We start from the raw sequence: 93,496 nt of genomic DNA on the forward strand, positions 1-93,496 counted from the left end.
AAAACGCCAGGCACCAAGCGATGGTAATCGCGCGGTAGCCTAAGTAAGCGTACAAAAATAGAGTGCCGGAAATACTGGTGTGAGAAGGTTACCGAGAAAAGCTTGACACAAACGGCGTTTACAACTTTTATTGTTGTTTTTTGTTAAATTATCTATAATAAAGTCAGTTTGTTGTTTTAAATTAAAGGGGGTGTCAACACATGTTTTTTCGTATAAAAATAAAGAATATCATTTTTATCGCCTTAGGAGCTGCCATCTTTTCTTTTGGAATCGTACATTTTAATATGCAGCATAATCTAGGCGAAGGCGGGTTTACTGGAATTACGTTGCTTCTTTATTTCCTTTGGGGAATTGACCCGGCAATTTCCAACCTCGTTTTGAACATTCCTGTGTTTTTTATCGGCTGGAAGTTTCTCGGACGAAATACGTTTATTTATACGATTATCGGCACCATTTTTGTATCGGTCTTCCTGCGGCTATTTCAAACATATGAGTTCCAAATTGAATTACATAATGATATGTTATTAGTTGCCTTGTTTGCCGGGGTGTTCATCGGCATCGGCCTTGGCATTATCTTCCGCTATGGGGGTACGACCGGAGGAGTTGATATCATTGCCAGGCTAGTTAACAAATATGCCGGCTGGAGCATCGGGCGGACAATGTTTATTTTTGACCTGATTGTTATTACAACTTCTATTTTCGTCATCTTGGACTTAAGGCAAGGGATGTATACCCTCGTTGCCGTTTATGTTGGAGCGAGAGTGATTGATTTTCTTCAAGAGGGAGCCTACTCCGCAAAGGGAACATTAATTATTTCCGATAAAAACGATAAAATCGCAAAGGAAATACTAACGAAGATGGGCCGGGGAGTGACCGTCCTGGACGGCCGGGGAAGTTTCTCCGGGGAAAAAAGAGAAGTATTGTACTGTATCGTAGCAAGAAATGAAATTGTCCGGCTAAAAAATATTATCCAGCGCATTGACCCCCATGCTTTCGTATCGGTTATTACCGTCCACGATGTGCTCGGCGAAGGGTTTACGCTGGATGAAAATAAAAAGCCGTTACGGGAAGATTAAAAAAGCTTTCTTGTCCTGCTTCTTCATAAAAAAATCCGCAACCAATCGTTGCGGATTTTTACTCTTCGCGCATAACAAAGTACATGAAGATAAAGCGGGCCAATTCCATTACCGCAGTTAATGCAGCAGCAACATAGGTCATAGCGGCAGCATTTAAAACTTTTCGAGTTTCCCTTTCTTCATTATTGCGGATAATTCCGGAAGATACTAATTGTGCCATGGCACGGTTGGACGCATCAAATTCAACAGGCAATGTCACTAGTTGGAAGAGAACTGCCGCCGACATAAAGATGATACCAAGTAAGAGCATTTCAGCCCACGTAAAAATAATCCCGGCGAAAATAAGGAAAAAGGACAAATTGGATCCTAGATTGGCGATTGGCACTAACGCATGTCTAAACCGTAAAAAAGCGTAATTTTGCTGATCTTGAATCGCATGTCCGACTTCATGGGCTGCTACTGCCGAAGCTGCCATGGAACGACCGTGATAAATCTCGGTAGACAGGCGCACCACTTTTTTTCTCGGATCATAATGGTCTGACAACATTCCGTCTGTTTCTTCAATGTGTACATCGTACAGACCGTTGTCATCTAAAATTTTGCGGGCAACTTCTGCTCCTGACAAATAAGATGATGTCGGCATTTTCGAATACTTTTTGTAAGTTGATCTTACTCGCGCTTGTGCCCATAAAGGGATAATTAACAGTATTGCGATGTAAATGATAAAACCGCCCATACGAATTCCTCCATTATTATTTGTATATGGTCAATTTTAGTCAAACATTACCGTTTAGTCAATCATTTTGTCCTTCTTCGGAAATGATTTTTTGCTGCCCCTATATTTTTTCCAGCTCACGTAAATTAATGTCAGACCGATACTTCCGCCGATAATCAGGACAGCTAAGGCAAAGGGCGTCCATTCTAACGTGTTGCGTAAATCCTCTACAGCAGGACTGGCAAAAATTTTTTGAGGCAAGAACGGGTTAATTGTTAGTATCCCTATGACGAAAGCAAGCATGCAGACCATTTGATGCAATTTTCTTCTTATCATAGAGATCACACCTCTCATACATCTTATTTAATAATGTATGAGGGCAAACTTGTCCATATTACATGCCAGGTTGTCTGTTTTTTTTAACTGTAAGGGTGTAGGCTATGCCGATTGAAACGATACTGAGCCAAAAGGTAAAATAACCGATTTCGTTCATATAGGTCGTTAAGGAAGAATAGATTGGCATCATTTCAAATACATAGTCAATGACATCGTTATGTAACGTCCAAATGGCAGCGACCGTGAGATGGCGTAACTGTATGCTGTAAAAGGGAGAATATAACAGTCCCTGGATTGCCATGCCTAAATGGGAAAAGATGAGCATATATCCTTGCCAGCCGATCGAGCCGTCGGTCCATAAAGTTAACAGATTCATCACAACAGCCCATATACCATATTTAAACAAGGTTATTAATGCTAACGCCTCAATATAAGGCACCGGTTTCCTAAATAAGAAAAACAGCAAAAATACAGTAAAAAACAAACTTGCCGTTGGACTGTCCGGAACAAAAATAAGAAAAATCGGCGGAGTGATGGAAAGCTGGCTTTCATACCACCAGTATCCGTAAATTGTCCCTAAAAGGTTAATAAAAAATAAGATAAGTACAAATCGATTATCTTGCAAAATGAACCTAATCATGGCACCCATCCCTATTCATCGTACAAAAAACACCTTCACCAAAACCGGGAAGGTGTTTTTGTCTATTCTGCTGATTCATTCACAGAAACAATAAATTCAGCTAATTGTTGCAATTCTTCATCACTGCCAGTAAATAGTCCTGCAGGCATTGCACCTAGTCCGTTTACGGCAATATCGGCGATTTCTTCCGCGCTATATTCAATGCCTATTAATGATGGTGCTGCCGCTGAACCTTCCAATTCCCCGCCGTGACACGACATACAGCTTGCTTCATAAACTGCATATCCTGGATGGTCTACATCAATCGTTACGTCAGATTCTGGAATTGGTTTGTTTGCCTCTGCCCGGGATTCCCAGTCAACAGCGGATGCAGATTCGTAAGTAAGCCATACAACGGATGCAAGTGCTAAAAGCATCATCGAAACTGCAATTGGACGTTGACGTGGTTTGCGTCCTGGACCGTTATCCAAGAATGGCGCCAACAGCAGTGCACCAAATGCAAGACCCGGAATACCTAAAATACCGATTAAAATAAAGTCACCACTGGCAAATTCGTATTTAAGCAATTCATATAAGAATAAGAAATACCAGTCTGGCAATGGAATGTAAGAAGCATTTGTCGGATCGGCCATCCCTTCAAGCGGTGATGGATGGGCCAATGTAAGGGTTAAAAATCCAACTAAGAAAACTGAACCAGCCAACCACTCTTTTAATAAAAAGTTGGGCCAGAAAGCTTCTGTTCTGCCAGGATATTCCGAATAGTCTTTTGGATAATATGATGTCTTTTCTGCGGAGATACGAGAATCTCCGACAAATTTCATACCTTTACCCCGCTTCATTCGCTTTCCCCTCCTTTTATAGTGGTCCTGAGATACCTTGTCTACGGATTAAGATAAAGTGTACTGCCAATAGTGCGAATAAAATGGCTGGCAAGAAGAATACATGAATCGCAAAGAATCGGGTTAATGTTTGCGCACCAACGATATTTTCGTCACCAGCTAACAGCACTTTCAGCTCATCACCGATAAACGGAACTTGCTGGGCAATTTCCAAACCTACTTGGGTAGCAAAGTAAGCTTTGTTATCCCAAGGCAGCAAGTATCCGGTAAACCCTAGTCCGAGCATAACAAAGAAAAGCAGCACTCCTACCATCCAGTTAAGCTCACGCGGCTTCTTATATGCTCCTTGGAAAAATACCCGAAGTGTATGTAATAACAACATTACGATAACAACACTGGCACCCCAGTGGTGCATTCCTCTTACGATCTGACCATGGGCTACTTCTGTTTGCAAATAATAAACAGACTTCCATGCGTTTTCGATATCCGGGACGTAATACATAGTCAGGAACATCCCAGAGAGGATTTGAATGACAACAACAAAGAATGTTAACCCGCCGAAACAATAAACGAAGGCTGAAAAATGATGGGCTGGGTTAACATGCTCTGGAACTTCGTGATCCGCGATATCACGCCAAATAGGCGTAACATCCACACGTTCATCAATCCAATCATAAATTTTTTGTAACATGATGGATTACGCCCCCTTTCTGTCAATTGGATTTCCTAAAAATAATATTCCGTCTCGAACTTCCTGTTCATATACAGCTAATGGTGTTAACGGTGGTGTACCAGGTACGTTTGTACCGTCTTTTTCATATAATCCATCATGACATGGGCAGTAAAAACGGTTTGGATGTTCTTCGCTGCCTTCCCATGAAACGACACAGCCTAAGTGTGTACAGATTGGGGATAGGGCAACGATTTCTCCGTTTTCATCTTTATACACCCATGCAGAACGGCTCGGTTCTGATTTATACCATCCATCAACTTGTTCAACAGTCCAGTCAACACGTTGCGGCACATCAGTTATTTCGTCGACGGATATTCCGACATTAACTAAATCACCGGACGAAGATTCTTTGAGCACTGGGTCAATCGCCATTCGGATTGGCGAAACTAACAGACCGGCAGCCATGAATCCTCCTACACCAGTTAGCGTATAGTTTAGGAACTGTCTACGGGTTACTTGATGTTTTTTATCACTCATGATTTTCCCCCCTCTTTCACTTAATCACAGACACATTCTTATTAGAGTTACTAGGACAATACCAATGATAGCGCAATCTTATAGCTCGGTCAATAAATTTGACAAATGAAATACAACAATTGTGTGAAATCTTTCCTTTTCTCTTACCAGAATGAACGGATGAGCTCTACTACTTGATTTACTTGTTCACGGATAATTCCCCGGGGTTCTGTTACATCAATCTCTTCCGATTGTAATGCCGGGAGCCATAGCAAATTGCCTTTCATTTCTTTTTCGTATTTTTTCCACTTTGGATCATATGTAATAAAGAAAATATGTTGAAATGGCTGACTTTGGATGTCATCCACCCATGCATTTATCCGTTTTATTTCCTCATCCAGTTCACTGGATTTTAAATAGACGTAACTGGGAGCAAGCATAATCCGGCCGGATAATTCCTTTTCCAGGTGGTGCACAAAAAAAGTCATTACTTCCTGGGCGTGTGCGTCTTTTATTAATTCTTCATCCTTGGACGTCTGGAAAGGGATAACAGGCACGATGACCGTGTCAATATATTCTTTTGCCTTTATGTAGGTGGACATATCTGACTTGTTCCATTTCATCGATGTTCCTCGCTTTCATTTTAAACTTACTAAGTAACATCATAGCTTAAATAAAGAAAAAAAATCAACCGCTATTGCTTTTGCAATCGCGGCTGTTGAAATTCCCTGTCTAATTGATGGAGCTGCTCTGTTAAATGGAAAAACCGTTCTTCGTCCATTTCATCCAATGCGGTATCGATTTCTTTTAACAATCTGTCCCGCTCAAAATGATATATGGAATAATCTAATATTTTCCCGGCTAAGTGGCGGTCCTTTCTCGTAATGTGGTAATCATCAGGAAGGAAAGGATTTTCTTCAAGCACGAGCGCATATTTTGCATTTTGATTGGACCGAAAAAAATTAATTTGGATATATAATTTTTCATTATAATTAAGGCGGATATCGTGGAAAGTTTTTTCCACATCGGTTGTAACGAGATGGTTTTTATAAAATCGAAAGGGTACTTCTTCAGAGCATTTACTCGTGATCATCATCCCCCGGGGACAGAATTTTACATCGCGGACAAAATGGATGTTTTCCAAAATTTCTGCATGATTTAAAATATAATGCAATATCCAGGCGCTTTCCCGTTTCTTCAATTGATAATTTTTTAAAAACCATTGAATAAATCGTTTTTTATCTTCTACGGAGACGGATGTGCTCATCTTTTTCCCCCTAACTGCGATCAAAGGTATCTTTCATGCGAAACAAATATTCCCGAACTTCTTCATCCTGACTCTCCAGTACCAAATATTTTTCTAAAATGGCAATTGCTTTTTCCGTCATCCCCTCCTCGACTAAAAAATATCCGTATTCCTTCAAGAATTCACTATCCTGATTTAACGTATTATATGCATCTTCATAATGATTTAATGCATCGTCATACCGATCCAGCTCGATAGAAGCTTTTGCCAATTCCCATTCGTATACCGGGTCTGAAGCCCCCTGCTTTTTTATATCTGTTAATAAGGTTATAATTTGCTCATAATCATTATCCGACTTATAAATTTCAATTAACAGAAGTACGGCATCTTTGTAGTCGGGATCTAAAGCAACTGCATGTTCCGCAAATTGTTTGCTAGTTGCCGTTTCGCCAAGCTGAAAGGCATACGTTCCGGCAAGGTAATACAATTCCTTTTGAAACTCGTCATTTTGGATGCCTTTTTTTGCTGTAATTAATGCTTCCTGTATATTGCCATCCTCTTCATACGCCTTTGCCAACCGGGGATAAACGGTGGAATAGGCCGGATCAATTTTCAGAACATCTTCCCATACTTTTATGGCGATGTCCGTCCTGTCCGCCTGATAAGCTATTATTCCGTAACGGTATAGGAAGTCCGGGTCTTTGCTCTTATTTTCTTTAAAATAGATGAGCGCTTTCTCGTATTCACCGGTTGCTGCATACGCTTCTCCCAGTCTTTCTTTAATGGAAACTTGAACAACCTTGTCTTGTCTCGGCAATATTTTCTCATAATAGATTAAAGACTTCTTATATTCGCCGATGGAGAAATACAGTTCCCCTAAAGCAAAATCGATAAGCAATTCATCCGGATTAATGCTTTTGGCGGTGAGCAATTTCTGCTCTGCGACTTCAAACAGCCCTTGCACCTGATATAAATCCGCCAGCTGTACTAAGGAAGAAACATAATTTGGATCATTTTTGTCGATTTCATTAAGCAGGGAAATTGCTAATTCATCTTGCTCCCACTCCACATATATTTCCGAAAGCATAATCTTCAGTTCGCTGTTTTTCGGATATTTCTTTAACAGCTGCTTTAAAATATTTTCTGCATCTTGGAGAAAGCCAAGTTCAATAAAAATTTCGGCGATTATTTGCAATTCATCTTCATTCGCCTTATCTGTATATCTTTTTAAAAGGACAATTGCCTGTTCCGGCTCGTTATTTTCAATAAGCTGCATTGCTTTCCTAATGGTGTTCATAGGAACATCCTTTCCATTCAACCGTATATGAGCTATCATATAATAAAAAATGAAATTGTTTAAAGTTTTTGCTTTCCATGTCACAAAAATATCAAAAAAAGGCCCAACTTTCATTGGACCTTCATTTATTGAATATGTTGCAAATGCTGGAAAAACTCAGGATAGGATATGTTAATGGAGGAGGCATCATCCAGCACAACCGTATCTTTGGCAATGAGTGAAGCGATTACCCCCATCATCGCAATGCGGTGGTCGTGATATGATTTTATTTTCCCGCCATAAAGCGGTGTTTTTCCGTATATAATCATTCCGTCTTCTGTTGGTTCAATTTTTGCCCCAAGGGTGCTTAGCACATCGGTGACGGCCAATATCCGGTCGGTTTCTTTTATTTTTAGCTCCTCTGCATTCCGTATGACTGTCTTGCCCTCCGCTTGAGTAGCAACTAATGCCAAAACCGGAATTTCATCGATGAGACGGGGGATAATTTCGCCTTCGATCGTTATTCCGTTTAACGGACTATACCGTACCGTAATATCCCCTAATCTCTCTCCTCCGATTTCCTCCTCGTGATGAATTTCTATGTCTGCACCCATCTGCTTTAATGCATCCAATATGCCGGTTCTCGTCTCATTTAAGCCGACTTTCCGAAGGGTAATTTCACTATCAGGTACAATCACAGCTGCGGCCAGGAAAAAGGCTGCGGAAGAAATATCCCCTGGAACAAAAATATCTGTTGCTTTTAATTGTGTTTTGCTAGTTATGGTGGCGGCTAACCCTTCCGTCTTAATGTCAGCGCCAAATGCTTTGAGCATTTTTTCCGTGTGATCCCGGCTTTTCACCATTTCTTTTACTGTCGTCTCTCCGTCTGCAAATAATCCAGCCAGCAAAAGCGCAGATTTTACTTGAGCGCTTTTTACCGGCATCTTATATTCTATCCCTTTTAACGCTTTTCCGCGGATGCTAAGGGGAAGATAGTTGCCGTTTCCCCTGCCGTCGATGGAAGCCCCCATCTTCCGTAGCGGTTTCACGACCCGGTCCATCGGCCGACTGCTTAAAGACTGGTCCCCAAATATTGTCGTGAAAAAAGGAAGTCCTGATAATATGCCAAGCATTAATCGGGTAGTCGTTCCCGAGTTGCCAAAATCTAATGGCACGGACGGTTCTTGCAGATGGGAAGCCCCCTTCCCTTCGATAATTACTTGTTTTCCCTTCTTTTCAATGGATACTCCCATATGACGGAATGCTTGGAGGGTCGCCATACAGTCTTCTCCGTCCAGAAAATTGTCTATCCGGGAAGTGCCGTTGGCAAGAGATGCCAGCATTACCGCCCGGTGGGAAATGGATTTATCGCCGGGAACATCAATGTTTCCCGCTAAGCCTTTGCTTACCGGATGTAAAGTACGCATAACAACTCTCCTTATTGGATAATCTTAGCTTCATATCCGTGATGCAACAAAATGTCCAAACTAGCTTTTTGTGTTTCCTCCGTATAGAAACTTAGCCGTAATACCCCGGTAATTCCTTCTCTTATTTCGAGAATTTCGATGTTTTTAATGCTAATATTTTTATTTGCTAACAATAATACGACGGACGCAAGGGCACCAGGCTGATCGCGGATATCCACGTACAAATCATAGAAGGACGGGATGGCACCCTTTTCTTTTGTAGGCAAACCGTCCCGATATTTTTTCGCCTGTTCCAAATATGTAATCATTTCTTCTTTTCGATTATTATCAATAAACCCTTTCACGTACTTCATTTCATCGATCCATTCCGAAAGCAGAGCCGACAGCTTTTCCCGATTATGGTAGAAAATGTCTTGCCACAATTTGGGGTTGCTGGAGGCGATTCGCGTAATATCGCGAAATCCGCCGGCTGCAAGATTTGGTAAATAATTATGTTTTTTTTCCCATTTTTTTGCTTGTTGTACTAAAGAAGACGCGATTAAATGGGGAAAATGAGAGATTACGCCTGTCATTTCATCGTGTTCTGTCGGATTTAAAACGACAAACTTACATTTTGTATGTTTTAGTACGTCTTTCAGGATCTCTACTTTTCCTTCTTTGCATCGGTGCGACGGGGTCAAAACATAGATGGCATTTTCGAATAAATGAGCTTTTGAAGCTTCAATTCCCATTTTATGAGAGCCTGCCATCGGATGACCGCCGATAAATGAAATGCGTTCATTTTCAATTTTATTTGCCGCTTCCATTACCGGGCCTTTGACAGATGAGACATCCGTCACAATGACATCTTTCGTAAAAGCAATTTGCTGCAGCTGCTGCAGCAAAGAAATCGTTTCGGAAATCGGGGCGGCTAAAATAATGATATCTGCTTTTTCCGCTGCCTCGGAAAAACGTTGATACCCTTCATGGATTATTCCGTTTGTCAGGGCATATTGGACGGTGGGTTCATTGACATCGTATCCTAAAATATGATGCTCATTCGACTGTTTAATCGCCTTTGCAATCGAGCCGCCGATTAAACCGAGTCCTGCAATTAATATTGTCCGTTTCACCATTAGTCTCCCTTCACTAAATCTGGTCGGAGCTGAACTGCATCATGCAAAAATACATGGTTAATTTCTTCCTGTTTCCGCTCCGTATCCACCACCATCATGATTCGAATGCATTTCGACAGACTGTTCGGCACATCCATTTCTGCCATGCACATAACTGGTACATATTTCCATCCTTCAATTTTCCGCAATGCTTGTGCAGGAAAAGCTGCATTAATATCCTTCGTTGCAGAAATAAAAATATGGGAAACATTGGAAGGATGAATGTCATTTTCGGCAATCATTTTTTCTAGTAATTCTTTCGTATATGCAATAATCAAATCTTTATCATTTTCAGGAACTGTTGTAGCCCCCCGAATTCCCCGAGTCATCCTCTCACCAACCTCTCTCTAAACCGCTTTATGTAATGGACGATCTGTTCATCATCAAGCACTGCTGTTGTAGGCTGTCCAATATCCTTTAATAATACCATTTGAACTTTTCCTGCTTGCGCTTTTTTGTCCGTCTTCATTCGTTTTAATAAAATTTCCGGATCCAGCATCTCAGCTGGCAGCGGATAGCCATTATCCGATAGCCACCCGTACAGCTTGGAAAATGAAACATCCGCCTGAAACAGGTCCTCACTGACGAAGAGGGAAAATAACAGTCCGACAGCAACGGCTTCACCATGTTTCAGCAGCTGGTATTGCAGTTCCGTTTCTATCGCATGTCCTAATGTGTGGCCAAGGTTTAAAAATTTTCGCTCTCCCTTTTCTTTTTCATCGGCTGTAACGATGGCAGTTTTTACTTCGATGCCGAAGGAAAGATGCTCTTGTAACTCTTCCTTTGTCAAGTCGTGTAAATTAACCTGTAACAATCGTTCAAAAGCTTCCTTGTCCGAAATTAAGGCTTCTTTTACAATTTCTGCATAGCCCGAGCGAATTTCCTGCGGAGGCAACGTAGCCAGCGTGTCCACATCATATAGGACCGCCGCTGGAGGATAAAAACTCCCGATCAAATTTTTCCCTTGTTCGTGGTTAATGGCCACTTTCCCGCCGACACTGCTGTCATGAGCGAGCACGGTTGTCGGAACTTGGATATAGTCGATTCCCCGCATGTACGTGGCGGCAACAAATCCGGCAATATCTCCAACGACCCCGCCTCCCAGGGCGATAATTAAGGAATTCCGATCGAGTCCGGCTTCAATCGCTTCGGTTTGCAAACGGTAATACGTTGTTATATTTTTTGATTGTTCTCCAGCCGCTACGACAGCGACAGCTTTATGCACTTTAGGCAAACTTTCTAACAATGTTTGCAAATAAAGCTTTTCCACTACATCATCGGTAATAACGAAGATCGAAGAATATTCTTTTTGCAAATATTTGCTGACGTTTTTTAACAAGCCTTCGCCAATCCAAACGGAATACGTATGGCTACTGGACGGTACGACAATCTCTTTCATTTAAAAACACCTGATTTCCTCTCGGTATTCATCAACTGCCTTTTTCAATTTCGAAAATTGATCCCGTGAAAATTGTTCTAAAATTGCTCTGGCTAATTCAAAGGCAACAACATGTTCCATGACGACGGAAGCTGCTGGGACTGCACATGCATCAGAACGTTCCACCGTTGCGGTAAAAGGCTCTTTTGTATTGATGTCCACACTGCGCAGCGGATTTTTCATCAAAGTAGGAATAGGTTTCATTACCCCTCTGACGACGATCGGCATGCCGGTTGTCATGCCCCCTTCAAACCCGCCGAGCCGATTGGAAGTCCGATAATACCCTTTCTTCTCATTCCAGGCAATTTCGTCATGGACTTCGCTGCCCAATTTTCGGGCTGCCTCAAATCCTAAGCCGAATTCGACTCCCTTAAACGCATTTATGCTGACGACCGCAGCGGCAATCCGGGCATCCAGTTTCCGGTCATAGTGAACATAGGAACCGATACCGGCAGGCATTCCTTCTACATATACCTCACACACTCCGCCAACTGAATTTCCTGCTTGTTTTACTTCGTCAATCTTATCCATCATTTCCTGTTCAACATCCGGATCTAAAACCATGACAGGCGATTGTTGGGCCCGCTCAATGCGTTCTTCGATGGATAAGTTATCTTGGTCTTTCGCTTTAATTCCGCCTATTTCCTTTACATATCCGCAAACTTTAATTCCTAGTTGCTGAAGCAGGATTTTAGCAACGGCTCCGGCTGCAACCCTTGCTGCAGTCTCCCTTGCTGATGAACGCTCCAGCACATTGCGAATATCCCGGTGGCCATATTTTAGTGCTCCATTTAAATCGGCATGGCCAGGACGGGGCTTCGTGACTACCCGGCGAATTTCTGTTCCCTCTTCCAGCGGCTCTTCTCCCATAATATCTGTCCAATGTTTAAAATCATCATTTTTAATAACTAAGGAAATCGGGGAACCTAACGTATATCCGTGACGGATTCCGCTCGTTATTTCTACTAAATCTTTTTCGATTTGCTGTCTTCTTCCCCGACCGTATCCTTGCTGCCTGCGTAATAAGGAGGAATTTATTTCGTCAATTTGAATGGATAGTCCTGCAGGAACCCCTTCAATAATTGTGGTCAACTGTTTTCCGTGGGATTCTCCAGCGGTTAAATAGCGCAATGAACATTCTCCTTTACTGAAATATTTTAAAGGACTAAAGTTTTCTAACTAATATAGCATAATTCCATATGATTTTGTAGAAAATTATAAAAGATGTATATTTTTAAATCTTCCTAATATTCCTTGTTTTGCGTGTTTATTCTCTGATAAAAAAAGGTATCAAATAATTCCAGTCCGTATTGATTCGGATTGAATATTTGTTCTGTACTACCAACAAATAATATGCCGTTATTGTTGAGCGATTTTCCGAATTGACGATAAATTTTTTCTTTCGCTTCATCGGTAAAGTAAATGAGTACGTTTCGGCAGACAATCAAGTCTACTTGTTTCGGATACAAATCTGCAAGCAAATTATGTTTCCGGAAAGTGACTTTCTGTTTTATTGTAGGGTCAAGATAGAATAAATTATGCTTTGTACGAAAATATTTCTGTTTGAACGATCTTGGCAAATCTTTTAACGATTGTTCATGATAAATTCCTTCCTTCGCTTTCTTTAAAATGTTCTCATCTATATCTGTCGCCAGGATTTCCGTTTGAATATGGGGGAAATGTTCTCTCATCATCATCGCGATGCTATACGGCTCTTCCCCAGTAGAACAGGCGGCGCTCCAGATAAAAATATTTGACTTGTCTTTCGTCAAATAGGGAATCACTTCCCGCTGCAAAACATCCCATCTTTTTGGGTTCCGGTAAAATTCGGATACATTAATTGTCAGCCGGTCAATAAACTCGTTAAACAAAGCACTATCTTGCAAAAGTGCATCGTAATACGCATCAAAATTATGAAATCCTCGTTTATTTCTTAGCGATGTAATCCGGCGCTTCATTTGGTTTTCTTTATATAATCTTAAGTCGATTCCAGTTTTCTTTTTAATCTTCGTTATGAAACGATAATATTCCTCTGCCAAGTCTATCCCTCTTCCTTGTTAAAAAACCTCCGTTATCATTAACGGAGGTTTCGTTCTTTAGTAAATCCATGCACTATCTTGTTTTTCATAAGAGATGAGTTCATCCGGTGCAAAGAACAAATTAATTTCCCGTTCCGCACTTTCCTTCGAGTCAGAACCGTGGATGACGTTTTTGCCGACGGTTAGGCCAAAATCCCCGCGAATGGTTCCAGGCAGGGCTTCCTGCGGATTTGTTTTCCCCATCATGTTTCTCGCTGTAGCGATTACATTTTCACCTTCCCAAACCATGGCAAACACCGGGCCGGAAGTAATGAAATCTACTAATTCACCGAAGAAAGGTTTGTCTTTATGTTCTCCGTAATGCTTTTCAGCCAGCTCTTGGGATACAGACATTAATTTCGCACCGACTAGTTTAAAGCCTTTCGCTTCGAAACGCTGGACAATGTTTCCGATTAAATTCCGCTGAACCCCGTCAGGCTTTACCATTAAGAATGTTCTTTCCATTGTCTACACCTCTCTAATTATGTATCTGAAACTAACCTCTAAAATCTTATCAAATTTATTTGAAAATAACAATAGATTTCCATTTTTTCTCTAATATTTCCGCTTGCCAATATATAAAGCAATGTCTTTTAATATTTGTTTTGCTTTTTCATCCGGAAGATTGGCTAAGGAAGTTAATGCTTTCTGTAAATAACGGTTGCTCCATTCATACGACTTTTCAATGGCATTCGTCCGTTTCAGCATCGTCAAGAGTTCATTTATTTCACTCTTTTCCATTTCCTTTTGCTGAAATGCCTGTTGCAGCCGTTCCGTAAATGCACGATCTTCCATTGCGAAGAGAACCGGCAGCGTAATGTTACCTTGAATCAGATCATTTCCGACAGGCTTCCCTAATTCTTTTGCTGTTGAGGTAAAGTCAAGAATATCGTCAATAATTTGGAAGCTCATTCCGACATAGTAGCCATACCGGTATAACTGGTTCGTATGCTCTTTCGGCAAACCGGCAACCAGTCCGCCTAGCTGACAGCTAATCGCGATAAGCAATGCGGTTTTTCGTTTAATTCTCCGCAAATAATTCCGAATGGACTGATCGATATTGAATTTATCTTTCATTTGTTCAATTTCACCGATACACACTTCGACCATTGCTTTTGACAATATTTGATGCAATCGGGGATCCTTTATGCTAGTGACCTCTTCCAATGCTCTCGCCAGCAAATAATCACCGGTATATATCGCTACCCGGTTCCCATATTGATGCTTAATCGTAGGCTTTCCCCTGCGCAGGGTCGCATCATCAATAACGTCGTCGTGAACTAAAGTGGCCATATGAATAAGCTCAAGACTGACAGCCAGTTTTAATACTTTTTCCAGATGAAAATCGCCCAGCTGACTTGATAACAGCACAAATATTGGCCGGATTCTTTTTCCCCCAGCCTTCACAAGTTCGGTAGATGCTTCCCGCAGTATTGGATGTTCTGCCTGAATCGAACGATACAGGGCTTTTTCAATCGAATCTAAATCTTTTTTTAAGTATCCGTATGTTTTTGGAAGTTTCATGAATTTCACCTAACTACCTGAAGTGTCACTTGCCGAATTGCTTTTATATCCGATATGCACCGCTGCTACTCCGCCTGTGTAGCTTTTCATCGTAACACGGGAAAATCCAGCATCTAAAAACATTTCCGAAAGCTTCTGTTTATCGGGAAAATTTCGAGTTGATTCATTGAGCCAGGCGTATTCGTCATAGCTCCGAGCAAAAATCCTGCCAAATAGCGGCATAATAAATTGAAAATAGAAAAAGTATAATTGTCTGAATCCGATTAAGGTCGGCTGAGATGTTTCAAGGCAGACAACAATTCCTCCCGGTTTAACTACCCGGTACATTTCCTTTAATGCTGACATGTAGTCGCGAACGTTTCTTAAGCCGAATCCGATGGTTACATAATCAAACGTATTGTCCGCAAATGGCAGTTCCAGAGCGTTGCCATGAATAAAGGTAATGTTGCGGTAATGGGTATTTCGCAGTTTCTTTTCGGCTACGGAGAGCATGTTTTTGCTAAAATCAAGACCAACAACCTCGCCTTTTGGACCTACCGCACGAGCAAGGGAGAATGTCCAATCGCCGGTTCCGCAGCAGACATCGAGCGCCTTGCTTCCCCTTTGTACCTTCATCTGTTTCATAACATCTTTCCGCCAAAGTTTGTGCATTTGAAATGAGATAATCGAGTTCATCGAGTCGTAATTTCGGTATATTTTTTCAAACACATGATGTACTCGCTGTTCTTTTGAATGTTGATCCATTACTTTACCCTTCTTCCGATACAGAAGTTTTGATAATTACATTGTTATCCGATAAAAAGTATTTTTTCAATTTGTTGTATGTTGATGGGAGTTCCCTTATTATGCGCACTACCGATTGTGACTTTTTCTGTAACCATGCATCTAATTCTTGGTCGGTAATAGAAGAAAGCATTGTCGATTGTTTATGAACTATTTTTTCCCTTTCCCGATATAGACTAGCTAGCGTGATCCATTCATCGGATAGATGCTCAAGTTGCAAATTATTAAAAAAAGAAGCAACTTGGGAAATAAGCAGTCCGTTTATGTGTCGGATTGTTGCTACGTAGTCTGGAAAGGATTGAATTTCTTTATAATACAGTTTCATTTTGTTCTCATTTATCTCTCTAATCGCAGATGCGAGCAGCCGGATAAATTCAATTTCTTCTACATTGGCCAGTAAATAATAGTAGAGCCCGCTGTAGTAATCTCCTGCTAAAACGTTAAGCTGCTCCGTTAATTTTCCTTCCGCCGATTCCCTTTGTCTGCTATCGTCAGAAACGAGCTCATGAGTATCTAATGCGATTTGCACAAGCATCGTCGCTATCACATATTGGATTTTTTTTTGCTTTGCTAAAGATGAATGATCAATAATCGCAATTAATAAGGCCAGTTTATCTTCATCAATCTTCGGTTGGGAAATATGCTGATCCATATAATGATATTTGATTTTATCGAGAATAATTTTTTTCATTTGCGTTAATTCCATTTCGGGTGTATTCAAGAAAATCACCTAATGCCTTTCCTAACATCATCCATGCTTTAGCTATTATAGCACATTTCATACGTGAACCAAACGGTTCTTTAATCGGGGCTTTGATTATTCTGTTGTTAATTCGCCATGGCTAGTCTGAATGATTGCTTTTCCTCTTATTTTTACCGCCGATGTATGCTCCGTAAACTGGGCAATCATTACTTCTCCTTTATCAAGCTTTTCGGTGTGATGGAATTTTGTATCCGTGCCTCGCGTCAACCCGATAACATTTACTCCGTCTTCCAATGCTTTCACGACAAAAAAGTCCGGCTGCATATTTTTTTTATCCATACCAATCCCTCCATCCTAGCAGATGCTCAAAATTTTCCCGGAATCAACCGGGTGGTGTTCTGGAAAAATATGTATTATTTCAACGGAAAATAGTAATATTTCTGTTATTTACGATAAAAATAAAGTATGCGTAAAAAAAGGGCACGTAGTTTACGTACCCTTCTTTGCCCTATGTAAAATTATTTTACAGCTTCCTTGAGGGCTTTACCTGGTTTGAAGGCTGGAACCTTGCTTGCAGGAATTTCGATTTCCTCACCAGTTTGAGGATTACGACCTTTTCTTGCAGCACGTTCCCGTACTTCAAAGTTACCAAAGCCAATAAGTTGTACTTTTTCACCTTTGCTTAGTGAATCCATGACAGATTCAAAAACAGCGTCAACTGCTTTTGTTGCGTCTTTTTTGGAAAGCTCGCTTTTTTCAGCAACTGCATTGATTAAGTCTGTTTTGTTCATGTCATTCACCTCCTCCCAATGGTAATACATCAGAACAAAATAATCAGTTTAACATCATTTGTTTACTATTTTGCCTGTTTTTATACCTTTTGTCACCTGGAAAGTATGATGACAAGCCTTATATTAACTGACTTTCGGGGAAAATTCAACAATAATTGCTTGATTTTCTAAGAAAATGGTAAAAAATGCATAAAAATTGTTCATATTTTTATATACGACAGAAAATAATAATCTCCTTCTTTATTCCATATTTTATAATAAAAAGCAAAAAGCAGCTTTGTTGAAGCTGCTAGAGGATAATTGCTATTAAGCTGCCTGTTCCTTCATTGATAATGCGTTCTAACGTATCTTTCAGCTTATATCTTGCATTTTCCGGCATAAGTGCAATTTTGGCCTGTATCCCTTCGCGGACGATGGAACTTAAGGAGCGGCCAAAAATATCCGATTCCCAAATGGATAGCGGATCTTCCTCAAAATCTTGCATTAAATACCGGACTAGTTCTTCACTCTGTTTTTCCGTGCCGATAATCGGTGCAAACTCGGACTCTACCTCAACTTTAATCATATGAATGGACGGCGCTACGGCTTTAAGTCTTACGCCAAACCTGGAACCTTGACGGATAATCTCCGGTTCATCTAAAATCATATCTTCAAGACTTGGAGCAGCAATTCCATATCCGGTATTTTTCACCATTTGCAGTGCACTAGCCACTTGGTCATATTCTCGTTTGGCATGGGCAAAATCCTGCATTAGCTCTAATAAATGATCCTTCCCGCGAATTTCCTCCCCGACAATTTCTTTTAATACTTGATTATATAAGGTGTCAGGCGCGTGAAGATCAATCTCAGCTATGCCTTCTCCCATTTCCATTCCTGCAAGATTCGCCCGCTCTATATATTCAAATTCAGCAAATTTGCCGACAATGTGGTCTACGTCCCGCAGTCTTTTAATATCTTTAACAGTGTCTTGAATCGCTTCCTGGTAATTCCTTCTTAACCAATGGCCTTCCTTTAATACCATTACCCAGCTTGGCAAATTAACATTGACTTCAAGGACAGGAAATTCGTATAGGGCTTCCCGAAGTACGTTATGCACGTCATGTTCTGTCATGGACTCCACACTCATAGCGAGTACAGGAATATCGTATTCCTCTTGCAGCTCTTGCCGCAAAAGTTCGGTTTCATGACTGGACGGTTTCGTAGAATTAATGATCATAATAAACGGTTTTCCAACTTCCTTCAGTTCTTCAACTACTTTCGCTTCCGCCTCGACATAATCGTTTCGGTGAAGTTCTCCAATCGTTCCGTCCGTTGTGACGACAACCCCGATAGTAGAATGTTCCTGGATTACTTTTCTCGTGCCAATTTCCGCCGCATCATGAAAAGGGATCGGGTCTTCGTACCAAGGGGTGTGAATCATCCTTGGGCCGTTTTCATCTTCAAATCCTTTGGCCCCTTCTACAGCATATCCGACGCAATCGACTAATCGGACGTTTACGTTCAGACCTTCCTCCACTTTCACACTTACAGCCTGATTTGGGACAAATTTTGGTTCTGTCGTCATAATTGTTCTGCCGGCTGCACTTTGCGGTAGTTCATCCTGTGCTCTTTCCCGTTCATTTTCATCTTCAATATTCGGTAATACGACGAGCTCCATAAACTTTTTAATAAATGTTGATTTTCCAGTGCGGACGGCCCCTACGATTCCGAGATAAATATCTCCATTTGTCCGTTTCGAAATATCTTTAAAAATATCAACCTTCTCCAAAAGATCCCCTCCCGATCTCCGTACTGTTTTTCACAAAAAAACTACGTATAATTGACATTACAAGTCTATGATGTTGTCCTATCGATTTATGACTTAAAATTGAGTTTTATGAACATTTTTTCGAAATCTTCCTGTCCTGAAACAAAGAAACCCTTGCAACAATATATGTTGCAAGGGAAAGAATATGATTAATATATTTCATAACGAATGGAGGTTATTCGTTCATAAAAACGGGCTCTCCGTCGGAAATCGTATAAGGAAGGGAGTATACCGGCAAAAATGGAGTATTTTCCGCTAAAATATAGCGAATATCGTCTCCTTCTTCGTAATCATAATCATAGTTTTCCAAAGCTTGGGTTAAATCTATCCGGTAATCGATATAAAGCTTTCCTTCAACATCCATGACGATTGGCAGCTGCTCCTGGGAGTATGGACTGATAACCGTCGGCGGCGAGTCTAGTCCCAGTTTTTTATAATCAATGGTAAATATCCCATCTTCTACAACTTCACCAAAGGGCGGGTATAAATGTTCATCCCGATACACTTGGAGCCGAACGTTAACGCTGCGAATAGCTTCTGTCAGCCGAAGATCAATGAGCTTTACCGTCGGATTCTCCTCCGGATAAATTAAGGCATATTGGTAAACTCCGCCATTTTCGTAAGCATTGCCCGGTATTTCGGTAAGCAGATTCCGGTCTTTTAACATGCTAAAGTCTATTAAATATTTTTCAAAGATGGGGGTATCATTTGGCTTTGTTCGGATGGGCACTAACCCATTCGTCTCTTCCCGATACTTCTCCACTGCCCTTTGAACTTGTTCCAGCTGATCTTCATTCGGCACTTGATTTTTTGCCAATTCACTGTCCGGGTAAAGACATCCGCTTAAAAGGAGGATGAGAATACTCGCACTACACAACTTTAACAATGGAAGGTTCTTTTTCAAGGTGTTTCCTCCTATCTTGTTGGTCCGCTAAATACAATATATAAAATAATGAGTCCGCCGAGCACTAAACATATGTATGCCAGCAAGGAAATAATTCCGGCAACCCAGCCTTTTAGTTTATTTCTGCTGAGGTAAATTAACCCCATCGCCAAAATAAGTAAAATCATTCCTGCAAATGAAATGTACATTTTAAGCATGGATATTGACATGACGTTCACTCCTACATTTTTCTCTATATACAAAAGGTATTATACCACATGTCTCTGTAGACGGTACCCGTTAATAATAACGGACGAAAATGTGGACAAGTTTGGCGCAATAAAAATCCGGAATGAAGGGGGCTGGCTTCATCCCGGGGTGACTAAATAATATCCACCTGCAACTCTATTTCATGAATGCTTGTGCGATTTATTTTATGCTTTCCATGGAGTTCCTGTATACTCACTTGCCCAAGAAACGTTATTTTTTAAACATTTGCGAAAAATCGGATGGAATATTATTGTTTGTAATCGATTGTACAAGTTTATCCTCTTTTTCCTTCGATACAGGTTTACCTGCCATCTTTGCCAATTGACGAACTAATCTGCGCACCGTTTCTTCATCTGAAAAATCAGCGTGTTTTACCGCGTCTGCAACTTTAAAAATATCTTCCGGACGGATGTTGGAATTTTGCTGGATTTTATCAAACAATCCTTTTTGAAAATGGTTCACCTATGATCCTCCTTGCATAGTAGTTTCAACATATTATATGCAAGGGAAAGATGAAGGTGTTATTCGGAAAACCTTTTATAGAGCAAATGGGCAAGGTCGTCCATTTCTTCTCTTTTGTCCCTCTTCATCAATTGCTCGACAACTTCCTTTGGAGTCTTTTTATGAAATAAGACATCATAAATTCCTTCGGTGATCGGCATTTCTACCTGTTCTTCCTTGGCAAACTGATAGGCGGCTTTTACGGTTCTCACCCCTTCGACAACCATTCCCATCTCTTCTAAAACGGTTTCAAGGGATTTTCCTTTGCCGATTAAATTTCCTGCCCGCCAATTTCGGCTATGTACGCTTGTACACGTAACAATCAGATCGCCGACACCGGATAATCCTAAAAAGCTTAACGGATTTGCGCCGAGCTTAGTCCCCAACCGGGTAATTTCAGCCAGTCCCCTCGTTATTAATGCTGCTTTTGCATTGTCTCCAAAACCAAGGCCGTCGGAAATTCCAGCTCCCAGGGCAATTATATTTTTTAACGCCCCGCCCAGCTCCGTGCCTAATACGTCGGTACTCGTATATACGCGAAACGAAGCATTCATAAAAAGATTTTGGGCAATTTTCCCGTATTCCTGATTTTCCGATGCTGCTGTTACGGTTGTGGGATGGCGCAAAGCCACTTCTTCCGCATGGCTTGGACCGGATAACACAACGACATCCTTCTCAGGATAGTTTGGAATTTCTTCGCTAATGAGCTGGGATACCCGTTTTAACGTATTAGGCTCAATTCCTTTTGTTGCATGAATGATAGGAATGGAAGGCGGCAAATATTTCTTTAGCTTTCGGCATACTTCGCGGATTGCTTTTGTCGGTACAACGATGACAATCGCTTTTGCTCCATCGACAGCCAGATCCAAATGATGAAAGGCGGTAATATTATTGGGCAAATCCACGTCCAAATATTTGTCATTCCGCTTTGTTTGATTAATTTCTTCGGCTTGGTCCTTCCGATAAGTCCAAAGGGAAACGTCATATCCATTATCCGCTAAGACGATTGCTAATGCCGTCCCCCAGCTGCCGGCACCAAGTACAGCTACTTTTTCCATGTTAAATACCCCCTACTGCCTTTTTCTCGTTAATATTTTTATCGGTGTTCCTTCAAATCCAAATGCATTTCGGATTTGGTTTTCCAAAAACCGCTGATAGGAAAAATGCATCAGTTCCGGATCATTGACAAAAACCGCAAAGGTTGGAGGTTTTACTGATACTTGGGTTGCATAAAGGATTTTTAAACGCTTGCCTTTATAAGTTGGAGTCGGGTTCATGGCTAACGCATCCATAATGACATCGTTTAATACATTTGTCGGGATGCGTTTTGCATGGTTTTCGCTGGCATTGCGAATTACAGGCAATAACGTATGTAAACGCTTCTTCGTTTTAGCAGATAAAAATACAATCGGCGCATAATCCAGGAACTGAAAATGGGCCCGGATTTGTTTTTCAAATTCATCCATCGATTTTTCCGTTGCTTTAACCGTATCCCATTTGTTGACGACAATAATAATTGCTCTTCCTGCATCATGGGCGTAGCCGGCAATTTTTTTATCCTGTTCCCGAATGCCTGTTTCTGCATCGAGTAAAACTAGAACGACGTCCGACCGTTCAATTGCTTTTAAAGCCCTTAAGACACTGTATTTTTCTACCGACTCATATATTTTTCCGCGCTTGCGCATTCCTGCAGTATCAATAATCACGTAGTCCTGGCCGTCTTTCGTAAACCGGGAATCGATGGCATCTCTCGTTGTTCCCTCAATGTTGCTGACGATTACCCGCTCTTCATTCAAAATGGCGTTGACTAATGAAGATTTTCCGACGTTCGGCCTTCCGATAACCGAAAAATAAATAGTATCCTCATCTTGATCTTCATCAGCGGCTTCCGGAAAATAGCTGACAACTTTGTCCAACAAATCTCCTAAACCGAGACCGTGAGCACCAGAGATTGGATATGGTTCACCAAAACCTAAAGAATAAAATTCGTAAATCGCATCCCGCATTTCCGGATTGTCGACTTTATTTACACCAAGAACAATCGGCTTATTTGATTTGTACAGTAATTTCGCAACTTCTTCGTCTGCTGCAGTAATTCCTTCCCTGCCGTTGACTAAAAAGATAATGACATCTGCTTCATCGATGGCAATTTCTGCCTGTTGGCGCATTTGTACGAGGAGCGGTTCGTCCCCGATTTCAATGCCGCCCGTATCAATTAGACTAAATGTATGGTTTAGCCATTCTGCTTCCGCATATATCCGGTCCCTCGTGACCCCGGGAATGTCTTCCACAATGGAGATTCTCTCTCCAACGAGTCTATTAAATATCGTCGATTTCCCGACATTCGGTCTCCCGACAATGGCAACTACAGATTTCCTCATCGTTAAGGAACATCCTTTCTATGCTTATCTAAACAAAAGCCTTGATGGATCGTCAAATTTGCTATATTTAGTTCATCGGCGCATCCTGTTGAACAGAAACGACTTTATTTATTCTAGCAAAATAAGGAAATTATAACAATAGCTGTGGCAGTTAATGCTTTACAATAATGTAAAGCTCCTCCCCCAATGCGTGGGCAATTCCGTCCGTAATCGCTTCCAGATTGGCGGCGATTCTTTCCAGATCATTTTTATTATTGCAAATAAAAATAGGAGCTCCGCCGGCAACTAACTCTTTTTTCGTCGTTATAATTGCCAGAATCGCTTTTTCAATATTCATCGCTGTTTACCTCCTTGTTATGCTTTTTTGACTTTAGAGGCATACGGATTGCACTTTCCAATACAGGGACGGCACCAATAATTTCCTTTGCTTTATCCACATCCCGAACTTGCGGAAGAATGAATACCCCGAGCCTGCCATCATCCAAATCCCTTTTTATTAATGGGGTTAAAGCCGGCGTGCCTGAATCGCGAAAAACCCCTAAAGCGACAGAGATATCGTGGAGAATGGCCTGTCTTTGGCCTAAATTAGCAATGGTTGTTACGATGTTCATATCTTTCGGGGTAAGAATAAAACCCATGCCGTATTTTAAGATCTCTTCCTGCCGCTCTTTCAAACCAATATTCATAATATAAATATTATCGACATAGAGGCCGGCCCCATCAAAACGGAGCGGGTGGTATTCAATATCGACAATATCTTTTAACGTGGACCCGCTCATTAATATTTTTGCGAGGATAAGACAAATAACAAAGGAAACGATCGAGTAAACCGGGCCGCCAATAATATAGACTAATGTCGTTATAAAAGAGGTGGCGATAACAAGATAATTTCGGCTTTCAAAGGAGATGGCAATCCCTTCGATATAGGTTTTCCCCCGGGAAACTAATTCGTACTGGTCTACTTCATTTAATGTATTTCTCTCCATATTGCGCACATCCCGAAATTGGGTTGCTGCAACGGTTAACAGTGTCACCGCCGTATACTGTTCTTCTAAAATGGCGGGGATGGCCAGCGCTCCTAAAGAGGCAGCAATAAAACCTAAAGAGATATGGATGATTTTCCCGTGCAAATAAGTCGGATATTGGCGGTAATCCGTACGGAGCATCATGATTCTTACGAAGGTACCAAATACTGCACCAAAAACAATCGCCGTTGTATACTCATTCATGAAGTTACACCTCAAATACTGTTTGTTTAATCCTCCTTTTGTAGTATGTCTAAAATATCGTGAATTAACAGCAGCTGCGAAGGCAAAACAAACCCACCCGATGTTGCCCCGGGTGGGTTGGAACAATTATTTTTTATATTTCTCTAGCTTATCGCCGATTAATTCACCTAAATGGAATCCTGTCGACTCTTCTGTTTTCTCATATTGCTTGTATTCCTGTTTTTCTTCTTCTGCTTCTACTTCTTTAATGCTTAAAGAAATGCGTTTTTCTGCTTCATTTACATCCAGTACTTTTACTTTTACTTGTTCGCCGACTTCCAGTACTTCCTGTGGAGTTCCGACATGCCGGTTGGCAATTTGCGAGATATGTACAAGCCCTTCCACTCCAGGGAAAATCTCGACAAATGCTCCAAAACTTACAAGACGTTTGACCGTGCCTTCAACGATATCCCCTCGGGAAATCCGGTTTTCAATATCCGTCCACGGACCTGGCAGCGTATTTTTGCGGGAAAGGGAAATGCGTTCATTATCCCGGTCAACGGCTAATATTTCTACTTTTATCTTTTCTCCTTCTGAGACGATGTCCGATGCTTTTTCTACGTGTTCATGGGCTAATTGGGAAATATGAACGAGCCCGTCGATTCCGCCTAAATCAACAAATACGCCAAAGTTTGTTATCCGCTGTACGGTACCTTCTACTACTTGTCCTTCTTTTAATGAATCAAGCAGCTGCTGCTTTTTCGCCTGTTCTTCTTCTTCGACCACTGCACGGTGGGATAAAATAATCCGGTTTTGTTCTTTATCTAAATCGACGATTTTTACCGTTAATGTTTTGTCTTTATAATCGGAAAAATCTTCGATATAGAACGTCTCCACTAATGAGGCAGGAATAAATCCCCGTAAACCGACATCAACGACAAGTCCGCCTTTTACCACTTCTTTTACTGTCGTAGTAAAGGTTTCATTATTTTTATATTTCGCTTCTAAATCAGCCCATGCTTTCTCCGCATCCACCTGTTTTTTGGATAAGATGACGACATCATCTTCTTCGATTTTTTTCACTTTTAAGGTGACCGTATCCCCTTCTTTTACAACGTCACTAGCGGATTCCACATGCAAATTGGATAACTCCCCAATCGGAAGAATGCCTTCCGTTTTATAACCAATATCAACAAGTACATGTTTTTCTTCAACTTTAACTACAGTTCCAGTTACCTTGTCTCCCACGTTTAATTGTTCCATTTCTTTATTTTCTTCACTCATATCCTTAGCCTCCTAAATACAATTCAAAGATACACTAAAAGAGAAATAATTACCTATCTTTTTATAACTTCTAATAATTGCTTTTATTTGTCAAGTAAAGCTTCCTGATGATAAGAATCGATCAGGCGCTGGATTTCATCCATAATCGCCTGTGCTACCTCTTTGGCCGAAGTTTTATTCATGCGGTACGTTTCCATATGTATTGGTTTTCCATAGATGACAGTCAATTTTTTAAACGGCTTGTATGGGCCGATAATTGCACATGGAACGACTTGAGCATCGGAACGGAGGGCAAAGAAACCTGCTCCAGCCAGAGGTTCCTGGATTTTTCCCGTTTTGCTCCTTGTTCCCTCTGGAAATAATCCTAAAGTTTTTCCTTCTGCCAAAATTTCTAACCCTTTCCGTAATGCGTTGCGATCTCTGAGCCCCCTTTTAACGGGAAACGCATGTATCCCTGTTAATAGTTTACCTAAAAAGGGATTTTCAAACAATTCTCCTTTTGCCATAAAATAAATATCCCGTGTTGACGTAATTCCGACGACCGGCGGATCTAAATTGGAAATATGATTGGAACATAGTAATACGGCACCTTTCTGCGGAATATTTTCTTTGCCGATGACCTGAATTCGGTATAACGGATAAAATATAATTGAGACAACTGCTTTAGCAATTTTGTATAGCATCTTATTCTCCCTCAAAATCATTCATAATTGTTTCTTGGCAATGTTTAAAATTCGGTCTGCAACTTCCTGTATCGTCATCGATGTTGTATCGATTTCAATCGCTCCGTCTGCTTTAATTAATGGAGATGCTTCTCTTTCTGAATCGATACGGTCCCTTAAAGCGATTTCTTTTATTAACTCTTCCATATCAGATGGGATTCCCCTGCGTTTATTTTCTTCGTATCGGCGTTTCGCCCTTTCCTCTACACTTGCCACAAGGAAAATTTTCACTTCAGCGTCGGGCAGCACCTGGCTTCCAATATCTCTGCCATCCATGACAACTCCTTTATGCCGGGCCATTTCCCTCTGTCTTGCAACCATTTCTTTTCGGACTTTTGGATGTTTTGCTACGTAGGAGACTTGTTTCGTTACTTCTTGAGACCGGATTTCTTCGGTAACATCGATGTCATCGAGCAGTACCTTTTGTTCTGAATCAATTTGAAGAAAATCAATTTTCGTACGCATTAATAATTGCAGTAAGGCATCTTCATTATTTACATTGATGCCGTTTTTTAATGCTTTCAATGTGATCGCCCGATACATCGCCCCCGTATCGATATATAGAAATGACAATTTTTTTGCAACTATTTTTGCTACGGTGCTTTTTCCTGCAGCTGCAGGACCATCGATAGCGATGGCAAAATTACGTTTCTCCATAAAAACGAATCATTCCTCTCGTCGTATATACCCATTGGTGCAAAAAATATTTTTATAAGTTACATTAATTCCTTTTGTCTCGCTTCCCGTTGTTTTTCAAAGCAAAATTGAATGATCTTTTGCTGGTCATGGCTGTCCAAATGAATAAATTTCACTGCTGCTAACTGAATACGGCGATTCGCTTCTTTTATATTGACGACTTCGCCATTTGCCGTTATGTATACATTTTCACCCGAATGCATAGGCAAAACTATCGTAGCTTCGAGTTTCTCTCCTTGTTGTAACGAGACGTCTTGGGGAAGGATAATCGACACTCCTCCTCCGCTAATATCCGACGTAACTGTAGTAAATGGAGAAAAAGCGTTTTGCAAACTATGAACCGCCACGTCCACAGCCGTTTCAATCCGCACAAAATTTCGGCGCTGTATTTTTTTTATCTGTTCTTTCGCTGGTAAAAGGATTGCAAGAGTCGGGATACGGTATTTTCCCTTTTTTACAATTTTACTTTCAAATTGGTGGGCAATTTTTTCCTGATCTAAAAATGTTACGGTAATTTTCGTATTAAGCGGTAAAAAGGAGCTTCGTTTTGTTCGCTGGTGTATCGGTAAGTCAATAAACAGATAGCTTTTGTTTTTATCAATCACTTTGCAATGATATTTTTCATTTTTCATTGTTTTCGGGTCAAGAGCTTCCAGCTGAAGTTTCGTTCCTATCTTCATCGTATCCCCCCAACCATTCTTCCTGCTGTCTACTCATTATTACTCTTATTATGACAAAAATAAAGGAAAAGGGAAAGGCTTTTTGCCTTTCCCGCTAATTTACCGCATAGTTTAATTCTGTACCGCCCAGCTTTTCTACTTTTTCTTCTAGACCGGACATGGCATTAACAAATATCCGGTACGTATCATTGTTATACGTTCCTAAAAAATCATAAACGAGAACTTCTTCACCTAAATCGTTTTCAATAATCGCAATTCCTTCCTCATGTATTTCGACGTTTGGGTTTACCATCTTTTTTGCTTCCTCATTGCTCATTTCTGGTTCTGGGATATCCCTGTCTCTATGGTTTTTGTAATAGGATTCTGCCGTTAATCCGAGAATTTCTCCATTGTCCAAGGCAACTTTCACTTCGACAGCATCGGAATAAACTTTTATTCCGTCATCATTATACAAGAACGTATACGCGCCTATATTGTCAAATTCACTGCTCTGGAACATTTCCATATTTTCAAAGCCTAATTCTTTCAGAAATTCCGACGCTTTCCGGCTTCCTTCATTTAAACTGATTTTCCTCTCTCCGATTTTCCGTTGAATGAGCAATGATATAGGATGACCGCCTTGCTTCAAAATATCAACGTATCCTTCTTTGCCTTTTTGATGATAGGATGCACTGTATAGCGGCACGTCGGCCCCGTCACCGGTTTCGGTCAAGGTAATTTGTTTTTCATCCTTCAAATTTAGCAAATTTCGACTAATCCTTAAAGCTTCATTTTCGCCTATTTCTTTCCCGGAAATGTTCTCAAAAGCGTGCTGTTTTGCAGAAGTTCCGATTAATGCTGAATGGACATTGCTTTCTGTATATCCTTCCACCGTTTTTTCCACCGTTTTTAAACCGTCGATAATGGTATTGTCGACATTTTCGTCATTATTCGCCAATGCGAGCTGAACGTCCATCCAGCGCAAATTATTTTCCAGGGCAAGATGCTGAACTTTCCTTAATTCCTGTTCAATCTCTGCCGACTGTTCATATAGAGACTGGAGAATGTCCGACTCTTCTTCCGTCAGCGGTTCGTCGTTCAAATTCCGCACCGCGGTCCTGTAAGTAAAATCACCAATATTGGAAAGAAATTCTTCGGTTTTGTTGAAAGGCAATAGCCCTAACGGCAATTGTCCGACATTGGCGTTCGCCTCTGATGTCAGTCGCCAAATTTCCACCATTTGCGGTGACAAGCGCTGATCCGAATTCATTGCCAATGCCGTCCCTATTTCATCATGGATTAAATCGATATAATACACTAATTCATGGAAAGCTCGCTGGTACGTATTTTCCGCCTGGATAAGAATGGCATTTTTCTCTTGATGTTCCTGATATCCCCAAAAGGCTGTTCCTGCAATCCCTAATGTTAACAATCCGATGAGTATCCATCGCAACAAAGCTATTACTCCCTTCTATTTGCAGAATATATGTTTTCCGATTTTCTTAATTTGCGGTCTTGACCAAATCCAAGGTGAAGTGGCTGTTTCCGGATTAAAATAGTACAATGCATTTCCGGTCGGGTCCCATCCATTAATTGCATCCAGCACCGCCTGTCTCGCCGTTTCGTTAGGAGTCAGCCAAATCTGCCCGTCCGCTACCGCAGTAAAAGCACCCGGCTCAAAAATAACTCCTGCTACCGTGTTGGGGAAGGATGGACTTTCTACCCGGTTTAAGATGACCGCAGCCACCGCCACTTGTCCTACATACGGCTCCCCCCTAGCTTCACCATAAACAGCATTTGCCATTAACTGTATGTCATTTTGTGAAAAACCTTGGGGTACGTTCACCGCCGTCACGGTAGGACCGTCATCTGCTGTTTCCCCTTGCCCGGCTTGTTTCGTTTTTGCTGGTGCTGATTGTTTTTCTTTATCTACACCTCCATAATGGGTAAATTTTTTTCCTTTGGCGATCTGTTCTTTCACGAAAGCTTCATCGTATTTACTGGCCTTCACCAGTTTCTGCTTCGTCTCTTCTCCCGCCAGACCGTCAATTTCCAGTCCGAATTCATATTGAAAGTTTCGCAATGCCCAATACGTTCCCCAGCCGAATACACCGTCAATTTTTCCGTTATAGAAACCTAAATATTGTAGTCTTGCTTGTAATTCAATGACGTCATCTCCGGTAGCGCCATGCTGAATAACTTGATTGCTAAATGCCTCTGTCTGTTGAGGGCTTATCATATTTACTCCTAGAAAACAAAGCATTATGATTATACATAAACATGTAGATTTGTTTCTGCCCATCGTTTTCCTCCTAATATACTTCAGTTATTGGTATTATTTTTCGAAAAAGCTCTTTTTTTATGCACAGATAGATAGAATGAGCGAAGAAAAATGTGAAAACCCCTCTGCTCTAAAGAACAGAGGGGTCTTAAACGAACTGATTGGCAGATTTCACACGGCGCAGTGCCATAAACCATAATAAAACCATAAAGGGAGAAAGAATGTAAATCCAATTCTGGCCAATCGACAATAAAATATAATTATATATTCCGTGAAGAACAAAAGGAATAAAAAACGCTAAAAACCGGTTAAAATTAGTATGATGAGGTGTTAATTTAGCCTTGCCGAAATAATAGCCCATGATTACACCAAACAATGCATGGGAGGAAACCGGAAAAAAAGCCCGCATAAAAGCGTATTCGATTCCATTCGTAATCAAGTATAAAATATTTTCTACCGAGGCAAATCCGAGGCTGATGGATACGCCGTAAACAATTCCATCATAGTGATCATCAAATTCGTCATGATAATAAATGGTGAAAACAAAAATAAACCATTTGAAAAATTCTTCAAAAAAAGCAATGAAAAAGAACGATTGGATAAAATAATTATTCGTAATGTCTTCCGATGTCAATACATATTGGATAAACATAATAGGAAATACGAGGATTGCTCCTGTCAAAAATGTCCTTATTATTAAAGAAATTGGTTCCGTCACTTTATCTTTTAAGTAAAAATAGGAGAGTAAAGCGAAGGAAGGAGCAAGACCTGCGGATAAAATGGCAAACATTGTTATTACCTCTTTCCATCACACTAATGATATCGTAACATGATGATAGACTTATGAAAATAGGATTATAGGGGGGTTTTTCTGTGAAGAAAATACTAATTATCCATACCGGAGGAACAATCTCTATGCTTGAAAATAAAGAAACAAAAGAAGTGAATTTTTTCGGGGGGTCCCATCCGCTGTTAAATGAGCTGAATAAATTAGATATTAATGCGAAAATCGATGAACATATACAATTTGATTTGCCGTCTCCACATATTACACCGCAGCATATGTTCTTGCTATCCCAAAAAGTTAGCGCGGAACTGCCTTTCTACGATGGAATCGTTATTACCCATGGAACGGATACGCTGGAAGAAACGGCTTATTTTCTCCATTTGACGGTAAAAACGGACAAACCAATTATCATTACTGGAGCAATGCGATCGAGCAATGAAATCGGTTCTGATGCCCTATATAATCTTATTTGTTCCGTACGTGTGGCAATGGATCAAAAGGCTGCCAATAAAGGGGTATTAGTTGTGATGAATGATGAAATCCATTCGGCGGAAAATGTTACAAAAACATCGACAAGCAACATCGCTACCTTTCAAAGTCCGCAATTTGGTCCGTTAGGCATAATAACGAAGAATGCCATTTTCTTTCATCGGACCATATTACAACAGCCGATATTTCCAGTTAACAGCATATCCAAGCATGTTATTTTGCTGAAAGCATATGCTGGCATGGATTGTCGGCTATTAGCTGCAGTGCAAGAAATAAAGCCGGACGGAATCGTAATTGAAGGATTCGGACAAGGGAACTTGCCGGAATCGGTCGTTCCAGCGCTTCAGGCATTTATCCGCGCATCGATTCCGGTAATCCTCGTTTCCCGGTCCTTTACAGGAACGGTTCAGCCGACCTACAGTTATGCAGGAGGCGGCAAACAATTAAAGGAAATGGGGGTCATTTTTGCCCAAGGTATGACAGGCCAAAAGGCCCGCATTAAATTGTTAATTGCTTTGGAGCATACAACGAATTTACATGAACTGGAAAGCATCTTTGAATCATTTGCTTAACCAACAGAAAAAGCAAGTGGAAATCCACTTGCTTTACTCCGTTTTCTCTTTTACCGATTGGGCAATTTGTTTTCCATGGAACCGGCCATTTTCGATAAAAATTTCGTTGTTGTTAAATCCGGCAGCCACCACACCTGCGATATAAATACCAGGTACATTTGTTTCCATCGTTTCTTCATCAAAATCCGGTTTTCCGGTATGAGGATCAACGTTGACACCTGCCATTTTTAAAAATTCAATGTCCGGCCGATATCCGGTCATGGCAAAGACAAAATCATTTTTCCTTTTTTGGAGTCTTCCCTTTATCGTAAAATGAATTTCTTCATTCGTAATCTCGACAACTTCAGATTCAAATATCATTTCGATTTTTCCTTTGCGAATAAGGGAATCGAATTCAGGAAGAATCCATGGTTTAATACTCTTCGAATATTCCTTGCCGCGGTAAAGGACGGTTACTCTTGCTCCTGCATGAAACAGCTCCAGTGCCGCATCGACAGCTGAATTTTTTCCTCCGATGACCGCAACATCTGTATCATAATAAGGATGAGCTTCTTTAAAGTAGTGGGTGACCTTTTCTAAATTTTCCCCAGGAATGTTTAAATAATTCGGCTGGTCATAATAGCCTGTCGCAATGACGACAAAATCGGCATAATAAGTTTGGACTTCTTTGTTCTTCGTCGTCGTTCTAACGAGAAATCCTTCATTCGTTTTTTCAATCTGTTCCGCTTTTTCGAAAGTATGAATACGAAGTTTGTTCCGTAAACAAACTTCGCGGTAATACGCCAATGCTTGCAGGCGTACTGGTTTTGGCTTTTCTGTAATGAACGGAACATCCCCTATTTCTAAACGTTCGCTCGTACTGAAAAATGTCTGATGGGTCGGGAATCGATACAAGGAATTGACGATGTTTCCTTTTTCGATAATCAGCGCCCGGATGCCCAACTTTTCTAATTCCAGTGCACACGATAAGCCGCAAGGACCGGCACCGATAATGATTACTTGTTCTCTATTCATTTCTCTTTCCCTCTTTCTATATATCACCAAAAAAACTCCTATCTTCATAAGACAAGATAAGAGTTTTTTTGTTTTTGTAGGCAAGCATTTTTAATTTAGACCCAGCCGCGGAATCGGGATGCTTCTGCCATCTTACGTACACCGACCATATATGCAGCAAGGCGCATATCGACATTTCTCGTTTGTGCTGTATCGTAAATATTGTTAAATGCTTTAATCATAATCTCGTGGAGACGTTTATCAATTTCTTCCTCTGTCCAATAGAACCCTTGGTTATTTTGTACCCATTCGAAATAGGAAACGGTTACTCCGCCTGCGGATGCCAAAACATCTGGTACAATCAGAATACCCCGTTCTGTCAGAATTTTCGTTGCTTCCATCGTTGTCGGGCCATTGGCAGCTTCAACGACGATACTTGCTTTAATGTTGTGGGCATTTTCAATCGTTATTTGGTTCTCCACAGCTGCAGGAATGATAATATCACATTCCTGTTCCAGCAATTCTTTATTCGTAATCGTATTATTAAATAATTTTGTAACGGTACCAAAGCTGTCCCGACGGTCCAGCAAATAATCTATATCCAGTCCATCCGGATCATATAATGCTCCATAGGCATCGGAAATTCCGACAACTTTTGCTCCTGCATCATGCATAAATTTGGATAAATAACTGCCCGCATTGCCGAATCCTTGCACGATAACTTTGGCGCCTTTTACATTTATTCCTCTTTTTTTTGCAGCTTCATTTAAGACGATGGTAACTCCTTTAGCCGTTGCCGTTTCCCTTCCGTGGGACCCGCCTAAAACAAGCGGCTTGCCCGTAATAAAACCGGGGTTATTAAATTCATCGATACGGCTATATTCATCCATCATCCATGCCATAATTTGTGAGTTGGTCATCACATCAGGAGCAGGAATGTCTTTCGTAGGGCCGACGATCTGACTAACTGCTCGCACGTACCCCCTGCTCAATCCTTCTAATTCACGGAAAGACATTTTCCTCGGATCACAAACAATACCGCCTTTAGCTCCACCATATGGCAAATCAACGATACCCGCTTTTAAGCTCATCCAAATAGATAAAGCTTTTATTTCGTTCTCTGTAACATCAGGATGGAAACGAATGCCGCCCTTTGTCGGGCCGACTGCATCGTTATGCTGTGCGCGATACCCTGTGAATACTTTTACGGAGCCGTCATCCATCCGAACAGGAATCCGTACGGTTAACATGCGCAATGGATCTTTTAGCAATTCGTAGACTTCTTCTGGGTAACCTAATTTTTCTAGTGCAGTTTTTATAACTGCTCGGGTAGAAGCTAGAACATCTAAATTCTCCTGATTTGCTTTGGTGGAACTTGCTGCTTTTTCGGCTACCATGAATTTACCCCCTAAAATTCAATGAAATGTGATAAATAATATTCATGTAAACGCTCTACTCAGAAATTAGTATACACTTTCAAAATAAATATGCAACATAAAAATAAAATTTGTGATAATTGGCACTATTCCGCTATACTAGCTTAAGACGTGGATAATTGGATTAGTTTTTCAACCATATCTTCATAGTCAATTCCAACCGCTTTCGCCGAATCAGGAAATAGGCTTGTCGGTGTCATTCCCGGCAGTGTATTCACTTCTAATATAATTGGCTGTTCATCTTCTGACAAAATGAAATCAACCCGGGAATAGGTTTTGCAGCCTAATGCCTGGTGAGCTAAAACAGCATATGTTTGAATCTGTTTTGTCAGTTTTTCGTCAAGGTCAGCTGGTACAATATGTTCACTTCCTCCAGGGGAATATTTTGATTCGTAATCGTAATATTCATTTTTAGGAATAATTTCAATTATCGGCAGTGCTGTTTCATTGTTTGGTGTTCCCCAAACCGGTACCGTCAGTTCTCTTCCTTTTACAAAGTCTTCCGCCAATATCGTTTCATCGCTTTCCAGCGCTTTTTTAATTGCTGGGAGAATCTGTTCTTTATCCTTAACGATAGTTAATCCGAGGGTAGAACCTTCTTGATTCGGCTTAATGACAAAGGGAAGCTTAAACTTATTTTCAACCGTTTCTGCCACCTGTTCCACGGTCTCTTTGCCGGAAACCGTAAAGGCTTCACTGTAAGCTACAGGAATTTGGTTCATTTTAAAAATTTGTTTTGCTTTTGCTTTATCCATGGCAAGGGCGGAGGCTAACACACCGGAACCAACGTAAGGCAGCCGCAGCATGTCCAATAGTCCTTGAATTTTTCCGTCTTCGCCAAATTTTCCATGCAGTCCGATAAATACTAAATCGACTTTTAATTGGAGAAGTTCATCCAGCCGTTCAGGATGAAAATCAATCCCTATTACCTCATGGCCTTTCTTTTGCAAAGCTTTCATTATTTCTTTTCCGGAGGATAGGGAAACTTCCCTTTCTTTGGAAACCCCACCATAGAGCACGGCAATTTTCATTCAGTTACACTCCTTATTTAGCCTTCTTTTTGGAAACTTTCTTTCAGTTTCCGTTATTAAAAAATATCTCATCGATTTTCATGATTGCTTGGGAAGAAAATATCGGCTTTCCATATTCCTTTAATCGATGGGAAGTGATTATGCTTGGGCAGGAATACTCAGACATTACGGCAATGAGATCTTCCTGATTACAATTTAATATGTCCTCTTCTTCCAGAAGCATATAATACTCGCCTTCAAAATAATAAATTTGTCCGCCGGTAATATTCATGGCCGATAATTTGCACGAAAGCTGCAAGATATGTTCAAAATCAGCAAACGAAAATATCATTTCCTTGCTTTCGTCTAACGTGACATTCATTTGGATATAATCATCATTCCAATCATGGACGGATTGAAGAAGGGTTACTGTAACGTGAAGCCCCTGTGCTTGCATCAAATAAACATGAACTTGCAATGTCCCTTCCAATTCAATACCAAGTTCATCACTCGCTTCATAAACCATGTCACTAAATAAATGCTGGATGGACGTTATGTCTTTCCATGTATTGTTTGTAATAAAACCCCTTTCAATCAGATCATCAAAGGTTAAAAAAATCGAAAATTGGTTACTGGACAAACGTTCGATTCGCAACGGCCTTCCTCCCTATTCAATGATCCTTATGTACGTAGCTGAATTGCGATTTTGTTTATTTCAATATATGCAAGTATTTGCCTATTTGGGCATATTCACTCAAAAATTATTGCTTTCTGCCAATACCCAAGCAATAATTGCAATGAGGACCAAAATTACCGAAAGAAAGCGAATTAGCGGCTTGCTAAAGCTGAAGTGGGATTTTCCGCTGTTTTTATGTACTTCTCTTCGGGGAGGAAGATTTAATATGTCTATTTCTTCAAAGCTATCTTTTGATTGCTCTTTCAATTTATCCTTTGGTTGCTCCTTATCATCCATTATCTCCCGCAGTTCGTTGGCCTGGTCCATCATCTTCTCTTCATCTTTTACATTCATTCGTTTTCCCTCCACCTTGAAAGTGAATATACAAACCTAACAAAAAGTCCACGACAAAATGTGCTGTAATAGTAACGAGCAAGTTATTCGTCAATACAAATAAATATCCTATGATAAAACTGACAATAATAACGGAAGCAAACAGAACGGGCTTTGTCAGATAACGAAAATGGACGATGGCAAAAAGAATGCTTGCAGCAGCAAAGCCAAAAACTGATTGTATTACTCCGCGAAAAAGCATTTCTTCCGCTAACGCAATAAAAATGGCGAGAAAGAAAATATACGGTATTGATACGTTTTTAAATATTTTCTCATTAATTCCGCCGTCGTCTATTTTTTCGCGGGAAACATATTTCATTAACACAATATCGATCAGGACGATTGCTATCCCCGGCATCAGCCCGTAGTATAGAATTTCTTTTATGTTCCATTTAAAAAGGTCCATCCATGCTGTTATCGAATCAAAGAAAAAGAAACTTAGAATGATGCTTATAGCAAACAGCAAACATTGGGACAGCCATACTTGTGTTCTCAGTTCTTTATCCGAAAGCTGTTTTGCGATTTCACTCTGTTTCAATATCTTCACCGACTTGGAGAATGTATTTTAATTGCTGCTGCCAATCATTATAGGAAATAACCTTGTTTTTCTTTTCTAATAATGGCAGCTTTCCCCAATCCAATCCGCATCGGCTGCAGCACGGTCCTATTGGCGGAGAAAATGACGATTGAAATTCTGCATATAAACTTTCGCGCAGGCATGATTTGCTGTTCACCCATTGTACCATCTCTTCCAGCTTTTTCATCTTCCAATCATGCCTTTCCCGGATAAAAGCTAAAATGGAATGATATGCTTTTTTCGATTTTTCTGTTGTTAAATGGATGTAATTTCCTTTAATCATATCATGTTTTTCAAGCTGAAACTTTAAAAATCGCCATTGAATTTCATTCAGTTCAAATTGATTTTCCATGTAAAGATCCTCCGGAACCGGTTTCCCTTGGTTGTAAAGGGCAGTCATATATTGAAAAACACGGAAGACCGTTTCTTCTTCAGGCAGCTCCTGCTTGATCAATTGTTCAGGGATATGTATGTCCTGATTGGTAAAAAGAAGCAAACTTAAACTTAATTCACCATCACGTCCAGCCCGTCCAGCTTCTTGAATATATGATTCCTTTTGCATTGGCAGATGGTAATGGATAATTAAGCGGATGTTGTCTTTATTAATTCCCATACCGAACGCGCTAGTGCAGCAAATAATGTCAAGCTGATCATTCATAAATTGCTGCTGAACAGCTATTCGATCCGTCTGTTCCATTCCGCCATGATAAAAGGTAACGTGACGGTCGGAAAAGGCTTTAGCTAAGATAGCGGCCGTTTTTTCCGCAGTTTTTTTGCTGGAAAAATAAATAAGTGACGGTACGGTATATGTATTTAACAGTCGGATGATTTTCTCTATTTTTTCCTCGTCGCTGTTTACCTTTTCTGCAGCGAGTACGATATTCGGCCGGTCCATTGGATAAATCCGCTTTTTCATATTTGGTTTTTTTAAAGAGAATATAATATCCTGCTGGACTTCAGGGGTTACCGTAGCACTAAGTGCAAGTGTTGTCGGCTGTTCAAGAGTGTCCAGCACCGTGCTTAACTTTAAATAATCCGGCCGGAATTCGTGGCCCCATTGGGAAATACAGTGGGCTTCATCAATAACAAATAAGCTCACCCGTACATTTTTAAAATGGGCAACCGTTGCCGGATGGGTCAATAATTCCGGCGATACGTACAACAGTTTATACCGATGCAGGTTTTTCAGCACCTGTTGCCGCTGCCTTACGTCCATAAAGCTATTTAATGTCGTTACGCCGGGTACCCGCATCGCCCGCAGCTGCTTTACCTGGTCGATCATTAGGGAAATAAGTGGAGAAACGACAATGGTCAGTCCCTCGAGCAGCATGGCCGGCAACTGGTAGCAGACGGACTTGCCCGACCCTGTTGGAAGAACCCCTAAAACGTCTGTTCCTTCCAGCACATCTTGAATAATTTCCTTCTGGCCTGGCCGAAAGGTAGGATAGCCAAAATATTTTTGCAGCTCTTTTTCCAGTAATTGTTGTGCCATGCATACCACCAATTTTCTTTATTTATTTTGGTTTGATAATACAAGCCGGATTTGAAAGTAATCAATGTGATCTGGCACCGCATTTTTTATATCTTTCAGCTTAAAGGAATTCAATCTTTTTATCGCCTGGACAATCTCCATTTTTTCCTCCGGTGATACGAACGGTTCAATGGGAAAATCCGGAACAGAAATGGCTAATTCAACGATATGATCATGAATTGTATTAATCTTTAATTTTCGGATGGACGCAATTTGTTCAATCCCATAGCCTTTTTGCAGTAAGCGGTATGTTGTTTTTGCCGATTCTGTCAGCGCAGCTGCCGGAATACTATTTTTGGAAACAAAGGACAGGTGCGGATATAAGTCTTTTTCTTTATTCACTTTGACATACATTTGATGTTTTACACTTTCTAACAGGAGGATGACGTCATGCCGATCTTGGGAAAATTTTTCTGCTAATTGCTCGATACTTAAACCGTATCTTTTATAGCCGGTTAACCGGTGTACAAAAATTCCTTTTTCCAGTTCCGAAAATGGCTGCAACAAGTTATACAGTTCTTGATACAGTCCCTTTAGCCAATTCTTTTCCTTCCCCTTTATTTTTGGGTATATCTGTTTTATCCAATATTGTATTTTTCGATCGTCAATAATAGGGAGAAAAGTGGTATTACCCATATTCCTGTTCGTTAATGTTTGGATTAAAAGCAGAAGCCGGCTATAGAAAATATTTGCTGCATCTCCAAACCTTTTTCCATAAAAGCATTTCATCTTATATCTTTTCAGCAATACATGGCCTTGATCCGTTAAGCGGTAAAAGGAATTCGATTCCTTTCCCCTTCTGATCAATTTTTTTCTTTCCAGTTCCGTAATTTTTCTTTCAAAATCATCTCTTGTTAATGTGGGATAAATTCGATAATAATTTTCCAATCGAAATAAAAAAGCATCCTGAACGGTTTGAATTCCTTTTTTTCCTTTTAGCAAATGATATATGCTGGATGCTGAACGTTCTTCATTCAATTCCTTTATACATGTTAAAATAATCGCTTCGAAAAGCATGTTCTTCCCCATTTCGAACAAAAATAGACATCTTTCATTTAAATAATAGCACAGGAAGATTAAATCGAGGAGAAAAACGACAGCTGAGAAGAAAGGGTTAGTAAGGACAGCGGCATTTCAACAGGAAATGCATCATCCAGCTCCGGATATACGATCCAAAGCTGGATGTAAAGTATAGGATCTATTTCCCTATAGTATACGGATTCACGCCTTCTGGCACTTTTATCGGCTGTTCCAAAATATAATTTCCAATCCGGACTATCTTTATATTGTCAAAACGGACAGATTCGAAACCATAGCTTTTGGCTGTCATTAATATCGCATCAATCATGACGGAATACTTTTCATTGTTTTCTAGTATTGCCTTTCCGGTATATTCGAGCACGAGTTCTTTTTCATCTTCTGTTATACGAAAGTTGATTTCTTCCGGTATCGTATTTGTTAAGTGAAAGGCCGTATCCTCCTCCTTCATTTCCAAAATTGCTTCATCGATAGGAAAATCCGGTTGTTGCGGCACAGGTACAAGATATCGTTCCTTATATAACTTGTAACTTGCCCTCTCTTCGGGAAGGATTGGCATTTCTTCCATTTTCCCGAACGGGCCTAAGTCAATTGTATTGCCGTCTGCCGTTTCGAAAACTGCTTTTGTAATGCCGTGGGGAGCAAACATAACCGATAACGTCTTTTCAAATTGATACGCCCTGACTGAACCTTCACCTAAAGAAAAATCTTGCGGAAGCTGAACTTTGACGATCTTTTTCTCATCGTCGATCGAATAAGTTGCACCTTGCAGTAAAAAGTCGTTATCTGCCAGCTCATGCTCTTCCATATATTCAGGTAATTTATTATAAAGTTCGTCTAAATTCCCTTTGGCGGAAACGACAAATGTTATCGGAATTAAATATTGTCCCTGTTCGTCCGGAATTGCTCCGAATATGACGTTTTCGTCATCATTCACAGTATGAAGTACGTAAGCATGACTTTTATCAGCCTCTGCGGTAAAAAGGGCATCATAATTCTCGTCTTCGATCATCGTTAATTGTTCATCCTGTGCTTCCATTGCCCCGCTTGAATCATTAGCTACTTCTGAAGTAAAGTGAGAGTCGGATAAATTATAAACAAACGGAATAAGAACGATTATAAATATGGCAGCTGCCGTTGCCAATACCGGTGCAAACCGGCTGAATTTTGAACGATCATGAGATGCTAAATCGGTCATATTGTCCTCTAGCGCAGACTGTTTATATATCTGGTATTTCTCCTGGCGGTCTTCCAATCTGGGCATTTGCTGCAATAATTGAATAATTTCCTTTTCATCGTTTCCCTTCCTTGACTTCATTTTCCGTCCCTCCTTTCTCTTCATCTTCCAATAAATATTTCCGTAAATTTTTTAATCCGCGATGCTGGGTAGTTTTTACTTTGCTAATACTGAAATTTAATATTTCTGCCGTTTCCTGTATGGAAAAAGATAAAATATACCGCAATATTAGAACGCTTCTTTGATCTTTTGTGCATTTGTCCAAATAATGATAAACCCTTCGTATTTCATCATTTTGAATGGCAATTTCTTCCGGAAGGCTTTTATTGTCCGGAATGATTTCCCCTTTTTCACTCCAGTCAAAAAATTGGGAGATGCGTTTCTTCATCCGCTGCTGAGAGCGAAAGTAGTCGTATGTTACGTGCCGGGCAATGGAAAAGAGCCAAGTTTTTTCGCTGCTTTCCCCCTTAAAGGTGTAGTATGACTTCAACACTTTAATATATACTTCTTGGATTAAATCTTCGGCGATGGTTCGATCTTTGACTATATACATGATGAATTGGAATAAGTCCTGATGGTACGTATCATACAATCGATCAAAAACGGTTTTCATTTGGAACCTCCGTCCGTTTCATAAAAATAGTCGTTATTCCATGTAAATAGTTACACTAATAACTATATGGGAAAAAGGGAAAAATACCAAGTTCAACTTCTATAAAAGCAAAAAAACTCTGCAAGCCAATGATTGACTTGCAAAGTTTTTCGCTTAATCGAGAGGAATCCGGAAACTAAATGTAGTTCCTTGCTGCAGTTTGCTTTTTACGCTTATTGTTCCTCCATGACTTTCCACAATGTTTTTTGCAATGGCAAGCCCCAATCCGGTACCTTTTTTCTCCTTATTTCTCGTTCTTGATTTATCTGCTTTATAAAAACGCTCAAAGACAAAAGGCAAATCTTCTTCCGGAATTCCGCTTCCATTATCTTCAATCGAAACATACAATTCGCTTTCCGAGTTTTTTACTTTAATAAGGACAAACCCGTGATCATCGGTATGCCGGATGGCATTGTCGATTAAGTTTGTAAATACTTGCTCAATTTTATCCGGGTCTAAGGAGACGTAACGAACTGTTAGCTGAAATTCGTGCATCAGGCGGATATTGTTTTCCGTTGCAACCCCTTGGAATTTCTTGACAATTCGCTGCAGGTACGGTTTAATTTCCACAAGTTCCTTTTGGAGCTGGCTATGGCCAGCTTCCATTCGGGCTAAATCAAGCAAATCATTTACTAAACGGCCCATGCGCAATGATTCTTCATGAATGATTTGCGCAAGTTCATTTTTCTCTTCTTTCGTCTCAGCAATGTCGTCTACGATTGCCTCGCTATATCCTTGCATCATTGAAATCGGCGTTCGCAGCTCATGGGATACGTTAGCGATAAAGTCTTTTCTTAATTTATCTGTTCTTCTTTCCTCCGTCATATCCCGAATTACTGCAACCGCTCCCCGGACGTGAGGGCCATCATACAAAGGAGTCATTAGCATGACGTAGATTCTTCCCTGGATATTAAATTCCCGAACTGCCTTTTTTTCTCCTTCGATGACTTCCTGCAATATTCCCTTAAGTTCCGCCGGAATTTCCTGATTTTTTTCATCGATCGGAATGTTATTTTCAAAGTAGAGATTTTCAAGAAATACTTTTGCAGGAGGGTTGACAACAATCATATGCCCGTTGCGGTTCAGCGTCATAACCCCGTCAGCCATGGAGCTGACGATGCTGGAAAATTGCTCTTTTTCCTGTCTGAGGGCATTAATATGAAACTTTAACTGTCTCCCCATACGGTTAAATTCTATCGCCAGATCGCCGATTTCATCGTGGGTCAAAATCGGAACTTTCGTATTAAATTCCCCTTTGGTAATTTCCCTCGCTGCTTCCCGCATTTTAATAAGCGGTGAGGTTACCCGGGTGGAAAGAAAAACAGCAAAAAACGTCGTTAAAATTAAGGCGACAGCAGCACCAAAATAAATAATTTTCCTTGTTTCCGCCTTCGTTTCATTGACGACATTCAATGATTGATAGACAAAAATGGCACCATTTCTCGTTGGTTTTCCGACGATAATAGCTTCAAAATCGGTATCAGGAAGAATGATTTCTTCTTGAACTTCCACGTTGCCATTTATAACTCTTTGCAATTCGGGCATTTCGTCCAGCCAGCTAGGCTCCATTGCAGTTAAATTTTCATCTGCAGAGTCTGAAACCCATATTTGCTGATCAGCATGAACGATAGCCACCCTGCTCGTCTGATCTTTTATCAGTTCAACGAATTCCTCGGAAAAAGTTTCGTTTTCTTGCTGTTCTAATAAAAGGGAGATTTTCGTTGCTACTTGCATTAAATTTTCTTCAGCCTTCGTAATATGAAAATTCTCGAAAAACTGCAGCAACAAGATGGACAAGATAAATAAAACGAAACAGACGAGACCAAGTATTGTTACTGCCAGTTTTCCGACAACACTACGCCAAAACATTATTTGCCATCATCTACTTCAAATTTATAGCCTACTCCCCAAACGGTGACGATCATTTTCGCAGCATCTTTGGAAACTTTGCTTAATTTTTCCCGCAATCGCTTAATATGGGTATCCACCGTTCGCAAATCTCCGAAGAATTCGTATTGCCAAACTTCCTTCAACAGCTGTTCCCGGTTAAACACTTTATCCGGCGACTTTGCCAAAAAGCAAAGAAGCTCGTATTCTTTCGGCGTAAGGCTTACTTCTTGTCCATCTGCAGTAACACGATGGGCATCATGGTCGATAGTTAAGTGCGGAAAAACAAGGACATCTCGTGTTGGCATTTCCGCTTCATTAAACTGGGAGGATTGAACCCTGCGCAGTATCGCTTTGACTCTCAAGACTGCTTCCCGCGGACTAAACGGTTTAACGATGTAATCATCTGCCCCGACTTCAAACCCCTGTACACGGTTTGACTCTTCCCCTTTTGCCGTTAACATGATGACAGGTGTACTTTTCTCTTTGCGCAGTTCCTGGCAAACTTCAATTCCGTCCATTTCCGGCATCATAATATCCAGGATAATGACGTGGTAATCATTTGCCAAGGCCATTTCTAATGCCTCTTTTCCGTTTGCCGCTTCTTCAACAGTAAATTCTTCCCGCTCAAGATACATACGCAGCAGCCTGCGAATCCGCTCTTCGTCATCCACAACTAACACTTTCGTTTCCGTTTCCATTTTGCTCCCTCCCTAAATAATGGAAAAACTTTCATTTTATCAGTTCGTAATAATAAATTTATGCATAAGAATGTAAACCAGCCATAACCAGGTTCACGACAATCAAGTTAAACATAATAATACCGAATCCGATGACGGCCAGCCATGCGGATTTTTCACCGTGCCAGCCTCGGGACAGCCGCAAATGCAAGTAGGCTGCATAAAAGAACCAAGTAATCAGGGCCCAAACTTCTTTCGGGTCCCATCCCCAGAAACGTCCCCAGGCAATTTCTGCCCAAATGGCGGCAAAAATCAGGCCGCCTAATGTAAATACTGGAAATCCAATCGTAACCGACCGATATTCAATTTCATCCAATAAATCTGCTTTAATATTTCTAAGCAATGGCTGGATTGTTGCGCCAATCCTTTTTCTAAAAATGAGGCGGGCAGCCAAATAAATGATGGACCCTGCAATGATGGACCAAATTAACGTATTAAACTTCCTGCCTGCATCTTCGCCTTGGAACCATGCCGGGGTTTCAAACCAAGGTTCCATGACACCCTCTGTTATTAGGGTGCCCCCGTTTGGCGCTGCAATCGGCGGCAAATGATATTCGGTAGTAACCGTATTATTTCCTTGGCTGTATTCAAAGGTTGCTTCATAATCCATCGCATTAAACGTAGTAGTAATTGCTACGAAACCAATTACAAGGAACAGAATATAAATGACAAACTCAAGCCAGAAATTTTGCTTTGTCCTCCGGGATTGGTCCGTCACTTTAATTAAATACATTAATCCGACGACAAAACTAATTCCCAAAATCCCTTGTCCAAGGGCGACAGTAGTTACATGAATGTATAGCCAATGGCTCTGCAAGGAAGGAACGAGCGGTGCAATTTCCGTCGGGAACATACTTGCATAGGCAATGATAATCATTGCGATAGGCAGCGCAAATAATCCTAAAAAGTTAAGCCTGTAATAGGCGTAAAGAATAATAAATGCCAAAACTAAGGCCATACCTAAAAAGGTGACAAATTCAAACATATTGCTTACCGGTGCATGGCCGCTTGCAATCCACCTTGTAATAAAATAGACGAGCTGGGCTAAAAATCCTGCTACTGTCAGCGAAAAAGCAATTCTTTCCATCGTGCGTTTTTTCCGATGCTGGTCTGTTCGTTTATCCCGAATCGTTGCACCGAAAAAGAACGTTGCAAGCAAATAACCGAAAAAAGCGGTATAAAGCGCGGTGCTGCTTACGCTTAATAAATCCATAATACTCCTCCTCAAGCAGTGTGAATGCTTTAGTTTTTTCTATTTGTCTGCACGATTACGATGATTTATCCAGTTCTTGCTGGTCCTCCACCATCGTAATATTTGTATCTTTAATCGCAATTTCAATCTCTTTTTTGATACCAAACCAGTTTTTGTTTGTATGGGCTGCCAGCAGCACTTTGCCATTGTTCGGATTAATCCATATACGACGGTGCTGCCAATACATTCCTTGAATGACACCAATCATAAAGATGGCTGCACCGATTCCGAAAAATGGAAGAGAACGGTCATATTTTACAGACAGTCCGCTAACATCCCGCATATCAAAATCTTGAATTCCCAATTTATAATTGTTTTCTCCTGTCGCATCGACATTACGTCCGATGCCGACAAAGCTTATTTCAGGCGCGTTTTCATCCGGCGGATAAACGAGAAATACAAAAGCAGGATTCCGGGGATAATTTGTTTCTGATGCAGGTACTCCGTTCTCGTCCAAATAATAGTCAGGATAATATTGATCAATGACGACACGGAATCCATTGTCCAGTTCATACTCTGATTCAGGATTTGTCAAATCAATGGTAAATGAACCAAAATCATTTTCTTCATTGTCCTTTTCCTGAATCGCAAAGGTCATGCTGGAAAATTCATTGAGCTGATATCCAGACTGATAGATGGTGAATTTGTCAAATTCAAGCGGTTTATTCATCTGGACGGAATCTTCCAATATAGGTTTTAGTTCTGGTTCTGCCCCAGGAAGCGGAGTATCAGCACGGTAAACGATCAGGTCCGTCTGGTAGTTGCTAGGAACCATGCCTTCTTTTTCCAATGCTTCGGCAAATTTTTCATCATCATGGACATCGAAAATAAAATCGATATTTTCTATGTAGTATTCCCCGTCGGTACCAGGAATAACAGTCGTTTCCCCTTCTCGCACCCAGACGTATTCCTCAAAATAAAATATTGGCGTCATTCTCAAAATCGCTGCTATTAAAATAATGATTAATCCAATATGGTTCACGTATGGGCCCCAGCGGGAAAATCTGCCCTTTTCCGCTAGTAAATTTCCGTTTTCTTCGGTAATGTCGTAGCGCATTTTTGCCAAACGTTCTTTTACAAGTTTTAACTCTTCGTCCGTCACATTTTCTGACTCGCTGTACAGCCGCTGCCTGCTTAAAAATGTTTTATGTTTTTTTGGTTTTTGTATTTTCAGCGCTTTGTACAGCGGCAAAAAGCGGTCAAGACTGCAAATAACGAGAGAGACACCGATAAGGGCGATCAAAATCATATACCATACCGAAGAGTATAAATTGTGAAAGCCGAGCTGATAATAAATTAATCCAAATATCCCGTATTGTGCTTCATAGAATACGGCAGGGTCCCGGTTTGGCGCATTAATAGGTATGTATTGTTCTTGCGGAAAAATTGTTCCAAGGATGGAAGCAATTAAAGCTAGAACGATAAGCCAGACCCCCACCTTCACGGAAGAAAAGAAAGCCCAAACTTTATCTATGAACGTTTTATTAAAGGTTTGGGAACGTCTTGCCGTTCCGTCATATCGCATATTTAACAATCTCTTTTTATCATTTCCGTCTATATGCTGGTTGCCCTCAATCGGCTTACCGCACGATTCACAAAGAACCGTTCCGATCGGGTTAACATGTCCGCATTCGCACTTTATTTCTTTCATAACTACCCCCCGCTTGTATTGGTTTTAATTGTGAATGTGTCCGAAAATCGTTCTTGCTTCAGTTTCATGGAAGCAGTGGATTACGGTTACGGCAAAATTTTGTTTAATGATCCTTCCAGCTTTTCCAGTGATAGGGCTCCATTGACGATTTCGACAATTTCTCCTTCTGGGCTGATGAAAAACGTGCTTGGGATAGGCCCTACTTTATATAAATCCCGGACTTCTTCGGTTTTATCATGGGGAATTGGAAAAGTGAGGCCGTACTTGTCGATAAAACGATCCACCACTAATTCGGTATTGTCTAAACTGACTGCGACAATTTCGATTCCTTTTTCTTTGTATTCAGGGTATAACTCCTGCATATATGGCATTTCTTTTTCACACGGTTTGCACCAGGTGCCCCAAAAATTGAGCATAACTCCCTTCCCCCGAAGCTCGCTTAAGGTGATTGTCTCCTGGTCATTATTTTTATTAATTTGTTTTAATTGAAAATCGGGAGCCTGGTCCCCAACACGGTAAATCGTCTTATCTTCCTGTAAATTGGAGACTACTGCAAAGATTATTGCACCGACCATTACTGCGAGTATAATCGAACGGTATATTAAACGATTTCGTTTTTTTCTCTTTTTTGCTTCGGCTTTATCCAAAGTTAATCACTCCCTTATGCCATTATACCATGTATACCCATTGCTAAATTTGACTATTATTTAACATTTTTTATTGCCAAATGCCTTAATTGTTTTACTTCCTTTGGATTTAACGGCCGATATTCCCCCGGATTTAATCCTTTCAGATCAAGAAAACCGTAACGTTCCCGCTTTAGTTTTAAGACGGGGAAGCCAAGTTCATCCATCATTCTGCGAATGTGACGATTTTTTCCTTCATGCAGCGTAATCTCCAGAATCGCCGTATTGGATTTACGGTTTATTCCTTTCAATTTGACATGTACCGCCTTTAGAAAATCTTTCCCGGAACGAACGCCCTTCTTCAGCAGTGATAGATCTTGTTTCGTCGGGATACCTTTTACTTTTGCAATATACACTTTGTCGATTTTATATTTTGGATGCATGATCAGATTGGCGAACTCGCCGTCATTCGTTAAAAGGAGCAGCCCTGATGTATCGTAATCTAACCGGCCGATGGGAAAAATCCGTTCTGTTACCTCTTCACCAAATAAATCGATTACCGTTTTTCTGTTCCGGTCATCTTTCACGCTGGAGATTACGCCTCGCGGTTTATACATTACATAATATACCGGCTGTTCTTTTTCCACTGGTATCCCGTTTACTTCAATTCGATCTTCTTTGGACACCTTCGTTCCTAACGTTGTAATCACTTTTCCGTTTACTTTTACTTTCCCTTCCAAGATTAGCTGTTCTGCTTTCCTGCGGGATGCAATGCCGCTTTGGGCAATGACCTTTTGCAGCCGTTCCAAATTATTTTCCATTCTAACCCCTACTTTACTACATAATAATAGCGTTAACCCGAACGTTAACGCTAATCATTAGTTTATCCAAACATAATTGTAACAATAATTACCGATACAATTATACCAACCAAATCTGCTAAAAGTCCAACTTTTAGCGCATAGCCCATCCTCTTTATCCCTACGGCACCGAAGTAGACCGTAAGTATATAGAGGGTCGTATCGGTACTTCCTTGGATGGTCGATGCCAATATTCCGATAAACGAGTCTGGTCCGTGGGTAGAAATGATTTCGGTCATAACTCCCAATGCTGCATTGCCGGAAATTGGCCGAACTAACGCTAATGGTATTATGTCCGGCGGAATCCCAGCCTTCATCAACAACGGGGAAATAAGCTGGATAAACGCATCCAACGCCCCGGAGCTTCGCAAAATGGAAATGGCAACGAGCATTCCAACTAAAAAAGGAAGCAAAGAAAATGCCAGTTTGACACCTTCTTTCCCTCCTTCTACAAACAATTCGTACGATGGTATTTTTTTCATGTAGGCTGTTATGAGGACGATCAGCAAAAACGAAGGAATGATCCAAGTACTGATGGCAGAAAGAAATGCCATTATTTTTTCCTCCTTTGACTGCGGTAATAAAAATAGCGGTCGAGCAGGATGGCGCTAGTTAGTGCCAACCCTGTTGCAACAAGTGTGGTGCTTACGATTTCTGTCGGATTGCTGGAATTGAATTGGATACGAATAGCAATGACAGTAGTTGGGATTAACGTTAATCCGGCAGTATTAATAGCGAGGAAAGTAATCATCGACCGGGAAGCTTCGTCTTTATTTCCGTTCAATTTTTTCATTTGTTCCATCGCCTTAATCCCTAACGGTGTTGCAGCATTTCCAAGACCGAATAAATTAGCGGTAAAGTTGGACAATATATATCCGAGGGCCGGGTGGTCTTTCGGAATGTCCGGAAAAAGCCTGACAACGAGCGGCCTTAACAAAGATGTTAACACTTTTAATATTCCTGCATGCTCCGCTATTTTCATAATTCCAAGCCAAAAAACGAGTATGCTGATTAACCCGATGGAAAGCTGTACGGCCTGATTGGCACTTTCCAAAATAGCTTTATTCACTTCATCCATCGTTCCGTTGAACATGGCATATACAATCCCGACCATTGCCATAAACGCCCAAATAATGTTAACCATTTTGCATCCCAATTACTTTCTTTAAAACATTTAATGTATCCATAAAGAAAGAAGCCTCTTTTTCTTTCTTTTCTTCACGATAAATCGGGATATTGGCAATTTCTTCATCGTTTAAATAGAATACGGATCTCCCGATGATTTCTCCTTTTTCCCCTTCATTTGCAAGGAGAAAATTTTTCTTCTTAATTAAAGAAACTTCCTCTTCGGTTAACGGATAGATTACTTCCCGATGATACCCTGCTGTTTCGGTATTCCAATCGAGTATATTAAAATACTTCTTCCCTTCTTCAGAAAGAGATTTCAAATCGTATTGGTCAAAGCCATATTCATACATATGTATGTGATCATTCCAGTCATCCGGCGCATTCAATGTGACGGCTATTAATTCCATGCCGTTTTTCTTTGCTGTTGTAACGAGTGTTCTTCCGGTCTTCTTTGTATACCCGGTCTTTCCCCCTGTACAATATTCATAATACTTGGTTAACAATTTATTTTTATTTTGCCAATAATAGGTGCGGTTTTCCGACTTGTACCGCTCTGTGCCGGAAATCTCCCTAAAGATATCGTTGTCCATCGCATAGCGCATTAACAATGCCATGTCATAAGCAGAAGAATAATGCTTTTCAGAATCTAAACCGTGGGGATTTTCAAAATTTGTATTCGTCATTCCGAGCCAGTCTGCTTTTTCATTCATTAAATAGACAAACCCTTCGACACTGCCGCCAATATGCTCGGCAATTGTAACAGCCGCATCATTGCCCGACCGGAGCATCAGGCCATATACTAAATCTTTAATGGTCATCTTTTCCCCTTCTTCTAAGTAAATCGAGGACCCCTCGGTATAGACAGCCTCCCTTGATGCGGTTGCTCTTTCATCCATTTTTCCTGATTCGATGGCGATGATCGCCGTCATAATTTTTGTAATACTGGCGATGGATTGCTTTTCATGGGCAGCTTTTTCGAAGAGGATTCTGCCGGTAGATTGTTCGATTAATACTGCATTCTCAGCAGAAACACCAGGTAATGCCTGTCCAGCGGAAGGCCAGGTAATCGATAATAATATAGTGAGTATAAGAATGGATAATTTCCGCATACGCTCGTCCTCCTGGCTTAAATCTATTACATTGTATGCAAAGGCTTGGCAGATATGATAATTTTTCCAGGAGCAGGCTGTCCTGCCCCTATTTTCCCTTCGCTCTTATAAAACGGTCGTTCACATCTTCCCAATTCACAACGTTCCACCAGTTGTTTACATATGTTTTTTTGTTTGTTTTATACTGCAAGTAGTAAGCATGTTCCCACATGTCAAGCACCAATAATGGAATTAAACCGGCAATATCAAACAACTGATGCTTCTCCAATGACTGGATTCCAAGCCTGTTGCTCATTGGATGCCAGAAGAGAACAGCCCAGCCGACACCTTCCACCGATAAAGCGGTTTCTGTAAATTGATGTTTGAAGTCTTCCCATGAGCCAAAATCGGACTCGATTTGCTTTTTTATCGCTTTTACCGGCATTTTGCTGGAATGGGGTGACATGTTCTTCCAAAATATCGAATGGAGATAATGGCCAGAACCATGAAAAGCCTGTTCCCTTAACCAATGTTTTAACTCGGATTTATCCATTTTCATTTTATATAAATGTTTTTCCGCTTCATTTAAGCCGTCCACGTAGGATTGATGATGAATATCGTGATGAAGCCGCATTATTTCTTCACTGATATAAGGCTCCAGGGCATCATAGGCATATGGCAGAGGCGGAAGTTTATGTTCCCCGTATGGAATCGCTGCTGAAAATCCTAGTCTCATTAAGAGCGATTTTCCCTGTTCTTGCAATTTTTTAATGTTTTCTTCCTGATATAGTCCGTGTTCAATGGATTTGTTAATATCTTCCAATAATTTTTGTACATTTTCTTTTTCCGCTTGTAATTCAAAATCAGTTACAATTCGCTCCATTTCTTTTCCCCAGTCTTTTAATTGCAGAAGATATTGATGGGATTTCTTCATTAGATCACCTCTTTGTATCCATATGCCTCAAATTTTTTCAACGTGAAAAAAGATGCCTTCCATTTCAGAAAGCATCTTTTCTTAGTTATTTTCTTCTTTAAATTCCTCTGCAAATTGTTCAAAAAATAAATCTGCTTCACGATTTAAATCTTCTGTTTCCTCCTCTTCAGGCAACGGTGGCAATTCTTCCAATGAAGTGAGCCCGAAATAAGTGAGAAAATCTTTTGTTGTCCCATATAATATTGGTTTCCCGGGAGTATCCTTTCGTCCAACTTCCTCGATCAGCGAACGGGAAAGCAAAGTTTGAACCGGCCGGTCACTGCTGACTCCACGGATATTTTCAATTTCCGTTTTCGTAATGGGCTGATTATAGGCTATGATTGCTAACGTCTCCAATGCTGCCTGGGACATTCTGCTGGAACGCGGTATTTCCAACAGTTTTTTCAGAAAATGACTATGCATCGGTTTCGTCGTAAGGTGCAGAACATCTTGAAATTCCATTATCATGATTCCGCGATCAATTTGATCGTATTCCAATTTTAACTCTTCCAGTATTTCATCGGTTTTGTCCAAAGAGATGCCGACAATTTTAACAATTTGTTTCCTTGTAATCCCTTCATCTCCGCTGGCAAACAACAAACCTTCAATAATACCTTTTATTTCACGTTTATCCATTGTTATTCCCCCATATAATAAATCATCAATGTATCAAAATGGTGTTTTTGTTTGCAATAAATTTCTTTTGCTTTCATTAACTCCAATATTGCAATAAACGTTGTGACAATTTCGGATTTGGACGGATTGGGGAATAATTGATCAAAAGCGATGCCTTCCTTGCTTTCCCGCACAATTTGACGCACTTCATCCATCCGCTGTTCAATAGAAATATCTGCCCGTTTTACTTTTGTATGAAGCGGCAAATTCCATTTTTTCCGTTCAAATATTTTACTGAGCGCATGGATCATATCATAGATTGAAATATCCCCTTGTTCCATAACCTGAGCTTTTTCCTTTTCCCATTGTACAGGCGGCCTGGTAAAAATTTGATTCGCTTCGAATTCTTTTTCCTTTAGCTTTTGCGCAGCTTCTTTGTATTTTCGATATTCAATCAAACGTTCCATTAATTCTTGTCTTGGATCCTCTTCATATTCATCGGATTCGTCATCCATTTCTTGATTCGGCAGAAGCATTTGGCTTTTAATAGCCAGAAGGGTGGCGGCCATGACCAAATATTCGCTAACAATATTTAACTCCAGCTTTTGCATTGTGTGAACGTATTCCATATATTGCTTTGTAAGCTCTGCCATCGGAATATCGTAAATATCAATCTCATATTTTTGGATTAAATGCAGCAATAAGTCGAGCGGTCCTTCAAATGCATCTAATTTTACAAAATAACCGTTCTCCATGTCGTTTCCTTCACTCTTTTCGCAAAATGTTTCATTTGTCATAAATGCCCATACAATACTGTGTCAGTTATCATAAATTATTAACGTAAGATGAGATTTTCTCATATTTATGGATTAAGAAAAGGAGGAATTTCTTATGAGTCATGGTCACAGCGGAGGATTTGCGCTAATTGTCGTGTTGTTCATCCTTTTAATTATTGTAGGTGCAGCTTGGTTTTAAACAAAGATAAATACGGGGACATCCTAATACCCTAACTGTTCACCTATGGACGGATTTCCGATCAACAACCGGGAACCGGCGGGATAAACGTATAACACTCCATCAAGTGTAAAGCCAGCCCGCAATGAAAAGGGCTGGCTATTTTATAATTTCCAGAGACACTTCATGACCATGCGCTTTTAGGCGCTATTCCATTGTGTTTTCTGAGTCGGATATGCATCTTTCAAAAAATTCCTTAATGACCTCAATGGCATACACGTGATACTGCTGCTGTTCGTATATGCGGTAAATCTCTTTGACCATTTTTTTGCCAATCCCAATATTGCGATGTGAAGGATTTACAGAAATATGCTGTATATAAGCATTTTTATCTTCCAATCTCACACCGATTGCTCCTAACACATCGTCATCTTCTTTCCATAAATAAAGATGCCAATTAGGATTTGCTTCATATTCTTTAATTGTTTGCAATAGTTTTTTAACATCCTTTTTTTCTTCTGGCATAAAGGACAATAAACCCATTGCAATCTTTTCCAGATTTTTCTTATATCGAATTAACATAAAGACCCCTCTTAACTAAATCAGATATAATGGATATATCTTACGTATGTCTTTTCATTTTGTACATACTTAATTTATTGCATTAATCAGGAACTTTGTCAAATATTGATGTAATTTTCGCACTGCTTATCGCATTTATCATTCTATTTTTTTCTGGAAAAGAGTGTTTCGTGCATTGCATAGCCATCCGTATATTTGTTCCCGATGCGAAAAGGGACGAGATTGACGGCCGCTAGCCATACATTAAACCAGAAAAATAATTCAATGAATTCATTTGGATGAATGGTCATCGGGATGAAACTTAACATTGCAAACAACATATTAAACAGCGGTCCGGAGAACGAAATCCATAGCGCCTGCCCTTTTGTCAAGTTATCTTTTCCAGCACTTTTTGTCCAACCGCCAATAAAAAATATTGTACGGATATGAAATTGAATAGTATGAATCGTAAAGGAAAAGATTGTTTTTCCCATTCCGACAGAAATGTTGATTTTCTCCGCCCCAGTCCATTTTGAGCCGACTCCATGGCCGCATTCATGAATCAGCGTACATACTGGAGCAATGACGAAGACAAGATAAACGAGTTGGATTACAAATAACCAATCCATGGCTTTAACGGATTCCTTTATCTATTACTCCGAGAAAACCCGTACCTCTTTCATGACGTCCCCGTTTTTCATCGCTTTGACATGCTCGATTCCTGATGTTACTTGTCCGAAAACAGTGTGAACACCGTCTAAATGGGGCTGTGGTTCATGAACAATAAAAAATTGGCAGCTGCCTGTATCTCTCCCCGCATGCGCCATGGAAATCGCCCCTTCGACATGCTGATGAGGATTTCCGTCGGTTTCACATTTTATTGTATAACCGGCATTCCCCGTTCCGTTTCCATTGGGACAGCCGCCTTGGCTGACAAAGCCAGGAATGACCCGATGAAATGTTAGCCCATCATAAAATTTTTCATTGGCAAGTTTCTCGAAATTTTCTACCGTTCCCGGTGCCTCGTTCGGAAAAAGTTCAAATTCTACTTTTTCGCCATTTTCCATTAAAATATAACCTTTTTTCATTGATTTTTATCTCCTTTTCATTTTCAATCAATAAATCGTTATAAAAATATTGTATCATGTGATTTCCGTTCGATAAAACAGTGTGGCTGGGATTATTGCATCAAGATTCATAAAACAAATCATTTCGGACGATGTCATCATAAGTTTCCCGTCTGACTACCAATTGGTCTTTCCCATTTTCAACAAATACGACAGCCGGTTTAGGAAGGCGATTGTAGTTGCTCGCCATGGAATAACCGTAGGCACCGGTTGAAAAAACCGCAAGGATGTCGCCAGGCTCCACTTCCGGTACCGGCAGATTCCAGATGAGCATATCGCCTGATTCACAGCATTTCCCGGCAATAGAAACATTTCTTTTTGGTGAATGATCCGCTTTATTGGCAACGACCCCTTCGTATTTTGCCTGATAGAGGGCTGGCCGGATATTGTCGGTCATCCCGCCGTCCACCGCAATATAGCTGCGAATTCCCGGTATTTCTTTCAGTGCTCCGATTGTGTATAGCGTAATTCCGGCTTCACCAACGATGGCTCTTCCCGGCTCAATCCAAATTTCCGGCAACGCAATTTGCAGCTTGTCTGCTTCCTTTTGAACCGCTTCAACTAAATCATCGACGTATCGTTTATGGGGCAATGGCTGGTCATCCTCTGTATAGCGGATACCGAAGCCGCCGCCAAAATTTACCACCTCGGGCACATATCCGTACCTTTCCTTCCAAATGGCCATTTCTTGAAATACAACTTCGACGGCCAACCGGAACCCTTCCGTTTCGAAAATTTGCGAACCGATATGGCAATGTACGCCTCTAATCCGGATGTTGTCATATTGCTTTCCGTGGCGAAAAGCTTGTTCTGCCTGACGATTTTGAATATTAAAGCCGAATTTCGAGTCTTCACTGCCGGTTTGAATGTATTCGTGGGTGTGTGATTCTACTCCCGGTGTTACCCGAATTAGCACGTCCATCGTTTTCTTCTCTTCCGTAAGCACTTGATGCAACATATCGATTTCAAGAAAGTTATCAACTACAATGCAGCCTATATTATTCCGTACAGCCATTCTTAATTCTCGCAAGCTTTTATTATTTCCATGAAAATGAATTCGTTCCACCGGGAATCCGGCCTTTAAGGCGGTATACAGCTCCCCTTCCGATACAACATCTAAACAGAGCCCTTCCTGATTGATTACTTGCAATATTGCTATGGAAGAAAAAGCTTTGCTTGCATAAGCGACCTTTGCTTTAATATTTCTATGTTGAAAGGCTTTTACAAAACCTTTTGCTTTTTGCCGGATGATGGATACATCATATACGTATAGCGGTGTGCCATATTTTTTTGCCAGGTCCACACAGTCGATGCCGCCGATTTCCAAATGGCCCTGATCATTAACCGGGAATGGATGGTTATTTACGATCATTACACTTTCCTCGCTTCCTACAATTTTCAAATAATAATTTACTTTAACATATTAACGTAAATAACAAAAGAGCTAACTATTCAGTATAGCTCTTTCTCCTCGGCTGGCGGTAATTATTTTTCGGATGGACAATCCTTGGCCGAATATTCGTATACGGGGTCGGAACCCGGAATAGGACATGGAACATAGCATAAGGATTGAATGGGATAAACGGCCAAAGGTAAGGGGTTCTTAACGACTTTAAATTGACTAAATACAGAAAATGAATAACAAATCCGATTATAAACCCATTTAGCCCGAATAGTCCGACGGCCAAAATCAAAAATAGATTCATCAATTTGTTGGCGACGCTCAGTTCATAGCTTGGCGTCACATACGTACCAATGGCACTGACGGCAACATATAAAATTATTTCCGGGCTAAACAGTCCGACGTCAATGGCAATTTGGCCAATCAAAACGGCTGCAATCAGACCCATGGAAGTGGATAGCGGAGTCGGTGTATGAATAGCGGCCATGCGCAAAAATTCGATTCCAATTTCCGCAATTAAAATTTGAATGACAATCGGGATGTTGCCTTCCTCATTCGGTCCGATAAATGACAGTTCTTTCGGCAGCAATGTCGGCTCTAAGGCAAAAAGAAGCCATAACGGCAATAAATACATGGACGCAAGTACGGCGAGAAAACGGATAAGCCGGATAAACGTACCGACGGCTGGCGTTTGGCGAAACTCTTCCGCATGTTGTGTATGATGAAAAAAGGTGGTCGGTAAAATAATGACACTTGGAGAGGTGTCTACTATAATGATGACATGCCCTTCAAAGAGATGGCTGGCGGCAACGTCCGGCCTTTCCGTATAGCGGACGAGAGGATAGTGGTTCCATTTTCGGTCAATAAAAAACTCATCAATCGTTTTATCCGCCATGGAAATACCATCAATGTCGATTTTTTCCAGTTTGCTTTTTACATACTCTACGAGCCCCCGATCTGCTACGTCTTGCAAATAACTGACACATACGTCCGTTTTGGAACGTTCTCCTACTTTCAACATTTCATGGCGAAGACGTTCATCCCGGATACGCCGTCTCGTTAATGCGGTATTTTCGATAATATTCTCGGTATACCCGTCCCGGGAACCCCGAATCACTTTTTCCGTATCCGGTTCTTCCGGGGTTCGGCCCGGATAGCTGCGTACATCGACGATAAATGCCTTTTTCTCTCCATCAATAAAGACAGCAACGAGACCAGATAATATCTGGTCAACTACTTCATCCATAAATTCTACTTTGTTCACTTGCTGGTGATTGAGCCGGTTTTCGACAATATCTGCAAGTTTCCTGCTCTCCCGCTCCATATCGTTAATATAAATTAGCGTTTTCAGCAGCTCCTGAACGATGACTGCATCACAAAGTCCGGTAACATAGTAAAGCTGCACTTTCCGCTTCAATAGGACAATTTCACGAAAGCCGACATCAAAGGAAACATCCATCCCCAGCTTTTCTTTCATATAGTTGTGATTATGCCTTATATTTGCTGAAACCGTATCTTGTTTTTTTAATTTCGGCATTTTATTCCCTCCAAAAATTTAAAGCGATTTATAGGCGGACAAAAATAACCCATTGAAATAATGAACCGATTACTTTTCCAAATACAATTGCCATTAACAGTGTAATTACGTAACCTTGGAATCCGATTCTTTTCGTTAATATCGGAAAGACGTTTAATACTTCTGTTAATGCAGCGGCAAGCATCCCGTTAAATATTCCGTGGAACATGCCTACTATCGCCAGAAAAAAATAAGGGTGATAAACGGGAATTTCCGCGAAGGATAAGTAAGAACCGAACAGTAAGCCGAAAATCACACTTGCACCGAAAACTTTAATATATTTTTCCGTTTTGCTAAGCTGAATCAGTCTAGGGATAATGCCTAAAACGGTAATAAAAGCAACAAAACCTCCGCCTACTGCAAGACCTCCGCTAAAGCCGATGATTATTTGGAGAAAATTATGGAGAATCGTTTCTGTCATTTAGTTTATTTTCATGATGGTACAAATAATTATCGAGGTCCTGCTGATAATTAAACACTTCCACTTCCAATGGACTCGGTTCTTCATTAAACCGCTTGTTAAACCAATGGTTAAAAAATAATAGTGTACCGATTCCAAGACCGATAGAATAAGGAATTTGAATCCACAGCGGATACGGATTGGTTTTTCCAGTCAGCAAATAGTGCAATTTCTGCTGCACTTCCTGCATGCTTACATCATAATGGAAGTTCATAATCGTCATGGACGTCCCGATGAATAGCAATATCCAAATAAATATCACAGCAATCAGCGGCTTTTTACGCGACTTGGGCATGACCCGAATGACGGTTTGCGCCGGACCGATAAGTTGAATATCCAAATTATTCATCAGTTTTGTCAATGTTTCAATAATTAGAAAACTGTCTAATACGACTAAATTTTTATCCCGTTTTGTAAGCCTGTATACGGGTATATCTTCCAGCGTCTTTTTTGCTGCTTCATTCTCCATCCCGATAAATGCAATATCTTTCAGTAATAATGTTCGCAAACTGGAAACTTCTACTGTTTTTTTTAATCGCAAATAAACGGTATGTACCATACTGTACCATCCTTTTTACGAAAATGTACGTTTAGTATTTGTCAGAAATGCAATTTTATCCGATGCGCCAACCGGAGAATCTCTGGAAACCCAACTGAAGGGCAAAATAAAAAAGCAGAGAAACTGTTTCTCTGCTTATACTTGTCTTATGGATCCATATTTGCTTTCATTTCTTTTAAAATCTTTTTCTCCAGCCGGGAAACCTGCACCTGGGAGATTCCCAATCTTTCAGCTACTTCTGTCTGCGTTTGATCTTTATAATAACGCAAATAAATAATGAGACGCTCCCTTTTGTTCAAACGTTTGATCGCTTCTTCCAGCGTTAATTTATCAAACCAATTCGTATCTTCATCAGCGATTTGATCGAGCAGCGTAATCGGGTCTCCATCATTTTCAAAAATAGTTTCATGAATGGAGTGGGGAGATTTGGCAGCTTCCTGGGCATGGACAACTTCCTCCGGTGTAATTTCCAGCGCATCGGCGATCTCGTGTATTGTCGGTGATCGACCCATTTGTTTCGTCAATTCATCCTTTTTCTTGCGGATTTTATTGCCAATTTCTTTTAGAGACCGGCTCACTTTTACACTGCCGTCATCTCGGATAAACCGCTGGATTTCACCGATAATCATCGGCACTGCATAGGTCGAAAATTTCACATCGTAGGACAAATCAAACTTATCAATCGACTTAATTAAACCGATGCTTCCAATTTGAAACAGGTCATCCGGGTCATAGCCCCGGTTTAAAAACCGCTGGACAACAGACCAAATCAGCCGCATATTTTTTTCCACCAGAAAGTCCCTGGCTTCCTTATCCCCTTGCTGGCTGCGGTAAATATACTCCTTCACCTGTTCATCTGTTAAGGTTTCTTCCCGTTTTTGATTTTTAACATTGACATCCATAGGCATCCTAATTATAAACCGTCTTTGTCTTTGCTAATTGTTTGACCATATGCAGGGTAGTACCAGAACCCGGAGAAGAAGTAACCTCAACAGAATCCATAAAGTTTTCGATAATCGTAAAACCCATGCCGGACCTTTCCAATTCAGGCTTGGAAGTATATAATGGCTGCCGGGCCTCTTCAATATTGGCAATGCCGATGCCATCATCTTTAATGATCAGTTCTATTTCTCCGCTGTCGTCAATCGTGCATTTCATCCAAATTTTATGATGCTCTTCGTTGTTATACCCGTGAATTATGGCATTGGTTACTGCTTCCGATACTACCGTTTTTATTTCTGTCAATTCATCCATCGTCGGGTCCAATTGGGAAATAAAGGCTGCAATCGTCACCCGGGCAAAGGATTCATTTTCGCTTCGGCTGGAAAATTCCACCGTCATTTCGTTTTTCATGATGCCACCCCCAATGCCTCTAGCGCGAACTCTTCATTTTCCGCAAGCTTGACGATTTTAAATAAACCGGAAATTTCAAACAAACGTTTGATTTGTGGGGAAATGGAACAGACGACCATCTCTCCGCCTAACTGAAGAACTTCTTTATATCTTCCTAGAATAACACCTAAACCAGAGCTGTCCATGAACGTTACACTTTCTAGATTTAAAATGACATGTTTAATCGGATTTTCATATATCATATCTTTCCACTTTTTGCGCAATGCTTCCGCTTCATGATGATCCAGTTCCCCGGCAAGACGGACGACTAATACATCCTCCTTCACTTCAAAAACCGAATATAGCCCCACGGTTTATCTCCTCCTCAGATTATGCTATTTACACTTTCTTTATCAGCATTTCCAAATCCTTCTATTCGACAAAAAAAGTCCTTTTCTTACGTTTTTCTCGCTACTAATGTTTTGCAATTTCAGCAATTGTCCGTTGCAGCAGCTTATAATAGGACGCTTCCTTAACCGCCTGATCAACGGTCAGAGGCACATCCATTAATGTTTCCTTTCCATCTTTTACAAGGAGGGTGCCTACTTGTGCTCCTTTTTCGATCGGCAATTTGATTTCTTCATTAAACTGGATTTCGGTACGAATGTTGTCTTTATTTTCTCCTTTTTTATGTAGTGTACTTACAGATTCGGATAACACAATTGGAACGTTTCGTTTGTCTGCTTTTAAGAGATTCAGCTCGGTAATGACTTCTCCCTTGTCGTACAGTTTATTTGTTTCATATTGCTGAAAGGCATAATCCAACATGGAAGAAATCATCGCATTTCTTTCTTTCGAAGTATCAGCCCCCATGACGACTGCTATGACACGCATATCGTCCTTTTTCGCTGTTGCTGTCAAGCAATATTTGGCCTCTTGGGTATAGCCGGTCTTTAATCCATCGACCCCTGGATAAAAACGGACTAATTTATTCGTGTTCACAAGCCAAAATTCATTTTCCTTCCCTTTCCGCAAATAATCTTCGTAAATCGACGTATATTCTGTTATTGTTTCATATTTCAGCAATTCTTTGGCAATGATTGCCATGTCATAAGCGGTACTATAATGATCTTTTGCAGGAAGACCGGATGTATTTTGAAACTTTGTGTTTTTCAAGCCTAGTTCTTTAACCTTTTTGTTCATTTCCGCAACAAATGCTTCCTCACTGCCGGATATCCGTTCGGCAAGGGCAACACTGGCATCATTGGCAGATGCGATGGCTACCCCTTTGAGCAATTCTTCCACCGTCATTTCTTCCCCTGCTTCCAGAAAGATTTGGGATCCGCCCATCGATGCTGCATTTTCGCTTACCCGGATTATTTCATCTTTCTTTAAATTTCCCTTTTCCATCTCTTCCATAATGATGAGCATCGTCATCAATTTCGTCATACTTGCAGGAGGCAAAATTTCATGGGCGTTTTTGTCGTAAATAATCGTTCCTGTATCCCTTTCCATTAAAATAGCTGATTTTGCATTTGGTGCTAGATTTAATGATTGCTTCTCATCCGCTTCTTCGGCAACTGCTGCAGCGGCAGTGAAAAGCATAAAAGACATACTGATGCAAAGAGCAAGAAGAAATCTTTTCATTGTCTTACCTCCAACAGTTAATATAATTACAGGATTTCCAAAAGTTGCTATTTCTATACTTGAAAATAAGGCTTATCAGCCGAAAGTATAAAAAGCTGCCGGGGATTATCCCAGCAGCTTTCTGCCATCTATCCTTCTGTGATCACTTCATAAATTAAAGGCGGTATGTCGGCTTTCGTATTTTCAATATGAATGCTGTCGTATAACTTTTCTATAACACTCTCGACTTCCAGTTTGTTCGTATGGATCGTTAAGAGCGGCTCCCCTTCCTTGATTTCATCACCTGCTTTTTTATGCAGCACAATTCCTGCTGACAAGTCGATGGTTGAATCTTTTGTCGTTCTCCCCGCACCAAGCATCATTGCGGAAATACCGATTTCGTCCGCAGCGATGCCCGTAATAAATCCGGATTTTTTCGCTGTCAGCTCTATCTTTTTCTTCGCTTCCGGCAACCGCTCTACATTTTCACAAACAGATTTGTCTCCTCCTTGCGCTTCAACGAACGACAGAAACGTTTCAAATGCTTTTCCGTTGGCAATGTTCTCCTCCAGCATAGCTCGGGCTTCTTCAGGGCTTGCTGCTTTCTCTGCCAATACAACCATATAGCTGCCTAAGGTTAAACATAATTCGGTTAAATCCTTCGGACCATTTCCTCGTAACGTTTCGATCGCTTCCTTCACTTCCAGCGCATTTCCAACCGCCTTCCCTAACGGCTGACTCATATCGGTAATGAGAGCAATTGTTTTTCGGCCAACCCGATTTCCGATGGAAACCATTGCTTTGGCCAGTGTTTTTGCTTCCTCAGCACTCTTCATAAAGGCGCCGCTTCCGCATTTTACATCGAGGACGATGGCATCTGCTCCGGCGGCTATTTTTTTGCTCATAATGGAACTTGCAATCAGCGGAATCGAATTGACCGTTGCTGTTACATCCCGCAGACTGTACAGTTTTTTGTCGGCGGGAGTAAGGTTTCCCGTTTGTCCAATTACAGCCACTTTCCGTTCATTGACTTGCCTTATAAATTCCTCTTCCGTTAGTTCAACATGAAATCCGGGAATTGATTCCAGCTTATCAATGGTTCCGCCGGTATGTCCGAGTCCCCGGCCGCTCATCTTGGCAACCGGAACCCCGCATGAAGCAACAAGGGGAGCTAAGATTAATGTAGTTGTATCCCCGACTCCTCCAGTCGAGTGCTTATCCACTTTAATCCCGTGAATTGGCGATAAATCGATTATTTCTCCGGATTCTACCATGGCTAAAGTCAATTCAGAACGCTCTTTTTCCGTCATTCCCTGGAAGTAGATTGCCATTAGCAAAGAACTGACTTGATAATCCGGTATATCCCCTTTCGTATAACCATGGACGACGAAATCAATCTCTTCTTTCGTCAGTTCAAAGCCGTCCCTTTTTTTAGCGATAATATCGTACATTCGCATCTCGGATCACCTCAAACATCCGGGAAGTCCGCTAAGATTATTCGAACCAGTTTCACAAAATCTTCTTTAACTCTTTCTGTCGTTTCAATTACTTCTGCATGACTTAATGGCTCTTCCAGAATTCCTGCAGCCATGTTGGAGATGCATGAAATTCCCAACACACGGATACCGCCATGATTGGCAGCGATGACTTCAGGAACTGTTGACATCCCTACCGCATCACCGCCCAAAACATGAACCATTTTGACCTCTGCTTTCGTTTCATATTGGGGCCCGGTGTTTGCCGCATATACTCCTTTTTTTACTTTAATTTGCACACGATTTGCACATTCCTCGGCATGCTGGATGAGCTGCTGATCATAACATTCCGACATGTCGGGAAACCGGTCACCTAACCGGTCATCATTTTTGCCAATAAGCGGGTTATCCCCCATTAAATTTATATGATCGGTAATGATCATAAAATCTCCCGGCTGAAAATCCTTGTTGACACCTCCAGCTGCATTCGTAACGATTAAAGATGAAATGCCAAGTTCCTTCATGACCCGAACAGGAAATGTTACTTGCTGCATGGAATAGCCTTCATAATAATGGAACCTTCCTTGCATGGCGATAACCTTTTTTCCTTCCAGCTCCCCAATGACGAGCTGCCCTTTATGGCCTTTTACCGTCGATTGGGGAAAGTGGGGTATCTCGGAATAAGGAATGACCGTCTTCATTTCGATTTCATCGGCTAAACTGCCTAACCCCGATCCTAAAATAAGACCGATGGAAGGCGTTAACGATATTTTTTCTTGAATATATTTTGCTGCTTCCGAAATTTTCGTATACAACGCTTTTCCCCCTTACTTAATTTCATCCAAGAAACTTGTTCCATGTTTTGGTGCTGGAACTTGAAAATTTTCGGCAATGGTTGCCCCGACATCTGCGAAAGTTTCCCGCATCGGGATTACTTTTCCTTCGGCAATATTCTTATGGTAGACAATAAGCGGCACGTATTCCCTCGTATGGTCCGTTCCATGGTGTACCGGATCATTGCCGTGGTCTGCTGTAATAATTAACAGGTCATCCTGCCTTAGCCGGTCAAGTACCTCGGCAAGTCTTCTGTCAAAGGCTTCCAGCGCTTTGCCGTAGCCTTCCGGATCCCGCCGATGGCCGTATTTTGCATCAAAGTCTACTAAATTTAAAAAGCTCAATCCTGTAAAATTTTTCTCCATCGTTTCGATTATTTTTGTCATGCCATCATCGTTATCCACCGTTTTTACTGCTTCCGTAACTCCTTCCCCGTCATAAATATCATATATTTTTCCGAGGGCAATAACGTCGAAATGATGGTCCTTTAATTCATTCATCACCGTCCGCCCGTACGGTTTAAGGGCGTAATCCCGTCGATTGGAAGTCCTTTGAAACGCACCCGGATGACCGATAAACGGACGGGCAATTACCCGGCCAACTAAAAATTTTTCATCCAATGTCAATTCCCGGGCTATCTCACAAATTTGATATAATTCTTTCAGGGGAATGATTTCCTCATGGGCAGCAATTTGCAATACGGAATCAGCTGACGTATATACAATCATGGCACCGGTATCCATATGTTCCTCGCCTAATTCTTCAATAATTGCCGTTCCGGATGCCGGTTTATTTCCGATTACCTTTCGTCCCGTCTTGTCTTCCAACGCTTGAATTAACTCGGCGGGAAATCCGTTTGGAAAGGTTTGAAAAGGTTCTTGAATATGTAATCCCATAATTTCCCAGTGTCCGGTCATCGTATCTTTCCCGTTGGAAGCTTCTTGCATTTTTGTTACATATGCAAGGGGCGGTGCTGCTTTTTCAATCCCTTTAATTTCTCGAATATTGCTCAATCCCAGCTTTCCCATATTCGGCATATCGAGACCGCCCATAAATTCAGCGATATGACCTAACGTATCTGCCCCCTTATCATTAAATTTTTCTGCATCTGGTGCTTCGCCAATCCCGACAGAATCCAATACTATAAGAAATATTCGTTTAAAATGCATGGTTTCTTACCTCCTGACTATTAGGATGCCTCATACTTAAATTAGTATGTAAATGGCTTATGCTCGAGGGTGGTAGGCATTATAAATATCTTTCAATCTAGCTTTCGTCACGTGAGTATAGATTTGGGTCGTAGAAATATCTTCATGACCTAACATTTCTTGTACGACACGCAAATCAGCACCGTTTTCCAATAAATGGGTGGCAAAAGAATGGCGCAACGTATGGGGGGTAATCGTTTTGTGAATCCCCTTTTCCTTGGCCACCTTTTTTAATATTTTCCAAAACCCTTGACGCGACAGCGGTTTCCCGTTCCGATTGACAAATAATGTACTTTCTGTATTGTCGCTCAACAATTTTCCTCTGGCAGCAGTCAAATATTTTTCGGTTGCCTTTATCGCTGCATCTCCGATTGGAACAATCCGTTCCTTCGATCCTTTGCCAAAAACTTGAACAAACCCCATCGTCAAATGCAAGTCACTTACCTTTAGCGCAATCAGTTCACTTACCCGTATTCCTGTTGCGTATAAAAGTTCCAGCATTGCTTTATTGCGGATATCCAGTATATTCGTTTCTTTTATATCAAGCAAAAACTCGATTTCTTTTTGGGAAAGGACGTCGGGAAGCTTTCTTTCTTTTTTCGGAGTCTCAATATGTATGCTTACATCTTTACGGACCAACTGCTCCCGAATAAGAAATTGATGAAAAGAACGAATCGATGAAATATGGCGGGAAATGGTGGCGGAAGACTTATTTGCATCTTTCAAAGAATATAAGAATCCCATAATGTTTTCCCTGGTAACTTGATTCCAGTTCGTTTTCTGTTCCTTCCTTTGCATATAAGCGAGATAGGATTGCAAATCACGGGCATAGGATTGAAGCGTATTATCCGACAACCCCTTTTCAATCCGCAAAAAATGGAAATAATCTTCTAGTGCATCTTTCATTTTCTACTCTCCCAATCGCAATAATATTCGCAGCCGGTCAAATAAATCATACTCTGCCTGAAACACATTTACTGCCGGTCCTTCCGGGGGATCGTACCGATGCATTTCTTCATATTCGGCATGCATGAACCGAAGTCCAAAGTAAAAAAGACTTGTACATAAAATAAAAATAATAAAGATTTTTAGGCTTTGAAGAAGGAATTGTTTCACGGGACATTTCTCCTCTTAAGCTTGTATTAATAAAAGATATGCTAAAATAAGAGGAGAATATACACAATTAAATGAGCAGGAATCGTTTTTTACATAATAAAAGCCCTTTTCTATGACGAAAAAGGCACTGCGTGTCAAGTTTGTGTCGCTTTTACTTTCGATTCTTGGCATTGTTTACATATGCCGTGGAAAGTTAAACGATGATCCTTTACTTCAAATCCCCATTCCTCTTGCACAATTTTTTCCACATCTTCCAGCAGGTCATTTTCAATTTCATCTACAGAGCCGCATTCAATACAAACTAGATGATGATGAAAATGTTTCGCTCCTTCTTTGCGCAAGTCATACCGAGAAACGCCATCACCAAAGTTAATTTTATCAACGATTTTTAATTCAGAAAGCAATTCCAATGTCCGGTATACAGTGGCTAAACCGATTTCTGGCGCTTTTTCCTTGACGAGCAAGTAAACATCTTCGGCACTAAGATGGTCTTCTTCCCTTTCCAATAGCACACGGAGTGTTGCTTCCCTTTGTGGAGTAAGTTTATAGCTTTGTGAATGGAGTTGTTTTTTAATCCGTTCGATCCGATGTTCCATAACGGTCGCCTCCTCATATCCCACTTTTATTATAAGCACCAATAAAATTTGTGTCAAAGTATATTCGCAATAATACCGGCCGTGAATTCTCGTTTTAGAAAATATGGGCAACGTTTCGTTTTAAACGTCATCCGAAAAATGATGAGATGACCCGGTCCATGGATGGAGTTGAAATATATACTTCAATTAGCGCTGCAAATACAGCTCCTGCCAATAGTACGGAAAAGCTTGCCACGTATCTCCCGAAAGGCTGGAAAATAGAATCGGTGGGACGCCTTGAAAATAATCTGTACAAAATGGACAAGGAAAAAAGCATCGACAACGTTCCAGCGATAAGATATATAGGGATGGCGATAATATTTTGCGGCGCGATGGCTAATGAAGCTAAAATCAAGCCGTCAAAACCGAGCTGATTGACAAGAAAACCGACGGAAAAACCGACAACTAATCCTTTCAAATAGACGAGCACCCAAACGAGGGGTAAACCGATGACAGACAGGCCGAGAATAAACATTAAAAATAAATATTTCATATGGTAGAAAAAGCTTTCCTTAAATAACGCCTGATTCTGTATTTCCTGGCCTTCCAGCATTTGCTGGAAAAACCGTTCCACGTAAAAAAACAATTCCTGCTTTTGAATGAAGTTCATACTGTTGACAATGACAGCCCCGAATATAATTCCGGTTAAAAATAGAACAATCATAAAAATATAAATTGTCGCCTGTTCTCTCAAATGATCAATAATCGTTTTCTTCGTACGATAATACATCGTATCCCCCATTTCCATTGGAGTATCCTATTAAATCTTTCTACTTCTACTAAACGATATGAGGGATAACAGACAAAAATACCAAATACTTATGATTTTCTTTCCATTTCTTCGGAAGAAACGGAGCCGTACTTTCCGCCTCCTCCGGCATGAATCGCTAACCTTCCTTCTCTCATTGCGATGATAGATTGTGCTAGTTTTTCCGGAATTACTTCTTTTAATTGTTCATAGGAAACGTGATGGATAATATTCATTTCCGTTTCAAATTGCTGCAAAAGTTTTTTGTACGTTTTTGGACCGAGTGTTGGCAAATATTCTAACGGAACTTGATATATATACGGAGGACGATTTCCATCTGGCCCAGAGGCGTTCTTTAGTTCCTTTATTCGGTCTGCTACTCCATTAATAATTTTGGCGGAACCGCATTTTGGGCAGGTGCTGCTTCCTTTAGGGAATCTAGTAAAACATTTACCGCAAACGGTTGTATAGTATTTTCCTAATTTTGGATTCATTCCAAAATTTTTAATGACTTTTCTTTCCTTCACTTGGTGAAGGGCCCAATAGAATTCCTTAAACGAAGGTTCCTGCAATTGCATCATCTGATATTCCCGGCCTATTTTCGGCAAGGAGTGGGCATCTGAATTCGTAAGAAAAGTAAAACGATGGAGTTCTTTAATCTGATCCGCCATCTCTGTATCCGAACTTAATCCGAGTTCTACCCCGTCGATTAAATCCGGATCAAATACCTCTTCCAGAGAGCGTCGGACTCCCTTTCCGTATAGACTTTTAAACGGCGTGAATATGTGGGCGGGGATAAAAATTCCTTCCAATTCCTTTACTTTATATTGGAGTTCCTTTGCTGTACCATAATACCGCTGGGAGCTTAACGTAACGTTTTTCATTCGTTTTGCAAGCCATCGGGTAAATTGTTCCATGTTTTCCAGAGAAGGCATAAAGCAAAGGACGTGGATCGGTCCATGGCAATATTCATCGTATACTTCGATTTCCGAACCGAGGAGCAGGGTTACCCTTTCAAAGCGGATTCCCCCAGCTGGCAGCTCCCGTGCCTCCCCTTCCTCGATTAATCGTCTGATTTCTTTTTGTACGTTAGGAACTTGGCAATCGATTACCCCGATTAAATTCATCCCTTTGTTCCGGCTGGATTCCTTTAAAATGTTCGTAAGTGTTAAGTTTTTTGCTCCGGTTATTTTCACAGGGCGGTTCTCCATATCCTTGCCAATATGGATATGCATGTCTGCAAAATAATGTTTCATTCAACCCCTGCTTTCTAAAGCGTGTAAATATAAAATCGCATAATTCGTTTTTGCATCATGAATCCGTTCTTCTAATACATATTGTTTCGCTTCTTCCAAAGTTAATTCGATTACATCCACGAATTCATCTTCATCCGCATCCTTCGGCACATCCAGTTTTTTTAGCTCGTCGGTGATATAAATATATATTAATTCATCGCTAAATCCCGGCGCAGTATAGAAAGAAGTGACAAAGGAAAGTTCATTCGTCGTATATCCTGTTTCCTCTTCCAGTTCCCGGATGGCGCAGGTTATCGGATTCTCTCCCGGCTCCAGCTTCCCGGCCGGAATTTCAATGAGTGACTTTTCCAGCGGTTTGCGGTATTGTTCGACAAATACGATTTTGTTATCTTTTGTTACAGGGATGACAGCGACCGCCCCCGGATGCTTTACGATTTCCCTTTTCGATGTTTTTCCATTTGGCAGTCTTACTTCATCTACTTGCAGATGAACAACTTTGCCGCGAAATATTGTTTCCGACTGAATCGTTTTTTCTTCAAACTTTTTCATCTTATCCCCTCATTTCATTTTTAATTGCCATTTTCCATTGTACAAGATTCGTTATAATAAATATAATTACATAATAAAATAAATTGGAGTGATATTGTGAAAAAATATCCTTTAGGGAAATCAGGCATCTTCATTTCGCCGCTGACCTTAGGTGCCATGTCAATAGGGACCGACATGGAAAACGCCCGAAATATTATTGATGCAGCACTGGATGCCGGCATAAACCACATTGACACAGCTGATTTATATGATTATGGAAAAAACGAAGAAATTATCGGGAAAATTCTCCAAGAAAGACGAAATGAATTTGTTATCACAACAAAGGTGGGAAACCGTTTTTATCCGAATCAGACCGGATGGTATTGGGATCCGTCCAAAAAATACATTATGGAGGCTGTAAAGGCCAGTCTGAAACGTCTGAATACAGACTATATTGACTTTTATATGTTGCATGGGGGTACGATCGAAGACCCGATGGACGAAACGATCAGCGCCTTTGAAGATTTGAAAAAAGAAGGAGTAATTCGTGCTTACGGTTTGTCTTCCATCCGGCCAAACGTGATCCGCTATTATGCCGAGCATTCTTCTATCGACGGCGTCATGCTGCAATACAACATTCTCGACCGCAGAGCAGAGGAAGAACTATTAGATTTACTCCATGAACGTAACATCAGTGTAATAGCCAGGGGACCGCTGGCAAAGGGATTATTATCCAATCATTATCAAAAGTATTTGGAGACAAAAGCGAAGGAGGGCTATCTCGATTATTCCTATGAAGAGCTAAAACAAGTTCTCCGCCAGATGAAAGATATTTATCCATCTTCGCTAAACGAACTTGCCATAAAATATGTTTTGCAGCACCCTGCAGTAACCACCGCTGTTTTTGGTGCAAGTTCGCCGATCCAAGTGGAAGAAAATGTTAAGCTTTCCATCGACAGCCCTTTGCCGAAAGATGTATATGAACAAGTCAAGAGGATAACGAAAGCGAATATTTACAAAGCCCATCGCAATTAAATAACCCAAACGGGATGTTACAAAGTGAATATCTGGCTGGCAGGGATAAACGGATTCATTATTTGTTCGGGACTGGCAAGATGGAATACTTGTCCAGTCCAGTCTAATTTCATACATTCGGCAAAAAACACTTTTTGCTGCTTTTCGACAAATACATTCATTTCGCTGCATTCCACTTCCATATATGACTCCTTTATTTCCCTTGCTAAACGGATCGTCGGCAAACCATTCACACCACATCCGCACTCGTCTGTATCATACCAAAGAAGTAATACAGGTTTTTCGGAAATGGTTTTTATTTTTTGTAACGCTTTTTCGGTAATTTCCAGTTGTATTTGAATCCCCTCCTTTCCCTTCATTATACATGACTTTCATTGACTTTTAATCTTCCTTCCAACAAAATAAGTGTGAAGAGGTGAATTATTTGACGGCTATATTTGCCCATCGGGGGGCAAGCAAGTATGCACCTGAAAATACGATGCCCGCATTTGAACTGGCACATAAAATGAATGCAGACGGGATTGAAACCGACGTTCAATTGTCAAAGGATCATGTGCCTATCTTGATTCATGATGAAACGGGAAAGAGAACGACGGATTTTCCTGGATTGATTAAAGATTTAACTTATCGGCAAATAAAGGAGCTGGATGCGGGCACTTGGTTTTCCAAACAATTTGCCGGAACTTCCATTGTATCTTTAGAGGAATTTTTGCAATGGATTGAAAATAAGCCGATGCGAATTAATATTGAACTGAAGAACAATAAGATTGATTATCCGCATATGGAAGCAATCGTGTTTGAGATGGTAAAACATTTCCGATTGCTGGAACGGACGACGTTTTCTTCATTTAATGAACGAAGCGTAAAGAAACTCGTCCGTCTTTCCCATGACATGGATGTCGCCTTTATTACCTCGAAAAAAATAAAACAGCTTGCTCATTATACGGAACAATTAGGTGCCAATGCCGTCCATATTAAATACCGTCTGCTGCAGGCAAAGCTTGTGGACGAATTGCGCCAGAAAAAATTAGCCGTACGCGTATACACTGTAAATAAGCAATCACTGATGAAAAAATGTTTTCAATTGGGCAGTGATGGAATTTTTACAGACGTTCCCGATATCGCGGTTCATTATCACAAGCAATTTTTTAAATCATAGGAGTTGTCGATATGGTAAAGTTATTTTCTTCCTATCAAATAAAGAATGTGACGTTAAAAAACCGAATCGTTATGTCGCCAATGTGCATGTATTCTGTCGCAAAAGAAGATGGATGTATCACTCCTTTTCACATGACCCATTATGTTTCCCGGGCAGTCGGTCAAGCAGGTCTTATTATGGTTGAAGCAACGGCGGTCCTTCCGGAAGGACGAATTTCCGTAAATGATTTAGGAATATGGTCCGATGATCATATCGCCGGTCTAAAACAGCTGAATGAACAAATTCACGAATATGGGGCAAAATCGGGAATTCAATTGGCCCACGCAGGGAGAAAAGCAACAGTGCCGGAGAGAATTTATGCTCCATCCGCCCTTCCTTTTAATGAAAAGTATAAGAAACCGACGGAAATGACTCGGGATGATATCGAAAAAACCATTCACGCGTTTAAAAATGCGGCAGAGAGAGCGAAACAAGCTGGCTTTGATATAATTGAAATTCATGCCGCCCACGGGTACTTGATTAACCAGTTTCTTTCTCCGCTTACCAATCACCGCTCGGACGATTATGGAGGAAATCGGGAAGGACGATTCCTTTTCTTAAGAAGGATCGTGGAAGAAATAAAAGCGACATGGGACGGACCACTATTCGTTAGACTATCAGCCAACGAATACGATAAAAACGGAAATCGCTTTGAGGACATTCTTTATTTTGCTGCCGAACTGAAGAAATTGGGCATTGATCTTATTGATTGCAGTTCGGGCGGAGTCGTTCCTGTATCAATCCAAGCTTATCCTGGGTATCAGGTAAAAGAATGTGAACAAATACGGGCGCATATTAACATCGCGACAGGTGCTGTCGGGCTTATCACTTCCGGGCTGCAAGCAGAAGAAATTCTGCAAAATGAACGGGCTGACTTAATTTTTGTCGGCCGGGCATTGCTTCGTAATCCGTATTGGGCAAAGACTGCAGCCGAGGAATTAGGCTGCCCTATCGAAGCGCCAAAACAATATATTCGGGGATGGGAAAAATAATGGAATTAATCTTTCTCGGAACAGGGGCTGGAGTGCCTTCGAAAAGCAGAAATGTTTCTTCCATTGCCCTTTCCCTGCTGCAGGAATTGAACAGCATCTGGTTATTTGATTGCGGAGAAGCAACCCAGCATCAAATTTTACATACTTCGATCAAACCAGGAAAAATTGACAAAATTTTTATAACTCATTTACACGGAGACCATATTTTTGGTTTGCCTGGTTTTTTAAGCAGCCGTTCCTTTCAGGGGGGCGAATCAAAGCTTACGCTATTTGGTCCGAAAGGTTTACAGGAATTTGTCGAAACAAGTATTTCAATCAGCGCCTCCCATCTGACGTACCCGATTGAATTTATAGAGGTATGTGACGGAAAAGTTTATGAGGATGAAAAATTTCTCATATATGCAAAAAAATTGGACCACGGTATCCCATCCTACGGATATCGCGTCGTGGAAAAAGATAAACAAGGAAGCTTGTTAGCGGAAAAACTTCAGGCTTATGGTATTGAACCAGGACCGATTTATCAACAAATAAAAGAAAATGAAAAAGTCGTTCTGGATGACGGACGAACCATTTACCGGAAAGATGTAGTCGGCCCGATGAAAAAAGGCCGGATTATTACTATATTTGGCGATACGAGATATAAAGAGGAGTTTATTCCGTTTGCCATGGAATCGGACGTCATTATCCATGAAGCAACATTTGCGGACGATAAAGCAGCGTTAGCAGCGAAGTATTTTCATTCTACGACGGTACAGGCAGCAAGCATTGCCAAAAAGGCCAATGCGAAAAATTTGATATTAACCCATATCTCCTCCAGGTATCAAAATGAAGAAGAAGCGATGCTCTTGGAAGAGGCAAAGGGAATCTTTCCGAACACGGTAATCGCCCACGATTTTTACAGACAGACAATTGAATAGGGGGAACTTAGATGGAACAGATAGAAAAATTGGTTTCCAATCAGCGAACTTACTTTAGGCACGGTAATACAACCTCCTATGAATTTCGCAAAAAACAGCTGGAAACCTTGAAGCGAATGCTGAAAGAAAACGAGTCCAAAATTTATCGCGCATTAAAATATGATCTAAACAAACCGCGTCAAGAAGCGTATATGACAGAAATAGGCTTTCTCTATATGGAGATTGACTTTGCGTTAAAGCATTTGCGTCAATGGATGATGCCGGAGAAAGTCTCGTCACCAATTACCCATAAAGGATCAACTAGTTTGATATTAAAAGAACCATATGGCGTTGCTTTCATTATTGCTCCGTGGAATTATCCGATCCAATTATCTTTTGCACCTGCGATCGGAGCAGTTGCTGCAGGCAATTGTGTCATCATTAAGCCGTCGGAGCTGGCAGCAGCAACCTCGTCTTTAATTAAAGAACTTGTAAGCGAATATTTCGATCCATCCTATTTTACTGTCGTGGAAGGGGATGGGGAAACTACGAAACAAGTTATTGACGAACGGGTAGATTATATATTTTTTACCGGCAGCACCCGGGTTGCCAAGAAAATTATGGAAGCTGCAAGCAAACACCTAACCCCTGTCACATTGGAATGCGGTGGAAAAAGCCCTGCCATTGTTGATTCCGATGCAAATATTAACTTGGCGGCAAAACGAATCGTTTGGGGCAAGTTTACGAATGCCGGTCAGACATGTGTGGCGCCAGATTATGTCTACGTCCACGACAAAGTTAAATTTAAGTTTGTCAAAGCGATGAAACGGTATATCCGTTCCTTTTACGGAAAGGAAAATATCAGAAACACGAATTTTACAAAAATCATTAACGAAAACCATTTTGACCGGCTCGTTAGCTATTTGTCCTGCGGAACGATTTTACACGGCGGAACGTTTCGGAAAGAGGATTTATGGATGGAACCGACGATTTTGGACCGTATTACATGGGAAGATGCGGTGATGCAGGAGGAAATATTTGGACCAATTTTGCCGGTCTTAACCTTTACGCATTTAGACGACGCATTATATACGATCCGCAACAAGGAAAAACCCCTAGCTCTTTACTATTTCGGAGAGAATTCTGCCATCCAGCAGCAGGTAATTGAGTTTATGCCTTTCGGCGGCGGGGCTATTAACGATACGCTTTACCATCTGGCTAACCCTCATCTTCCTTTTGGCGGGGTAGGATCCAGCGGTTTTGGCAATTATCATGGAAAATATTCCTTCGATACTTTTAGCCATCAAAAGAGTGTCCTTAAACAAACGACGAAATTTGACATGCCGTTTCGTTATCCCGGCGGAAAAATTTCTGATTCGATTGTAAAACAAATTATGAAATAAATGCAATTTATTAATTTTATTTTACTTTTAATATTTTTGATTGATCAAAACGTTAGCATTCTATATTATGGAAGGAAACAAGCCACATGGTTCGTCATGTGGCTTGTTGTTTGGAAATGTTCAGATTATGATTGCTTATAGTCATCCAAAAAATCTTTTTGGAAGCTGGTGCGTAAATTTTTGCTTTCTTCTGTATCTGAAATCCTTTTAAAAGGGTTTTCCCCATATTTTTCTTTTAGTACTTCTATCGTTTCATACAATTTTTCCTTCTGAGCCGCTTTTTTATACGTAAATAAATTGAGCTGCTCACCGATATGCTGCCTTTCTTCCAAATCCTGCACCGTCACCCCTAATAAGCGGACAGGCTGTTTATTCCAATGTTTATAAAACAAGTCACGGGCAAGGGGAAAAATATCCTCCTTTAAATAAACATATGATTGCAATTTCATGCTCCGTGTAATCGTTTGCCGGTTATCGTAGCGAATCATGACTTGAATCGTCATTCCTGCCACTTCTTTTCTTTTCATCCGTTCTTCTACTTTCATGCACAAATCGTGCAGAAGTTTCTCAAGTATTGAAGAATCCGTTGTATCTTCCGGCAATGTCTGCGAGTTGCCAATGCTTTTAAAATCATATATGGCATCCGGGTCTACTTTTCGCGGGTCTTTTCCGTTTGCCCTATTTTTAAGCCTTTCGCCATTAATGCCAAATAAATGTTTCAGCTCATATACGTCGTGTTTTGCCAAGTCGCCAATTGTTCGTATGCCGATTGCGTGTAATTTTTGTGCAGTTTTGTTCCCTACCCCGTGCATTTTCTCTACTGGTAAAGGCCAAAGGGTGCGATGAAGTTCCCTTTTGCGCAAGACGGTAATGCCGAGCGGTTTTTTCATGTCCGATGCCATTTTAGCCAAGAATTTATTTGGCGCAATTCCGATGCTGCACGGTAAATCCAATTCGTTCAATAACCGCTTTTGGATTGATTTTGCCAGGTCAACTGCTCCTTTTGGCCAATTTGCATCCGTCACATCCATATACCCTTCATCAATAGAAACGGGCTCGATATAAGGGGTATATTCGGACAAAATCCGGAAAACTTCCTTGGATGCAGCCCGGTATCTGTCAAAATTCGGAGGAAGGATAATGAGATTCGGACAAAGCTTTTTTGCCTGCCATACCGGCATTGTTGTTTTGACTCCCTTTCCCCTCGCTTCGTAACTGCTCGTTACAATGATTCCTTTCCGTTCCTTCGGGTTGCCGGCAATGGCTACAGGCTTTCCTTTGAGCGACGGTTCATAGGCCATTTCTACCGAAGCATAAAAACAATTCATATCAATATGGAAAATAATTCGTCCTGATCCTGTTTTCTTTTTGGACATGGAAAAACACCTTCTGACGTCATGGAAAAAGTCCCTTTAAGAAAATCTTAAAGGGCTTTTCGATCAATTGTTTTTCTCTGCTACTACTCTTACAATTTCCACAAGGAATGCAGCGGTTTTTATTAAATTCGCTACGGAAATACGTTCCTTTGTCGTATGAATTTCTTCGTATCCTACCGCCAGATTAACAGTTGGAATGCCAAAGCCGGAAATAACGTTGGCGTCACTCCCGCCCCCGGATTTTAATAATTTGCTTTCATGTCCAAGTGCTTTCGCTGCCTTCACCGCAACTTGTACTACTTCATCCTTTTCACTCAAATTAAATCCAGGATACGTATATTGAACCTCGACTTCCGCTTTGCCGCCAAACTGTATTGCCGTATCTTCAAATGCTTCTTTCATACGGGCTACTTGACGGTCGATTTTTTCTTTCACCAAAGATCTTGCCTCTGCCAAGATTTCCACGTGGTCAGCAACAATATTTGTTTGCTTGCCGCCTTCAAACCGACCGATATTTGCCGTTGTGTCCTCGTCAATTCGTCCAAGGGGCATTTTCGCGATTGCTTTTGCGGCAATCTGAATGGCAGAAACCCCTTTTTCCGGCTCCAATCCGGCATGGGCTGTTTTTCCTTTAATGACTGCACGTATTTTTGCCTGTGTCGGAGCACTGACAATAATATCACCGACTTCCCCGTCGGAATCAACGGCAAATCCGTATTTCGCTTTAATTAAAGAAGGATCGAGAGCTTTTGCACCAACGAGACCGGATTCTTCACCGACAGTAATAATGAATTGGATGTCTCCATGTTCCAGCTTGTTTTCCTTCAGCACTTTAATCATTTCCAGCAATGCTGCCAGTCCAGCTTTATCGTCAGCACCAAGTATGGTTGTTCCGTCGGAAACGATATAACCGTCCTGAACGGAAGGCTTAATATTTTTTCCGGGAACGACAGTATCCATATGGGAAGTAAAATAAATTGGATCTGCGTTTGATTTGTTTCCCCGCAAGGTGCAAATTAAGTTTCCGGCGCCATGCCCCGTTTTTTCTTTTGCATTATCTTCTGTGACTTCTAATCCTAATGCAGTAAATTTCTTCTTTAATACACTGGCAATTTTTTTCTCATGCTTTGTTTCTGAATCGATTTGTACTAATTCGATAAATTCATTTAACAAACGTTCCTCATTTACGTATGACAATGTTAACACTCCAATTTTTGTAAATTATAATGGGATATTTCCGTGTTTTTTCTCCGGCCGCATCTCTTCCTTATTCTCAAGCATTTCCAATGCCTGGCATAATTTTATCCGTGTTTCCCTCGGGTCAATTACATCGTCGACCATTCCGAGGCTTGCTGCTACATACGGATTGGCAAATTTTTGCCGGTACGTTGCGATTTTTTCCTGTCTGACTTTTTCCGGCTGATCGCTTTCGGCGATTTCCTTGGCAAAAATTATATTTGCTGCACCTTCAGGCCCCATGACGGCAATCTCCGCGTTCGGCCAGGCATAAACGATATCGGCACCGATGGATTTGCTGTTGAGCGCAACGTAGGCGCCGCCATATGCTTTACGCATAATAACTGTTATTTTCGGCACTGTCGCTTCGGAATAAGCATACAAAATTTTTGCCCCATGGCGAATAATTCCGCCGTGTTCTTGCTTTACCCCCGGGAAAAAGCCGGTAACATCTTCAAAGGTAATGATCGGGATATTAAATGCATCACAAAAGCGGATAAAACGGGAAGCTTTATCGCTGGAATCAATGTCAAGCCCTCCGGCTAAATATTTCGGCTGATTGCATACGAGTCCAACGGTTCGGCCCTTTACCCTCGCAAAGCCGACGACGATATTTTTGGCAAAATGCTCGTGGATTTCGAGAAAAGTTCCGGCATCAACGATCTGTTCTATAACCATTTTCACATCGTATGGCCGGACGCCGTCAAAAGGCACGATATCGGTTAAATCCGGCCGGTAATCATCTTCATTTCCCGTGCTATTTTTAACCTCCGGGCGCTCACGGAAATTTTGCGGCAAGTAATCCAAAAGCTTCTTCACTAAATCTAACGCTTTTTCTTCGTTTTCCGCCCGGAAATGGGCATTCCCGCTCTTGGAATTATGTATATGGGCTCCGCCTAAATCTTCGGCGGAAATGTTCTCGCCGGTCACGGTTTCGATTACCTTTGGTCCGGTGATAAACATTTGTGATGTTTTCTCTACCATGATAACAAAATCTGTAATTGCCGGCGAATAAACCGCCCCGCCTGCACTTGGTCCCATGATGACCGAAATTTGGGGAATGACGCCGGAATAAATAGAATTGCGGTAAAAAACATGGCCATATCCGTCCAGGGAAGAAACTCCCTCCTGGATCCGTGCTCCGCCCGAATCATTAAGCCCGATAAATGGTACCCCGTTTTTCGCCGCCAAGTCCATAACCGCTGCGATTTTCTTGCCATGCATTTCCCCAAGTGCCCCGCCGAGAACGGTAAAATCCTGGGCAAAGAGATAAACGGGACGGCCATTTATTTTTCCGAAGCCGGTAACGACCCCTTCCCCTTTTCCTTTATGTTTTTCCATGCCAAAATCCGTGGCCCTTGTTTCGATAAAAGGGTTTAATTCCACAAAGGATCCTTCATCAAGCAAGTAATCAATCCGTTCCCTTGCCGTCATTTTTCCTTTTTCATGCTGTTTTTGAATCCGTTCATCCCCGCCGCCAAGCTCTACTTGTCTGCGTTTATCATATAGTTCATTAATTTTCTCATAAATATCCATTACCCTTCCTCCTCCGTCCGCTGCTGGCACAGTTCAAATAATACCTTACCTGTTGAATTCGGATGGATAAAGGCAATTTGGCTATCGTTCGCCCCCTGTTTCGGCTGTTCGTGAATAAAAGTAATGCCATGTTTTTTCATATAATTTATTCTTGCTTTGATATCGTCCACATCTAAGGCGATGTGGTGAATTCCTTCTCCTCTTGTGTCAAGAAATTTTTGAATCGGGGACTGTTCATGGATTGGTTCCAGCAGCTCAAACCGGGTTTCACCAATTTTTATAAAAGCTACCTTTACACCTTCATCAGCAACTTCTTCTACCCCTTCCAGCTGCAGTCCAAATCCGTCGGTATACAGGCTTAATGCCTGATCAATCGATTTAACAGCAATGCCGATGTGAGAAATTTTTTTTGGAGGAGTAAGGGTTTTTTCTTTCGGGTCAATCAGCTGCTGAATGTACTCTGCCAAGGCTTCGGTCGATGATCCGCTCGTGAAAATCTTTTTAATCCCCTTTTCCATTAAATATGGAATATCTTCGCTTGGAATAATGCCGCCGCCGATAACGGGAATATCCCCTGCCCCCCGTTTTTTTAGTTCTTCCACTACTTTCGGAAAAAGGGTACGATGAGCTCCAGAAAGGGAAGACAAACCAATGACATCAACATCCTCTTGGATGGCACTCGTTGCAATTTGCAACGGCGTTTGCCTTAAACCGGTATAAATAACTTCCATTCCGTGGTCTCTTAGCGCCTGGGAAATGACCAATGCCCCCCGGTCGTGTCCGTCCAGCCCTGGTTTTGCAATCAGTACTCGAATTTTTTTTCCCATTATAATCCCCCTTTAAACCCCTGTGTATTCGCCAAATTCTTCCCGTAAAACATTACAAATCTCCCCTACGGAAGCATACGCTTTAACTGCATCCAAAATATATGGTATCAGGTTCTCCCTTTCGTCTTTTGCCATTTCTTTCAATACTCTCAGCCTTTTTTCCACTAAATCGTTATCCCGTTTCTCTTTTACTCTTTTTAGTGAAGCAATTTGTCCTTTTTCCAGAGATTCGTCTACCTTTAACAGCTCCGGTTCTGCATCTTCTTCCATTGTGAACTGATTGAGTCCGACAATAATTTCTTCATTTCTTTCAATTTGCTTCTGAATCTCATACGCATTTTGCTGGATTTCCCGCTGCATATACCCGGCCTCAATTGCTTGGACAGCACCGCCCAGTTCTTGAATATGCTCTAAATACTTCTCAACTTTTGCTTCTATTTCGTCTGTTAACGCTTCCACATAATAGGACCCGCCAAGAGGATCCACTGTGTCAGCTACCCCGCTTTCATAGGCAATAATCTGCTGTGTCCGCAAAGCAATCCGGGCTGATTCTTCCGTAGGCAAAGACAATGCCTCATCCCGGGAATTCGTGTGCAAGCTTTGTGTTCCCCCTAATACGGCTGCCAATGCTTGTAATGTGACACGGACAATATTGTTATCCGGCTGCTGGGCAGTTAGTGTGGAACCGCCAGTTTGGGTATGAAAACGCAATTTCCAGCTTTTCGGATTTTTTGCCTTGTAATGCTCTTTCATAATTTTTGCCCAAATTCGCCGGGCAGCGCGAAACTTCGCAATCTCCTCAAAGAAATTGTTATGAGCATTAAAAAAGAAGGCTAATCTCGGCGCAAAATCGTCCACATTCAAACCGGATTCAATGGCAGCATCAACATAACTCATCCCATTTGCAATCGTAAAGGCGACTTCTTGCACTGCATTCGAGCCTGCTTCACGAATGTGATAACCGGAAATACTAATCGTATTAAATTTAGGCAAATATTGATGGCAAAACGCGAAAATATTTGTGATAAGCCGCATGGATGGTTTTGGCGGGAAAATATATGTTCCCCTGGCGATATATTCTTTTAAAATATCGTTTTGAATCGTACCTGTCAGTTTTTCCAAAGGAACTCCCTGCTTTTCGCCGACAGCGATATACATGCATAATAAAACGGCTGCCGGGGCATTGATGGTCATGGAAGTACTGACTTTGTCGAGGGGAATGTGATCAAACAAGATTTCCATATCTTCCAGCGTATCGATGGCTACACCGACTTTGCCCACTTCCCCTTCAGCCATCGGGTCGTCTGAATCATAGCCAATTTGTGTTGGCAGGTCAAAAGCAACCGAAAGTCCGGTTTGCCCCTGTTCCAGCAAATAGCGAAAACGTTTATTCGTTTCTTTTGCCGAGCCGAATCCTGCATACTGCCGCATTGTCCAAAACCGGCTGCGATACATTGTCGGCTGGATTCCCCGTGTGAACGGATATTCACCAGGCAGGGTGCTCTCTTCCATTCCGTATACTCGTTCTACTTCTATGTCCGAAGACGTGGTAAAACGCTCTTTTCGTTCAGGAAAACGCTCTATTATTTCATTCACTTTGTCTTTCCAGCGTTCGATCTCTAATTTTCTTTCTTCATCCATAACATTACCCCCAAAAATTTAGAAAACTTCCCCTTTTACTTCTATTTTCAATTATTTTTTTATCCTTGTCCACATTAAATTTTCCAGTTACAATGTAAATAAGTACGTTTTGTTGAAGGAGGACTTACAGTGGCATCACAAGGAAAGGGAATTGCTCCGAAAAGAAAATCGAAACGGCAGCGCAGACAAAAAATCATTGTGTTTATTATGATTATCGCCATGCTGTTATCTACAATTACAGCTGGATTAGCATTATTTGCATTTTAAATTACGAAACCGATGTCATTCAGAATACACGCTGAGTGACATTTTTGTTTTATGGTATTTTTTCATAAAGGAAGGCTGACCCAAAAGATGAGACAGCCTTCACTCCTTAAATTTCTTCACAATATTTATCAAATAATTGTTGCAGTTTATTCGTTACTTCCATTGCTGAAAATCCTTCAATATCATGTCGTTCAATCATGGAAAGGATTTTTCCGTCTTTTAATAATGCAAAGGAAGGAGATGACGGCGGATAGCCTTCGAAATATTCCCTTGCCCTCTCTGTTGCTTCCCGGTCTTGTCCGGCAAATACGGTTACTAAATGGTCTGGCCGCTTATCATAATGAATGGCATTGGCAGCTGCTGGGCGAGCTACCCCGCCGGCACATCCGCAGGTGGAATTGATCATGACTAACGTTGTGCCTTCCCGTTTTAGCGCTTCATCCACCTCTTCCGGAGTGCGCAATTCTTCATATCCTGCTTCCACTATATCTTGACGGGCAGCATCAACAACATCTTTCATAAATAAATTAAAATCCATACAGACACCCCTTAAGTATCAATATTTTGCTTTCTTAAAGGATAGCAAGATATGAAAGGAATGGCAAATAAATCGCATTATGACAACAATTGGAAATTAATAAACGGAAATATTTCTGTCCATCCCCTCTAATATTTCCTTCACCCGTTTCATAAATCTGCCGCAAATCAGGCCGTCCAAAATACGATGGTCTAAGGATAAACATAAATTAACGATGTCTCTGGCAGCAAACATGCCATCAATAATGACCGGGCGCTTTACAATCGCTTCCACTTGCAAAATAGCCGCCTGCGGATAGTTGATAATGCCCATCGACTGCACCGATCCGAATGTTCCAGTATTGTTGACGGTAAACGTCCCCCCGGAAATATCTTCATTCGTCAGTCGATTCGTCCTTACCTTTTCCGCCAGTTCTTCGATTTTCCTGGCAATTCCCTTTATCGATAATTCATCTGCCCGATGGATGACCGGAACGTACAATTCATTTTCCTTGGCTACGGCAATGGATATATTAATATCTTTATGCTGGACAATCGTATCCCCTTGCCAAGTGCTGTTCAGCTCTGGAAATTCTTTTAATGCTGTCGCAACGGCTTTAACAAAGAAGGCAAAATACGTTAAAGAAATCCCTTCTTTTTGCTTGAACTCCTCTTTTATTTCATTGCGGTAATTTACTAACTCGGTAACGTCTGCTTCTACCATCATCCAAGCATGAGGAATTTCCTGTTTCGACTTGACCATATTTTGGGCAATTGCTTTCCGGATTCCTGTTACTGGAATCTCGACATCGCCAGCGCGCATCGGTATTTCTTTACTTTTCGGCTGTGTCTTCGATACTTCCGGTGCTGCCGCTTTTTCTGTTTCCTGCACCCCTGCTTGTCTTTGCTGAATGATTTTTTCGATATCCTTTCTGGTAATTCTGCCGCCCCTTCCCGTTCCAGATACGGTTTCTAAATTAATATCGTGTTCCTGGGCCAGCCTTAAAACAGCAGGAGAATATCTTTTCTTCATCGATGGTTGTTCAGTATTCGGCGTATTCACTTCTGCCTTTGTCTCTTGCTTTTCTGTATCTTCAGTTTTCACTTCTTCCGTTTCAATTTCACAAAGGATTGCGCCAACGGGTACGGTGTCCCCTTCCTGGGCTGAGATCTTTATAATCGTTCCGGAAAAGGAAGAAGGAACTTCCGCATTCACTTTGTCGGTTAACACTTCAACGATCGGATCGTATTTGTCAACACGGTCCCCCTCTTTTACGAGCCATGCCGTTATTGTCCCTTCGGTAACACTTTCCCCGAGCTGGGGCATTGTAATTTTTTCCTTAGCCAATGTACAGCCCTCCTTCTGATTAAAACTCCGCTAAGTCACGCATCGCTTTTTCACATTTATCCGGGTTAATCATAAAAAATTTCTCCATCGTCGGCGCATACGGCATTGCTGGCACATCCGGCCCGGCAAGCCTTTGAATCGGCGCGTCTAAGTCAAATAGGCAATGCTCGGCAATAATTGCTGCTACCTCGCTTAAAATGCTTCCTTCCTTATTGTCTTCCGTAATAAGGAGAACTTTTCCGGTTTTTCGTGCCGCTTCAATAATTGCCTCTTGATCCAGCGGATACACCGTTCTTAAATCCAAAATATGAACGTCGATTCCTTCCTGGGCTAATTTTTCAGCTGCCTGTAATGCAAAATGAACACACAAACCGTACGTAATAACCGTAATATCTGACCCTTCCCGCTTCACATCTGCTTTTCCAATCGGAATCGTATAATCTTCGTCAGGAACTTCCTCTTTTAATAGCCGATATGCCCGTTTATGCTCGAAAAATAATACGGGATCGTTATCACGGATTGCAGACTTCAGTAGCCCTTTTACATCGTAAGGCGTAGAAGGCATTACAATTTTCAATCCCGGCTGATTGGCAAAGATCGCTTCGACCGACTGCGAGTGATACAATGCTCCATGAACCCCGCCGCCGTATGGCGCACGAATCGTAATCGGGACATTCCAATCATTGTTAGAGCGATAACGAATACGGGCAGCCTCCGACAATATCTGGTTGACTGCCGGGAGAATAAAATCGGCAAATTGCATCTCAGCAACCGGACGCATTCCATACATGGCAGCCCCTATCCCTACTCCGGCAATGGCTGATTCGGAAAGGGGAGTGTCCAATACCCGGTATTCTCCGAACTCATCGTAAAGACCTTCGGTGGCACGGAAAACACCGCCTTTTTTTCCCACGTCTTCCCCTAAAATAAATACTTTTTCATCCCGCAGCATCTCTTCCCGCAATGCGGCAGTAACAGCTTGGATATATGACATGACAGGCATAAAGTTCCCTCCCTATTCCTCGTAAACAAATTTTAGTGCATCTTCGGGTTTGGCATACGGAGCTTTTTCAGCATAATCCGTCGCTTTATTCACTTCCGTGTCGATTTCTTTCGTTAGATTATCTAAGGTTTCCTCCGTCATAACCCCGGATTCCAATAAATATTGTTTAAAGGAAACGATGGCATCATTTTTCTTTGCTTCCGCTACTTCTTCCTTCATACGGTATTTATCATCGTCATCACTGGAATGGGCAGTCAATCGGTATGTAACTGCTTCAATTAATGACGGACCGTCCCCGCGTATCGCTCTTTCCCTTGCTTCCTTCACCGCCTGATACACTTCCAGCGGGTCGTTCCCGTTTACGGTAACACCTTCCATTCCGTAGCTTTTCGCCCGGATCGAAATATTGCTGCTTGCCACTTGTTTATCGTACGGAACGGATATGGCGTATCGGTTGTTTTCCACCATTGTAATGACAGGCAATTGATGGACTCCGGCAAAATTTAGACCTTCGTGAAAGTCACCCTGGTTTGTGGAACCTTCACCTAGCGTAACAAAGGACACAAAATCTTTCTTTTCCATTTTCGCTGCCAATGCTACACCGACAGCGTGGGGAACTTGAGTTGCTACCGGTGAGGAACCGGTAAGGATACGGTTCTTTTTCTGGCCAAAATGGCCCGGCATTTGTCTTCCGCCGGAGTTCGGATCTTCTGCTTTGGCAAATGCAGACAACATAAGTTCGGTTGCAGTCATGCCAAACGTAAGGACGACTCCGATATCTCGATAATACGGTGCAATGTAGTCTTTTGTCCGGTCTAAAGCAAAAGCTGCACCAACTTGCGCTGCTTCTTGTCCTTGACCGGAGATGACGAAAGGGATTTTGCCAGCACGATTTAATAGCCACATTCTTTCATCGATTTTCCGTGCCAACAGCATCGTCTTAAACATTTCAATGACTTCCGTATCAGTTAACCCTAATGCTTCATGGCGTTTTACAGACATACATTTCCTCCTCCTTTACCGCTAACCGTGAATTTGATTTCCATCTACACTCATGGCAGCTTCTCCGATGATTTCTGCCAAAGTAGGGTGGGCATGGACGGTTTTTGATATCTCCCACGGCGTTGCGTCTAATAATTTTGCTAAACTTGCCTCCGAAATGAGCTCGGTCACATTCGGTCCCACCATGTGAATGCCGACTATATCATCATTTATTTTATTGGCAATAATTTTTACGAAACCTTCCGTATCACCATGAACGTGGGCCTTGCCAATGGCTTGAAAAGGAAATTTTCCGACCTTTACTTCCATTCCCCTCTCCTTCGCTTCCTTCTCCGAAAGGCCAATGGATGCAACTTCCGGATCGGTATAAATACATGATGGTATATTTTCATAGGAAAGAGATTCAGGGGTCAAATTATTCATATGTTCTACAGCAATAATTCCTTCATGGCTGGCTGCATGGGCGAGCTGCAATCCGCCGATACAGTCACCGATAGCATATATGTGGGATTCTTTCGTCTGATAAAATTCACTCGTGCGTATATAGCCATTTTCAAGCTCGATGTCTGTATTTTCCAGTCCGATATTTTCCGTATTCGGTGACCGGCCGACTGCCAACAAAATCTTTTCCGCCTGAAACATTTTCCTTTCTCCGTCTTTCAGCTCGGCAGTGATTTCCATCCGTCCGGATGAACTGCTCGCATCGGGCAACACTTTTGCTCCGGTGACGATTTCGATGCCCTTTTTCTTTAGCTGATTTGTTAATTCTTTCGCGACCGCATCGTCCATATTCGGCAATATTTGCTCCGCGTATTCCAACACGGTTACTTCCACGCCAAAATCTGCAAGTAAAGATGCCCATTCCACACCGATCACCCCGCCGCCAATAATAAGAACAGAGGAAGGCAAATTATCCCATTCTAAAGAATGGTCAGAGGTGACAATATTGACCCCGTCCGGTACCAATCCGGGAAGGGCGCTTGGCCGAGATCCGGTGGCGATAAGCACATATTTAGGTACGAGCATTGTATTTTCCCTTCCATCCTCGTATTCAACAGAAATCGTTCCTGATAATGGAGAAAAAATGCTCGGGCCTAAAATGCGGCCAAACCCATGATATAGATCAATCTTCCATTTTTTCATTAAGGATTTTACGCCTTGATGCAGCGTATTCACGATATTTTCCTTCCTTTTTTGGACTTGAGCGAAGTCCAGGCGGAAGTTTTCGATTTCCACTCCATATTGCTGGGAATTTTTCATTAAACGATACACTTCGGCACTGCGCAACAATGCTTTTGACGGGATACAACCCCGGTGCAAACACGTTCCCCCAAGCTTCTCTTTTTCTACGATTGCCACTTTCATTCCCAGCTGGGATGCCCGGATTGCTGCAACGTAACCGCCAGTCCCTCCGCCAAGTACTACTAAATCATATTCTTCAGCCATATTTGCTTAACTCCCTTCCTCCGCGGTTATGAACGAGATAATCGGTTCGTTAGCGTATGATGTGCGTTTAATAAAAATGGCTGCCTCGATTTTCGGATCGATTCAATCCGTTCCTCTGCCATTTTATCGGCAGCTTCATGGGGCGGGATGTTATTCCGTTTAGAAATATCGAAAATTTTAGTTAAATTTTTGTAGATAACTTCTACTTTTTTCATGACCCTTGCTCGGTTATACCCTTCCAGCTCGTCGGCAACGTTGATTACACCGCCGGCATTAATGATGTAATCTGGCGCGTAAACAACTCCCTTTTCATATAATCGTACTCCGTGATAGTCGGATTTCAGCTGGTTGTTGGCGGAACCGGCAATCACCTTTGCCTTGATCCGAGGTATCGTTTCATCATTAATTGTAGCACCTAACGCACACGGCGAATATATATCACATTCGACATCGTATATGTCATTTGGATCCACTGCTTTGGCTCCAAAATTATCAACCGCTCTTTGAACAGCTTCCTTGTTAATATCAGTTACAATCAGATTCGCACCTTCTTGATACAAGTGCTCACAAAGCCCATAGGCAACGCTGCCTACTCCTTGAACCGCAACAGTTTTTCCAGTGAGAGAGTCGGATCCGAAGGCTTCTTTTGCTGCTGCTTTCATACCTAAATATACCCCATAAGCCGTTACTGGAGAAGGATTGCCGCTTGAACCTTCATAGGTGGATGAAATTCCTGTCACAAAATTTGTCTCCTGATGGATAATATCCATATCCTCTTCCGTCGTCCCTACATCTTCCGCCGTAATATAACGTCCGTTTAAACTGTGGACGAAACGCCCGAAGGCACGGAATAACTCCTCACTTTTATCCCTTTTCGGATCTCCGATAATCACTGCTTTTCCTCCGCCTAAATTTAAACCGGCAGCAGCATTTTTATACGTCATTCCTTTTGCCAGGCGGAGAACATCCACAATGGCTTCCTCTTCTGAGGCATAGGTCCACATCCTCGCTCCCCCGAGGGCCGGGCCCAGCGTTGTATCATGAATCGCAATAATTGCCTTTAAGCCTGAATTTTTATCCTGGCAAAAGACAAGTTGTTCATAGTTATCTTTCTCCATATATCCAAATATTTCCATCTTTATCCCCCTTTTATTTTATCCTCCATTAAAATATAAGCAAAATACATGCCAACTATCAAATATTGTAAGCGCTTTATTTTACATTTTTATGACTGTGCAACTTTTTGCATATATGCATCGTTTTGCAGGCAAATTTATACAAGATGATACTTTTCCAGCTTATAGTACAAATTTCGAATCGAAATATTCAATTCCTTTGCCGTTTGAGTTTTATTACGACCATGCTTCAAGTACATCATTTGAATATAATCCCGTTCAAATTGTTCGGTTGCTTCTTTCAGCGACCGGGCTTCCCGTGTTTGAAGCATGGCTGCTGAATGTCCGTTTTGGGAAATTTCTAAATTCGGGATATGTTCCCTCTGGATTATTTCTTCATTCATATCCATATAAATCATTGTCCGGCCAATAATATTTTCTAATTCCCTTACATTTCCTGGCCAATCATATTGTTTTAAAACATGCAGTGCATCGTCTGATATTCCTCTTACATTGCGGCCGTAGTCCTGGTTGATTTTTAAGATAATATGATTTACAAGCAAAGGCAGGTCTTCCATCCTCTCCTTCAGCGGCGGAATATAAATAGGAAGTCTTGTTAAGCGGTAATATAAATCTTTACGAAAGGAATGGTTTTCTATCGCTTTTTCCAAATTTACATTCGTCGCTGCGATGATTCTGACGTCTATCGAAATTGGTTTAGTTCCTCCGACCCGGACAATTTCATTTTCCTGCAGTACCCTTAATAATTTTGCCTGCATACTTAATGACAATTCGCCGATTTCATCTAAAAATATACTGCCCAGGTTAGCCTCTTCAAACAATCCTTTCTTGCCGCCATGTTTAGCTCCGGAAAAGGCTCCTTCTTCATAGCCGAATAGTTCACTCTCTAAAATAGATTCTGCAATTGCTGCACAATTAACCCGGATAAATTTATTATTTTTCCGGTCGCTTTCATTGTGTATAGCATGGGCAAAAAGTTCTTTTCCTGTTCCCGAATCCCCGCGGAGCAAGACGGTTGCCGGAGTTTTTGCTCCTATCTTTGCCTGATCCAATGCTAATTTCATTTGCGGAGAATTACCGATTATATCATCGAAAGTATATTTCGCCTGCAAGTTGCGAATAATCTGTCTTGCCCTTTGTAATTCGGAAGTCAGAGCTTTAATTTCCGAGACATCATGAATAACGCCAACACTTCCTTTTACTTTTCCGTTGACAATAACAGGGGCGACATTAACGACGACATCCTTTCTTTTTGGACCAACTTTCATCCGGACACCGCGGAACGTTTTTTTCGTTTGCAGCACTTTGAAATGCATGCTCTCCCCTTCAGAAATATCAGCAGTTGCCGGTTTTCCGATAACATCCTTTTCCGTTAATCCGGTAATCCGCGTATAGGCAGGATTTATCATCAGCCCGTTTCCATTTTCATCCACCACTGAAATTGCTTCATTGGAGGACATGATAATCGCTTCCAGCATCGTTTTAATTTCTGTTAAATCAGTATTTTCTTCAGCAAGCTTGATAACTTCTGTTATATCTTTAAATACTGCTATCGCTCCGATTAGTTCATTTTCCTGATTAATTACCGGAATTCTAGTCGTTACAATTTGTTTGCCGTTTTCCAGGACGAATTTTTGGTTAATTTCTTTTTTGTGGGATTCAAGGACATTTGTCAGTCGGCTGTTTTTAATAATTTTTTTAATGTGTTGTCCGATAAATTGTTCTTTCGGACAGCCGATAATATCGGTAGCGCTCTCGTTTACAAATTGAACAATTCCGTTCCGATCAACGATGATCATTCCATCCCGGATATGTTTCATCATTAATTCCTGATTTTTCATTTGCAGCGTCAGCTCGTCTAATAGCGCTTCTTTTTCTTCAAACAATTCATAAATAATATAGGCGACCGATCCGGGAATGACAATTGTCCGCTCATTCTTTTGCTTCAAAATCGAATTCAGAACGGTATCGTCACCAGTCGTTTCGATAATTATGTCTAAATCGTTATGTAACCAGCGGGTCCAATTATTGTCCGTCGGAATATGTAGCCTGCGGGCAAGAAGGATACCAGGAGCATCGTCTTTCTTATCGATAACAGCTGCAATTTTCAAACTTTTTGTTTCCTGAATAATGTTAATTAGGCTTGTACCGCCCCTGCCGGCGCCAATAATTAACACACTTTTCATCCGCACCCCCCTTTCGTAAGATTGCAAACTTTTGCACACTTTTATCATACGTAATTATGCGATATATCGCAAAGGTATTCTTTTCGATTTGTCCATATTTTTGATATACTTTTCTTATCAACAACTTTGAGGAGAATTTTCGATGCGAATAATTGCATTACTTGTTTTATTAATTCCTGGCATCCTCGCTGTCTTTGGAATAAAGATCATGCGGGATTCCCTGTTTGCGGAATATTATCCGATATTCTTTAATCCGGGTTTACAATTTTTCGCCGGGCTTATCCTCTTTGTTGGCGGAACCCTTTTTATCGGCGGGTTTATCGTCTATCGGGACCGGAAAAATAAATATAATGCAATTCCTGAACAACCTGAGGATACAAGAAAAGATGGGTAGAACCCATCTTTTTTTCATTTTTCCGTACAATTATTTATTGATTATGATATGATATAAAAATATAAGTTTACCGATGTTTAGGGGGATTCTTATGAAAGTAGCAAAATTTGGAGGAAGTTCCGTAGCAAATGGTACACAGATTAAAAAAGTTGCCGAGATTATTAAGCAGGATCAAAAAAGAAAATTTGTTGTTGTTTCCGCCCCTGGTAAACGGTACGCAGATGATGTAAAGATTACCGATTTACTCATTGCGATGGGGGAAACTTATATTAAGGGCGAACAATATGAAGGATATTACGCCGATGTGTTAGCTCGGTTTAAGGAAATTATCAATGAACTTGAATTAGATCTTGCTTTATACGCAGAAATTGAAAAATCAATTAAAACCGTGCTGACAGAGGACCTCCCTGACGGGATGAAATTAGACCGGATTAAAGCGCTTGGGGAAGATAACTCCGCAAAAATTGTCTCGAGCTACTTATGTAAAATCGGTTTAAATGCACGGTATATAAATCCGAAGGAAGCAGGAATAATTGTCAGCGATGACCCGGGCAATGCGCAAATATTGCCGGAAAGCTTCGACAAAATTTATCAGTTGCGGGATGTTGATGGCATCCTTGTTATCCCTGGCTTCTTCGGATATACGAAAGAAGGAAAATTGGTCACTTTTTCCCGGGGCGGCTCTGATATTACAGGAGCGATTATTGCTGCTGGCGTAAAAGCAGAAATGTATGAAAACTTCACCGATGTAAACTCTGTATATACTGTGAATCCTGCGATTGTAAATAATCCAAAAGAAATTTCCGTATTGACGTATCGGGAGATGCGCGAGCTTTCCTATGCCGGATTTTCAGTTTTCCATGACGAAGCACTTATTCCTGCAATTAAAGAAAAAATACCGATTTGCATCAAAAATACAAACAACCCGAAAGCAAAGGGTACCTTCGTTGTTGCCGAAAGGGAACTGGACGATCATGTTGTTTCCGGTATCGCCAGTGATTCAGGTTTTGTCATTATTTATGTCAGCAAATATTTAATGAACCGGGAAATTGGTTTTGGCCGAAAATTGTTGCAAATTTTGGAAGATGAACGCATTTCCTTTGAACATGCCCCGTCCGGTATCGACGACATGTCCGTTATCATCCGGGAACGAAACTTGCCTCCAGAAAAGGAAGAAATCGTATTACGGCGAATTAAAGAAGAGCTTCACCCAGACACGGTCAGCTTGCAAAGAGGCATTGCTCTAATCATGGTTGTCGGTGAAGGGCTCGTCAATACAATTGGAGTTGCGAAACAGGCGGTTAGTGCTATTTCCAATGCAAAGATTAACATTGAAATGATTAATCAAGGTTCATCAGAAGTTTCTATGATGTTCGGCATTAAAGAAGAAGATTTAGAGCCCGCTGTCCGTTCATTATATCAGTCATTTTTTGAATAACAAGAAATAATCCGAATACGGAAAGTATTCGGATTATTTTATGTGTTTTTTAACTAACTTGCTTTATGTTCCAGGCGAAGACGGTCCGCGACCATCGCAATAAATTCAGAATTTGTCGGTTTTGCCTTCGTAATATTGATGGTATAACCAAACAATGCCGAAATCGATTCAATATTTCCTCTGCTCCAGGCCACTTCAATGGCGTGGCGGATAGCCCGTTCCACCCGGGAAGGAGTAGTATTAAATTTTTTTGCAATCTCCGGATATAAAACTTTTGTAACCGACCCGAGCAATTCAATATCATGGTAAACCATCGTAATGGCTTCCCGTAAATACATATAGCCTTTGATATGGGCAGGCACGCCTATTTCATGAATAATGTTGGTAATGCTCGATTCCAAATCAACTTTTTCATTTGCAAGCTGATGCTCTAAGAAATTGGAAGAGGAAGTTTGTTTAACCGGTGATTGGACTTGGCGGATCTGTTCAGCTAAATAGTCCAAGTCAAATGGTTTTAAAATAAAATAGGATGCACCGAGATTGGCGGCTTTTTTCATCACCTCATCTTGTCCAAAAGCGGTCAGCATAATGACCTTTGTCTTTTTCATGAGCTGATTCATTCGCAATGATTTTAGTACAGCCAATCCGTCTACATGGGGCATGACTATATCCAAAACCAGTACGTCTGGTGTTAGTTGATCCACCAGCTTGACACAATCTTTCCCATTATATGCTGTTCCGATAACTTCAATATCCTCCGTTTTTTCAAAGTATTCTTCCATCATGTGTATTAACTCTTTGTTATCATCCACTAAACAGACTCTAATATTTTCCAATCGATTTCCTCCTTTTAACTGACAGACTCCCTTAATCTTATTCTACAAAAATTCAGAATATCCTTTTTTTTATAGAGATTCCCCGATAATTTTTAATATTTCATCCTTTTTCCCTAGATTCAACTAAGAAATTTCTCCCAATTTCCTGTTATTTAAAATTGAGATAGGGGGAGGTGACTAACCTCCGTCCCTCTCACACCACCGTACGTACGGTTCCGTATACGGCGGTTCCAGATTATGTATGACGCAAAATTTCATATCTAGCGGAT

At 41.1% G+C, this 93,496-nt stretch carries 103 protein-coding genes; 11 read left to right on the forward strand and 92 right to left on the reverse strand.

Annotation, left to right across the window (positions count from 1 at the left end; translation table 11 throughout):
- Window positions 1-200: 200 nt before the first annotated feature.
- Window positions 201-1,076, forward strand: a complete 876-nt coding sequence (locus IEV18_RS01015) for a YitT family protein (protein ID WP_188390506.1) — start codon at window positions 201-203, stop codon at window positions 1,074-1,076.
- Window positions 1,077-1,134: 58 nt separating this feature from the next.
- Here the strand turns inward: IEV18_RS01015 and IEV18_RS01020 are convergent, their stop codons facing one another.
- The 36 genes from IEV18_RS01020 to prsW all read right to left on the reverse strand — a co-directional run bounded on the left by IEV18_RS01020 (window position 1,135) and on the right by prsW (window position 30,697).
- Window positions 1,135-1,812, reverse strand: coding sequence for a zinc metallopeptidase (locus tag IEV18_RS01020; protein WP_188390507.1), 678 nt, complete (start codon window positions 1,810-1,812; stop codon window positions 1,135-1,137).
- 54 nt (window positions 1,813-1,866) lie between these two features.
- Entirely contained in the window at window positions 1,867-2,127 is a 261-nt protein-coding gene (locus IEV18_RS01025) for a sporulation protein YpjB (protein WP_188390508.1), read from the reverse strand.
- A gap of 58 nt (window positions 2,128-2,185) precedes the next feature.
- The gene (lhaT, locus tag IEV18_RS01030; protein ID WP_188390509.1) at window positions 2,186-2,767 is read right to left on the reverse strand and encodes a lipoprotein heptaprenylglyceryl N-acetyltransferase LhaT; all 582 of its coding nucleotides are present in this window, start codon (window positions 2,765-2,767) and stop codon (window positions 2,186-2,188) included.
- Window positions 2,768-2,829: 62 nt separating this feature from the next.
- A complete protein-coding gene (locus tag IEV18_RS01035) occupies window positions 2,830-3,606 on the reverse strand; it encodes a menaquinol-cytochrome c reductase cytochrome b/c subunit (RefSeq protein WP_188390510.1) in 777 nt (258 codons plus the stop codon).
- 16 nt (window positions 3,607-3,622) lie between these two features.
- Complete coding sequence (gene qcrB, locus IEV18_RS01040; protein WP_188390511.1) at window positions 3,623-4,297, reverse strand: menaquinol-cytochrome c reductase cytochrome b subunit; 675 nt, start codon at window positions 4,295-4,297, stop codon at window positions 3,623-3,625.
- A 6-nt stretch (window positions 4,298-4,303) separates the two neighbouring features.
- Complete coding sequence (locus tag IEV18_RS01045; RefSeq protein WP_188390512.1) at window positions 4,304-4,816, reverse strand: QcrA and Rieske domain-containing protein; 513 nt, start codon at window positions 4,814-4,816, stop codon at window positions 4,304-4,306.
- Between the two features lie 143 nt (window positions 4,817-4,959).
- Window positions 4,960-5,418 (reverse strand): DUF2487 family protein, encoded by a 459-nt coding sequence (locus IEV18_RS01050; RefSeq protein WP_188390513.1) that lies wholly within the window; start codon window positions 5,416-5,418, stop codon window positions 4,960-4,962.
- 71 nt (window positions 5,419-5,489) lie between these two features.
- A complete protein-coding gene (locus IEV18_RS01055) occupies window positions 5,490-6,062 on the reverse strand; it encodes a ReoY family proteolytic degradation factor (protein ID WP_188390514.1) in 573 nt (190 codons plus the stop codon).
- A gap of 10 nt (window positions 6,063-6,072) precedes the next feature.
- Window positions 6,073-7,338 (reverse strand): tetratricopeptide repeat protein, encoded by a 1,266-nt coding sequence (locus IEV18_RS01060; protein ID WP_188390515.1) that lies wholly within the window; start codon window positions 7,336-7,338, stop codon window positions 6,073-6,075.
- A gap of 125 nt (window positions 7,339-7,463) precedes the next feature.
- A complete protein-coding gene (gene aroA, locus IEV18_RS01065; RefSeq protein ID WP_188390516.1) occupies window positions 7,464-8,744 on the reverse strand; it encodes a 3-phosphoshikimate 1-carboxyvinyltransferase in 1,281 nt (426 codons plus the stop codon).
- An 11-nt stretch (window positions 8,745-8,755) separates the two neighbouring features.
- On the reverse strand, window positions 8,756-9,859 hold the full coding sequence (locus IEV18_RS01070; protein ID WP_188390517.1) for a prephenate dehydrogenase: 1,104 nt from the start codon (window positions 9,857-9,859) through the stop codon (window positions 8,756-8,758).
- Entirely contained in the window at window positions 9,859-10,227 is a 369-nt protein-coding gene (gene aroH / locus IEV18_RS01075; RefSeq protein ID WP_188390518.1) for a chorismate mutase, read from the reverse strand. The genes IEV18_RS01070 and aroH overlap by 1 nt, the downstream gene beginning before the upstream one ends.
- Window positions 10,224-11,297, reverse strand: coding sequence for a 3-dehydroquinate synthase (aroB, locus tag IEV18_RS01080; protein ID WP_188390519.1), 1,074 nt, complete (start codon window positions 11,295-11,297; stop codon window positions 10,224-10,226). The genes aroH and aroB overlap by 4 nt, the downstream gene beginning before the upstream one ends.
- On the reverse strand, window positions 11,298-12,467 hold the full coding sequence (aroC, locus tag IEV18_RS01085) for a chorismate synthase (protein WP_188390520.1): 1,170 nt from the start codon (window positions 12,465-12,467) through the stop codon (window positions 11,298-11,300). It abuts the gene before it with no gap.
- A gap of 113 nt (window positions 12,468-12,580) precedes the next feature.
- Window positions 12,581-13,375 (reverse strand): CheR family methyltransferase, encoded by a 795-nt coding sequence (locus IEV18_RS01090; RefSeq protein ID WP_188390521.1) that lies wholly within the window; start codon window positions 13,373-13,375, stop codon window positions 12,581-12,583.
- Between the two features lie 57 nt (window positions 13,376-13,432).
- Window positions 13,433-13,879 carry a nucleoside-diphosphate kinase gene (ndk, locus tag IEV18_RS01095; RefSeq protein WP_188390522.1) on the reverse strand — a complete coding sequence of 149 codons (447 nt, stop codon included), beginning with the start codon at window positions 13,877-13,879 and terminating at the stop codon, window positions 13,433-13,435.
- A 90-nt stretch (window positions 13,880-13,969) separates the two neighbouring features.
- Window positions 13,970-14,938 (reverse strand): heptaprenyl diphosphate synthase component II, encoded by a 969-nt coding sequence (hepT, locus tag IEV18_RS01100; protein ID WP_188390523.1) that lies wholly within the window; start codon window positions 14,936-14,938, stop codon window positions 13,970-13,972.
- 9 nt (window positions 14,939-14,947) lie between these two features.
- On the reverse strand, window positions 14,948-15,682 hold the full coding sequence (locus tag IEV18_RS01105; protein WP_188390524.1) for a demethylmenaquinone methyltransferase: 735 nt from the start codon (window positions 15,680-15,682) through the stop codon (window positions 14,948-14,950).
- Between the two features lie 4 nt (window positions 15,683-15,686).
- Window positions 15,687-16,442 (reverse strand): heptaprenyl diphosphate synthase component 1, encoded by a 756-nt coding sequence (locus IEV18_RS01110; RefSeq protein ID WP_188390525.1) that lies wholly within the window; start codon window positions 16,440-16,442, stop codon window positions 15,687-15,689.
- Between the two features lie 96 nt (window positions 16,443-16,538).
- On the reverse strand, window positions 16,539-16,763 hold the full coding sequence (gene mtrB, locus IEV18_RS01115; RefSeq protein WP_188390526.1) for a trp RNA-binding attenuation protein MtrB: 225 nt from the start codon (window positions 16,761-16,763) through the stop codon (window positions 16,539-16,541).
- Window positions 16,764-16,942: 179 nt separating this feature from the next.
- Complete coding sequence (gene hbs, locus IEV18_RS01120; protein ID WP_229733505.1) at window positions 16,943-17,215, reverse strand: non-specific DNA-binding protein Hbs; 273 nt, start codon at window positions 17,213-17,215, stop codon at window positions 16,943-16,945.
- A 289-nt stretch (window positions 17,216-17,504) separates the two neighbouring features.
- Window positions 17,505-18,983 (reverse strand): stage IV sporulation protein A, encoded by a 1,479-nt coding sequence (spoIVA, locus tag IEV18_RS01125; RefSeq protein ID WP_188390528.1) that lies wholly within the window; start codon window positions 18,981-18,983, stop codon window positions 17,505-17,507.
- A 214-nt stretch (window positions 18,984-19,197) separates the two neighbouring features.
- Window positions 19,198-19,926 carry a YphF family lipoprotein gene (locus IEV18_RS01130; protein ID WP_229733506.1) on the reverse strand — a complete coding sequence of 243 codons (729 nt, stop codon included), beginning with the start codon at window positions 19,924-19,926 and terminating at the stop codon, window positions 19,198-19,200.
- Window positions 19,927-19,937: 11 nt separating this feature from the next.
- Entirely contained in the window at window positions 19,938-20,135 is a 198-nt protein-coding gene (locus tag IEV18_RS01135) for a DUF2768 domain-containing protein (protein WP_188390529.1), read from the reverse strand.
- 250 nt (window positions 20,136-20,385) lie between these two features.
- Complete coding sequence (locus IEV18_RS01140; protein ID WP_188390530.1) at window positions 20,386-20,637, reverse strand: stage VI sporulation protein F; 252 nt, start codon at window positions 20,635-20,637, stop codon at window positions 20,386-20,388.
- A gap of 59 nt (window positions 20,638-20,696) precedes the next feature.
- The gene (locus IEV18_RS01145) at window positions 20,697-21,734 is read right to left on the reverse strand and encodes an NAD(P)H-dependent glycerol-3-phosphate dehydrogenase (protein WP_188390531.1); all 1,038 of its coding nucleotides are present in this window, start codon (window positions 21,732-21,734) and stop codon (window positions 20,697-20,699) included.
- A gap of 12 nt (window positions 21,735-21,746) precedes the next feature.
- On the reverse strand, window positions 21,747-23,057 hold the full coding sequence (der, locus tag IEV18_RS01150) for a ribosome biogenesis GTPase Der (protein WP_188390532.1): 1,311 nt from the start codon (window positions 23,055-23,057) through the stop codon (window positions 21,747-21,749).
- Between the two features lie 151 nt (window positions 23,058-23,208).
- On the reverse strand, window positions 23,209-23,394 hold the full coding sequence (locus IEV18_RS01155; protein WP_188390533.1) for a capping complex subunit for YIEGIA: 186 nt from the start codon (window positions 23,392-23,394) through the stop codon (window positions 23,209-23,211).
- A complete protein-coding gene (locus IEV18_RS01160) occupies window positions 23,384-24,286 on the reverse strand; it encodes a YIEGIA family protein (RefSeq protein WP_188390534.1) in 903 nt (300 codons plus the stop codon). Before IEV18_RS01160 ends, IEV18_RS01155 begins: the two co-directional genes overlap by 11 nt.
- A 126-nt stretch (window positions 24,287-24,412) precedes the next feature.
- Complete coding sequence (gene rpsA / locus IEV18_RS01165; RefSeq protein ID WP_188390535.1) at window positions 24,413-25,549, reverse strand: 30S ribosomal protein S1; 1,137 nt, start codon at window positions 25,547-25,549, stop codon at window positions 24,413-24,415.
- A gap of 83 nt (window positions 25,550-25,632) precedes the next feature.
- Window positions 25,633-26,232: a lysophospholipid acyltransferase family protein gene (locus IEV18_RS01170; protein ID WP_188390536.1), complete on the reverse strand. Its 600-nt coding sequence runs from the start codon at window positions 26,230-26,232 to the stop codon at window positions 25,633-25,635.
- Between the two features lie 21 nt (window positions 26,233-26,253).
- On the reverse strand, window positions 26,254-26,928 hold the full coding sequence (gene cmk / locus IEV18_RS01175) for a (d)CMP kinase (RefSeq protein WP_188390537.1): 675 nt from the start codon (window positions 26,926-26,928) through the stop codon (window positions 26,254-26,256).
- 59 nt (window positions 26,929-26,987) lie between these two features.
- Window positions 26,988-27,647 (reverse strand): flagellar brake protein, encoded by a 660-nt coding sequence (locus IEV18_RS01180; protein WP_188390538.1) that lies wholly within the window; start codon window positions 27,645-27,647, stop codon window positions 26,988-26,990.
- Between the two features lie 94 nt (window positions 27,648-27,741).
- Window positions 27,742-29,082 carry a germination protein YpeB gene (gene ypeB / locus IEV18_RS01185; protein ID WP_188390539.1) on the reverse strand — a complete coding sequence of 447 codons (1,341 nt, stop codon included), beginning with the start codon at window positions 29,080-29,082 and terminating at the stop codon, window positions 27,742-27,744.
- A gap of 15 nt (window positions 29,083-29,097) precedes the next feature.
- Window positions 29,098-29,865, reverse strand: coding sequence for a spore cortex-lytic enzyme (gene sleB, locus IEV18_RS01190; protein WP_373281865.1), 768 nt, complete (start codon window positions 29,863-29,865; stop codon window positions 29,098-29,100).
- A gap of 190 nt (window positions 29,866-30,055) precedes the next feature.
- The gene (gene prsW / locus IEV18_RS01195; protein WP_188390541.1) at window positions 30,056-30,697 is read right to left on the reverse strand and encodes a glutamic-type intramembrane protease PrsW; all 642 of its coding nucleotides are present in this window, start codon (window positions 30,695-30,697) and stop codon (window positions 30,056-30,058) included.
- 83 nt (window positions 30,698-30,780) lie between these two features.
- Here prsW and IEV18_RS01200 point away from each other — a divergent pair, with 83 nt between their 5' ends.
- On the forward strand, window positions 30,781-31,755 hold the full coding sequence (locus IEV18_RS01200) for an asparaginase (RefSeq protein ID WP_188390542.1): 975 nt from the start codon (window positions 30,781-30,783) through the stop codon (window positions 31,753-31,755).
- A 33-nt stretch (window positions 31,756-31,788) separates the two neighbouring features.
- On the opposite strand, the gene IEV18_RS01205 is transcribed toward IEV18_RS01200, so the two are convergent.
- From IEV18_RS01205 to IEV18_RS01310, 22 genes are all read right to left on the reverse strand, one after another.
- Complete coding sequence (locus IEV18_RS01205; RefSeq protein WP_188390543.1) at window positions 31,789-32,769, reverse strand: YpdA family putative bacillithiol disulfide reductase; 981 nt, start codon at window positions 32,767-32,769, stop codon at window positions 31,789-31,791.
- 95 nt (window positions 32,770-32,864) lie between these two features.
- Window positions 32,865-34,145 (reverse strand): Glu/Leu/Phe/Val family dehydrogenase, encoded by a 1,281-nt coding sequence (locus IEV18_RS01210; RefSeq protein WP_188390544.1) that lies wholly within the window; start codon window positions 34,143-34,145, stop codon window positions 32,865-32,867.
- A 143-nt stretch (window positions 34,146-34,288) separates the two neighbouring features.
- Window positions 34,289-35,215 carry a D-alanine--D-alanine ligase gene (locus IEV18_RS01215; protein ID WP_188390545.1) on the reverse strand — a complete coding sequence of 309 codons (927 nt, stop codon included), beginning with the start codon at window positions 35,213-35,215 and terminating at the stop codon, window positions 34,289-34,291.
- Between the two features lie 43 nt (window positions 35,216-35,258).
- Window positions 35,259-35,849 carry a genetic competence negative regulator gene (locus tag IEV18_RS01220; protein ID WP_188390546.1) on the reverse strand — a complete coding sequence of 197 codons (591 nt, stop codon included), beginning with the start codon at window positions 35,847-35,849 and terminating at the stop codon, window positions 35,259-35,261.
- A 99-nt stretch (window positions 35,850-35,948) separates the two neighbouring features.
- Window positions 35,949-36,224, reverse strand: coding sequence for a hypothetical protein (locus tag IEV18_RS01225; RefSeq protein ID WP_188390547.1), 276 nt, complete (start codon window positions 36,222-36,224; stop codon window positions 35,949-35,951).
- Window positions 36,208-36,810 (reverse strand): CPBP family intramembrane glutamic endopeptidase, encoded by a 603-nt coding sequence (locus IEV18_RS01230; protein ID WP_308421524.1) that lies wholly within the window; start codon window positions 36,808-36,810, stop codon window positions 36,208-36,210. Before IEV18_RS01230 ends, IEV18_RS01225 begins: the two co-directional genes overlap by 17 nt.
- Entirely contained in the window at window positions 36,788-38,332 is a 1,545-nt protein-coding gene (locus IEV18_RS01235) for a RecQ family ATP-dependent DNA helicase (protein ID WP_188390549.1), read from the reverse strand. Before IEV18_RS01235 ends, IEV18_RS01230 begins: the two co-directional genes overlap by 23 nt.
- A gap of 18 nt (window positions 38,333-38,350) precedes the next feature.
- Window positions 38,351-39,388 (reverse strand): YpbB family protein, encoded by a 1,038-nt coding sequence (locus tag IEV18_RS01240; RefSeq protein ID WP_188390550.1) that lies wholly within the window; start codon window positions 39,386-39,388, stop codon window positions 38,351-38,353.
- A gap of 181 nt (window positions 39,389-39,569) precedes the next feature.
- Window positions 39,570-40,727 carry an RsiX family anti-sigma factor gene (locus IEV18_RS01245; RefSeq protein ID WP_188390551.1) on the reverse strand — a complete coding sequence of 386 codons (1,158 nt, stop codon included), beginning with the start codon at window positions 40,725-40,727 and terminating at the stop codon, window positions 39,570-39,572.
- Window positions 40,702-41,259, reverse strand: a complete 558-nt coding sequence (gene sigX / locus IEV18_RS01250; protein WP_188390552.1) for an RNA polymerase sigma factor SigX — start codon at window positions 41,257-41,259, stop codon at window positions 40,702-40,704. The genes IEV18_RS01245 and sigX overlap by 26 nt, the downstream gene beginning before the upstream one ends.
- 153 nt (window positions 41,260-41,412) lie before the next feature.
- On the reverse strand, window positions 41,413-43,167 hold the full coding sequence (locus IEV18_RS01255; protein WP_188390553.1) for an ATP-binding protein: 1,755 nt from the start codon (window positions 43,165-43,167) through the stop codon (window positions 41,413-41,415).
- Window positions 43,167-43,886: a response regulator transcription factor gene (locus IEV18_RS01260; RefSeq protein ID WP_188390554.1), complete on the reverse strand. Its 720-nt coding sequence runs from the start codon at window positions 43,884-43,886 to the stop codon at window positions 43,167-43,169. The genes IEV18_RS01255 and IEV18_RS01260 overlap by 1 nt, the downstream gene beginning before the upstream one ends.
- A gap of 58 nt (window positions 43,887-43,944) precedes the next feature.
- On the reverse strand, window positions 43,945-45,138 hold the full coding sequence (gene ccsB, locus IEV18_RS01265) for a c-type cytochrome biogenesis protein CcsB (protein ID WP_188390555.1): 1,194 nt from the start codon (window positions 45,136-45,138) through the stop codon (window positions 43,945-43,947).
- Between the two features lie 55 nt (window positions 45,139-45,193).
- Window positions 45,194-46,828, reverse strand: coding sequence for a cytochrome c biogenesis protein ResB (resB, locus tag IEV18_RS01270; RefSeq protein ID WP_188390556.1), 1,635 nt, complete (start codon window positions 46,826-46,828; stop codon window positions 45,194-45,196).
- An 86-nt stretch (window positions 46,829-46,914) separates the two neighbouring features.
- Window positions 46,915-47,475, reverse strand: a complete 561-nt coding sequence (gene resA / locus IEV18_RS01275) for a thiol-disulfide oxidoreductase ResA (protein ID WP_229733507.1) — start codon at window positions 47,473-47,475, stop codon at window positions 46,915-46,917.
- A gap of 56 nt (window positions 47,476-47,531) precedes the next feature.
- Window positions 47,532-48,275, reverse strand: a complete 744-nt coding sequence (locus IEV18_RS01280) for a pseudouridine synthase (RefSeq protein ID WP_308421525.1) — start codon at window positions 48,273-48,275, stop codon at window positions 47,532-47,534.
- A 62-nt stretch (window positions 48,276-48,337) separates the two neighbouring features.
- Window positions 48,338-48,868: a spore maturation protein gene (locus IEV18_RS01285; protein ID WP_188390557.1), complete on the reverse strand. Its 531-nt coding sequence runs from the start codon at window positions 48,866-48,868 to the stop codon at window positions 48,338-48,340.
- Window positions 48,868-49,458 (reverse strand): nucleoside recognition domain-containing protein, encoded by a 591-nt coding sequence (locus IEV18_RS01290; RefSeq protein ID WP_188390558.1) that lies wholly within the window; start codon window positions 49,456-49,458, stop codon window positions 48,868-48,870. Before IEV18_RS01290 ends, IEV18_RS01285 begins: the two co-directional genes overlap by 1 nt.
- Window positions 49,451-50,551, reverse strand: a complete 1,101-nt coding sequence (locus IEV18_RS01295) for a D-alanyl-D-alanine carboxypeptidase family protein (protein ID WP_188390559.1) — start codon at window positions 50,549-50,551, stop codon at window positions 49,451-49,453. The genes IEV18_RS01290 and IEV18_RS01295 overlap by 8 nt, the downstream gene beginning before the upstream one ends.
- Window positions 50,552-50,639: 88 nt before the next feature.
- Window positions 50,640-51,464 carry a superoxide dismutase gene (locus tag IEV18_RS01300; protein ID WP_188390560.1) on the reverse strand — a complete coding sequence of 275 codons (825 nt, stop codon included), beginning with the start codon at window positions 51,462-51,464 and terminating at the stop codon, window positions 50,640-50,642.
- A gap of 81 nt (window positions 51,465-51,545) precedes the next feature.
- Window positions 51,546-52,139 carry an SMC-Scp complex subunit ScpB gene (gene scpB, locus IEV18_RS01305; protein ID WP_188390561.1) on the reverse strand — a complete coding sequence of 198 codons (594 nt, stop codon included), beginning with the start codon at window positions 52,137-52,139 and terminating at the stop codon, window positions 51,546-51,548.
- A 2-nt stretch (window positions 52,140-52,141) separates the two neighbouring features.
- Window positions 52,142-52,873, reverse strand: a complete 732-nt coding sequence (locus IEV18_RS01310; protein WP_188390562.1) for a segregation/condensation protein A — start codon at window positions 52,871-52,873, stop codon at window positions 52,142-52,144.
- 136 nt (window positions 52,874-53,009) lie between these two features.
- Between IEV18_RS01310 and IEV18_RS01315 the strand changes: the two genes are divergently transcribed.
- Entirely contained in the window at window positions 53,010-53,093 is an 84-nt protein-coding gene (locus IEV18_RS01315) for a YjcZ family sporulation protein (RefSeq protein ID WP_188390606.1), read from the forward strand.
- A gap of 186 nt (window positions 53,094-53,279) precedes the next feature.
- On the opposite strand, the gene IEV18_RS01320 is transcribed toward IEV18_RS01315, so the two are convergent.
- From IEV18_RS01320 to IEV18_RS01415, 20 genes are all read right to left on the reverse strand, one after another.
- Window positions 53,280-53,654, reverse strand: coding sequence for a GNAT family N-acetyltransferase (locus tag IEV18_RS01320; RefSeq protein ID WP_188390563.1), 375 nt, complete (start codon window positions 53,652-53,654; stop codon window positions 53,280-53,282).
- A 143-nt stretch (window positions 53,655-53,797) separates the two neighbouring features.
- A complete protein-coding gene (locus tag IEV18_RS01325; RefSeq protein WP_188390564.1) occupies window positions 53,798-54,262 on the reverse strand; it encodes a M50 family metallopeptidase in 465 nt (154 codons plus the stop codon).
- 24 nt (window positions 54,263-54,286) lie between these two features.
- A complete protein-coding gene (locus IEV18_RS01330) occupies window positions 54,287-54,721 on the reverse strand; it encodes a peptidylprolyl isomerase (protein ID WP_188390565.1) in 435 nt (144 codons plus the stop codon).
- A gap of 100 nt (window positions 54,722-54,821) precedes the next feature.
- Window positions 54,822-56,132: a diaminopimelate decarboxylase gene (lysA, locus tag IEV18_RS01335; protein ID WP_188390566.1), complete on the reverse strand. Its 1,311-nt coding sequence runs from the start codon at window positions 56,130-56,132 to the stop codon at window positions 54,822-54,824.
- A 76-nt stretch (window positions 56,133-56,208) separates the two neighbouring features.
- Window positions 56,209-57,699, reverse strand: coding sequence for a spore germination protein (locus IEV18_RS01340; protein ID WP_188390567.1), 1,491 nt, complete (start codon window positions 57,697-57,699; stop codon window positions 56,209-56,211).
- Window positions 57,700-57,727: 28 nt separating this feature from the next.
- Entirely contained in the window at window positions 57,728-58,159 is a 432-nt protein-coding gene (locus IEV18_RS01345; protein WP_188390568.1) for a stage V sporulation protein AB, read from the reverse strand.
- Window positions 58,137-58,757, reverse strand: a complete 621-nt coding sequence (locus tag IEV18_RS01350; RefSeq protein ID WP_188390569.1) for a stage V sporulation protein AA — start codon at window positions 58,755-58,757, stop codon at window positions 58,137-58,139. Before IEV18_RS01350 ends, IEV18_RS01345 begins: the two co-directional genes overlap by 23 nt.
- A gap of 146 nt (window positions 58,758-58,903) precedes the next feature.
- Window positions 58,904-59,659 (reverse strand): RNA polymerase sporulation sigma factor SigF, encoded by a 756-nt coding sequence (gene sigF / locus IEV18_RS01355; protein WP_188390570.1) that lies wholly within the window; start codon window positions 59,657-59,659, stop codon window positions 58,904-58,906.
- A 7-nt stretch (window positions 59,660-59,666) separates the two neighbouring features.
- Entirely contained in the window at window positions 59,667-60,110 is a 444-nt protein-coding gene (spoIIAB, locus tag IEV18_RS01360; RefSeq protein ID WP_188390571.1) for an anti-sigma F factor, read from the reverse strand.
- Entirely contained in the window at window positions 60,107-60,460 is a 354-nt protein-coding gene (gene spoIIAA / locus IEV18_RS01365; protein WP_188390572.1) for an anti-sigma F factor antagonist, read from the reverse strand. The genes spoIIAB and spoIIAA overlap by 4 nt, the downstream gene beginning before the upstream one ends.
- Window positions 60,461-60,563: 103 nt before the next feature.
- The gene (locus IEV18_RS01370; protein WP_188390573.1) at window positions 60,564-61,736 is read right to left on the reverse strand and encodes a D-alanyl-D-alanine carboxypeptidase family protein; all 1,173 of its coding nucleotides are present in this window, start codon (window positions 61,734-61,736) and stop codon (window positions 60,564-60,566) included.
- Between the two features lie 128 nt (window positions 61,737-61,864).
- Window positions 61,865-63,172 (reverse strand): pyrimidine-nucleoside phosphorylase, encoded by a 1,308-nt coding sequence (locus IEV18_RS01375; protein ID WP_188390574.1) that lies wholly within the window; start codon window positions 63,170-63,172, stop codon window positions 61,865-61,867.
- Between the two features lie 11 nt (window positions 63,173-63,183).
- A complete protein-coding gene (locus tag IEV18_RS01380) occupies window positions 63,184-64,005 on the reverse strand; it encodes a purine-nucleoside phosphorylase (protein ID WP_188390575.1) in 822 nt (273 codons plus the stop codon).
- Between the two features lie 12 nt (window positions 64,006-64,017).
- Window positions 64,018-65,193 (reverse strand): phosphopentomutase, encoded by a 1,176-nt coding sequence (gene deoB, locus IEV18_RS01385; RefSeq protein WP_188390576.1) that lies wholly within the window; start codon window positions 65,191-65,193, stop codon window positions 64,018-64,020.
- 57 nt (window positions 65,194-65,250) lie between these two features.
- Entirely contained in the window at window positions 65,251-66,138 is an 888-nt protein-coding gene (xerD, locus tag IEV18_RS01390) for a site-specific tyrosine recombinase XerD (protein WP_188390577.1), read from the reverse strand.
- Window positions 66,139-66,141: 3 nt separating this feature from the next.
- Complete coding sequence (locus IEV18_RS01395; RefSeq protein ID WP_188390578.1) at window positions 66,142-66,348, reverse strand: DUF4227 family protein; 207 nt, start codon at window positions 66,346-66,348, stop codon at window positions 66,142-66,144.
- Between the two features lie 134 nt (window positions 66,349-66,482).
- Window positions 66,483-66,944 (reverse strand): ferric iron uptake transcriptional regulator, encoded by a 462-nt coding sequence (gene fur, locus IEV18_RS01400; RefSeq protein WP_188390579.1) that lies wholly within the window; start codon window positions 66,942-66,944, stop codon window positions 66,483-66,485.
- Window positions 66,945-67,071: 127 nt separating this feature from the next.
- Window positions 67,072-67,713 carry a stage II sporulation protein M gene (spoIIM, locus tag IEV18_RS01405; RefSeq protein WP_188390580.1) on the reverse strand — a complete coding sequence of 214 codons (642 nt, stop codon included), beginning with the start codon at window positions 67,711-67,713 and terminating at the stop codon, window positions 67,072-67,074.
- Between the two features lie 89 nt (window positions 67,714-67,802).
- Entirely contained in the window at window positions 67,803-68,987 is a 1,185-nt protein-coding gene (locus IEV18_RS01410) for an endonuclease Q family protein (protein WP_188390581.1), read from the reverse strand.
- The gene (locus tag IEV18_RS01415; RefSeq protein WP_188390582.1) at window positions 68,988-69,536 is read right to left on the reverse strand and encodes an NUDIX hydrolase; all 549 of its coding nucleotides are present in this window, start codon (window positions 69,534-69,536) and stop codon (window positions 68,988-68,990) included.
- 96 nt (window positions 69,537-69,632) lie between these two features.
- Between IEV18_RS01415 and IEV18_RS01420 the strand changes: the two genes are divergently transcribed.
- The gene (locus IEV18_RS01420; RefSeq protein ID WP_188390583.1) at window positions 69,633-70,550 is read left to right on the forward strand and encodes an aldo/keto reductase; all 918 of its coding nucleotides are present in this window, start codon (window positions 69,633-69,635) and stop codon (window positions 70,548-70,550) included.
- Between the two features lie 17 nt (window positions 70,551-70,567).
- Here IEV18_RS01420 and IEV18_RS01425 read toward each other — a convergent pair whose 3' ends face one another.
- A complete protein-coding gene (locus IEV18_RS01425; protein ID WP_229733508.1) occupies window positions 70,568-70,909 on the reverse strand; it encodes an iron-sulfur cluster biosynthesis family protein in 342 nt (113 codons plus the stop codon).
- Window positions 70,910-70,974: 65 nt separating this feature from the next.
- Between IEV18_RS01425 and IEV18_RS01430 the strand changes: the two genes are divergently transcribed.
- From IEV18_RS01430 to IEV18_RS01445, 4 genes are read left to right on the forward strand one after another with little or no spacing between them, the layout of a single operon-like run.
- Window positions 70,975-71,709 (forward strand): glycerophosphodiester phosphodiesterase, encoded by a 735-nt coding sequence (locus IEV18_RS01430; protein WP_188390584.1) that lies wholly within the window; start codon window positions 70,975-70,977, stop codon window positions 71,707-71,709.
- An 11-nt stretch (window positions 71,710-71,720) separates the two neighbouring features.
- Entirely contained in the window at window positions 71,721-72,740 is a 1,020-nt protein-coding gene (gene namA / locus IEV18_RS01435) for an NADPH dehydrogenase NamA (RefSeq protein WP_188390585.1), read from the forward strand.
- A complete protein-coding gene (rnz, locus tag IEV18_RS01440) occupies window positions 72,740-73,657 on the forward strand; it encodes a ribonuclease Z (RefSeq protein WP_188390586.1) in 918 nt (305 codons plus the stop codon). The genes namA and rnz overlap by 1 nt, the downstream gene beginning before the upstream one ends.
- 11 nt (window positions 73,658-73,668) lie before the next feature.
- The gene (locus IEV18_RS01445; RefSeq protein WP_188390587.1) at window positions 73,669-75,039 is read left to right on the forward strand and encodes an aldehyde dehydrogenase; all 1,371 of its coding nucleotides are present in this window, start codon (window positions 73,669-73,671) and stop codon (window positions 75,037-75,039) included.
- Window positions 75,040-75,164: 125 nt separating this feature from the next.
- Here the strand turns inward: IEV18_RS01445 and IEV18_RS01450 are convergent, their stop codons facing one another.
- From IEV18_RS01450 to IEV18_RS01470, 5 genes are all read right to left on the reverse strand, one after another.
- Window positions 75,165-76,415 (reverse strand): DNA polymerase IV, encoded by a 1,251-nt coding sequence (locus tag IEV18_RS01450; protein ID WP_188390588.1) that lies wholly within the window; start codon window positions 76,413-76,415, stop codon window positions 75,165-75,167.
- A 63-nt stretch (window positions 76,416-76,478) separates the two neighbouring features.
- The gene (locus IEV18_RS01455) at window positions 76,479-77,612 is read right to left on the reverse strand and encodes a M20/M25/M40 family metallo-hydrolase (RefSeq protein ID WP_188390589.1); all 1,134 of its coding nucleotides are present in this window, start codon (window positions 77,610-77,612) and stop codon (window positions 76,479-76,481) included.
- A 24-nt stretch (window positions 77,613-77,636) separates the two neighbouring features.
- Window positions 77,637-79,187 (reverse strand): acyl-CoA carboxylase subunit beta, encoded by a 1,551-nt coding sequence (locus tag IEV18_RS01460; RefSeq protein WP_188390590.1) that lies wholly within the window; start codon window positions 79,185-79,187, stop codon window positions 77,637-77,639.
- A complete protein-coding gene (mce, locus tag IEV18_RS01465) occupies window positions 79,187-80,014 on the reverse strand; it encodes a methylmalonyl-CoA epimerase (RefSeq protein WP_188390591.1) in 828 nt (275 codons plus the stop codon). Before mce ends, IEV18_RS01460 begins: the two co-directional genes overlap by 1 nt.
- A 12-nt stretch (window positions 80,015-80,026) precedes the next feature.
- On the reverse strand, window positions 80,027-81,655 hold the full coding sequence (locus IEV18_RS01470; RefSeq protein WP_188390592.1) for an acyl-CoA mutase large subunit family protein: 1,629 nt from the start codon (window positions 81,653-81,655) through the stop codon (window positions 80,027-80,029).
- A gap of 129 nt (window positions 81,656-81,784) precedes the next feature.
- Between IEV18_RS01470 and prli42 the strand changes: the two genes are divergently transcribed.
- On the forward strand, window positions 81,785-81,922 hold the full coding sequence (gene prli42, locus IEV18_RS01475) for a stressosome-associated protein Prli42 (protein ID WP_229733509.1): 138 nt from the start codon (window positions 81,785-81,787) through the stop codon (window positions 81,920-81,922).
- A 106-nt stretch (window positions 81,923-82,028) separates the two neighbouring features.
- On the opposite strand, the gene IEV18_RS01480 is transcribed toward prli42, so the two are convergent.
- The 7 genes from IEV18_RS01480 to IEV18_RS01510 form a co-directional block, all read right to left on the reverse strand.
- Window positions 82,029-82,460: a BrxA/BrxB family bacilliredoxin gene (locus IEV18_RS01480; RefSeq protein ID WP_188390593.1), complete on the reverse strand. Its 432-nt coding sequence runs from the start codon at window positions 82,458-82,460 to the stop codon at window positions 82,029-82,031.
- A 96-nt stretch (window positions 82,461-82,556) separates the two neighbouring features.
- Complete coding sequence (locus IEV18_RS01485; protein WP_188390594.1) at window positions 82,557-83,786, reverse strand: dihydrolipoamide acetyltransferase family protein; 1,230 nt, start codon at window positions 83,784-83,786, stop codon at window positions 82,557-82,559.
- 19 nt (window positions 83,787-83,805) lie between these two features.
- Entirely contained in the window at window positions 83,806-84,789 is a 984-nt protein-coding gene (locus IEV18_RS01490) for an alpha-ketoacid dehydrogenase subunit beta (protein WP_188390595.1), read from the reverse strand.
- Between the two features lie 12 nt (window positions 84,790-84,801).
- A complete protein-coding gene (locus tag IEV18_RS01495) occupies window positions 84,802-85,791 on the reverse strand; it encodes a thiamine pyrophosphate-dependent dehydrogenase E1 component subunit alpha (protein ID WP_188390596.1) in 990 nt (329 codons plus the stop codon).
- Window positions 85,792-85,812: 21 nt separating this feature from the next.
- On the reverse strand, window positions 85,813-87,237 hold the full coding sequence (gene lpdA, locus IEV18_RS01500) for a dihydrolipoyl dehydrogenase (RefSeq protein ID WP_188390597.1): 1,425 nt from the start codon (window positions 87,235-87,237) through the stop codon (window positions 85,813-85,815).
- A 26-nt stretch (window positions 87,238-87,263) separates the two neighbouring features.
- Window positions 87,264-88,373: a Leu/Phe/Val dehydrogenase gene (locus IEV18_RS01505; RefSeq protein ID WP_188390598.1), complete on the reverse strand. Its 1,110-nt coding sequence runs from the start codon at window positions 88,371-88,373 to the stop codon at window positions 87,264-87,266.
- Between the two features lie 137 nt (window positions 88,374-88,510).
- Window positions 88,511-90,559, reverse strand: coding sequence for a sigma-54 interaction domain-containing protein (locus IEV18_RS01510; protein ID WP_188390599.1), 2,049 nt, complete (start codon window positions 90,557-90,559; stop codon window positions 88,511-88,513).
- A 142-nt stretch (window positions 90,560-90,701) separates the two neighbouring features.
- Between IEV18_RS01510 and IEV18_RS01515 the strand changes: the two genes are divergently transcribed.
- Window positions 90,702-90,953, forward strand: coding sequence for a DUF2627 domain-containing protein (locus IEV18_RS01515; protein WP_188390600.1), 252 nt, complete (start codon window positions 90,702-90,704; stop codon window positions 90,951-90,953).
- 91 nt (window positions 90,954-91,044) lie between these two features.
- Complete coding sequence (locus IEV18_RS01520; RefSeq protein ID WP_188390601.1) at window positions 91,045-92,391, forward strand: aspartate kinase; 1,347 nt, start codon at window positions 91,045-91,047, stop codon at window positions 92,389-92,391.
- A 53-nt stretch (window positions 92,392-92,444) separates the two neighbouring features.
- Here IEV18_RS01520 and spo0A read toward each other — a convergent pair whose 3' ends face one another.
- Window positions 92,445-93,227: a sporulation transcription factor Spo0A gene (gene spo0A / locus IEV18_RS01525; RefSeq protein WP_188390602.1), complete on the reverse strand. Its 783-nt coding sequence runs from the start codon at window positions 93,225-93,227 to the stop codon at window positions 92,445-92,447.
- Window positions 93,228-93,496 lie beyond the last annotated feature (269 nt).

This window comes from Compostibacillus humi (genome assembly GCF_014637175.1).
GTDB lineage: Bacteria > Bacillota > Bacilli > Bacillales > Amphibacillaceae > Oceanobacillus > Oceanobacillus humi.

Bases quoted from the DNA above. Each gene is read 5' to 3' on its own strand.
- IEV18_RS01015 (WP_188390506.1), top strand. From the start codon at position 201: ATGTTTTTTCGTATAAAAATAAAGAATATCATTTTTATCGCCTTAGGA.
- IEV18_RS01020 (WP_188390507.1), bottom strand. From the start codon at position 1,812: ATGGGCGGTTTTATCATTTACATCGCAATACTGTTAATTATCCCTTTA.
- IEV18_RS01025 (WP_188390508.1), bottom strand. From the start codon at position 2,127: ATGATAAGAAGAAAATTGCATCAAATGGTCTGCATGCTTGCTTTCGTC.
- lhaT (WP_188390509.1), bottom strand. From the start codon at position 2,767: ATGATTAGGTTCATTTTGCAAGATAATCGATTTGTACTTATCTTATTT.
- IEV18_RS01035 (WP_188390510.1), bottom strand. From the start codon at position 3,606: ATGAAGCGGGGTAAAGGTATGAAATTTGTCGGAGATTCTCGTATCTCC.
- qcrB (WP_188390511.1), bottom strand. From the start codon at position 4,297: ATGTTACAAAAAATTTATGATTGGATTGATGAACGTGTGGATGTTACG.
- IEV18_RS01045 (WP_188390512.1), bottom strand. From the start codon at position 4,816: ATGAGTGATAAAAAACATCAAGTAACCCGTAGACAGTTCCTAAACTAT.
- IEV18_RS01050 (WP_188390513.1), bottom strand. From the start codon at position 5,418: ATGAAATGGAACAAGTCAGATATGTCCACCTACATAAAGGCAAAAGAA.
- IEV18_RS01055 (WP_188390514.1), bottom strand. From the start codon at position 6,062: ATGAGCACATCCGTCTCCGTAGAAGATAAAAAACGATTTATTCAATGG.
- IEV18_RS01060 (WP_188390515.1), bottom strand. From the start codon at position 7,338: ATGAACACCATTAGGAAAGCAATGCAGCTTATTGAAAATAACGAGCCG.
- aroA (WP_188390516.1), bottom strand. From the start codon at position 8,744: ATGCGTACTTTACATCCGGTAAGCAAAGGCTTAGCGGGAAACATTGAT.
- IEV18_RS01070 (WP_188390517.1), bottom strand. From the start codon at position 9,859: ATGGTGAAACGGACAATATTAATTGCAGGACTCGGTTTAATCGGCGGC.
- aroH (WP_188390518.1), bottom strand. From the start codon at position 10,227: ATGACTCGGGGAATTCGGGGGGCTACAACAGTTCCTGAAAATGATAAA.
- aroB (WP_188390519.1), bottom strand. From the start codon at position 11,297: ATGAAAGAGATTGTCGTACCGTCCAGTAGCCATACGTATTCCGTTTGG.
- ndk (WP_188390522.1), bottom strand. From the start codon at position 13,879: ATGGAAAGAACATTCTTAATGGTAAAGCCTGACGGGGTTCAGCGGAAT.
- hepT (WP_188390523.1), bottom strand. From the start codon at position 14,938: ATGAAACTTCCAAAAACATACGGATACTTAAAAAAAGATTTAGATTCG.
- IEV18_RS01105 (WP_188390524.1), bottom strand. From the start codon at position 15,682: ATGGATCAACATTCAAAAGAACAGCGAGTACATCATGTGTTTGAAAAA.
- mtrB (WP_188390526.1), bottom strand. From the start codon at position 16,763: ATGGATAAAAAAAATATGCAGCCGGACTTTTTTGTCGTGAAAGCATTG.
- hbs (WP_229733505.1), bottom strand. From the start codon at position 17,215: ATGAACAAAACAGACTTAATCAATGCAGTTGCTGAAAAAAGCGAGCTT.
- IEV18_RS01135 (WP_188390529.1), bottom strand. From the start codon at position 20,135: ATGTCAATATCCATGCTTAAAATGTACATTTCATTTGCAGGAATGATT.
- IEV18_RS01145 (WP_188390531.1), bottom strand. From the start codon at position 21,734: ATGGAAAAAGTAGCTGTACTTGGTGCCGGCAGCTGGGGGACGGCATTA.
- der (WP_188390532.1), bottom strand. From the start codon at position 23,057: ATGAGGAAATCTGTAGTTGCCATTGTCGGGAGACCGAATGTCGGGAAA.
- IEV18_RS01155 (WP_188390533.1), bottom strand. From the start codon at position 23,394: ATGAATATTGAAAAAGCGATTCTGGCAATTATAACGACGAAAAAAGAG.
- IEV18_RS01160 (WP_188390534.1), bottom strand. From the start codon at position 24,286: ATGAATGAGTATACAACGGCGATTGTTTTTGGTGCAGTATTTGGTACC.
- rpsA (WP_188390535.1), bottom strand. From the start codon at position 25,549: ATGAGTGAAGAAAATAAAGAAATGGAACAATTAAACGTGGGAGACAAG.
- IEV18_RS01170 (WP_188390536.1), bottom strand. From the start codon at position 26,232: ATGCTATACAAAATTGCTAAAGCAGTTGTCTCAATTATATTTTATCCG.
- cmk (WP_188390537.1), bottom strand. From the start codon at position 26,928: ATGGAGAAACGTAATTTTGCCATCGCTATCGATGGTCCTGCAGCTGCA.
- IEV18_RS01180 (WP_188390538.1), bottom strand. From the start codon at position 27,647: ATGAAGATAGGAACGAAACTTCAGCTGGAAGCTCTTGACCCGAAAACA.
- sleB (WP_373281865.1), bottom strand. From the start codon at position 29,865: ATGATAAGCCCTCAACAGACAGAGGCATTTAGCAATCAAGTTATTCAG.
- prsW (WP_188390541.1), bottom strand. From the start codon at position 30,697: ATGTTTGCCATTTTATCCGCAGGTCTTGCTCCTTCCTTCGCTTTACTC.
- IEV18_RS01205 (WP_188390543.1), bottom strand. From the start codon at position 32,769: ATGAATAGAGAACAAGTAATCATTATCGGTGCCGGTCCTTGCGGCTTA.
- IEV18_RS01210 (WP_188390544.1), bottom strand. From the start codon at position 34,145: ATGGTAGCCGAAAAAGCAGCAAGTTCCACCAAAGCAAATCAGGAGAAT.
- IEV18_RS01215 (WP_188390545.1), bottom strand. From the start codon at position 35,215: ATGAAAATTGCCGTGCTCTATGGTGGGGTTTCCAAAGAAAGGGAAGTT.
- IEV18_RS01225 (WP_188390547.1), bottom strand. From the start codon at position 36,224: ATGAATGTAAAAGATGAAGAGAAGATGATGGACCAGGCCAACGAACTG.
- IEV18_RS01235 (WP_188390549.1), bottom strand. From the start codon at position 38,332: ATGGCACAACAATTACTGGAAAAAGAGCTGCAAAAATATTTTGGCTAT.
- IEV18_RS01240 (WP_188390550.1), bottom strand. From the start codon at position 39,388: ATGCTTTTCGAAGCGATTATTTTAACATGTATAAAGGAATTGAATGAA.
- IEV18_RS01245 (WP_188390551.1), bottom strand. From the start codon at position 40,727: ATGAAGTCAAGGAAGGGAAACGATGAAAAGGAAATTATTCAATTATTG.
- sigX (WP_188390552.1), bottom strand. From the start codon at position 41,259: ATGAAAACCGTTTTTGATCGATTGTATGATACGTACCATCAGGACTTA.
- IEV18_RS01255 (WP_188390553.1), bottom strand. From the start codon at position 43,167: ATGTTTTGGCGTAGTGTTGTCGGAAAACTGGCAGTAACAATACTTGGT.
- IEV18_RS01260 (WP_188390554.1), bottom strand. From the start codon at position 43,886: ATGGAAACGGAAACGAAAGTGTTAGTTGTGGATGACGAAGAGCGGATT.
- ccsB (WP_188390555.1), bottom strand. From the start codon at position 45,138: ATGGATTTATTAAGCGTAAGCAGCACCGCGCTTTATACCGCTTTTTTC.
- resB (WP_188390556.1), bottom strand. From the start codon at position 46,828: ATGAAAGAAATAAAGTGCGAATGCGGACATGTTAACCCGATCGGAACG.
- IEV18_RS01280 (WP_308421525.1), bottom strand. From the start codon at position 48,275: ATGGAAAATAATTTGGAACGGCTGCAAAAGGTCATTGCCCAAAGCGGC.
- IEV18_RS01285 (WP_188390557.1), bottom strand. From the start codon at position 48,868: ATGGCATTTCTTTCTGCCATCAGTACTTGGATCATTCCTTCGTTTTTG.
- IEV18_RS01290 (WP_188390558.1), bottom strand. From the start codon at position 49,458: ATGGTTAACATTATTTGGGCGTTTATGGCAATGGTCGGGATTGTATAT.
- IEV18_RS01295 (WP_188390559.1), bottom strand. From the start codon at position 50,551: ATGCGGAAATTATCCATTCTTATACTCACTATATTATTATCGATTACC.
- IEV18_RS01300 (WP_188390560.1), bottom strand. From the start codon at position 51,464: ATGAAGAAATCCCATCAATATCTTCTGCAATTAAAAGACTGGGGAAAA.
- scpB (WP_188390561.1), bottom strand. From the start codon at position 52,139: ATGGATAAACGTGAAATAAAAGGTATTATTGAAGGTTTGTTGTTTGCC.
- IEV18_RS01310 (WP_188390562.1), bottom strand. From the start codon at position 52,873: ATGGAGAACGGTTATTTTGTAAAATTAGATGCATTTGAAGGACCGCTC.
- IEV18_RS01315 (WP_188390606.1), top strand. From the start codon at position 53,010: ATGAGTCATGGTCACAGCGGAGGATTTGCGCTAATTGTCGTGTTGTTC.
- IEV18_RS01320 (WP_188390563.1), bottom strand. From the start codon at position 53,654: ATGTTAATTCGATATAAGAAAAATCTGGAAAAGATTGCAATGGGTTTA.
- IEV18_RS01325 (WP_188390564.1), bottom strand. From the start codon at position 54,262: ATGGATTGGTTATTTGTAATCCAACTCGTTTATCTTGTCTTCGTCATT.
- IEV18_RS01330 (WP_188390565.1), bottom strand. From the start codon at position 54,721: ATGAAAAAAGGTTATATTTTAATGGAAAATGGCGAAAAAGTAGAATTT.
- lysA (WP_188390566.1), bottom strand. From the start codon at position 56,132: ATGATCGTAAATAACCATCCATTCCCGGTTAATGATCAGGGCCATTTG.
- IEV18_RS01340 (WP_188390567.1), bottom strand. From the start codon at position 57,699: ATGCCGAAATTAAAAAAACAAGATACGGTTTCAGCAAATATAAGGCAT.
- IEV18_RS01345 (WP_188390568.1), bottom strand. From the start codon at position 58,159: ATGACAGAAACGATTCTCCATAATTTTCTCCAAATAATCATCGGCTTT.
- IEV18_RS01350 (WP_188390569.1), bottom strand. From the start codon at position 58,757: ATGGTACATACCGTTTATTTGCGATTAAAAAAAACAGTAGAAGTTTCC.
- sigF (WP_188390570.1), bottom strand. From the start codon at position 59,659: ATGGATGTCAATGTTAAAAATCAAAAACGGGAAGAAACCTTAACAGAT.
- spoIIAB (WP_188390571.1), bottom strand. From the start codon at position 60,110: ATGAAAAACGAAATGACGGTGGAATTTTCCAGCCGAAGCGAAAATGAA.
- IEV18_RS01370 (WP_188390573.1), bottom strand. From the start codon at position 61,736: ATGAAAAGATTTCTTCTTGCTCTTTGCATCAGTATGTCTTTTATGCTT.
- IEV18_RS01375 (WP_188390574.1), bottom strand. From the start codon at position 63,172: ATGCGAATGTACGATATTATCGCTAAAAAAAGGGACGGCTTTGAACTG.
- deoB (WP_188390576.1), bottom strand. From the start codon at position 65,193: ATGCATTTTAAACGAATATTTCTTATAGTATTGGATTCTGTCGGGATT.
- xerD (WP_188390577.1), bottom strand. From the start codon at position 66,138: ATGAAAGATGCACTAGAAGATTATTTCCATTTTTTGCGGATTGAAAAG.
- fur (WP_188390579.1), bottom strand. From the start codon at position 66,944: ATGGAACATCGGATCGAACGGATTAAAAAACAACTCCATTCACAAAGC.
- spoIIM (WP_188390580.1), bottom strand. From the start codon at position 67,713: ATGTATTATCGTACGAAGAAAACGATTATTGATCATTTGAGAGAACAG.
- IEV18_RS01410 (WP_188390581.1), bottom strand. From the start codon at position 68,987: ATGAAACATTATTTTGCAGACATGCATATCCATATTGGCAAGGATATG.
- IEV18_RS01415 (WP_188390582.1), bottom strand. From the start codon at position 69,536: ATGAAAAAGTTTGAAGAAAAAACGATTCAGTCGGAAACAATATTTCGC.
- IEV18_RS01425 (WP_229733508.1), bottom strand. From the start codon at position 70,909: ATGAAGGGAAAGGAGGGGATTCAAATACAACTGGAAATTACCGAAAAA.
- namA (WP_188390585.1), top strand. From the start codon at position 71,721: ATGGTAAAGTTATTTTCTTCCTATCAAATAAAGAATGTGACGTTAAAA.
- rnz (WP_188390586.1), top strand. From the start codon at position 72,740: ATGGAATTAATCTTTCTCGGAACAGGGGCTGGAGTGCCTTCGAAAAGC.
- IEV18_RS01445 (WP_188390587.1), top strand. From the start codon at position 73,669: ATGGAACAGATAGAAAAATTGGTTTCCAATCAGCGAACTTACTTTAGG.
- IEV18_RS01450 (WP_188390588.1), bottom strand. From the start codon at position 76,415: ATGTCCAAAAAGAAAACAGGATCAGGACGAATTATTTTCCATATTGAT.
- IEV18_RS01460 (WP_188390590.1), bottom strand. From the start codon at position 79,187: ATGGATATTTATGAGAAAATTAATGAACTATATGATAAACGCAGACAA.
- mce (WP_188390591.1), bottom strand. From the start codon at position 80,014: ATGGGAAAAAAAATTCGAGTACTGATTGCAAAACCAGGGCTGGACGGA.
- IEV18_RS01470 (WP_188390592.1), bottom strand. From the start codon at position 81,655: ATGGATGAAGAAAGAAAATTAGAGATCGAACGCTGGAAAGACAAAGTG.
- IEV18_RS01480 (WP_188390593.1), bottom strand. From the start codon at position 82,460: ATGGATTTTAATTTATTTATGAAAGATGTTGTTGATGCTGCCCGTCAA.
- IEV18_RS01490 (WP_188390595.1), bottom strand. From the start codon at position 84,789: ATGCCTGTCATGTCATATATCCAAGCTGTTACTGCCGCATTGCGGGAA.
- IEV18_RS01495 (WP_188390596.1), bottom strand. From the start codon at position 85,791: ATGTCTGTAAAACGCCATGAAGCATTAGGGTTAACTGATACGGAAGTC.
- lpdA (WP_188390597.1), bottom strand. From the start codon at position 87,237: ATGGCTGAAGAATATGATTTAGTAGTACTTGGCGGAGGGACTGGCGGT.
- IEV18_RS01505 (WP_188390598.1), bottom strand. From the start codon at position 88,373: ATGGAAATATTTGGATATATGGAGAAAGATAACTATGAACAACTTGTC.
- IEV18_RS01510 (WP_188390599.1), bottom strand. From the start codon at position 90,559: ATGAAAAGTGTGTTAATTATTGGCGCCGGCAGGGGCGGTACAAGCCTA.
- IEV18_RS01515 (WP_188390600.1), top strand. From the start codon at position 90,702: ATGCGAATAATTGCATTACTTGTTTTATTAATTCCTGGCATCCTCGCT.
- IEV18_RS01520 (WP_188390601.1), top strand. From the start codon at position 91,045: ATGAAAGTAGCAAAATTTGGAGGAAGTTCCGTAGCAAATGGTACACAG.